General features: G+C 64.0%; 103 protein-coding genes, 6 tRNA genes and 1 pseudogene (1 of these 110 cut by a window edge). 42 read left to right on the top strand and 68 right to left on the bottom strand.

All coding sequences use genetic code 11. The features are described from left to right. A protein-coding gene (gene aroG / locus PAN31108_RS09410) for a 3-deoxy-7-phosphoheptulonate synthase AroG (RefSeq protein ID WP_150668605.1) crosses the window boundary here: on the top strand, positions 1–91 show its end. Its footprint begins 983 nt before the window's first position; the window shows 91 of its 1074 coding nt (coding positions 984–1074); the start codon falls outside the window, past its left edge; its stop codon occupies positions 89–91. Between the two features lie 101 nt (positions 92–192). On the opposite strand, the gene PAN31108_RS09415 is transcribed toward aroG, so the two are convergent. Then, entirely contained in the window at positions 193–786 is a 594-nt protein-coding gene (locus tag PAN31108_RS09415) for a cob(I)yrinic acid a,c-diamide adenosyltransferase (protein ID WP_150668606.1), read from the bottom strand. 305 nt (positions 787–1091) lie between these two features. On the opposite strand from PAN31108_RS09415, the gene PAN31108_RS09420 reads away from it, so the two are divergent. From PAN31108_RS09420 to glcE (PAN31108_RS09435), 4 genes are read left to right on the top strand one after another with little or no spacing between them, the layout of a single operon-like run. Continuing rightward, positions 1092–2513, top strand: a complete 1422-nt coding sequence (locus PAN31108_RS09420) for an FAD-binding oxidoreductase (RefSeq protein ID WP_150668607.1) — start codon at positions 1092–1094, stop codon at positions 2511–2513. A gap of 7 nt (positions 2514–2520) precedes the next feature. Further along, positions 2521–4098, top strand: a complete 1578-nt coding sequence (locus PAN31108_RS09425) for an FAD-linked oxidase C-terminal domain-containing protein (protein WP_246183859.1) — start codon at positions 2521–2523, stop codon at positions 4096–4098. Position 4099: 1 nt separating this feature from the next. Beyond that, a complete protein-coding gene (locus PAN31108_RS09430; RefSeq protein ID WP_150668608.1) occupies positions 4100–4969 on the top strand; it encodes an ion transporter in 870 nt (289 codons plus the stop codon). After that, positions 4969–6051 (top strand): glycolate oxidase subunit GlcE, encoded by a 1083-nt coding sequence (glcE, locus tag PAN31108_RS09435; protein ID WP_150668609.1) that lies wholly within the window; start codon positions 4969–4971, stop codon positions 6049–6051. Before PAN31108_RS09430 ends, glcE (PAN31108_RS09435) begins: the two co-directional genes overlap by 1 nt. 101 nt (positions 6052–6152) lie before the next feature. Here glcE (PAN31108_RS09435) and PAN31108_RS09440 read toward each other — a convergent pair whose 3' ends face one another. After that, entirely contained in the window at positions 6153–7715 is a 1563-nt protein-coding gene (locus tag PAN31108_RS09440) for an aminotransferase-like domain-containing protein (RefSeq protein ID WP_150668610.1), read from the bottom strand. Between the two features lie 177 nt (positions 7716–7892). On the opposite strand from PAN31108_RS09440, the gene PAN31108_RS09445 reads away from it, so the two are divergent. After that, positions 7893–8297: a hypothetical protein gene (locus tag PAN31108_RS09445; protein ID WP_150668611.1), complete on the top strand. Its 405-nt coding sequence runs from the start codon at positions 7893–7895 to the stop codon at positions 8295–8297. Between the two features lie 89 nt (positions 8298–8386). Here PAN31108_RS09445 and PAN31108_RS09450 read toward each other — a convergent pair whose 3' ends face one another. Next, on the bottom strand, positions 8387–8884 hold the full coding sequence (locus PAN31108_RS09450; protein ID WP_150668612.1) for a glutathione peroxidase: 498 nt from the start codon (positions 8882–8884) through the stop codon (positions 8387–8389). Positions 8885–9254: 370 nt separating this feature from the next. On the opposite strand from PAN31108_RS09450, the gene PAN31108_RS09455 reads away from it, so the two are divergent. Further along, positions 9255–9968 (top strand): YggS family pyridoxal phosphate-dependent enzyme, encoded by a 714-nt coding sequence (locus PAN31108_RS09455; RefSeq protein ID WP_150668613.1) that lies wholly within the window; start codon positions 9255–9257, stop codon positions 9966–9968. 165 nt (positions 9969–10133) lie between these two features. Next, the gene (gene proC, locus PAN31108_RS09460; RefSeq protein ID WP_150668614.1) at positions 10134–10946 is read left to right on the top strand and encodes a pyrroline-5-carboxylate reductase; all 813 of its coding nucleotides are present in this window, start codon (positions 10134–10136) and stop codon (positions 10944–10946) included. Between the two features lie 153 nt (positions 10947–11099). Here the strand turns inward: proC and ubiA are convergent, their stop codons facing one another. The 6 genes from ubiA to PAN31108_RS09490 all read right to left on the bottom strand — a co-directional run bounded on the left by ubiA (position 11100) and on the right by PAN31108_RS09490 (position 16500). Then, a complete protein-coding gene (gene ubiA, locus PAN31108_RS09465) occupies positions 11100–11966 on the bottom strand; it encodes a 4-hydroxybenzoate octaprenyltransferase (protein ID WP_150668615.1) in 867 nt (288 codons plus the stop codon). A 132-nt stretch (positions 11967–12098) separates the two neighbouring features. Continuing rightward, entirely contained in the window at positions 12099–13493 is a 1395-nt protein-coding gene (locus PAN31108_RS09470; protein ID WP_174994911.1) for a 4Fe-4S binding protein, read from the bottom strand. Between the two features lie 135 nt (positions 13494–13628). Then, positions 13629–14465, bottom strand: coding sequence for an FTR1 family iron permease (locus tag PAN31108_RS09475; RefSeq protein WP_150668616.1), 837 nt, complete (start codon positions 14463–14465; stop codon positions 13629–13631). Positions 14466–14524: 59 nt separating this feature from the next. Then, entirely contained in the window at positions 14525–14848 is a 324-nt protein-coding gene (locus PAN31108_RS09480; RefSeq protein ID WP_246183875.1) for a cupredoxin domain-containing protein, read from the bottom strand. Positions 14849–14944: 96 nt separating this feature from the next. After that, complete coding sequence (locus tag PAN31108_RS09485) at positions 14945–15574, bottom strand: iron transporter (RefSeq protein WP_150668618.1); 630 nt, start codon at positions 15572–15574, stop codon at positions 14945–14947. Positions 15575–16038: 464 nt separating this feature from the next. Continuing rightward, positions 16039–16500, bottom strand: a complete 462-nt coding sequence (locus PAN31108_RS09490) for an Lrp/AsnC family transcriptional regulator (protein ID WP_150668619.1) — start codon at positions 16498–16500, stop codon at positions 16039–16041. 433 nt (positions 16501–16933) lie between these two features. Between PAN31108_RS09490 and PAN31108_RS09495 the strand changes: the two genes are divergently transcribed. The 5 genes from PAN31108_RS09495 to PAN31108_RS09515 all read left to right on the top strand — a co-directional run bounded on the left by PAN31108_RS09495 (position 16934) and on the right by PAN31108_RS09515 (position 20663). Then, positions 16934–17722: an amino acid ABC transporter permease gene (locus PAN31108_RS09495; RefSeq protein ID WP_150668620.1), complete on the top strand. Its 789-nt coding sequence runs from the start codon at positions 16934–16936 to the stop codon at positions 17720–17722. Then, positions 17719–18372, top strand: coding sequence for an amino acid ABC transporter permease (locus PAN31108_RS09500; RefSeq protein WP_150668621.1), 654 nt, complete (start codon positions 17719–17721; stop codon positions 18370–18372). The genes PAN31108_RS09495 and PAN31108_RS09500 overlap by 4 nt, the downstream gene beginning before the upstream one ends. Then, the gene (locus PAN31108_RS09505) at positions 18356–19084 is read left to right on the top strand and encodes an amino acid ABC transporter ATP-binding protein (protein WP_150668622.1); all 729 of its coding nucleotides are present in this window, start codon (positions 18356–18358) and stop codon (positions 19082–19084) included. Before PAN31108_RS09500 ends, PAN31108_RS09505 begins: the two co-directional genes overlap by 17 nt. A 99-nt stretch (positions 19085–19183) precedes the next feature. Continuing rightward, positions 19184–19981 (top strand): transporter substrate-binding domain-containing protein, encoded by a 798-nt coding sequence (locus PAN31108_RS09510; RefSeq protein ID WP_150668623.1) that lies wholly within the window; start codon positions 19184–19186, stop codon positions 19979–19981. 193 nt (positions 19982–20174) lie between these two features. Then, positions 20175–20663 (top strand): c-type cytochrome, encoded by a 489-nt coding sequence (locus PAN31108_RS09515; protein ID WP_150668624.1) that lies wholly within the window; start codon positions 20175–20177, stop codon positions 20661–20663. Here the strand turns inward: PAN31108_RS09515 and PAN31108_RS09520 are convergent. The 3 genes from PAN31108_RS09520 to PAN31108_RS09530 all read right to left on the bottom strand — a co-directional run bounded on the left by PAN31108_RS09520 (position 20642) and on the right by PAN31108_RS09530 (position 23166). Further along, a complete protein-coding gene (locus tag PAN31108_RS09520) occupies positions 20642–21472 on the bottom strand; it encodes an HAD-IIB family hydrolase (RefSeq protein ID WP_150668625.1) in 831 nt (276 codons plus the stop codon). The genes PAN31108_RS09515 and PAN31108_RS09520 overlap by 22 nt on opposite strands. A 277-nt stretch (positions 21473–21749) precedes the next feature. Continuing rightward, positions 21750–22373 carry a superoxide dismutase gene (locus PAN31108_RS09525; protein ID WP_246183877.1) on the bottom strand — a complete coding sequence of 208 codons (624 nt, stop codon included), beginning with the start codon at positions 22371–22373 and terminating at the stop codon, positions 21750–21752. Positions 22374–23081: 708 nt separating this feature from the next. After that, positions 23082–23166, bottom strand: a tRNA-Leu gene (locus tag PAN31108_RS09530). A gap of 92 nt (positions 23167–23258) precedes the next feature. On the opposite strand from PAN31108_RS09530, the gene PAN31108_RS26340 reads away from it, so the two are divergent. The 4 genes from PAN31108_RS26340 to PAN31108_RS09550 all read left to right on the top strand — a co-directional run bounded on the left by PAN31108_RS26340 (position 23259) and on the right by PAN31108_RS09550 (position 27812). Next, complete coding sequence (locus tag PAN31108_RS26340; RefSeq protein ID WP_174994912.1) at positions 23259–23468, top strand: hypothetical protein; 210 nt, start codon at positions 23259–23261, stop codon at positions 23466–23468. A gap of 796 nt (positions 23469–24264) precedes the next feature. Further along, positions 24265–25515, top strand: a complete 1251-nt coding sequence (gene egtB, locus PAN31108_RS09540; RefSeq protein ID WP_370819614.1) for an ergothioneine biosynthesis protein EgtB — start codon at positions 24265–24267, stop codon at positions 25513–25515. After that, on the top strand, positions 25515–26504 hold the full coding sequence (egtD, locus tag PAN31108_RS09545) for an L-histidine N(alpha)-methyltransferase (RefSeq protein ID WP_150668629.1): 990 nt from the start codon (positions 25515–25517) through the stop codon (positions 26502–26504). The genes egtB and egtD overlap by 1 nt, the downstream gene beginning before the upstream one ends. 486 nt (positions 26505–26990) lie before the next feature. Continuing rightward, on the top strand, positions 26991–27812 hold the full coding sequence (locus PAN31108_RS09550) for a DUF4088 family protein (protein WP_246183860.1): 822 nt from the start codon (positions 26991–26993) through the stop codon (positions 27810–27812). A gap of 37 nt (positions 27813–27849) precedes the next feature. On the opposite strand, the gene PAN31108_RS09555 is transcribed toward PAN31108_RS09550, so the two are convergent. From PAN31108_RS09555 to PAN31108_RS09565, 3 genes are all read right to left on the bottom strand, one after another. Continuing rightward, positions 27850–28743, bottom strand: coding sequence for a DMT family transporter (locus tag PAN31108_RS09555; RefSeq protein WP_150668630.1), 894 nt, complete (start codon positions 28741–28743; stop codon positions 27850–27852). Positions 28744–28880: 137 nt separating this feature from the next. Beyond that, positions 28881–29906 carry a hypothetical protein gene (locus PAN31108_RS09560; protein ID WP_150668631.1) on the bottom strand — a complete coding sequence of 342 codons (1026 nt, stop codon included), beginning with the start codon at positions 29904–29906 and terminating at the stop codon, positions 28881–28883. Next, entirely contained in the window at positions 29903–30184 is a 282-nt protein-coding gene (locus PAN31108_RS09565) for a hypothetical protein (RefSeq protein WP_150668632.1), read from the bottom strand. Before PAN31108_RS09565 ends, PAN31108_RS09560 begins: the two co-directional genes overlap by 4 nt. A gap of 507 nt (positions 30185–30691) precedes the next feature. Here PAN31108_RS09565 and PAN31108_RS09570 point away from each other — a divergent pair. Further along, positions 30692–31168: a nitrate reductase associated protein gene (locus PAN31108_RS09570; RefSeq protein ID WP_150668633.1), complete on the top strand. Its 477-nt coding sequence runs from the start codon at positions 30692–30694 to the stop codon at positions 31166–31168. A 30-nt stretch (positions 31169–31198) separates the two neighbouring features. Here PAN31108_RS09570 and garD read toward each other — a convergent pair whose 3' ends face one another. Further along, positions 31199–32797 (bottom strand): galactarate dehydratase, encoded by a 1599-nt coding sequence (gene garD / locus PAN31108_RS09575; protein ID WP_150668634.1) that lies wholly within the window; start codon positions 32795–32797, stop codon positions 31199–31201. Between the two features lie 372 nt (positions 32798–33169). Between garD and kdgD the strand changes: the two genes are divergently transcribed. Both kdgD and PAN31108_RS09585 read left to right on the top strand, forming a co-directional pair. Beyond that, positions 33170–34081, top strand: coding sequence for a 5-dehydro-4-deoxyglucarate dehydratase (gene kdgD / locus PAN31108_RS09580; protein WP_150668635.1), 912 nt, complete (start codon positions 33170–33172; stop codon positions 34079–34081). An 11-nt stretch (positions 34082–34092) separates the two neighbouring features. Further along, entirely contained in the window at positions 34093–35667 is a 1575-nt protein-coding gene (locus PAN31108_RS09585) for an aldehyde dehydrogenase (NADP(+)) (RefSeq protein ID WP_150668636.1), read from the top strand. Positions 35668–35797: 130 nt separating this feature from the next. Here PAN31108_RS09585 and PAN31108_RS09590 read toward each other — a convergent pair whose 3' ends face one another. From PAN31108_RS09590 to PAN31108_RS09600, 3 genes are all read right to left on the bottom strand, one after another. Continuing rightward, positions 35798–36826 carry a zf-HC2 domain-containing protein gene (locus tag PAN31108_RS09590; RefSeq protein WP_150668637.1) on the bottom strand — a complete coding sequence of 343 codons (1029 nt, stop codon included), beginning with the start codon at positions 36824–36826 and terminating at the stop codon, positions 35798–35800. After that, a complete protein-coding gene (locus PAN31108_RS09595; protein ID WP_150668638.1) occupies positions 36826–37407 on the bottom strand; it encodes an RNA polymerase sigma factor in 582 nt (193 codons plus the stop codon). The genes PAN31108_RS09590 and PAN31108_RS09595 overlap by 1 nt, the downstream gene beginning before the upstream one ends. A 198-nt stretch (positions 37408–37605) precedes the next feature. Then, positions 37606–37998 carry a COG4315 family predicted lipoprotein gene (locus tag PAN31108_RS09600; RefSeq protein WP_150668639.1) on the bottom strand — a complete coding sequence of 131 codons (393 nt, stop codon included), beginning with the start codon at positions 37996–37998 and terminating at the stop codon, positions 37606–37608. A gap of 378 nt (positions 37999–38376) precedes the next feature. On the opposite strand from PAN31108_RS09600, the gene PAN31108_RS09605 reads away from it, so the two are divergent. Beyond that, complete coding sequence (locus tag PAN31108_RS09605; RefSeq protein WP_150668640.1) at positions 38377–40203, top strand: methyl-accepting chemotaxis protein; 1827 nt, start codon at positions 38377–38379, stop codon at positions 40201–40203. Here the strand turns inward: PAN31108_RS09605 and PAN31108_RS09610 are convergent. The 10 genes and pseudogenes from PAN31108_RS09610 to PAN31108_RS09655 form a co-directional block, all read right to left on the bottom strand. Beyond that, complete coding sequence (locus PAN31108_RS09610; protein ID WP_174994913.1) at positions 40200–41657, bottom strand: heavy metal sensor histidine kinase; 1458 nt, start codon at positions 41655–41657, stop codon at positions 40200–40202. The two genes, PAN31108_RS09605 and PAN31108_RS09610, sit on opposite strands and share 4 nt — an antisense overlap. Then, a complete protein-coding gene (locus tag PAN31108_RS09615) occupies positions 41654–42337 on the bottom strand; it encodes a heavy metal response regulator transcription factor (protein ID WP_150668642.1) in 684 nt (227 codons plus the stop codon). Before PAN31108_RS09615 ends, PAN31108_RS09610 begins: the two co-directional genes overlap by 4 nt. Positions 42338–42381: 44 nt before the next feature. Continuing rightward, positions 42382–45525 (bottom strand): annotated as a pseudogene (locus PAN31108_RS09620) (efflux RND transporter permease subunit); the annotation flags it as partial. A gap of 18 nt (positions 45526–45543) precedes the next feature. After that, entirely contained in the window at positions 45544–46836 is a 1293-nt protein-coding gene (locus PAN31108_RS09625; RefSeq protein WP_246183861.1) for an efflux RND transporter periplasmic adaptor subunit, read from the bottom strand. A 9-nt stretch (positions 46837–46845) separates the two neighbouring features. Next, positions 46846–48156, bottom strand: a complete 1311-nt coding sequence (locus PAN31108_RS09630) for a TolC family protein (RefSeq protein WP_150668644.1) — start codon at positions 48154–48156, stop codon at positions 46846–46848. 109 nt (positions 48157–48265) lie between these two features. Next, the gene (locus tag PAN31108_RS09635; protein WP_150668645.1) at positions 48266–48607 is read right to left on the bottom strand and encodes a DUF4148 domain-containing protein; all 342 of its coding nucleotides are present in this window, start codon (positions 48605–48607) and stop codon (positions 48266–48268) included. Between the two features lie 266 nt (positions 48608–48873). Continuing rightward, on the bottom strand, positions 48874–49773 hold the full coding sequence (locus PAN31108_RS09640; protein ID WP_306440140.1) for an ABC transporter permease: 900 nt from the start codon (positions 49771–49773) through the stop codon (positions 48874–48876). A 53-nt stretch (positions 49774–49826) separates the two neighbouring features. Then, positions 49827–50717, bottom strand: coding sequence for an ABC transporter permease (locus tag PAN31108_RS09645; protein ID WP_150668647.1), 891 nt, complete (start codon positions 50715–50717; stop codon positions 49827–49829). Beyond that, on the bottom strand, positions 50714–51808 hold the full coding sequence (locus tag PAN31108_RS09650; protein ID WP_150668648.1) for an ABC transporter ATP-binding protein: 1095 nt from the start codon (positions 51806–51808) through the stop codon (positions 50714–50716). Before PAN31108_RS09650 ends, PAN31108_RS09645 begins: the two co-directional genes overlap by 4 nt. Before the next feature lie 10 nt (positions 51809–51818). After that, positions 51819–52994: an extracellular solute-binding protein gene (locus PAN31108_RS09655; RefSeq protein WP_150668649.1), complete on the bottom strand. Its 1176-nt coding sequence runs from the start codon at positions 52992–52994 to the stop codon at positions 51819–51821. A 479-nt stretch (positions 52995–53473) separates the two neighbouring features. Between PAN31108_RS09655 and PAN31108_RS09660 the strand changes: the two genes are divergently transcribed. The 3 genes from PAN31108_RS09660 to PAN31108_RS09670 all read left to right on the top strand — a co-directional run bounded on the left by PAN31108_RS09660 (position 53474) and on the right by PAN31108_RS09670 (position 56862). After that, the gene (locus PAN31108_RS09660) at positions 53474–54646 is read left to right on the top strand and encodes a porin (protein WP_246183862.1); all 1173 of its coding nucleotides are present in this window, start codon (positions 53474–53476) and stop codon (positions 54644–54646) included. A 244-nt stretch (positions 54647–54890) separates the two neighbouring features. Then, the gene (locus PAN31108_RS09665) at positions 54891–55637 is read left to right on the top strand and encodes a FadR/GntR family transcriptional regulator (protein ID WP_083254233.1); all 747 of its coding nucleotides are present in this window, start codon (positions 54891–54893) and stop codon (positions 55635–55637) included. 250 nt (positions 55638–55887) lie between these two features. Then, positions 55888–56862, top strand: coding sequence for an alpha/beta hydrolase family protein (locus tag PAN31108_RS09670; protein WP_246183863.1), 975 nt, complete (start codon positions 55888–55890; stop codon positions 56860–56862). A 52-nt stretch (positions 56863–56914) separates the two neighbouring features. On the opposite strand, the gene PAN31108_RS09675 is transcribed toward PAN31108_RS09670, so the two are convergent. The 5 genes from PAN31108_RS09675 to pgsA form a co-directional block, all read right to left on the bottom strand. Beyond that, the gene (locus PAN31108_RS09675) at positions 56915–57247 is read right to left on the bottom strand and encodes an antibiotic biosynthesis monooxygenase family protein (protein ID WP_150668651.1); all 333 of its coding nucleotides are present in this window, start codon (positions 57245–57247) and stop codon (positions 56915–56917) included. 368 nt (positions 57248–57615) lie between these two features. Then, a tRNA-Cys gene (locus tag PAN31108_RS09680) sits at positions 57616–57689 on the bottom strand. 116 nt (positions 57690–57805) lie between these two features. After that, positions 57806–57881, bottom strand: a tRNA-Gly gene (locus PAN31108_RS09685). A 49-nt stretch (positions 57882–57930) separates the two neighbouring features. Beyond that, positions 57931–58006, bottom strand: a tRNA-Gly gene (locus PAN31108_RS09690). A gap of 188 nt (positions 58007–58194) precedes the next feature. After that, entirely contained in the window at positions 58195–58788 is a 594-nt protein-coding gene (gene pgsA / locus PAN31108_RS09695; RefSeq protein ID WP_150668652.1) for a CDP-diacylglycerol--glycerol-3-phosphate 3-phosphatidyltransferase, read from the bottom strand. 176 nt (positions 58789–58964) lie between these two features. Here pgsA and kch point away from each other — a divergent pair, with 176 nt between their 5' ends. Beyond that, on the top strand, positions 58965–60203 hold the full coding sequence (kch, locus tag PAN31108_RS09700) for a voltage-gated potassium channel protein (RefSeq protein WP_246183864.1): 1239 nt from the start codon (positions 58965–58967) through the stop codon (positions 60201–60203). 140 nt (positions 60204–60343) lie between these two features. Here kch and uvrC read toward each other — a convergent pair whose 3' ends face one another. Beyond that, the gene (gene uvrC, locus PAN31108_RS09705) at positions 60344–62752 is read right to left on the bottom strand and encodes an excinuclease ABC subunit UvrC (RefSeq protein WP_246183865.1); all 2409 of its coding nucleotides are present in this window, start codon (positions 62750–62752) and stop codon (positions 60344–60346) included. 143 nt (positions 62753–62895) lie between these two features. Here uvrC and earP point away from each other — a divergent pair, with 143 nt between their 5' ends. Beyond that, the gene (gene earP / locus PAN31108_RS09710) at positions 62896–64122 is read left to right on the top strand and encodes an elongation factor P maturation arginine rhamnosyltransferase EarP (RefSeq protein WP_370819618.1); all 1227 of its coding nucleotides are present in this window, start codon (positions 62896–62898) and stop codon (positions 64120–64122) included. Between the two features lie 141 nt (positions 64123–64263). Next, positions 64264–64821 (top strand): elongation factor P, encoded by a 558-nt coding sequence (efp, locus tag PAN31108_RS09715; protein WP_150668654.1) that lies wholly within the window; start codon positions 64264–64266, stop codon positions 64819–64821. Positions 64822–65094: 273 nt separating this feature from the next. On the opposite strand, the gene nagZ is transcribed toward efp, so the two are convergent. From nagZ to PAN31108_RS09820, 21 genes are all read right to left on the bottom strand, one after another. Beyond that, positions 65095–66129 carry a beta-N-acetylhexosaminidase gene (gene nagZ / locus PAN31108_RS09720; protein ID WP_150668655.1) on the bottom strand — a complete coding sequence of 345 codons (1035 nt, stop codon included), beginning with the start codon at positions 66127–66129 and terminating at the stop codon, positions 65095–65097. After that, a complete protein-coding gene (gene acpS, locus PAN31108_RS09725; RefSeq protein WP_281350052.1) occupies positions 66129–66563 on the bottom strand; it encodes a holo-ACP synthase in 435 nt (144 codons plus the stop codon). The genes nagZ and acpS overlap by 1 nt, the downstream gene beginning before the upstream one ends. Before the next feature lie 172 nt (positions 66564–66735). Then, the gene (gene pdxJ / locus PAN31108_RS09730; protein WP_150668657.1) at positions 66736–67497 is read right to left on the bottom strand and encodes a pyridoxine 5'-phosphate synthase; all 762 of its coding nucleotides are present in this window, start codon (positions 67495–67497) and stop codon (positions 66736–66738) included. Next, positions 67494–68519, bottom strand: coding sequence for a DNA repair protein RecO (gene recO, locus PAN31108_RS09735; RefSeq protein WP_306440138.1), 1026 nt, complete (start codon positions 68517–68519; stop codon positions 67494–67496). The genes pdxJ and recO overlap by 4 nt, the downstream gene beginning before the upstream one ends. Beyond that, entirely contained in the window at positions 68506–69399 is an 894-nt protein-coding gene (era, locus tag PAN31108_RS09740) for a GTPase Era (protein ID WP_150668658.1), read from the bottom strand. Before era ends, recO begins: the two co-directional genes overlap by 14 nt. Positions 69400–69454: 55 nt before the next feature. Beyond that, positions 69455–70576, bottom strand: a complete 1122-nt coding sequence (rnc, locus tag PAN31108_RS09745; protein WP_217426291.1) for a ribonuclease III — start codon at positions 70574–70576, stop codon at positions 69455–69457. A 277-nt stretch (positions 70577–70853) separates the two neighbouring features. Continuing rightward, complete coding sequence (gene lepB / locus PAN31108_RS09750; protein ID WP_150668659.1) at positions 70854–71768, bottom strand: signal peptidase I; 915 nt, start codon at positions 71766–71768, stop codon at positions 70854–70856. Between the two features lie 18 nt (positions 71769–71786). Further along, positions 71787–73592 carry a translation elongation factor 4 gene (gene lepA, locus PAN31108_RS09755; RefSeq protein WP_150668660.1) on the bottom strand — a complete coding sequence of 602 codons (1806 nt, stop codon included), beginning with the start codon at positions 73590–73592 and terminating at the stop codon, positions 71787–71789. Between the two features lie 208 nt (positions 73593–73800). Further along, the gene (locus tag PAN31108_RS09760) at positions 73801–74046 is read right to left on the bottom strand and encodes a glutaredoxin family protein (protein ID WP_150668661.1); all 246 of its coding nucleotides are present in this window, start codon (positions 74044–74046) and stop codon (positions 73801–73803) included. 8 nt (positions 74047–74054) lie between these two features. Beyond that, positions 74055–75566: a DegQ family serine endoprotease gene (locus tag PAN31108_RS09765; protein ID WP_150668662.1), complete on the bottom strand. Its 1512-nt coding sequence runs from the start codon at positions 75564–75566 to the stop codon at positions 74055–74057. Positions 75567–75696: 130 nt separating this feature from the next. Continuing rightward, entirely contained in the window at positions 75697–76755 is a 1059-nt protein-coding gene (locus tag PAN31108_RS09770) for a MucB/RseB C-terminal domain-containing protein (protein WP_150668663.1), read from the bottom strand. After that, entirely contained in the window at positions 76756–77448 is a 693-nt protein-coding gene (locus PAN31108_RS09775; protein WP_150668664.1) for a sigma-E factor negative regulatory protein, read from the bottom strand. A 38-nt stretch (positions 77449–77486) separates the two neighbouring features. Next, complete coding sequence (rpoE, locus tag PAN31108_RS09780; RefSeq protein ID WP_010805230.1) at positions 77487–78086, bottom strand: RNA polymerase sigma factor RpoE; 600 nt, start codon at positions 78084–78086, stop codon at positions 77487–77489. A 167-nt stretch (positions 78087–78253) separates the two neighbouring features. Beyond that, positions 78254–79492: a beta-ketoacyl-ACP synthase II gene (fabF, locus tag PAN31108_RS09785; protein WP_150668665.1), complete on the bottom strand. Its 1239-nt coding sequence runs from the start codon at positions 79490–79492 to the stop codon at positions 78254–78256. 144 nt (positions 79493–79636) lie between these two features. Next, entirely contained in the window at positions 79637–79876 is a 240-nt protein-coding gene (acpP, locus tag PAN31108_RS09790) for an acyl carrier protein (RefSeq protein ID WP_069342266.1), read from the bottom strand. A gap of 135 nt (positions 79877–80011) precedes the next feature. Continuing rightward, positions 80012–80761 carry a 3-oxoacyl-ACP reductase FabG gene (fabG, locus tag PAN31108_RS09795; protein ID WP_150668666.1) on the bottom strand — a complete coding sequence of 250 codons (750 nt, stop codon included), beginning with the start codon at positions 80759–80761 and terminating at the stop codon, positions 80012–80014. A gap of 23 nt (positions 80762–80784) precedes the next feature. After that, positions 80785–81714: an ACP S-malonyltransferase gene (gene fabD / locus PAN31108_RS09800; protein ID WP_150668667.1), complete on the bottom strand. Its 930-nt coding sequence runs from the start codon at positions 81712–81714 to the stop codon at positions 80785–80787. Positions 81715–81856: 142 nt separating this feature from the next. Next, positions 81857–82843, bottom strand: coding sequence for a beta-ketoacyl-ACP synthase III (locus PAN31108_RS09805; protein ID WP_150668668.1), 987 nt, complete (start codon positions 82841–82843; stop codon positions 81857–81859). A 37-nt stretch (positions 82844–82880) separates the two neighbouring features. Then, on the bottom strand, positions 82881–83933 hold the full coding sequence (gene plsX, locus PAN31108_RS09810; RefSeq protein WP_150668669.1) for a phosphate acyltransferase PlsX: 1053 nt from the start codon (positions 83931–83933) through the stop codon (positions 82881–82883). A gap of 118 nt (positions 83934–84051) precedes the next feature. After that, positions 84052–84231, bottom strand: coding sequence for a 50S ribosomal protein L32 (rpmF, locus tag PAN31108_RS09815; protein WP_023594409.1), 180 nt, complete (start codon positions 84229–84231; stop codon positions 84052–84054). A gap of 128 nt (positions 84232–84359) precedes the next feature. Then, positions 84360–84962 (bottom strand): YceD family protein, encoded by a 603-nt coding sequence (locus tag PAN31108_RS09820; RefSeq protein WP_150668670.1) that lies wholly within the window; start codon positions 84960–84962, stop codon positions 84360–84362. 177 nt (positions 84963–85139) lie between these two features. Between PAN31108_RS09820 and PAN31108_RS09825 the strand changes: the two genes are divergently transcribed. Further along, a complete protein-coding gene (locus PAN31108_RS09825; RefSeq protein WP_150668671.1) occupies positions 85140–85760 on the top strand; it encodes a Maf family nucleotide pyrophosphatase in 621 nt (206 codons plus the stop codon). Continuing rightward, the gene (locus tag PAN31108_RS09830) at positions 85757–86473 is read left to right on the top strand and encodes an SAM-dependent methyltransferase (RefSeq protein WP_150668672.1); all 717 of its coding nucleotides are present in this window, start codon (positions 85757–85759) and stop codon (positions 86471–86473) included. Before PAN31108_RS09825 ends, PAN31108_RS09830 begins: the two co-directional genes overlap by 4 nt. A 106-nt stretch (positions 86474–86579) precedes the next feature. Here the strand turns inward: PAN31108_RS09830 and PAN31108_RS09835 are convergent, their stop codons facing one another. From PAN31108_RS09835 to PAN31108_RS09855, 5 genes are all read right to left on the bottom strand, one after another. Then, the gene (locus tag PAN31108_RS09835; RefSeq protein ID WP_150668673.1) at positions 86580–87632 is read right to left on the bottom strand and encodes a S49 family peptidase; all 1053 of its coding nucleotides are present in this window, start codon (positions 87630–87632) and stop codon (positions 86580–86582) included. A gap of 59 nt (positions 87633–87691) precedes the next feature. Next, a complete protein-coding gene (locus PAN31108_RS09840) occupies positions 87692–88111 on the bottom strand; it encodes a Rieske (2Fe-2S) protein (protein WP_150668674.1) in 420 nt (139 codons plus the stop codon). Then, entirely contained in the window at positions 88108–88770 is a 663-nt protein-coding gene (locus tag PAN31108_RS09845; RefSeq protein WP_150668675.1) for an HAD family hydrolase, read from the bottom strand. The genes PAN31108_RS09840 and PAN31108_RS09845 overlap by 4 nt, the downstream gene beginning before the upstream one ends. Next, a complete protein-coding gene (locus tag PAN31108_RS09850; protein ID WP_150668773.1) occupies positions 88757–89761 on the bottom strand; it encodes an RluA family pseudouridine synthase in 1005 nt (334 codons plus the stop codon). The genes PAN31108_RS09845 and PAN31108_RS09850 overlap by 14 nt, the downstream gene beginning before the upstream one ends. Positions 89762–90004: 243 nt before the next feature. Next, positions 90005–90292 (bottom strand): hypothetical protein, encoded by a 288-nt coding sequence (locus PAN31108_RS09855; protein ID WP_150668676.1) that lies wholly within the window; start codon positions 90290–90292, stop codon positions 90005–90007. Between the two features lie 91 nt (positions 90293–90383). On the opposite strand from PAN31108_RS09855, the gene PAN31108_RS09860 reads away from it, so the two are divergent. The 7 genes from PAN31108_RS09860 (at position 90384) to PAN31108_RS09890 (ending at position 99326) form a co-directional block, all read left to right on the top strand. Then, the gene (locus PAN31108_RS09860; protein ID WP_150668677.1) at positions 90384–93836 is read left to right on the top strand and encodes an Rne/Rng family ribonuclease; all 3453 of its coding nucleotides are present in this window, start codon (positions 90384–90386) and stop codon (positions 93834–93836) included. 247 nt (positions 93837–94083) lie between these two features. Further along, positions 94084–95211, top strand: coding sequence for a GTP 3',8-cyclase MoaA (moaA, locus tag PAN31108_RS09865; RefSeq protein ID WP_150668678.1), 1128 nt, complete (start codon positions 94084–94086; stop codon positions 95209–95211). Positions 95212–95453: 242 nt separating this feature from the next. Next, the gene (locus PAN31108_RS09870; RefSeq protein ID WP_150668679.1) at positions 95454–96227 is read left to right on the top strand and encodes a hypothetical protein; all 774 of its coding nucleotides are present in this window, start codon (positions 95454–95456) and stop codon (positions 96225–96227) included. A 34-nt stretch (positions 96228–96261) separates the two neighbouring features. Further along, positions 96262–96945 (top strand): molybdenum cofactor guanylyltransferase MobA, encoded by a 684-nt coding sequence (gene mobA, locus PAN31108_RS09875; RefSeq protein WP_150668680.1) that lies wholly within the window; start codon positions 96262–96264, stop codon positions 96943–96945. Positions 96946–97045: 100 nt separating this feature from the next. Next, entirely contained in the window at positions 97046–98329 is a 1284-nt protein-coding gene (moeA, locus tag PAN31108_RS09880) for a molybdopterin molybdotransferase MoeA (protein WP_150668681.1), read from the top strand. Between the two features lie 115 nt (positions 98330–98444). Next, the gene (locus tag PAN31108_RS09885; RefSeq protein WP_150668682.1) at positions 98445–98729 is read left to right on the top strand and encodes a hypothetical protein; all 285 of its coding nucleotides are present in this window, start codon (positions 98445–98447) and stop codon (positions 98727–98729) included. Between the two features lie 99 nt (positions 98730–98828). Next, positions 98829–99326 carry a GNAT family N-acetyltransferase gene (locus PAN31108_RS09890; RefSeq protein WP_150668683.1) on the top strand — a complete coding sequence of 166 codons (498 nt, stop codon included), beginning with the start codon at positions 98829–98831 and terminating at the stop codon, positions 99324–99326. Between the two features lie 202 nt (positions 99327–99528). Here PAN31108_RS09890 and PAN31108_RS09895 read toward each other — a convergent pair whose 3' ends face one another. From PAN31108_RS09895 to pncB, 5 genes are all read right to left on the bottom strand, one after another. Next, positions 99529–100992: a DNA recombination protein RmuC gene (locus PAN31108_RS09895; RefSeq protein ID WP_150668684.1), complete on the bottom strand. Its 1464-nt coding sequence runs from the start codon at positions 100990–100992 to the stop codon at positions 99529–99531. Positions 100993–101220: 228 nt separating this feature from the next. Next, entirely contained in the window at positions 101221–102213 is a 993-nt protein-coding gene (locus tag PAN31108_RS09900) for a 2-hydroxyacid dehydrogenase (protein WP_150668774.1), read from the bottom strand. Positions 102214–102251: 38 nt separating this feature from the next. Continuing rightward, a complete protein-coding gene (locus tag PAN31108_RS09905) occupies positions 102252–103670 on the bottom strand; it encodes a sodium:proton antiporter (RefSeq protein WP_150668685.1) in 1419 nt (472 codons plus the stop codon). Between the two features lie 238 nt (positions 103671–103908). Then, on the bottom strand, positions 103909–104571 hold the full coding sequence (locus tag PAN31108_RS09910) for a LutC/YkgG family protein (RefSeq protein ID WP_150668686.1): 663 nt from the start codon (positions 104569–104571) through the stop codon (positions 103909–103911). Positions 104572–104762: 191 nt separating this feature from the next. Next, entirely contained in the window at positions 104763–105968 is a 1206-nt protein-coding gene (gene pncB / locus PAN31108_RS09915; RefSeq protein ID WP_150668687.1) for a nicotinate phosphoribosyltransferase, read from the bottom strand. A gap of 325 nt (positions 105969–106293) precedes the next feature. Here pncB and fdxA point away from each other — a divergent pair, with 325 nt between their 5' ends. The 3 genes from fdxA (at position 106294) to PAN31108_RS09930 (ending at position 106961) form a co-directional block, all read left to right on the top strand. Beyond that, positions 106294–106617, top strand: coding sequence for a ferredoxin FdxA (fdxA, locus tag PAN31108_RS09920; RefSeq protein WP_150668688.1), 324 nt, complete (start codon positions 106294–106296; stop codon positions 106615–106617). Positions 106618–106723: 106 nt separating this feature from the next. Continuing rightward, positions 106724–106799: transfer RNA gene (locus PAN31108_RS09925), tRNA-Asn, on the top strand. Positions 106800–106885: 86 nt separating this feature from the next. Further along, positions 106886–106961 (top strand) — tRNA-Asn (locus tag PAN31108_RS09930). Between the two features lie 215 nt (positions 106962–107176). Here PAN31108_RS09930 and oxlT read toward each other — a convergent pair. Together oxlT and PAN31108_RS09940 are read right to left on the bottom strand one after the other, a co-directional pair. Then, positions 107177–108502, bottom strand: coding sequence for an oxalate/formate MFS antiporter (oxlT, locus tag PAN31108_RS09935; RefSeq protein WP_150668689.1), 1326 nt, complete (start codon positions 108500–108502; stop codon positions 107177–107179). A 1021-nt stretch (positions 108503–109523) separates the two neighbouring features. Next, a complete protein-coding gene (locus tag PAN31108_RS09940) occupies positions 109524–110267 on the bottom strand; it encodes a FadR/GntR family transcriptional regulator (protein WP_174994914.1) in 744 nt (247 codons plus the stop codon). A gap of 436 nt (positions 110268–110703) precedes the next feature. Here PAN31108_RS09940 and PAN31108_RS09945 point away from each other — a divergent pair, with 436 nt between their 5' ends. Genes PAN31108_RS09945 through glcF form a run of 3 tightly spaced genes read left to right on the top strand, consistent with a single transcriptional unit; the run spans position 110704 to position 114752 of the window. Then, positions 110704–112266: an FAD-linked oxidase C-terminal domain-containing protein gene (locus PAN31108_RS09945; RefSeq protein WP_174994919.1), complete on the top strand. Its 1563-nt coding sequence runs from the start codon at positions 110704–110706 to the stop codon at positions 112264–112266. After that, the gene (gene glcE / locus PAN31108_RS09950) at positions 112266–113483 is read left to right on the top strand and encodes a glycolate oxidase subunit GlcE (protein ID WP_150668691.1); all 1218 of its coding nucleotides are present in this window, start codon (positions 112266–112268) and stop codon (positions 113481–113483) included. The genes PAN31108_RS09945 and glcE (PAN31108_RS09950) overlap by 1 nt, the downstream gene beginning before the upstream one ends. 18 nt (positions 113484–113501) lie before the next feature. Next, the gene (gene glcF, locus PAN31108_RS09955) at positions 113502–114752 is read left to right on the top strand and encodes a glycolate oxidase subunit GlcF (protein ID WP_150668692.1); all 1251 of its coding nucleotides are present in this window, start codon (positions 113502–113504) and stop codon (positions 114750–114752) included. The last annotated feature ends 55 nt before the right edge of the window (positions 114753–114807 follow it).

Here is a 114807-nt window from a genome sequence, read left to right on the forward strand (position 1 = left end):
GTGCATCGACTGGGAAGACAGTCTCAAGGTCCTCGACACGCTGGCGGATGCCGTGCGTGCGCGTCGCGTGGCTCGCGGCGCGGGTAACTGATGTGGAGGGCGGCCGATTGACCGGTGGCCGCCCGATCATCCCCTCGCCGGTATTCCGGTCCCAGGCGGCGCGCCCGGACGTCGTCCGGGCGGATTGAGCGCTTACTGCGCCTCGCCCTCTGAGCGCGGACCTTCCACACGCCCGTTGTCCGCACGATCGCGCTGCCACAGCACGTCGGCGCCGCCGCCGGCGCGATTGAGCACACGGGCGAGCACGAACATGAGGTCGGACAAGCGGTTGATGTATTGACGCGGCGCGGGCGCGACCGTCTCCTCGGCGCCAAGGGCCACCATCGCGCGCTCGGCGCGGCGCGCCACGGTCCGCACGATGTGCGCGAGCGCCGCCGCACGGGTGCCGCCCGGCAGAATGAATTCCTTCAGACGCGGCAAATCGGCGTTGTAATGCGCCAGCCACTCGTCGAGCTTGGCGACGTGGGCGTCCTCCAGCAGAGTGTGACGCGGCATGCTCAGCTCCCCGCCCAGATCGAACAGGTCGTGCTGAATATCGATCAGCATGGCGCGCACGTCCTGCGGCAGGTCCTCGCACAGCAACACGCCGATATGCGAATTGGTTTCGTCGATATCACCGATGGCGACGATACGCAGGCTGAACTTGTCCACGCGCGCCCCGTCTCCCAGGCCGGTCTTGCCCCCGTCGCCCGTACGCGTGACGATCTTGCTCAAACGATTACCCATCTTCTGACACCTACCCCTTGCGGCACATCCCGCCTGCCGACGCCCTTCGGCGCGCCGGACGACCTGCCTTTATGATTGAAATTGACCGTCTCGCCGCCGACTGCCCATTTTTCAGGCAATTCCGATGGCGTCGATATCCGGCAAGTCCGTATGATATGACGCAAAGTATGGGGAAAAACGCCGCCACAGCGTAAAATCCCCGCTCATGAGGTGTCAGGGAGTGCGCCGCGCGCCCAAGACCCCGCCCGATATGGTGTCCGCCAACGCCCACCGGCAGGCGGCCCGGAGACCCGAAGGAGAAAGCCGTGAATCACCCTCACCTGCCGTTCGCCGCCAAGCGTCCGTTTCCGGACGCCCTGCTTGCCGAATTGCAAGCCCTGCTGGGCGAGCGCGTAAGCATCAAGGAGGCGCTGCGCGAGCATCACGGCCGGGACGAGTCTCCGTTCGACCCCATGTTGCCCGATGCCGTCGCCTTCGCGCACAGCACCGAAGAGGTCTCGCAGATCGTCAAACACTGCGCAAAGTACAACGTTCCCATCATTCCCTACGGCGCCGGCTCGTCGCTCGAAGGTCATCTGCTCGCGGTCGAGGGCGGGTTGTCGCTCGATCTGTCGGAGATGAATCAGGTCGTGTCGATCAATGCCGAAGACCTGACCGTCACCGCCCAGCCGGGCATCTCGCGCAAGGCACTGAACGAAGCCCTGCGCGACACCGGCCTGTTCTTTCCGATCGATCCGGGCGCGGACGCCAGTATCGGCGGCATGTGTGCCACGCGCGCCTCGGGGACCAACGCCGTGCGCTACGGCACGATGCGCGAGAACGTGCTCGCGCTGACCGTCGTGCTCGCCGACGGCCGTGTGATTCACACCGGCACGCGCGCCCGCAAGTCGTCGGCGGGCTACGACCTCACGCGCCTGTTCGTCGGCAGCGAGGGGACGCTGGGCATCATCACCGAAGTGACCGTACGTCTGTATCCCCAGCCCGAAGCCGTGTCGGCGGCGATCTGCTCGTTCCCCAGCATGACGGACGCCGTGAACTGCACCATCCAGACGATTCAGCTCGGCGTGCCGGTCGCGCGCGTGGAGTTCGTCGATGCGCTGGCCGTGCGCGCGATCAACAAGCATTCCAAGATGGCACTGCCCGAGACGCAAACGCTGTTCTTCGAGTTCCACGGCAGCGAAGCCGGCGTGAAGGAACAGGCACAGACGGTCGAAGAACTGGCCAAGGATAACGGCGGCACCGGCTTCGAATGGGCCACGCGCACCGAAGACCGCAACCGTTTGTGGAGTGCGCGCCACAGCGCTTACTTCGCGATGCTCCAGCTTCAGCCGGGCAGCCGGGCCGTGACGACAGACGTCTGTGTGCCGATCTCGCGGCTGGCCGAATGCGTGGGCGAAACGGAAGAGGATCTCAAAAGCTCCCGGCTCATGTGCCCGATCGTCGGTCATGTTGGCGACGGCAACTTCCACGTTGCCATCCTGATCGATCCGGACAAGCAGGAGGATATCGACGAAGCCGAGCGGCTGAATCAGCGCATCGTCGAGCGTGCCATTCGCATGGGCGGCACGTGCACTGGCGAACATGGTGTGGGCCTGCACAAGATGGGGTTTCTCGTGACCGAGCACGGCGAAGATGCCATCGACGTCATGCGGGCGATCAAGACCTCGCTCGACCCACACAACCTGCTGAATCCGGGCAAGATTTTCCGGTTGCGCGCAGCGGGCTGAGCGCCGCATGAACGCGCCCCAGACACCCCGGATGCCCCCGCCGCAGGGCCAGCCCCGCTCGTCGGGTTCATCCGGTTCGCCCGAGAGGGATACCGCGCCTCTCGACGGCACCGACACCGATGCGCTCGCCGCGCGTCAGCGCCAGTTGCTCGACGCGCTCGCCCGGATCCTGCCCCCGCATTGCATCCTGCATCGGCGCGAGGACACCACCCCTTACGAGTGCGACGGGCTGGCGGCGTATCGCCGCGTGCCGCTCGCGGTCGTGCTGCCCGAGTCGGAATCGCAGGTGCAGCGCATCTTGCAAGCCTGCCACCAGCTCGGCATCCCGGTGGTGCCGCGCGGTGCGGGCACCAGCCTGTCCGGCGGCGCCATGCCGATGTCGGATGGCCTGGTGCTTTCGCTCGCGAAGTTCAAGAAAATCGTCGAAGTCGATCCCTATGCGCGCACGGCCACCGTGCAGCCGGGCGTGCGCAACCTCGCGATATCCGAGGCGGCCGCGCCTTATGGGCTTTACTACGCGCCGGACCCGTCGTCGCAGATCGCCTGCACCATCGGCGGCAACGTCGCCGAGAACTCGGGCGGCGTGCATTGCCTGAAGTACGGGCTGACGGTGCACAACGTATTGCGCGTGCGCGCCATCACGATGTCGGGAGAGGCCATCGAGTTCGGCTCGCTCGGCCCCGACGCGCCCGGGCTCGATCTGCTCTCCGTCTTCATCGGCAGCGAAGGCATGTTCGGCGTCGTCACCGAAATCACCGTCAAGCTGGTGCCGAAGGCACAGACGGCGCAAGTCATCATGGCGAGCTTCGACGACGTGGAAACCGGCGGCAATGCGGTTGCGGCGATTATCGCGGCCGGCATCATCCCGGCCGGGCTCGAGATGATGGACAAGCCCGCCACGCGGGCCGTCGAGGAATTCGTGCACGCCGGCTACGATCTGGATGCCGCCGCCATTTTGCTGTGCGAGTCGGACGGCACGCCCGAGGAAGTCACCGAGGAAATCCTGCGTATCTCCCACGTGCTGCGTACCTCGGGGGCGACACGCCTGCAGATCTCGCGAAGCGAAGAGGAACGCCTGCGCTTCTGGTCCGGACGCAAGAACGCGTTCCCTGCCGCCGGGCGCATCTCGCCCGACTACTACTGCATGGACGGTACGATTCCGCGGCGCGCGATTGGGACATTACTCAAACGCATCGAAGGTCTGGAACAACAATATGGGTTGCGCTGTATTAACGTCTTTCATGCGGGAGACGGGAACATGCATCCGCTCATTCTTTTCAACGGCAACGATCTGGACGAATGGCATCGTGCCGAAGCGTTCGGTAGCGACATTCTGGAAGCGTGCGTCGAACTCGGCGGCACGATTACGGGCGAACACGGCGTCGGCATCGAGAAAATCAACTCGATGTGCGTACAATTCTCGGCACAGGAGCGCGACGCGTTCTTCGGGGTGAAACGCGCGTTCGATCCGGTCGGATTGCTCAATCCGGACAAAGGCATTCCGACACGGGCGCGATGTGCCGAATACGGCAAGCAGCACGTACGCGGCGGCCTGCTGCCGCACCCCGACCTGCCGAGGTTCTGAGATGCGCCCGCTGTCGGAATGGCTGCCGCACGACTGGCGGCAGCGTCTTTACATCATCATCTTCGAAGCGGATACGCGACAAGGGCGGTTGTTCGACATCGCGCTGCTCGTCGCCATCGTGCTGTCCGTGCTTACGGTGGTCGTCTCCAGTGTCCCGGCGGTACAGGCCACGATGCCGATACCGATGGCGATCCTGGAGTGGTTCTTCACGCTGCTGTTCACGGCCGAGTACATCGCGCGCCTGCTGAGCGCGCATCGGCCGGGACGTTATGCGTTGTCGTTCTACGGCATCATCGACCTGCTCGCCATTCTGCCGACCTATCTCGCGATTCTCGTGCCCGAACTGCATGGGCTGATCGACGTGCGGCTGTTGCGGCTCATGCGCGCGTTCCGGATTCTGAAGCTCACCGCTTACGTCAACGAAGCCGGCATTCTCAGCATTGCGCTGTACAACGCGCGTCGCAAGATTCTCGTGTTTCTCGGGTTCATCTCGATCATCGTGGTGATCTTCGGCACGCTCATGCACATCATCGAAGGGCCGGAGCATGGCTTCACGAGCATTCCCGTCGGGATCTACTGGGCCATCGTCACGCTCACGACCACGGGCTATGGAGACGTCGTGCCGGTCACCGGGCTGGGCAAGGCCATCACCGGTTTCGTGATGCTGCTCGGCTATAGCGTGATCGCGATTCCCACCGGCATCATGGGTGCCGAAATCCATTCCGCCATGCGCCGCGCACCGATCACCACGCGCACTTGCGGTCAATGCCAAACCGAAGGACACGAGCCCGACGCCCGCTTCTGCAAGCACTGCGGCAGCGAGTTGGCACCCTATCAATCCGATACCTCTGCGCCGCCCGAACCGAGCTGATGACCGATACGAACGAGACCCTCGAGAATTTCCGCGCCGTGATCGAACAGGCCACCGCTCGCCGCGCCCCGCTTCAGCTTCGCGGCGGCGGCACCAAGGCGTGGTACGGGCAACAGCGGGTGGGCGAAGTGCTCGACACCCGCGCGTACAGCGGCATCGTCGCTTATGACCCCGCCGAGCTGGTCATCACGGCGCGGTGCGGCACACCGCTGGCCGAGATCGAAGCGGCGCTCGCCGAGCGCAATCAGTTGCTGCCGTTCGAGCCGCCCTACTTCGGGCCGGGCGCGACCATCGGCGGCGCGGTAGCGTCAGGACTGGCAGGGCCGCGTCGCAGCGCTGTCGGCGCAGTGCGCGACTTCGTGCTCGGCGCCAAGCTGATGGACGGTCGTGGACACGTGCTGAACTTCGGCGGTCAGGTGATGAAGAACGTTGCCGGTTACGACGTCTCTCGCATGCTCGCCGGCTCGCTAGGCACGCTGGGGCTGATTCTCGACGTGTCGCTCAAGGTGCTGCCGCAGCCGTTCGCAGAGTTGACGCTGCAATTCGAGATGAACGCCATCGACGCAGTACGCAAGCTCAACGAATGGGGCGGTCAGCCGCTGCCGATTACCGGCAGTGCGTGGCGCAGCGACTTGCTGGTGATTCGTCTGGCGGGCGCATCGGCGGCAATCAAGGCCGCTCGCGTGAAGATGGGCGGCGAGTTGGTCGATGCGATTCATGCCGCGAAGTTCTGGCACGCGATTCGGGAGCAGACCGACAACTTCTTTGCAGATGCCGGACCGGGGCAAGCCCTGTGGCGTCTGGCCGTGCCTTCCACGGCGGAGCCGCACCGTCTGCCGGGCAAGCAACTCATCGAGTGGGGCGGCGCGCAGCGCTGGTGGATCACCGATGCCGACGCGCAGATCGTGCGCTCGGCAGCGCGTCAGGATGGCGGCCACGCGACGCTGTTCCGCTACGGGGAGCCGAGTGTCAGCGTCTTTACGCCCTTGCCTGCGCCGGTCATGCGCATCCACCGGAACCTCAAGTCGGTGTTCGATCCTGCCGGGATCTTCAATCCCGGTCGGATGTATCCGGAGTTCTGAGCGCTGCCGCACAACATCGGCCGCTCATGGCTGATGACTGATGACTGATGGCTGATGGCTCATGGCTCATGGCTCATGGCTAGCAGCTCACGGCTCGCAGCTCAGCCGTTTGCGTCCAGCAGCAGGACGACCTCGTTGGCAAGGGTGCGCACGGCCTTGTCGACGTCGCGCGTGAACGGCTGGCCGCCATTGATGCGCAGGAAGTTGTCGTAGCGCGCGGAGTTCGAGAAGAGGCTGCCGGGCGCGATGCGAATGCCCTTCTCCAATGCCGCGTCGAAGAGTCGCTCCGAACTCACGCCGCCGGGCATCTCGACCCAGAGACTCAGACCGCCGGCCGGCTGCGTCAGACGGGTGCCGGCCGGGAAGTACGTTGCGATCGCTTCGGCCATGGCCGCGCGATGCTCGCGCAACTGCGCGCGCAAGCGCCGCAAATGGCGGTCAAAGCGCGGCGAATCCATGAACTCGCCCATGGCGATCTGTGCGAGGGCTTCGTTCGGTCGCGTCTGCGCGTACTTCAGCATCTCCACGCGCGATTGCCACTTCCCGCCTGCAATCCATCCGAGCCGCATGCCCGGCGCGAGCGTCTTGTGCAGCGACGCGCAGTGAATCACGTTGCCCGTCGTGTCCCATGAGCGAATGGCCGCGGGAATATTGCCGTCGTCGCCCAACGCCGAATACGTATCGTCCTCGATGATCGCAATGCCCCGGGATTCCGCCCACTTCACGAGTTGGATCTTGTGCGCGTCCGGCATCACCGATCCCAGCGGATTCTGAAAATGCGGCACGACGATCACCGCCTTGATGTTGTCGTAGGTCTGGCTTGCCAGCTCCAGTGCGTCGAGCGAGATGCCTGTCTGCGGACTCGTCGGGATTTCGAGCGCCCGAACGCCCATGCTCTCCAGCGTCTGCAGCAACGCGTAGTAAGTGGGCGATTCGACGGCGACCACGTCGCCGACGCTCGCCACGGCACGCAGCGCGAGGTTGATCGCCTCGATGCAGCCATGGGTCACGGTGATCGCTTCCGGGTTGAGGTTCATGCGCGCTTCGAGCGCGCGCCGGGCGATCGCAGCGCGAAACCGGGTCTCTCCGCCGTCGGGCGGCGGCGCGCCATACAGCAGCGGGTTATCGCGTAATGCACGGATCGTCGCCTGCCGCAGCTCGTTGACGGGATACAGCGACGGCGATCCGTGTGCGACAGCCAGATTGACCTTGATATTCGCCTGAAGCCCCCGGGCGAGGATCGACGAGACACGCTGGTTGATGCCGACGTACTGCGCCAGATCGGGCACCCACGCACGGGGCTCCGCCACCGGCACGACGCTCGCGCGCGCCGGTGTGCGCACGAAGTATCCCGAACGCGGACGCGCTTCGAGCAAGCCCTGCGCTTCCAGATGGCGACACGTCTGTAGCGCCGTCGACAGGCTGATCTGGTGCCGCTCCATGAGCGCCCGGACGCTGGGCATGCGTGCGCCGGGCGTGAGCGTTCCCGCTTCGATGGCGTGACGATAGTGGTCCGCCAGTTGACGGTAAAGCGGAATGCGCTCTTCAGCGGTGACAGACGTGACGGCGGTGGGCGGGACTGTCGCTACGCCCGCCGGCTTGACGTTCGGCACACACACGGGCGGTGCTTCGGAGACGATGAGATCGGGGTTGGCGGCGTCCATGCGCAGATGATCAGGGATTGCACACAACCAGAACAGATACAGATTTGAGGTTTTGGCATCGTAACAGATTGCCCGGTGCCCATCTGTTACGGGGGAAACGGCCAATGGGTGTGCCTACCGGGGCCGCAGGGCCATCGATACGCTGTAGGCATCTGTTCAACGCCCCGGAGTCCCCTCATGGCAACGCATCCCACCTCCCTTACGTCATGCCCCCACGTCGCCCGCGAAGCGATGACAGACGCCCGAGAGCGACGCTTCGCCGGCTCAGCGAATTCAGCGAACTCGGCGACCTCGCCAGCCTTTCACGAGCGCACCGCCGAAGCGGCCGCCGCCGGGCCAACCACGTTGACGTTGGCGCCCGGACAGGCATTTCACGCTTACGCGGCAAGAGGCACGGTACTTCACGTTCGTCGGGGTCAGGTCGCGCTCACACCCGCCGCGCGTTGGCTCGCGGCGAGCCTCTGGCGTACGACCGTGCCTTTGATGGCCGGGCAGGTTTATGTGATGCAAACGTCCGGCTGGATCACGCTCTCGAGCGCCACCGGCGCGAGCATCACCTGCCGCGACACGACGGGCGCATGACGCATCCCGCACGGGTGTCGCGCGTGGGCAGCCCGCTACGCGACGTCGTGCGGCACGCCCCACGCCCATTCAGCCTCCGTCCTCGATGTTCAGGCGGGCAGCAGTGCCTCGATGTCCGCGCGAATGGCTTCGGGCTTCGCGCTCGGGGCGTAACGCGCCACCACGTTGCCAGACGCGTCCACGAGGAACTTGGTGAAATTCCATTTGATCGCCTTCGTGCCCAGCACGCCGGGCTTTTCCTGCGTCAGATAGCGGTAGAGCGGTGCAGCGTCTGCGCCTTTCACGTCGATCTTGGCGAACATCGGGAAGGTGACGTGAAAACGCAGGTCGCAGAAACTGCGGATCGCTTGCGCGTCGCCCGGTTCCTGCTTGCCGAACTGATTGCAAGGGAACGCCAGCACCTCGAAGCCGCGCGGGCCGAGTTGTTCGTAGAGCGTTTGCAGCCCGGCGTATTGCGGCGTGAAGCCGCACTCGCTCGCCGTGTTGACGATGAGCAACACCTTGCCACGATACTGCGACAGGCTGACGGACTCGCCCGCCAGCGTCTGGACTGAAAAATCGTACACGCGCTGCGAATTGGCGCTCATCGTCGGCTCCCTTTGGATGTTGGCACCGCGCAGTCTGCCACAACGCAGGCCCCATGGGCGGCGCACGCCCGCCTGCGCCCCTCCTGGCATGCGGGCAACCCCACCGATGCCGCCCGGGTAGCACCTCGATATTTACCCGGTAGCACCTGCGCTCCGAGCACGGCTATAATCGGTGGCCAATGGCTGGCCGACGACCCGGAGGGTCTTTCGAACTCGCCCGGTGTTCCCGGTGTACGCTGGGTAGACGACAGCGTGCCGATGCCGCGAAACCGTGATACCGCGGCACTGCAAAACCGCAAAAACCGCAGCAAAAACAGCGCCAAAAACCGCAAAACCGCATTCCCCAGCCCGACTCTGCCAAATCCGCTCCATGTCGCCCATCGCTGCACACCTCGACGACGTCCTCTCCCGAATCACCCGCGCCACCGCCGCTGCCGGACGAACGGCAGGCAGCGTCCGTCTGCTCGCCGTCTCCAAGACATTCGGCGCCGATGCCGTACGCGACGCAGTCGCCGCCGGCCAACGGGCATTCGGTGAGAACTACGTGCAGGAAGCGCTCGACAAGATCACCGCCCTGAGCGATGCGACGGTCGGTGGCGAAGCGTTGGAATGGCATTTCATCGGACCGCTGCAAAGCAACAAGACGCGTCCGGTCGCCGAGCATTTCGACTGGGTGCATTCCGTGGACCGGCTCAAGATCGCGGAACGCCTGAGCGCCCAGCGCCCGACGCATCTGCCTGCCTTGCAGGTCTGCCTGCAGATCAACATCAGCGGCGAGGCCAGCAAAAGCGGCGTGACACCGGACGAAGCCCCCGCGGTCGCCCGCGCTATCGCGGCGCTGCCGAATCTGACGCTGCGCGGCCTCATGGCGATTCCCGAACCCGAGGACGACCCGGCCCGCCAGCGCGAGCCTTTCAGGGCCGTGCGCGAACTGTTCGACGCCCTGCGCGCCGACGGTCTGGCGCTCGACACGCTCTCGATGGGCATGTCGGGGGACCTGGAGGCGGCGGTGGCCGAGGGTGCGACAATGGTGCGCATCGGCACCGCGATTTTCGGCGCGCGGGATTACGGCTCACGGGCATGATCACGGCACGTCACGAGGGGCGCAAGTGGCGTCCGGGCATTCGCGCAAACCAGCCAGGGTAAGCGAGCCGGGGCGCGCCCCCACGAGCCCCCGCTGGCATGGACCAGCCACCAGGGCAGCAGCAACCGTAACGAGTAACGACACACGCAACGCAAAGGGATGGTTATGAGAATTGCATTCATCGGCGGCGGCAACATGGCCAACGCCTTGATCGGCGGACTTGTCAAACGCGGCACGGCCCCGCGCGACATTCTCGCCATTGACGTCAACGAATCGACCCGCGACGGCCTCGTCAGGGATCACGGCATCGAGACCGCGAGCGCCCCCAACGATCGCCTGCGCGACTACGACACGCTCGTGCTGGCCGTCAAACCGCAAGTGCTCAAGGATGTCGCGCAAGCCCTCCAGCCGCATCTGAACGGCCAACTGGTCATCAGCATCGCAGCGGGGATTCGTGCGTCGGATCTGGCCCGCTGGCTCGGCGGTCATAACCAGATCGTGCGTTGCATGCCGAACACGCCGGCACTCATCGGCAAGGGCATCACCGGTCTGATCGCGCTCTCCGGCGTGGACTCCGATCAGCGCAAGCGCGCAGAGACGGTGCTGAGCGCCGCCGGCGAAATCGTATGGGTCGAGAAAGAGTCCCAGCTCGACGCCGTCACGGCCATCTCGGGCAGTGGCCCGGCGTATGTCTTCTACTTCATCGAAGCGCTGGAGCAGGCCGCGCAGGAACTGGGCTTCTCGTCCGAGCAGGGGCGGCGGCTCGCCATCGCCACGTTCACCGGGGCATCGCAACTCGCGGCGGACTCGACCGAGCCGGCCAGCGTGCTGCGCGATCGTGTGACGTCCAAGGGCGGTACGACTTTCGCGGCACTGAGTTCGTTCGAAAAGGACGCCATCAAGGACGCCATCGTGCGCGGCGTCAAGGCAGCCAACCATCGCGCCAAGGAACTCGGCGACGAACTGGGCGACGCCTGATCGCCCGACGCGCCGGCATCGCTTCGGGCGATGTCGGCGTGAGCCTTTGCACGACATCTTCGACGCTGCACAACGGCGTCGCTGCGCGCGCCCCGACGCCCTGAGCGCCGCCCTCCCACGTCCTTAAGCGTTCTTAAGCGTCCTTGAGCGTTCTTAAGCGCTCAGCAAATAGTGCCCGGCAATCCCCGCGAAGACCGCCGCGCCGAGCCAGTTGTTGTGACGGAACGCGGCGAAACAGGGCATACGCTCGCGGCCACGGATCAGGAAGTAGTGATAGATGGCGAAACTCACGGCGACGCCCATCCCGAGCCAGAACGGCCAGCCAAAGCCGAGATACGCGCCGACCAGCGCCTGAATACCGAGCGCACCGACGTAACAGAGCATGACGGCCAGCACGTCGAAACGACCGAACGTGATCGCCGACGTCTTGATGCCGATCTTCAGATCGTCGTCGCGATCGACCATCGCGTACTCGGTGTCATAGGCGAGCGACCAGAACACGTTCGAGAGCAGCAACACCCACGCGAGCGCCGGCACCTGATTCTGCACGGCGGCAAATGCCATCGGAATGCCGAAGCCGAACGCTACCCCAAGATACGCCTGCGGCAACGCGAAAAAGCGTTTGGTGAACGGATAAGTGCCCGCCACGAACAACGCCGGGATCGAGAGCCACTTGGTCAGCGCATTGAGCGGCAGGATCAGCAGAAAGCTGACGAGCGCGAGCGTGGCGGCCACGGCAACCGCTTCCCACGCGCGAATACGTCCCGAGGTGATCGGACGCTCTTTCGTGCGTTTGACGTACTTATCGAAGTCGCGGTCGGCGTAATCGTTGATGGCGCAGCCCGCCGAGCGCATGAGGAACGTGCCGAGCGTGAAGATCGCGAACAGCAGCGGGTCGGGATGCCCGTTGGACGCAATCCACAGCGCCGAGAGCGTCGGCCACAGCAGCAGCACGGTGCCGATCGGCTTGTCCAGACGAACGAGGCGGAAGTACAGCGGAAGACGTTGAGCGAGCAACATGACGAGGAAGCCCGGAAGGCGGTAAGACGTGTGGCGACATTGTAGGCCACGCAACGTGTGCCCGCCAATCGACCGGCCGACAGAGGATGCCCGGCGATCCGCGCGTGCGCGGTGACGTTTCCGTTACCAGAGTTACCAGATCCAGAACATCAACAGCCAGAGCCAGTTGACGAGCGCCAGCGCCGCCACGATCCCGGCCATGCCGGCCAGACGCCGCACGGGCGAGGTTGCATGCCGCCCCGTCACGCGCCAGCCGAGCCAGAGGCTCCACAAGGTCGTCAGCGCGAGAATGGTGGCGCGCACGTCGTTGGCCCAGTAAATCGGCAGATGCTCGGCGCGCAACAGGCTGACCGTCGTGGCCGACAGACCGATGAATACGCCGGCGCCGGCAATCGGAATCAGCGACTGCACCAGGTGGTTGAAGCGCGACGTTTCCCACGTGCCCATCGCCCGGTTGGCCAGCGCGAAGATGGCCGTGAAAGCCAGTCCGAGCAGCACACCGTTGCCGAGGATGTACGTGACGACCATGGCGCCGTCGAGCCAGGTGAAAACGTCGCTCTGTTCGGGATAGTTGGTGAAGATGAACCACGGCGCATTCGTCTCGAACGGCCACATGATGTCGCGGTCGATCAGCCACGTGGCCAACGCCGTCTTGGTCGCGACGAACCAGGGGTTCACCGTCCAGTGGAATGCGCCGATAGCCACACCGAGCAGGCCGAAGTTGACCAGCACGCTGTCCCAGAGGCTGTTGTTCTCGGTCGCGCCGTACTTCACGATTTCTTCGCTGGGCGAGCGGCCGGTGAGCGCGATGGCGTCGCGATGCCCCGCGCAGCGGCCGCACATATGGCACTGCGCGCCGCCCTTCATATTGCGCAACGGCACGAGCGGCGCGCAATTGATCGGGATGATCTTGTGACCTCTGGCGTTGTACGACTGACGCCAGGCGTCTTCATTGACCTTGAAGTGGAACGGCGCGAGACGCGCCAGCAGCGAGAACACGCCGTTGACCGGGCACAGGTACTTGCACCACACGCGCTTGTCGCGTCCGTAGAAGTAACCGATCACCATGGCGCCGATGGTCGAGCCGCCCAGCACCAGCAACACGGCTTTCGGGTACTGGTAGACGCTGACCATCTGACCGTACAGCGTGGTCCCGGCGAAGGCGACGAACGGCCAGCCGCCCCAACGCATCCAGCGAGGAATTGCGCGACCTTTGCCATGACGGCTGGCGAATTCGGAGAGTGTGCCCTCGGGACACAGCACGCCGCACCAGACACGCCCCATGAGCACCATGCTGATGAGCACGAACGGCCACCAGATGCCCCAGAACGTGAACTGCGCGAAGACGGTGAGGTTGTTCAGGATGTGCGCCGTCTCGTCCGGCAGCGGCATCACGACGGGCACGCAGATCAGAAACGCATAAACCAGCACGATGCCCCACTGCACGCCACGAATGAGTTTGCCGTGGCGTTGCATCCAAAGGCCCAGTCGGGCCAGTCGGTTCGGGACAGTGATCGCGATACTCATGCTGGGTTCTTACGTCGGTCTTGCGTCGGGGGATTACCTTGCGGGCTGACGGATCTCGTGTGTTGCGCGTCCGTTCAGTCCGTTGTGTGCACCGGGCGGGATCGCCGCCCGGCGCCGCATGCTGCCTTGCTGCGCTCAGGCGGGTTTGACCTGTTTGGCTGGCGTGCCGGCGCGCTTGAGCAGCGCCCACATGAACAGCCAGTACACGGCATACACCAACAAGTTCATACCGGACGGATGCGCACGGTACCCGGTCAGTGTAGCCACGAGGCTGCCGAACGAACTCGCGTCATCCAGAATCGCGGAAGTATCCCACAGTTGGTCGACCAGCGTCGGCACGAGTTCGAGCGAGATCAGACGATCCAGGCCCGACTCCAGCAAGCCGGCGGCCAGGAACAGCAGCATGATTTCCGTGACGCGGAAGAACAGACGCCACGAAAAAATCTTGCCGCCCAATTGCAGCAGCCAGAACGTGACGAGCGCGAGCACGAAGCCGATCGCAACGGCGAGCCACATCGACATCGGCACGCTGCCCTCCTGACCGAAGCCCAGCCCGTAGAGGAAGATGGCGGTCTCGCTGCCTTCGCGGGCAATCGCCAGCGCGACCAGCACGAGCACGCCCCACCAGGTGCCCTGATCGTGGTTCTTCTTGAGCGAGGACTCCATGTCGCGCTTGAGCGTGCGCCCGTTGCGCTTCATCCAGAAGACCATCTGCACGATCAGCACGCACGCGACGAGCACCATGGCGGTCTGGAAGTAATCCTGCGCGTCGCCCGAAAGCACTTCCGTGAAGCCGACGAGCGCGGCGCCCAGACCGACCGCCGCCGCAATACCGAGGGCGACACCGGCCCACAGATAGGGCAGGCCACGCTTGGCACCGTGATCCGGATTGGCCAGCCAGGCATGAAGAATGCCGACGACCAGCAATGCCTCGACGCTTTCGCGCCAGACGATGAACATGACCTGACCCATCGAGTAATTCCTTTTGTAATGCGTGTACTACGGTGTGACTGAAACGCCCTGCGACCGGCTTACCTGGCGACGATCACGCCTTGCGCCTGTTGATGGAAGTCGTCGAAAAACTTGTACTCGCCCGGTTGCAGCGGAGCGATCACGACAAACGACTGCGCGCCCGGTGCGAGCACCTTTTCCTTGCGCAGTTGCAGACTTTCGAACTCGACGGCGTTCGTTCCGGTGTTATGCACCTCGATCTTGATGCGCTTGCCGGCCGGCACTTCGATACGCGCCGGATTGAGTTTGCCGTTGTTCATTTCCAGCTTGAAGGTGGGCAAGTCGTCGGCACGGGCGAGCGAGGGGCCTGCCAATGCGAACAAGGTCGCCACCAGGGCCGTCATCGTGGCCAGCAGGCGCGCGATGCGCTGAATCATCCTTGTGCTCCAAATGAAAACAGCGCTGGTCGGCAGACCAACGCTGCATCAGATTAACCCGGCTCAGTAGCCACCCTTCTTGCCGACGTTCGCGAAAGTGAAATCGACGACCTTGGTGATGGGCTTGAACCATGCGCCCACGCCGGTTTCCTTGTCGACGTGACGGCCGAAGCACCACGGTCCCGCGCCGCCATGATCCATATGGCCGACGGCCATCGGCTTGGCGTTCTTGTCGACCAGGCAACCGAATTCCTTGAGCGTACCCGGTGCATTGATGACCATCGTCAGTTGGTACTTGCCCACGCCGTTGAGCTTGACGTTATCGCCGTAGTGCGGGCCGTCGCTCGCCACCATCGGCATCATCAGGCCTTCCACGACCGGGCCGTCCGGCGTCTTGCCGTCCGACTTCATCTTCTGGAGCTTGTAGGTGATTTCGAGACCCGGAATCCAGTCGCCTTCGGCGTAACCGTTCGGGTTGTTCTTGATCGCGTGAATGTCGGCTTCCAGATGGATGTCCGACTTGGCGGCGTCGCGCATCATGCCGGCCGGCTCCATCGTGATCGGCTGGAGGTACACCGTGTTGATTTCCATGCCCGCCGTATTCAGCGGTTTGCCGATGGGATACTCAGCAGCCTGAGCCAGGGTGGCCACACCGGCAAGCAATACCGCCGCCGCGAGGGATGTCACGCGCATACACACTCCAATATTGGTCGAGAAGTTAATGCAAACAATTCTCAATAAGTTTAGCACTATCGCCAAAGCCAGACAAACCGGCGAAGTCAAGGAAACACGGAAGGAATTGGGAAATTCGATGGTGGTTTGAACGTTGCGCGAGCGCTGGCGGGGGCGCGCAGCCCTTGGCGGCGGATTCTTAGCCGCCGGTTACGGAAAATTACCGGATGCGCGCCTCGGACAATTTACGTACCGATCAGGCCCAACACGACAGTCCCTTTTCGCGTAGCTGCCCCGAACATGCCCTGCACAAGGCCTGACGTCATGGGAGGGCAACGGCCTCCCCCAATGCCGCGACATCGGGGGCGGCACCTTAACCGGCGATGCTTAGTAACGAATTAGGCTCGGAGGCGACAAGCCTCCTTTAGCGGAGGCCTCGGGTCAGGGGGGTTGGGGTCAGCGGGCTTGAATCAGGAGGCGGGAGGTCAAGGCAGCACACCGCCCCGGTCGATCTTGCGAGCCAGTACGACGGACGTCGTCGTACGCGTGACCCCGTCGATCTCGCCGATGGTGTCGAGCAGGGCATCGAGCTGATCGGCGGACGCGGCGTGCAGCCACGCGACATAGTCGAACTCGCCGCTCACGGAACACAGCAGATGGATCTCGGGCATCTTGTTCAGCCGGCGCAGCACGTCGCGCCCCGAGCGGGGCTGCACGCTGATGCCCACGCACGCCTGCAAGCCACCGCCGACGGCGTCCTGCCCCAGCCGGACCGTGTAGCCGGCGATCACGCCGGCCTGTTCGAGTCGCCCGATGCGCGCGACGACCGTCGTGCGGGCCACCCCCAGTCGCCGCGCGAGATTGGCCGTGCTCTCACGGGCATTCACCCGCAGCAGGGCGAGCAGATTACGGTCGAGTTCGTCGAGCGCGGTCGCAAGGAGCGTCATCGGATATCGGGAAGTTGGAGTCGAGCGCATCGGTCGCATCGGCCGCACGGGTCGCGCGGGCAAGCGCTGATTATAGAGCGATGCCGCCCCGCGACGTCGGCGTCCCGGCGCACCGATGTCTCACAGCAAGAGATACGATGACAAGGGTCCGGAACGCCCATCCATCAACCCATCGTTGAGGGCGCCTCACGCAGCCTCTGGCGTCCCGCCTCCCGGTGGAAAACGGCCTTTGACCCTTGTCCTATCAAGGCCATAGCCAAGGGTATCCCCCCAAGCGATGGCTATTGACAACGCCAAGGGGCGATGCGCAAAATCACATCACTTATATGACGACGTACAAGAAAGACCCACCACGGCGACAGCGGATGTCATGACCGCAACGATGGCTGCCTGGCGCGTCGGCCCCGAACGTCACCGGAGACAGGCGTTTGCCATGCATTTCTCGTTGAATTTCGCCCCGCTGGTTCCTTACTGGCCAGTTTTCCTTGAAGGCGCATGGCTCACGCTGAAGATGACCGTGTTCTCGGTCGTCATCGGCACGGCTCTCGGCACGCTGGTTGCGTTTGCCAAGCGCAGCCGCCATCGCTGGCTGTCGCGTCTGTGCGGCATTTATATCGAATCGGTTCGCAACACGCCGTTCCTCGTTCAGATCTTCCTCCTGTACTTCGGCCTCGCCAGCATGGGCGTGCATTTGCCGACGTTCACCGCCTCCGTGCTCGCCATGGTGATCAACATCGGCGCCTACGCTGCGGAGATCATCCGCGCCGGCCTCGAATCGGTGCCGCGCGGTCAGATCGAAGCGGCCGAGTGTCTGGGGCTGTCGAAGTGGCGCATCGCGTGGCATGTGATGCTGCAACCGTCTATCGAGAAGGTATACCCGTCGCTCACCACGCAGTTCATTCTGATGATGCAGGCCTCGGCCATCGCCTCGCAGATTTCCGCCGAAGAACTTACGGCCGTGGCCAACACCGTGCAGTCGGATACGTTCCGTTCGCTCGAAACGTACATCGTCGTGGCCGCGCTCTACCTCGCACTCTCGCTGCTGGTGAAGCTCGTGGCGTGGGCCGCCGGTGAATACTTCTTCAAGCGCCGCCGCACGGTGCGACGCGCCGCCGCGCAAACCGCGCAAGCCGCACGCCGGCGTGCCGCCGCGGCGCGCAACGGGAATACGAACGCCTCCGGCACGTCGGCGGGCAACACCGCGCAACGGAGCGCTTCATGATCGGCAATTTCTCGCTCACCTATCTTGGCTACATGGTGCAGTCCATCGGCTGGACGCTGGTGCTCTCTGCGCTCGCCTTCGTGCTCGGCATGGCCGGCGGCTTTCTGGTGATGCTCGGACGCATTTCTCCACGTCGCTGGCTGCGCCTGCCTACGCAGGTTTTTATCGAAGCGATTCAGGGCATTCCGCTGCTGATTCTGCTGTTCATCGTCTACTTCGGCCTGTCGGTGTACGGCTTCGAGCTGCCGTCGATCGTGGCGGCCGCGCTGGCGCTCATGGTCTACACGAGCGCGTACCTCGGCGACATCTGGCGCGGCTGCGTGGAAGCGATGCCGCGTGCGCAATGGGAGGCGGCGGAGTGTCTGTCGTTCTCGCGCTGGCAGACGCTGCGGCTCGTGATCATCCCGCAGGCAGTGCGTCTGTCGCTGCCCCCGACCATCGGCTTTCTGGTGCAGATCATCAAGATGACGTCGCTCGCATCGGTCATCGGCTTCGTCGAACTCACGCGCGCCGGACAAATCATCAACAACTCGATTTTCCAGCCCTTCCTCGTCTTCTCGCTGGTGGGGGTGTTTTATTTCGTGCTGTGCTACCCGCTCTCGCGCTGGAGCGCATCACTGGAGGACAGGCTCAATGTCGGCAATCGTTAAGGTCAAAGAGATTCACAAGCGCTTCGGCGACAACCCTGTGCTCAAGGGCGTGTCGTTCGAAGTGGAGCGCGGTCAGATGGTGGCGATCATCGGCGCCAGCGGCTCGGGCAAGAGCACGGCCTTGCGTTGCATCGATCGTCTGGAGAGCATCGACGAAGGCTCCATCGAAGTGTGTGGCATTCGTGTGGAAGATCCCTCCATCGACCTGCATCAGTTGCGTCGCGAAGTCGGCATCGTGTTCCAGAGCTACAACCTGTTCCCGCATCTGAGCGTGCGCGAGAACATCATGCTGGCGCTGCGTCACGTCAAGCGCATGGCCCGCAGCGAAGCGGAAGACGTCGCCAAACGCGTGCTCGCGCAGGTCGGCCTCTCCGACAAGGCGGACAGCTATCCCGAACAACTCTCCGGCGGTCAGCAACAGCGTGTGGCGATTGCCCGCTCGCTCGCCATGTCGCCGAAGGTCATGCTGTTCGACGAAGTGACGTCCGCACTCGACCCGCAACTCACAGGCGAAGTCCTGCGCGTGATGGAAGACCTCGCCGCCGACGGCATGACGATGCTGCTCGTCACGCACGAAATGGCGTTCGCCAAACGCGTGGCCGATCAGATCATCTACATGCATCAGGGCAAGGTGTGGGAGGTCGGCCCGGGCGAGATGCTCGACAACCCCAAGACGCCCGAACTGCGCGCATTTCTGGCGAATGGCCTGTAACCGGTGGATCGGTAGATCGGCGCACGCCCGAACGCTTTGACCCGCGCGCCCCGACGCGCTCGCATCGCTAGACAACCATTAATCGAAGGAGACCTTTGCATGAAACTCAAGACGTTCCTGACCCAAGCCTGTGCCGCCGTGGCGCTCGGCGTGATGGCGCACGCCGCATTCGCCGATCAGCTGGACGACATCAAAAAGGCCGGCAAGATTCGCGTGGCAATCGCGATGGGCACGCCGCTGTATTCGTATGCCGACGCCAATCTGAAGCCGGTCGGCTCGGACGTCGAGACGGCTGAACTGCTCGCCAAGGATCTGGGCGTGAAGCTCGACATCGTGTCCGTGACGAACGCCGCACGCGTGCCGACGTTGCAGGCGAATCGCGCCGACATCGTCGTGGCCGACCTGTCGATCACGCCGGAACGCGCACAAGTGGTCGACTTCTCGATCCCCTACGCCGTGATCTCGATCATCGTGGGCGCTCCGAAGAGCATGAACATCAAGGGCTACGCCGATCTGGAAGGCAAGCGCATCGGTCTCACGCGTGCCACCGTCAACGACACGCTCACCACGGCGAACGCCAAGGGGGCGCAGATCGTGCGTTACGAAGACGACGCCACGCTGATCACGTCCATGGTGACGGGGCAGGTCGACATTTTCTCGAGCACGCCGTCGAACCTCGGCGAAATGCAGAAGCGCGCGCCGGGCAAGAACCTCGAACTGAAGTTCGCGCAGAAGGAATTCGATCTGGGCATCGCGATGAACAAGAACCAGCCGGGCCTGAAGGACTGGGTCAACAACTGGGTCAAGACCAATCTGAAGAACGGCAAGCTCAACGAGATCTACAAGAAGTACCATGGCCGCGATCTGCCGGAGAGCGTGACCAAGGGCGGCGCATAAGCATTGAGATAAGGCGCGTGGATCACACGTAGCCACCGTAGGGCCGATAGCGACATCGCGACAGGCCGTCCCGGCATCGGCAGGGACGGCCTTTTTTGTCGATGTCTTTACTGGCAGTCCGGCGCGGAAAGGGGTAAGTTAGCAAATTGCTGTCGCCATCCTCATCGGCATCACATCCTGCATACATCTCCCCATGAAGGCTTTGCGCGCGCTACTGGCATCTCCCCAGGGATTACTCCGGGCATCTCTGCGGGCATCTCTGCGGGCATCACTCCGGGCATCCTGCTGTCCGCCTTACCGCTTCGCCGTTCGCCTGCGTGCCGGTGCGCTCGCGCTAACGGCATCGGCGCTGGCAGCGCCGGCGCTCGCCGTCGGCGACATCGAAGCCGGCAAGGCGCTGTTCGCGTCGCGCTGCGCATCGTGCCACGCCGTGGGACCGATGGCGGCCTCGGGCTTCGGGCCCCAGCTCAATGGTCTGGCCACACGTCGCGCGGGCAGCCTGAAAGACTTCGAATACTCGACGGCCATGAAGCAATCCGGCCTCGTATGGGATGACAAGACGCTCGCCGCCTTCATCGCCAACCCGGGTAACACGGTCCCCGGTACGAAAATGCGCTTCTGGGGCATCGGCAACGAGCGCAAGGTCGCAGAACTGATCGCCTATCTCCGTACGTTCAAGTGATTCGCATCGCGCGATTCCACGCCGTGGGACGATGCACGCGATGCGAAAATCGCGTCGGCAAATTCGACGAATCCGGCGCCGCCGGGACCTTGCGTGATCCAGCGCGGGGGCACCGGCAATTGCGGTAGATAGTCGATCACCGTGCTCACACCGGCCGTGTGCCGGAAGTAACCGAACATGGGTGCGTCGTTGGTGGAATCGCCGGAATAAGCGATGACGTGGGTAGCGGCGTCTGCATCGATGCCGTAGACGTCGTGGAGGATTCGCAGCGACATGGCAAGTTTGTCGTATCCGCCGACCCAGCCGAGCACCCAGAGGTTGTTGATGGTGGCATTGGCCCCGGCCTGCGTCAGCGCGTCGAGAATACGCCGGTCGAGATCCGTGCCGGTGCGACGATAGGCGAGGCTCGTCAATCGAAACAGCTGGTCGTCTGCATGCTCCGCTTGCGGCACGAGACGCACGACGGCGCTTGCAATCGACTGACGTTGTTCCCGCGCGCTGTCGATCTCGTCAGGCGAGTGCCAGAAGTGTCTTTCCACGCGATGCCCGTCTGCACGCCTGCGCAGGAACAGTCCGCCGTTCTCCGCAATCACACCGTCGACGGGCCACATCCGCGCCATCTGATCGCACCATCCGGCAGGCGCTGCGGTAACGGGAATGACACGAATTCCCGCCGCTTCGAGACGCGCCAGCGCGTCGTAGGTCTGCGCGGGCAAACGCCCCCGATAGGTGAGCGTTTCGTCCATGTCCGTGAGTACGTATCTGACGGACGCAAATTCATTGGCGGGGGCGAGAGACAGCGGCTGCATGGCGATCGATAAGCGCGAAGAGCCTTCGATTATGCGATGCGACCGGAGACCGGCTTAGTCGAATTGCACATATGCATATTCGATCGTCGTCATGGCGCGCAGCCGTGTGACATGGCGGCGTGAGCGCCACAGACGTGATTGGATGCGATGCGCGTTGGCGTGCCTGGCGGTTCGCATCCCCCTGCGATGGCGCACGCCCCAATACCCGAGCCCCAATGCATTGGGGCTTGAGTCGGGGATTGGGTGTTTCTCGCACCTGTGCTGCGTCGGGCGACGCTCAGATCCGCGCGTAATTCTGCGAAGCGAACGTCCAGTTCAACTTCTTGGCAATCGTCTCGGCGAGATAGTCCGGGCGGCGATTCTGATAATCGAGGTAATACGCGTGCTCCCACACGTCGACCGTCAGCAGCGGTAGTTGGCCGTTACGGGTGAACGGTGTTTCCGCATTGCCTGTCTTCACCACGGCCAGTTCGTGTTTGTCGTCGACGACGAGCCATCCCCAGCCGCTGCCGAACTGCGACGCGGAGACCGACAGCAGTTGCTTGGACAGCGCTTCGACCGAACCGAACTTCGCGACGATGGCATTGCTCAGGCGTTCGTCCGGCTGCGTCTGCACGGGGCTCAGCGACTTCCAGTAGAAGTTGTGATTCCACGCTTGTGCAGCGTTGTTGAAGACGTCTTCCATGTCCTCACGGCCGTGCGACTTCAGAATGAGTTGTTCGAGCGTGGCGTTGGCGAGCGGCGTGTCGGCGAGGAGCTTGTGCAGATTCGTGAAGTAAGCCTGATGGTGTTTGCCGTAGTGGATGCTGACGGTGCGGGCGGAGATGACGGGTTCGAGTGCATCCTGCGCGTAGGGCAGATTGGGCAGCGACTGCGGCGATGCGCCGAGATAGGCGAGCAGCGCGGCTTCATCGAGCTTTCTGGCGGCCTTCTTCGGCGGGTACGACGGCGGCTGCGCGAAAGCCAGGTTCGACATGACGAGCGCGGCACCGCCGAGCGATCCGCTGGTGAGCATCTGACGGCGGGACAGGAGCGTTTGAGACATGATCAATTCCGTTTCGTTAGGGGGAGGGTGAGGGACAACCGCAGTGCCCTCTCACTCACAGAACGACCTGATGCCGGCGGATATTCCACGTGTCGTAAAATTTTTTCCGTCGATATTCGCGCCGGCGAGTTCGCGTTGCCCTGCAGGTATCGGGATGCTATCGGCAGGCGATCGAAACCGTCATCCGAAAAATGCCCGCCGTCGACACGAGGGCGGAGGGCATCGTGAAGCGCCCTGACGGCCCCATCGACCGCGGCCTCAGTCGCAAAACGCCGCTACGGAAGAAGGCCGAGGGGGTGCCGACCGATCCACAGCGAAAATTCAACTGACCGCTGCGGGCGCTACGAGCCGCAAAAGCCATGCGTCGACGATCTGTGGCGGTTGCCGGAGGTCGAGAGCATCGACTGAAGCGAGGGAGATTCATCGAGCGGATGAACGGTGGCGCTGCGACGTGCGCCACATGTGAAAACGGCCATCCGTCGATCGAAAGGATCGCGTGGCCGCCTGCGGACCGACAAGGAAGGCGTCGGTCGAGCGGAGGATGCGGCAAAAATCGCGTAAGGCTGGTACCGGGGACCGGACTTGAACCGGCAAGCCCGAAGGCGGCGGATTTTAAGTCCGCTATGTTTACCAATTTCATCACCCCGGCAAGGGCACGCATTCTAACATCCCCCACCGGAATACGTCAGTTGGGTATCATGGGGGTATGCACGCACTGTGCGCGTCAACGGAGATCGATCCATGCTGGAGAATCTCGACCGCATCGCCCTGTCGCTCGACGCCATCGAATCTGCCGCTCGCGACGTCGCCATGCAATCCCCCCAGAACGCGCAAGCCCTCTACACCGCGCTCATGGAAATCCGTAACGCGATCGCGCTCGTCGCGCAGGAAGTCGTCCGCCTCGAACACGAAATCCACGGGCATAACCCCGCCGGCAACGGGCAATCGTGACGCCCCGCGTATCCGATTCCCCCGACATCTCAGCTGCCGAGGCGTCCTCGCCGCACGCCGCCCTCCCCCTACCTACCTCCCTCCATTCGCCCTCAATTCGCCCGCCATTCCCCCATCCCCGTCTGGCCTGCCACTTGCCGGGACCTCGCGCTCGCCTTCGGCATCGGCGCCGCCGGCTCCGGCGGTGTGCGGCCCCGGGCACGTCGGATGGCGGTCGAGCCGCGTCGCTGACTCACCGATCGGGAATTTGCTGAATTGCTCCCGCTCGCTCAACGCCTGCCCGGCCCCAACGTCGCCAATCGCGTCACCGGCCTCCGGCGTCGCTTCCGTGACGCGTGCGGGAAAACGATATCAATATCGCGCGCGGCCCGGTGACGCCGATCGCCGTCGTCATCACGCTGCGTACCTGGTGAACCCGACGAACCCGGTGAACCCGCTCCGGCTCATCGCGGGCGGCAGCCTGCTTGGCATCACCGGGGCGTTGACGTAGTCGGACGATCCCCCTCGCCCGCCCTCCCCCTGCCTCCCCCCGCCCGCCCGTCAACCCTCGTCACCCCCGTCCCCCCCCCCCGTCAACCCCCGTTACGAACCGTCACACACCCGACGCTCACCGGTGGTGTATGTCACTCCCCGACGACAGGTCCACAGGTCTACAATAGGCAGCACGTTTCACAACACGGTGTGTCCCCCGGGAATCCACATGACCGTCCCCTGTTGTACGTCACAAGCCGACGCGCCCCGCGGCGCCTCAACCAACGCCACCCGCCCGCAGGTCGCCCGCGACGGGTCGCCAGCGCTGGCATCTTCGCCCGCATCCATTGCCGCATCCACGCCCGCGCCCCTGCACGACCGGTTCGATGCCGTTCGCGCCGCATCGGTGGCGTTCGCGCACGGCCTCTCGGATGCCGACGCCACCGTGCAGTCGATGCCCGACGCGAGTCCCATCAAGTGGCATCTCGCACATACGACCTGGTTTTTCGAGACGTTTCTGCTCGCGGAATCCAGCGCGGCGGCCGGCGGGCGATATCGTCCCTACGATCCCCGCTTCGCCTACCTCTTCAACTCGTACTACGAGGCCGCCGGTCCGCGTCATCCGCGCCCCCAACGCGGCCTGCTCTCGCGCCCCACGCTCGACGAAGTGCTGGCTTACCGCCGCCACGTCGACGCCGCGATGCACGACCGGCTGCTGCACGCCGATCTCGCGCCGGATACCATCGCGCTCATCACCCTCGGCCTGCATCACGAAGAGCAGCATCAGGAGTTGATGCATACGGATTTGCTGCACCTGTTCGCGCAGAACCCGTTACGTCCGGCCCATCGCCAACCGTCCAATACGTTGCATGCCCGCGCGCCGCTGCAATGGATCGAGCACGATGGCGGACAGCATCGCATCGGGCATCCGGGCGACGCCAGCCACGCGGGCGGGCACTTTGCCTTCGATTGCGAAACCCCCGCTCACGACGTGCTGTTGCGCCCCTTCGCCATCGCCTCGCGTGTGGTGACGAACGGCGAATGGCGCGCATTTATCGAAGACGGCGGCTACCGCATGGCGGGACTCTGGCTCTCCGATGGATGGGCGACGGTACAACGCGAAGGCTGGGGACATCCGCTTTACTGGGAATTGCACAACGGCGAATGGCAATCGATGACGCTCGCCGGCATGCAGCCCGTGGACGACGACGCCCCGGTGCAGCACGTGAGCTATTTCGAAGCGGACGCCTTCGCCCGCTGGGCGGGCAAGCGTCTGCCGACGGAACAAGAATGGGAAGTGGCGGCCAACGTATCGTCACCCGCGCAACAAACGATGGAGCAACGCTTTGGCCCGGTATGGCAATGGACGGCCAGTCCGTACATCGCCTATCCGGGATTTCGGACGGCATCGGGGGCCGTCGGCGAGTACAACGGCAAATTCATGTGCGGACAATTCGTGCTGCGCGGCGGCTCGCTCGCCACGCCGCCGGGACACGCACGCGCCACGTACCGTAACTTCTTCTACCCGCATCAGCGCTGGCAGTTCTGCGGCCTGAGGCTCGCGGAGGACCGTTGATGTTGCAAGCCACACAATCCAATCAAGCTACGGCGTTCGTGTGTCCGTCACTGCCGGAGAACGCCTTCGCCACCGACGTGCTCGCCGGCCTCGGCCATACCCCCAAGACGCTGCCCAGCGTGTGGCTCTACGATCAGCGCGGCAGCGAGCTCTTCGAGGAAATCACCGGACTGGACGAGTACTACCAGACGCGCACCGAAACCGCGCTGCTCGGGGAATGTGCCGCCGCCATCGCGGACGTCATCGGCCCGGATGCCGTCGTCGTCGAATTCGGCAGCGGCTCCAGCCGCAAGACCCCGTTGCTGCTCGACGCGCTCGTCACACCGCGCGCCTACGTGCCCGTGGACATCGCCGACGACTTTCTCGACGACGCCGTTGCCGCGCTCGCGCGCCGCTGCCCCGGCATTCCGATGCTGCCGGTGCGGGCCGACTTCACACGCCCGTTCCATCTGCCGCCACAGTTGCAGAACACGCAAGGCACACGCCTCGGCTTCTTTCCCGGCTCGACGATCGGCAATTTCGCCCCCGCGCAGGCCGCCGCATTCCTCGCCCATGTGGGCAAGATGCTCGGCCCGCGCCGCCATATGGTCGTCGGTGTCGACGCCTGCAAAGACCCCGCCGTACTGCTGCCCGCTTACGACGATGCGCGCGGCGTGACCGCTCAGTTCGATCTGAACGTGCTCGTGCGCATCAACCGCGAGCTTGGCGGCGATCTGCCGCTCGACGCCTTTCGGCACGAAGCCCGCTTCAATGCCGGTGCGAGCCGCATCGAGATGCATCTCGTCGCACAGCGCCCCTTCACGGCCACGGTGCTCGGCAAATGCTTTCGCTTCACCGCCGGCGAGTCGATCCATACTGAGAACTCCTACAAATACGGACAGACGGAATTCCGCGCACTCGCGAACTCTGCCGGCTGGGACGTCGAGCGCGTCTGGCTGGACGCCCGCTCGCGCTTCGCGGTCTATTTGCTGCGCCCCGCCAGCGCGTGAGTCCGTCACCCTCGCCTGAGGGCAAGCCAGTTCGCCTGCCAAATCGCTAGCCAAATCGCCAGCCAAAACGAGGATGACACCGGACCTCCCGATGTCGTCCTCGTGATGTTTCAGCCGCGCCTGAGCACCATCTCACGTCGCCTGCACAAGGCATTGAAAGAAATTACGCCCGATCGCTAAAGTTTTTGCATCGATTTGCCGTTAATGCATTCAGACGCATGCTGCCCGCAACGAGAATCACCAATTCCGTGCGGCGCAAACCATCTCACAGCGCACGGCCACGACCGCAGCGCACCGTTTATACGTATCGCTGCACATGACTTCACGCGCAATGGGGATGCACGTGGCACGGGCTTCGGCGGCTGCGCCCGTGGCCCGAGGCACTCATACGGACGCTCGACGGCGCGGCGGGACTTCGCTCGTGCGCCGCGCCTGTGCCGTCGCAGTGGTGGCGACGCCGGCGATAGCGGCGCAGGAGTCGTCCCGATGAGCCGCATCGCCATCACGCTCTCAGACACCGCGCTCGCCGACCTGCAAAAGGACTTCGACGCGTTCGTGCGCATCTCGTCCGCCGTGGATCGTCATTTCACGCCCCCGCCGTTCGACGACTTCCTGCGCGCCCGCCTGCTCGACAGCACCGTGCCGCTCACGGAAGCCGCGGTGGCGCAGTTGCTCGCAGGCGGTCACTACGCATGGGCCAAACGCACGTTCGACAAGCAATTCCCGGATGTCGTCTCGATCATCCTGAATCAGGCGCGCCAGCACGGGTTTTACTTCGTGTCGCGTCCGGAGTGGTCGCGTGAGGACATGGCGCGCCAGGCCAGCCGCTGGGCCGAAGGGATCGTGCGCGAGGCGAAGGGCGAGGAACGTATTGTGGAATCGCTCGCCGGTCAGATCGTGACCTCGGCGCAGGACCTGCGCACGCTGGAAGCCACCTTGCAGACGCCGGCATGGCGCACCGCTTCGGTGCTTCGCGAACGCGTGTTCGAAGCGAAACGCAGTGTGGAGACCGCCCGCTCGCTGCAAGCCCGCGAAAAACTCGGCGAGTTGCGCGCGCTGCTCGACCTTGCCGTCATCTATGGCTCGGTCGGTGCTCAGGAAGCCGAACAGATTCTGGAATATCTGGGCGTGCTGCGCCCCGAACTGTTCAACGACGATCCGGGGATCTTCGAGCGCATCGCCGCATGGTTGCGACGTCTGCTCACGCCGAGCGTGCCTCGGCCCGCCCCCGTCCAGGATCAGGTGCCGACGCTCGCGACCGAAGTGCCGCAGAGCCAAGAGCCGCTACCCCCCACCATTTCGCGCTGAGCCCGAACGGGCGGCACCGGGCGGCAGACCGCCGACCTCACCGATTGAAGATCAGCGCCACCCCGGCGCTCGCGATCAGCGCGCCCCACCAGGCCCCCGCCGCCGGGCGCTGACGGGTGCGAATCCACAGCAGCGGCAACACCATCACCGGCGTCGTGGCCGAAAGCGTCGCGATAACGCCCGTGTTGCCGTGCCCCATCCCGTATAGCAGCAACGTCATGCCGAGGGCCACGCCCACGAATCCGGATACAGCCGTCAACGCCAGCGTGCTAGGGGTGAACGCCGAGAAGATATCGCGGGCGCGACGCGCGGCAAGGATCGTCAACCCCAGCGCCGACACGCCCACGCGCACCGCCGACGCCCCGACCGGATCCACGCCCGCGGCCATGACCGGCTTGGCGATCAGCGTACCGATGGAATGGCACAGCGCCGCCGTCAAACCGATGGCCACGCCCACACGCACATCACCGCGCACCGACTCCCAGTGATGCGCGTCCTCGCGCCGCCCCCCGAACGCGATCGCCAGCGCCACGCCGGCCGTCACAAGCGCGACGCCCAGCACGGCACGCCATCCGAGCGCCTCGCCCAGCCAGAAGTAACCGAGCACGGCGGTCATGGGGGCGTTGGTTGCGAAGACGATGGAGTTGCGCCGCGGCCCGAGCCGGCCGAGCGATGTGTACAGAATCGTATCCCCCACCAGAATGCCGATGAGCCCCGACGCGGTGAGCCGTAGCCAGTGCTCCAGCGTGAGCGACGGCCAGCCGCGCAGCACCGCGAGCGCGAACAGCAGCATCGCGAAAACCAGCAGCATCCGGGCGTAATTGAAGGGGAACGAACCTGCCTGACGGACAGGCGTGATGGCGATCATACCGCTGCAAGCCCAGCAGAGGGCGGCACCGAGCGCGGCGAGGTAGGCGAGTTGGGTGGTCATGGTCAGGGGGCGGACGGCGCGGAGCCGCAACCGCCCCCGCCGTTGGGACGCCATTATACGAGTCACATGCCCCATGCGGGGGCATGACCCGCCTGCCGACCGGAGTGACTCCACCGGAGCGCACGCGCTCACGCATGTCAGAGCGCCTCGTCGAGCCGATACAGCGCGTCGAACATCCCGCGATAGGCCGCCGCCACACCGTGCGCCCCACGCAGCATCCGCAAACGTGACAGCGTGTCCGGCTCGCCCGCCTCCTCGACCCATTGCGGCAGCAGCGCCGTACCGCCACACACGCTCGCGTCGTGCCGGGCATGGGCGCAAACGGCGGCAAAGCCATCGGCCGCCGAGGGATATCGTTGGGCAAGCGCATCAAACTGCGCTTCGATCTCGCTCGCCGCTCGCGCGGCGGCCGGCGCCTGGCAAAGCGCACAGCAACCGACGTAAGCCGGCATGTCGCTCGCCGCGCCGATGATGAAGTCGATGAGCGCGTGGGTGGCGTCGAACGCACCGCTGTCGAGAAACGTGCGCGCGGCAGGACCACATCGCAGCAATCCGGCCGCCAGCATCGTCGATTGCCCGCGCTGTTCGCGATACTGACGCAGCAACATCGGACGCAGCGCTGCGTCAGTACAACGCTCGACGGCGATGCGATTGTGAACGTCCGCACCCGCCGCGCGATGGTAAAGCTGCGCGAGAAATGCGAGCACCTGAATATCGCTCGACTCGCCGGCGAGAAAACGCGTCCAGAACGGGGAAGCGAAGATGCCCCGCACCCAGTCGTCGCAGATCCGTCCGAACGCCGGTACGATATCGCGACGCGTGGCCGGCAGCACATGCACTAGCGCCTCGTCGACGAGCCTTGCCAACCACGTGCCCGGCACCGGCGCCTCGGCAAGGAGCATGCCTTGCTTGAGACGTTCGAGCCATAGCGCAGTATCGGCGGGGGCGTCGTACAAGGTGCAGGAGACTTCGTGCGATGACACCGTAAGCGCGTTCGACGCACACGTCCACTGCGCGTGAGGCGACACGATCACCCACACGGCGGTGCCGGCCGATGCCGCCGCCGCCGGCAACGATGAAGAAGACGAAGACGACGGCGCATCCGCCGTCACCGCCTTGTTCGGCACCGCAGCGGCGGCACACCTGACAGAAGCGACCATCATCGGACGATGGCTCCCAGCACGGTCAGGCATTCGGGTGCGATGCGGCGCACGACCTCGATGCGCAACGCATTGCCGCACTCGGCGTCCATTCCCGGCGGCTGCGCCGCTTCCGCCACATTTCCGCGCCGACTCGTGCGCGGTTTGGCTCGCCCCGCGCCGGTACGGCGTGACGCCTCCGCGACCTCCGGCAAGGCGGCCTTCCCTGAAGTCCCCGAAGCGCTGTGCGCAGGCGCGGCCTTCGGTGCGTCGAGAACGACCGGGAGAAATGGAAATGGCACGGACCGTGCATTTGACGAATGGGATGGCATGTCGACTCCTGTCGGCTGTTGAACGACTGCGCAATGGACTCGGGCAGGGGTGCGCCCGGGGAGGCAACCACCGGCTCGCGAAGCGGGGTGTCGACGACACGAGCGGCGGGGGGAGCGACTACCTTAGAAAATCCGGGGACACTGCGGAAGGAATCGAAACTCTAGGACGTTTCACATTGCGCAGACTGTGATCCGTCCGAAATTCCCGTTAAGCCGCCAGCCGACAGCCTTTCCGTGCCATGGGCTGTCACATAAACAGGACAATTTCCCAAGTGACGATGACGTCAATTTTAGGAAATATCCCAATAAGAATTAGCGAAATCGGGAAGACGGAGGGGATGAACCGGACGTCGATAGCGTTGCCATCAGGCGGCGACGACTCGCGTCACGATGCCGCACCGTTGGGTGCGCAGCCCGTGCCGGGGCGCGAGTACAATCGATTGCACGCCATACGTCGCCACACAGGGAGTGACAGCCATGCCTCTTTATCAGCGTCTGCCGATCTTTGTTTTCGAGATCGAAGCCTGCGAAAACCTGAAGTACATCACGATGGCGATTCGTTTCAATCTGGATCGCAACGGCCAGCATCTGTCGCTGGCGGACTGGCAGCGATTGCCGCAGGCAGCACGCGAGACGCTGGCGTCGTGCGTACCGGGCGATGACGACTTCGCAGCACGGCTCGAGGAGATCGCTCGTGAGCATCTCGGCCAGGCCGTCGAGCGCAGCGTCGATCCGGCGCCTACGGCGTGGCAGGACACGAACGCGCTACCCCCGGGCCTGCTCAGGCAATGCGAACTGGCGGACCTGTTGCCGCCGGACGTCGGTGACTGGGGCACGCTGACGCCGTTCCGGCGTTATGTCCTGACGAAACTGTCGCGTCGCGACACGCTCAACCATTGTTTCGTGCCCGCCATGCTCGAGTTCGGGCTGGCGCAGACGCAAGCCGAACTCTGAGCGACACCCCGGCGACACGCCCCCTGCGCATCAGGTCACGGGCGCGGGATTGAACAGCGTGAGCGCGTTGTGCAGTCCCCAGCGCTCGGCCCACGTCTTTTCGCCGCTCGCTACCGCGAGCATCCGGTGGAACAACTGCCAGCCCACGTCCTCGATGGTGGCGTCGCCGGTCGCAATGCGCCCGGCATCCACGTCCATCAGATCGTGCCATCGACGCGCCAGATCCGAGCGTGTCGCCACTTTGATGACGGGCACCTCGGCCAGTCCGTACGGCGTGCCGCGCCCGGTCGTGAAGACGTGCAGATTGATGCCCGCCGCGAGTTGCAGCGTGCCGCAGATGAAATCGCTGGCCGGGGTCGCGGCATAGATCAGCCCGCGCTGACGCGCGCGATCGAGTTTCTCCCCGGGCGAGAGCACGCCGTGAATCGGCCCGCTGCCTGACTTCACGATCGATCCCATGGCCTTCTCGACGATGTTCGACAGACCGCCGCGCTTGTTACCCGGTGTCGTATTGGCGCTACGGTCGACACGACCGCGTTCGAGATAGGCGTCATACCAGGCCATCTCGCGAATCATCGCCTCGGCGACTTCCGGGGTCGCCGCCCGCGACGTCAACTGGTCGATGCCGTCGCGCACCTCGGTGACTTCGGAGAACATGACCGTCGCGCCGGCGCGCACGAGCAGGTCGGTCGCGAAGCCGACGGCCGGATTGGCCGTCACACCGGAGAACGCGTCGCTGCCGCCGCACTGCACGCCGACCACGAGTTCGGACGCCGGCACCACCTCGCGCCGGCGCATGTTGAGGCGTTCCAAATGCGTGCGCGCCGTCGTCAGAATCGCATCGATCATCGACAGAAAGCCCACATGGGCATCGTCCTGCAGGCAGACGGTGTCCGGCTTGCCATCGGCGTCGGCACTGCCGATGGGAATGCTGCCCGCCGGGAGCAGTCGCTCCGGCTGCAACTTCTCGCACCCCAGGCTCACCACCATCACTTCGCCGCCGAAGTTCGGATTCGAGGCGATGTTGCGCAGCGTGCGAACGGGTACCACGGCATCCGGCGCATCGATCGCCACGCCGCAGCCGTAGGTATGTTCCAACGCCACGACATCGTCGACGTTCGGATACTGCGGCAGCAACGTCTCCTTGATTCGTTTGACGGCGAATTCGACTACCCCTGCCACACACTGCACGGTCGTGGTGATCGCGAGAATGTTGCGTGTGCCCACAGAGCCGTCGGGGTTCCGATACCCCTTGAAGGTGAATCCTTCGAGCGGCGGTAATTCCGCCGGCACGCGCGTGCTGATCGGCAGACGATCGAGGGACGGCGCTTCCGGCATCGCCAGATGGCGCTCGTTGACCCAGCTTCCGGCCGGCAACGCGCGCGCGGCATGGCCGATCACCACGCCGTACCGAATCACCGCCGCGCCTTCGGCCAGATCGGTCAGGGCGACCTTATGCCCTTGCGGCACGGCATCGATCAGCGTAAGGCCATCGGCAAACCGGCTGCCGACGGGCAATCCCCCGTCGTTCACCACGATCGCAACGTTGTCCGCCGCCTGCATCCTGATATAGCGCGGTGCGGCCTGCGCCGCACCGCCGGTGTCGTGCATCGCGCCCTTCGATGTCATGTCTTTCCCCCCTCTCGTCTCCAGGTGCCGGTGCCACACGACGTTCGCCGTTCTCAGGGCTTGCGATCTGTCGCGCAACCGCCACAGGCACAAAAACCGACGGCAGTCGTTGATGTTCGCTCAACCACCCGTCACTTATGCGTCATCATACATCTAGATAAGGGGTAACACGCGATCTTACGGGCCTCTGTCGAACTCGGGAAAAACCCTTGAGACGCCTTTTCCGGGTTTATCCCACTGCCATCCGGTATATCGGCCTCTTGTCCGACTTCACCACATGTTATACGATGACATATAACTAAGCGCCGAGCGCTGGTTGAGCGCCCTCTTCATTTATCGAATCCGGCCTTGTAGCCGACAGGAACTCTTGAAATGACCGCACCTCAAGAACTCAAGCAAATCGTCTCCGACGGCTTGTTGTCTTTCCCCGTGACCGACTTCGACGCGAACGGCGACTTCAATGCTCGCAGCTACGCTGCGCGTCTGGAGTGGCTGGCGCCGTTCGGCGCAACGGCGCTCTTCGCGGCGGGCGGCACCGGCGAGTTCTTCTCGCTCACGCCGCAGGACTACAGCGCCGTGATCAAGACCGCTGTCGACACGTGCGCCGGCAAGGTGCCGATTCTCGCGGGTGCGGGCGGCCCGACGCGTCTGGCCATCGAATATGCGCAGGAAGCCCAGCGGCTGGGCGCCAAGGGTGTGCTGCTCATGCCGCACTACCTGACCGAAGCGAGCCTCGACGGCATCGCCGCGCACGTCGAACAGGTCTGCAAGTCCGTGGAGATCGGCGTGATCGTCTACAACCGGGCAAACTCGAAGCTCGGCGCGGACCAGCTCGAACGTCTGGCCGATAAGTGCCCGAACCTGATCGGCTTCAAGGACGGCGTGGGCGACATCGAGCGCATGGTGCAGATTCGCCGCCGCATGGGCGACCGCTTCTCGTATCTGGGCGGTCTGCCGACGGCCGAAGTGTATGCCGCGGCCTACCGCGCGTTGGGCGTGCCGGTGTACTCGTCGGCCGTCTTCAACTTCATCCCGAAAACGGCGATGAAGTTCTATCACGCCGTGTGCAACAACGATCAGGAGACGATCGGCCATCTGCTCGACACGTTCTTCCTGCCGTATCTGGAGATTCGCAACCGCCGCGCGGGCTACGCCGTGAGTATCGTCAAGGCAGGCGCGAAGCTGGTCGGCCACGATGCCGGTCCGGTGCGCGCCCCGCTGACCGATCTGCTGCCGGACGAGCTCGAAGCGCTCGACGCACTGATCAAGAAAGTCGAAGGCTAAGGGGACACGGCATGCAGATCACCGGTGAGATGTTGATCGGCCGCGCCGACGTGCGCGGCAGCGGGGCAACGCTCGAAGCGTTCGATCCGTCGCGGGGCGAACGTCTGACGCCGACGTTCGGCGCAGGCACCGTGGCGGATGTCGAGCGGGCGTGCGAACTCGCGCGCGCCGCGTTCGATCCGTTCCGTGCGCTGCCGCTGGCAAAACGCGCCGAGTTTCTCGAAGCCGTCGCCCAAGCGATTCTCGACCTGGGCGACGCGCTCATCGAGCGTGCCCACGCCGAGACGGGCCTGCCCGTGGCCCGGCTGCAAGGCGAGCGCGGACGCACCGTTGGTCAGCTGCGCATGTTTGCCCGCGTGGTGCGCGACGGTCACTTCCTCGACGCCACCATCGACCCCGCGCAACCGGCGCGCGAACCGCTACCGCGCAGCGACCTGCGTCTGGCGAAGATCGGCCTCGGCCCGGTCGCAGTGTTCGGCGCGAGCAACTTCCCGCTGGCGTTTTCGGTGGCGGGCGGCGACACGGCGTCGGCATTCGCCGCCGGCTGTCCGGTGATCGTCAAGGCGCACTCGGCGCACCTGGGCACGTCGGAACTCGTCGCACGCGCCGTGCGTTCGGCGGTGCAGAAGCACGATCTGCCGGAAGGCGTGTTCTCGCTGCTCGTCGGCGAGCGCGCCGTGGGCGAAGCGCTGGTGGCGCACCCGGCGATCGCTGCCGTGGGCTTCACCGGCTCGCGCACCGGCGGTCTCGCGCTGCAACGCATCGCCCAGTCGCGCGCCGTCCCGATTCCGGTGTACGCCGAGATGAGCAGCATCAATCCGGTGTACCTGCTGCCTGAAGCGCTGGCAGCGCGCGGCGAGGTGATTGCAAAGGGCTTCGTCGATTCGCTGACGATGGGTGTCGGCCAGTTCTGTACGAACCCGGGACTGGTGCTCGGCCTCGCCGGCGAGGCGCTCGAACGCTTCTGCCGTACGGCTTCCGACGCACTGACGGCCAAGGCCGCCGGCACCATGCTCACGCCGGGCATTGCCCAGGCGTACGACAAGGGCGTCGGGCGTCTGGTCGACGAGCCGAACGTAACGCTGGTCGCGCGAGGCCAGTCCGGCGGCGCATGCCAGGGTCAGGCCGCGCTGTTCCGCACGACGGCGGCCGAATTTCTGGCCACGCCGGCACTGCATGAGGAGATGTTCGGTCCGGCCTCGGTCGTGATTGCCTGCGACACCGTCGACGAGATGATCGCGATCACCGAGCGTCTGGAAGGTCAGCTGACGGCGACGCTGCAACTCGACGCCGGCGACACCGCGACGGCTCGCCGTTTGCTGCCGGGTCTGGAGCGCCGTGCCGGACGCATTCTCGCCAACGGTTTCCCGACCGGCGTCGAAGTGTGTCATGCGATGGTCCACGGTGGCCCGTTCCCCGCAACATCGAATGCGATGTTCACGTCGGTCGGCGCGTCGGCCATCGATCGGTTCCTGCGCCCGGTGTGCTATCAGGATCTGCCGGATGCGCTCTTGCCGCAAGCCCTGCAGGAGGCCAATCCCCTGGGCCTGTGGCGACTGCGTGACGGCGCGCTGACACAGCAGTAAATGCAACGCCCGGCGTGGCGCGATTCGCCCCTGGCGAGCCGCACGCCACTCAAACAAACGCCCTCGGTTCTCGAGGGCGTTTGTTTTTGTACTGCGCGTGTCATACCGTCAGACGACGGCGGAAGCAACCTCAGGACGCGGCACGATCCGGGCGCAGATCCGGCGACGTCAGCATGCCGTAAAGCGGCGTGACGACGCCATCCGCCAGCGTCTTCGCAATGGCTTTGAGGTCCGTCGATCCGGGCGCACCGATGAGCGCGTAGCCGATCTGGCCCTTGCGCCATGTCACCACGCCCATGCTGTCGACCTTCTGTTCCGCGACACCCTGATCGGGGCGCGCATCACGCACCACGCACAACGCCACAGGGTCGCCCGTCGCGGGCAGATACACCATCTGCACCAGCGTGCTGTCCTTCCAGCGCAAACGCTGCACACGCTTGAACGTCAGCCCTTGCGAGCGCAGATCCGGCACGCTGATATCGAGCTTGTCGTTCTGACGAATGTCGCTGACGGTGCGCTGGGTGTCGCTGTCGTCCACACGAATGGAAGCCACCGTGTCCCGCGCGTACAACTGCTGATACTCGGCTGCCGCACGCACCCATGTCCGCCCCGGCTCGGGTTTCGACGAGACGGACGCGGTCATGAATCCGCCGGCGCCGCCCGGATTCAGCACGCCGGAGAGCAACGGCAACGTGATGGCCGTGGCCGCCACGCCTGCCGCGAAAGCCGCAGCGAGCCACCACGGACGCACCCGTCGGCCGACAGGCGCATCGTTGGCGGCCGGCACGTTGCGCGACGCGTCGGCCTGAACAGCGCCCACGGACGCGATCGGATCGGTCGCTTGATGAGTCCCCCTGCTATCAACCTTGCTGTCGGCACTGTCGGCCTTCGCCGACAGCGGCATCTGCGGCGGCACCGGCGCCTGACGCTGCGCGTGCGCCCGCAGCAGCGCGTCGAGGCTGGCGGTAAGGCTCTCGGGGACCGGGGGGATGGCATGGGCGGCAAACGTCTCCCGGTACGGCAGACGCGACGCCTGCAACGACTCGACCGCGTCGGCCAGTTCGGGCGACGCGGCGATGGCCGCTTCCACTTCCGCACGCTCCGCTGCGGGGAGCGCACCGTCGACGTAAGCGAGCAGGCGGATATCGTCTTCGTTCATCACGCGTCCTCCTCACGTGCGCCGGCTGCGGAACCGGTGCGATGATCACGCTGCGCACGGTCGGCCTGGCGGGGTCGCCCCTCGGGGTTACGAAACTGATCGCCGATGGTACGGCGGGCTCGCGACAGACGGCTCATCACCGTACCGATAGGCACGTCGAGCACTTCCGCCGCTTCCTGATATGTCATTCCCTCCACCGCCACGAGCAGCAGCACCATGCGCTGCGCCTCGGGCAGGCTGTCGACCGCGCCGAAGACCTGGCGATAGCTCGCCAGATCCTCGGGCGTGGACGCCTGAAGATCCGGAATCGCTTCGACGTCGGCCTCATCCCAGGCGAGGCTGCCGCGCGAGCGAACGCGACGCGCGCGGATCTCGTTGATCCACGTCGTATGCACGATGCTGAACATCCAGCTCAGCGCCGAGGTGCCCGGCTGCCACTGATGCACGCGCTCGAGCGCGTGCACGCAAGCGCGTTGCACGAGATCCTCGGCATCATGACGATCGCCCGTAATGCGCAAGGCGAACGCCCAGAGGCGTGGCAGCAAGCCCGGAAGCAAGCTGGGTAAATCCTGACCGGTCATCGGCGAATTTCCTGGCGGAGGGTGCCTGGCGGCAAGCCAGTCCGAAGCATCGCCGGCGAATGCCGCCGGCGCTTGCTGCGAAATTATACTGAGCCGCCGCGACTTTGCGCGGACCGACCCCGCAGGCCGATATGCCAACACCCTCTCGCCCCCCGTCAGGATGACCCGAATGCTTGTCAACGCCGTGTCAGCCGCCGGTCAGGGCTTGACAACGTGCCACACGTCCTTGATGCCGTCGCCCTTCTTGTCGCCGCCGACGGTGTCCTTCACGAACAAATACAGCGGCTTGCCCTTGTACGCCCACTGCTTCATGCCGTCGTCGCGTGTCACGAGGGAATAGTCGCCGTCGGCTTTCGCGGCGGCATCGGCCATGACCGGGGGCCAGGCGGCAGCGCACTGGCCGTTGCAGACGCTTTTGCCGCTACCCGCCACATCGTTGTCGAACGTATAGACGGTGCGGTTCTGAGCGTCGACGAGCACGCCATCGACCGACTTGAGCGGGACTTGCGCATGGGCGGCGGCGGCGGCGAACAGACCGGCGGCAGCCACGAGGCCGGTGAGCACGGCGGACATCGATTGACGTTGTTTCATGACTTGGCTCCTGAGTGAAATGTCGTTGTCGACACTCTCTGAACGCCTGGCGCCGACGCTTTATTCCACACCTTTTTAGCGATATTTTTTGCTGCAACGCAGCATCCTCGATGGCGACCGCCCAGCCCCGTCTTGGTCATGTCATGCCACCGTCATCGCTTCGCCCCGGTGCCGTGTGGCGTCCGGTCCACATCGCGCAACGCAAGCTCAAGCCCGGTGTTTCAACGAATCGTTGATGCCTATCGACGCTCGGCAAGCGGAATAATCGACGTCTTCACAGGGTTTGCCCTGTGGGCAATGCGCGCACTGCGGCGCATGTCCGCGCCCCGCCGGCACGCGCATTGACGACCAATAAGAACGATCCGACCAGACACCGATATGAATGTCCCCTCCCGCTCGTCCCCCTCACCGCACTTGTCCCGCCAGCCGCGTTTGAGTGTGGCCGCCCGCCTCGGGCTGAGCTTTACCGTGATCCTCGTCATGATGCTTGCCCTGGCCGCACTCGCGGTGCTGCGGGTGCACGGCATCGAGCGCACGCTCACGAACATCAGCGACAACAACAACGTCAAGCAGCAGTACGCCGTGAACTTTCGCGGCAGCGTGCACGACCGCGCCATCGCCGTGCGCGACCTCACGCTGACAGACGACGGTCATGTCGACGAAATCGTCTCGCTCATCGAACGTCTGAACGCCGACTACCAGCGCTCCGCCGGGCCGATGGACGCGCTGTTCGCCACGTCGAACGCCGCCAACGTGCGCGCCGAAGAGCGCGAGGATCTCGCGGCGATCAAAGCCGTCGAAGCACGCACGCAGCCGATCATCACGCAGGTGATCGCGCTGCGCCGCGCCGGCGATCTGGACGGCGCACGACGCCTCGTGCTCGATCAGGCGCGCCCGGCCTTCGTGGACTGGCTCGCCGCCATCAACCGCATGATCGATCGAGAAGACCGCACGAGCCACGTCGAGTCGATGGATGCGGTCGCAAACGCGCATGGCTTCCAGAGCGTGATGCTCGCATTGGTGATCGTGGCGCTCACGTGCGGCGCGGTCATGGCGTTCCTCATCACCCGCCAGTTGCGACGCGCGCTCGGGGCCGAGCCGGACGAGGTCAAGGCGCTCGCGCTGGCCGTCGACCGAGGCGAGCTTTATCACGAGTTCGACCTGAGCCACCGCGCACCGGGCCACGGGGCGAACCGCGAGCGCGACACGAGCATCATGGCGTCGCTCGCGGAGATGGCGACCAACCTGCGCCATGCGGTGACGCAGGTGCGTCACGCGTCGCATGACGTCACCGAGATCAGCCATCGCATCGCGTCGGGCAACCGCGACCTCGCGGCGCGCACCGCCGAGCAGGCCAGTTCGCTGGAGCAGACGGCCGCCGCGATGGAAGAACTGACTTCGACCGTCAGTCAGAACGACGAGAACTCGCGCGGCGCGAACGACCTCGCGCATCGCGCTGCGGAAATGGCCGAACAGGGCGGCGACATGGTCCAGCAGGTGGTCACGACGATGTCGTCCATCGACGCGTCGTCGCGCAAGATCGTCGACATCATCGCGGTGATCGAAGGTATTGCCTTCCAGACGAACATTCTCGCGCTGAACGCCGCCGTGGAAGCCGCACGTGCAGGCGAACAGGGCAAGGGCTTCGCCGTGGTAGCGGCGGAAGTGCGTAGTCTGGCAGGCCGCAGTTCCGCCGCTGCGAAGGAAGTGAAGCAACTGATCGACGCGTCCGTCTCGGAAGTCGCCTCGGGCACGACGCTCGTGCAGAGCGCGGGCGATACGATGCGCGAGATCGTCGCCCGCGTGAAGCAGGTCAGCAATGCGATGGACGAGATCACTGCCGCCAGCCACGAGCAGAAGCAGGGTATCGAGGAAGTGAACCGCGCGATTGCGCTGATGGATCAGGTGACGTCGCGCAATGCCACGCTGGTGGAAGACGCGGGGGCCGCCGCGCAGATGTTGCAGCAGCAGGCGCAGGCGCTCACGCTGTCCGTCGGCCGCTTCCATCTCGAAGCGACCGACGCCGGTGTCGCGGCGCTGCCGAACACTTCTACCGCATCGACCACATCGACGGCATCGACCGGCTTCGCTGCGTCGGCCCGGGCATCGAACGACGCCGGGCACGATGCCACGCATGTTGCCGCACAGGGTGCCGCTGACAGCGCTTTCATCGCGGCGCGCCCGGTCAGACGCATTGCGCGCTAGCCGATCCTGGCGTCTGCGCCAATCGGAAAGCTCAGCGTCAGCGATGTGCCGTTCAGGGCGTCGCTGCTCGCCGCAACGTCTCCGCCGTGCAGTTCGACGATGGATTTGACGATCGCCAGGCCGAGCCCGGTGCCGCCGGTTCTGGCATCGTCCTCGTTGTGACGTGACGGATCGACCCGATAGAGCCTGTCGAAGATGCGCGGCAGATGTTCCGGCGCGATCACATCGCCCACGTTGTGCACACGAAGCTGCGCGCGTGCCGGCGTCGAGGTGCAATACACCGAGATATCGCTGCCCGCGCGCGAATGCCGGATGGCGTTGACGAGCACATTCGCCAACGCCCGCCGCACCAAAGCGCGGTCGACCTCCGCCGTGGCGTCGCCCTCGACCTTCAGGCCGAGCCCCGCCTCCTCCGCCATCGGCAAAAAGTCCTCGACCAGCGAGACCGCAATCGCCGCGAGCGAACTCGTCTCACGCCGGACTTCCGTGTGTGCCGACTCGGCACGCGCGAGAAACAACATCGATGCAATCATGTGCGACAACCGCTCGCACTCCTCGATCGCCGACACCAGCACCGCCCGGTATTCCACCGACGACCGCTCGCGTGAGAGCGCCACCTGCGCCTCGCCCATCATGTTCGATAGCGGCGTGCGCAAGTCGTGCGCGAGGTCCGACGAGAACTGCGAAAGCCGGGTGAACGACTCGTTCAGTCGCGCGAGCATGCGGTTGAACGCGTGCGTGAGGTCGCGCAACTCGGCCGGAATATCGTCCTCGGGCAGCGGTGCGCCGAGCCGTGCGCTCGACACCTGCTCGGCGGCGAGCGTCAGCCGTTGCAGGGGCCGCAGGCCGAGCGTCACGAGCCAGAACGTCAATGCGCCGATCAGCACCGTGCCGGCGATCTGCACCGCAAGCGCGGTCAGCGCGAACTGCGTGAGGACCGCCAGCCGTTCCGTGGCGTCCATTTGCACGACGAGAATCACGTGCGTCGCGTCGGGACGGCCCTCACCGATCACCCCGTCGGCCGCGACATATTGCAGTCGCTCGCCGAGATCTGCCCGGCCGACGCGCTGCACGTCGTCGTCGCCGGGCGTGTCGTGCGAGCCCACCCGCGCGAGCCGGCTTGCCGGTTGCCGATAGCCCCGGCTCGCCACCAGCGTCTTGCCATCGACGTCGAGCACGGCGAAATCGAGATTCTGATGGCCATGCGTCGCGTCGTACCAGCGGCGCGGATCCGCACCGATCTCAGCCTTCGACGAGATGCCGCCCAGTTCATGACGAAGCGCGGTGACGGTGCCGAGCAGATCCTGATGCGCACGCACCCGCAACTGCTCGGCGAGCGCGAAGTATTGATAGAGCAGGATCAGCGCGAGCACCATGAACTCGCATGCCGCAATGATGAAGGTCAGGCGCGCGCGCAACGAGCGGGCGCGCGGCGCACGTAGCGACACGCTCATGACACCCGATCCTCGCGACATTCGAGCACGTATCCCATGCCTCTGACGGTATGAATCAGCTTCGGCTCGAAAGGGTCGTCGATCTTCGCGCGCAGGCGACGCATGGTCACGTCGACGATGTTGGTGTCGCTGTCGAAATTGACGTCCCACACCTGCGAGGCGATCAGGCTGCGCGGCAGGATCTCGCCCTGGCGTCGCATCAACAGCGCAAGCAACAGGAACTCCTTGGCCGTGAGCACGATGCTCGCCCCCTGACGCACGGCCTTGTGCCCCAGCAGATTCAGTTCGAGATCGCCCACGACGAGCACGTCCGACTCGCGTGTGCGCCCACGTCGCAAGATCGTGCGGATGCGGGCGAGCAATTCCGCGAAGGCGAACGGCTTGGTCATGTAATCGTCCGCCCCGAGATCGAGCCCCTTCACCCTGTCGCCGAGGTCGTCGCGCGCCGTCAGAAACAACACGGCCGTATCCTCCTGCGCGCGCAACCGGTCCAGCACCTGCCACCCGTCCTTGCCGGGCAGCATCACGTCGAGAATCACCAGATCGTAGGCGCCTGTCAACGCCATGTGCAGGCCGTCGATGCCGTCACTCGCGACATCGACCACGTAACCCGCCTCCGTCAGCCCCTTCTTCAGATACTGGCTTGTCTTGAACTCGTCCTCGACGACAAGAATCCGCATACCGACTTCTCCATTTAACTTCCCTTGCCACCGCGCTGCCCCACCATGCGGTAGAGCACCGGCAACACCAGCAGCGTGAGCACCGTCGACGACAATATCCCGCCGATGACGACCGTCGCGAGCGGACGCTGCACCTCCGCCCCCGTGCCCGTGGCAATCGCCATCGGCACGAAGCCCAGCGACGCCACCAGCGCCGTCATCAGCACGGGACGCAAGCGCGTGAGCGCGCCTTCACGCACGGCCTCCGCCAGCGGACGCCCGTTCTCGCGCAAATTGCGGATAAAGGATATCAAGACCAGCCCGTTGAGCACGGCCACGCCTGAAAGCGCGATGAAACCGACGGCGGCCGTGATCGATAACGGGATGCCGCGCAGCCACAGGGCCACGAGGCCGCCGCACAGCGCGAACGGAATGCCGGTGAAGACGAGGAGCCCGTCGCGAACGTTGTTGAACATGGCGAAGAGCAGACCGAACACCAGCAGCAGCGCCACCGGCACGACGATCTTCAGGCGATTCGACGCCGACTGGAGCTGCTCGAACTGTCCGCCCCACGCGGTCCAGTAGCCCGGCGGCACGGCGACCGTCTCGATCTGCCTGCGGGCGTCCTCGACGAACGACCCCAGGTCGCGTCCGCGCACGTTCGCGCTCACCACCACGCGACGCTTGCCGTTTTCCCGGCTCACCTGATTCGGGCCGGGCGAGAGGTCGAGCGTCGCCACTTCGGATAACGGAATGAACGCCACGCGGGCGGCCATCGCTCCTGCCGCGGCACCTGCGGCCTGATTACCCGCGCCATCGCCTCGGGGCAATGCAATGGGCAGCCGACGGATCGCTTCGAGATCGCTGCGCAGCGCGTCGGGCATGCGCACGACGATGCTGAACCGGCGGTCGCCCTGAAACAGCGTGCCTGCGCTCTGGCCGCCCAAGGCGGCGGCGACGGTGTCCTGGACGTCGGCGGCGTTCACGCCGTAGCGGGCGATCTTCTCCCGGTCGACGTTGATGGTGAGCATCGGCAGCCCGGACGTCTGCTCGACTTTGACTTCGGTCGCGCCTTCGATCGATTGCAGACGCGCGCTGATACGACTGGCGACATCGTCCAGCACCGCCGTATCGTCGCCGAACACCTTCACCGCGACATCGCTTCGAACGCCGGAGATCAACTCGTTGAAGCGCAACTGGATCGGTTGCGAAAACTCGTAGTTGCTGCCCGGAATCGATTGCGCGACGCGCGTCACTTCCTCGATGAGCTGTTCGCGCGATTTGCGCGGATCGGGCCATTCCGAAGTGGGCTTGAGCATGATGTAGCCGTCCGAGATGCTCGGCGGCATCGGATCGGACGCCACTTCGGCCGTGCCGGTACGTGCGAATACCCGCGACACCTCGGGCAACTGCGCGACGAGCGCCTTCTCCAGTTGCTGCTGCATCTCAACCGATTGCGTGAGGCTCGTGCCCGGAATGCGCATCGCTTGAATCGTCAGATCGCCTTCATTGAGACTCGGCATGAATTCGCTGCCCAGTCGCGTCGCCAGCCCGAACGTCAGCAGTACGGTCAGACAAGCCAACGCCACCACCGCACGACCGTGCGACAGCGCCCAGTCCAGCGCCGGTTCGTACACGCGCCGCGCGAGCGTCATCAGCCGGTTCTCCTTCTCCGACACCCGATTGCCGATGAACGCGGCGATCGCAGCGGGAATGAACGTGACCGACAGCACCATCGCGGCCGCCAGCGCCATGACCACGGTCATCGCCATCGGATGGAACATCTTGCCCTCCACACCGGTGAGCGCAAAGATCGGCAGATACACCACCATGATGATGGTCTGCCCGAACAGCAACGGTCGACGCGCCTCGCGAGCGGCCGCAAACACCTCCTTCAACCGCTCGCGCAACAAGAGCGGACGCCCCATCGCCTGCTGTGCGTGCGACAGACGACGCACGCAATTCTCGACGATCACGACGGCCCCGTCGACGATGATCCCAAAGTCGAGCGCGCCCAGACTCATCAGGTTCGCGCTGACGCGACCGGCAGCCATGCCGGTGAAAGTCATGAGCATCGCCAGCGGAATTACCATCGCGGTAATGAGTGCAGCGCGCAGATTGCCGAGGAAGAGAAAGAGAATGGCAATAACGAGCGCCGCGCCTTCGAGCAGGTTCTTCTTGACGGTCGCGATCGCCTTGTCCACCAGCACCGTGCGGTCATATACGGGAATCGCGGAGACCCCCTCGGGCAGACGTTTGTTGATTTCGGCCATCTTCTCGGACACCGCGCGCGAGACGGTCCTGCTGTTCTCGCCGATCAGCATGAACACGGTGCCGAGCACGACCTCCCGGCCATTCTCGGTCGCCGCGCCCGTGCGCAGTTCCTGCCCGATCGACACGTCGGCCACATCGCGCACACGCACGGGCACACCGCCCACGTTGTTGAGCACGACATTGCCGATATCGTCGGTGTTGCGCACCTGTGCAGGCACGCGGATCAGATACTGCTCACCGCGCCGTTCGATGTATCCCGCGCCGGCGTTGGCGTTGTTGCGCTCCAGCGCGCGCACCACATCGGCAAACGTGAGGCCGTAGGAGATGAGCCGCGCCGGATCCGGCGCCACCTGATACGCCTTGGCGAGCCCGCCGATGGTGTTGATTTCCGTCACCCCCGGCACGTTGCGCAATTGCGGTTTGATGATCCAGTCCTGAATTTCGCGCAGATCCGCCGACGTGTACGGCGTGCCGTCCGGCTTGCGCGCCTGTGACGTGGCCTCGACCGTCCAGAGAAAGATCTCCCCCAGCCCCGTCGAAATCGGCCCCATCTCGGGCGTGGTACCGGCCGGCAACTTTTCCTTTGCCTGGCCGATGCGCTCGTTCACGAGTTGCCGGGCGAAATAGATATCCGTGCCGTCCTTGAAAATGACGGTGACTTGCGAGAGGCCATATCGCGATATCGAGCGGGTCTGCTCCAGTCCGGGCAGGCCCGACATGGCTGTCTCGATGGGAAAGGTGACGCGTTGCTCCGCTTCGAGCGGCGAGTACCCCGGCACGTTGGTGTTGATCTGCACCTGAACGTTGGTGATGTCGGGAACGGCGTCGATCGACAGACGTTGATAGGAAAATACGCCGGCGGCGGCGACCGCCAGCGTCACGATCAGCATGAGCCAGCGATGCCGTATGGAAAATTGAATGATGCGTTCGAACATGCGTTGCGTCCCCGTCTGTCAATGGTCATGTTCTGCGGTGCGCTTGCCCAGCTCCGCCTTGAGCAGGAAGCTGTTCGACGCAACGTAATCCGTGCCGGGCGAGAGCCCCTTGACGATCTCGACCGACGTGCCGTCGCGACGGCCGGTTTGCACCTTGGTCGCCACGAAGCCCTTGGGCGACTTCACGAACACGACGGTTTCGTTGTCGATGCTCTGTATGGCGTCGAGCGCGACGGCCACCGGCACCGAGACCTCGCTGGTGCTCAGTGCAACGTTGACGAATACGCCGGGGCGCCACACGCCCTGCGGGTTGTTCAGCGTGACGCGTGCGACCGCCGTACGTGTCTGCTCCCCGAGCAGCGAGCCGACATAAGCGACGCGCCCTGACGCTTTCGAGTCGAACGCCGTCGCCCGGACTTCGACCGGCGTGCCCACGCGCACCGCGCCGAGCCACTGCGCCGGCACGGCGATTTCCGCCCAGACGGCGTTCAGATCGGAAATCGTGAACAGATCGCTGGCCTCGGTCACGGCCTCGCCCAGCGCCACATGTTTCGCCACGACCGTGCCATCGAAAGGCGCTCTGAGCACGAACCGGTTCAACCCGTCTCCTCCCCCACCACCTCCCCCAGCCGTGCCGACATCGGCCCCCAGCGCGCTGAGCTTCTGGCGTGCGTTGCGCAACGCGATGTCCGCTTCGCGCAGCCCTTGTTGAGCCAGAAGGAAATCCTGCTCGGCCGAGATCTTGTCCTCCCAAAGCGATTTTTCTCGCTCGAACGTCTTGAGCGCCACCGCGCGGCGCTCCTGCGCCATGAGCCATTCGGCGCGTTGCTCGGAGACCTGCGTGCTGGAGATGACGGCGAGTACATCGCCGCGCCGGACCTGCTGACCGAGATCGACATTCACCCGTTCGACCACGCCGGCCACGCGCGGCACGACATGCGCCGTCCTGTCCTCGTTAAAGCGCACTTCGCCGGGCAACTGGGTCGACTCGACGATTTGCGCCGCGCCTGCGGCTTTGATCTGGATGCCGGCAGCGGACTGCTGAGTGTCGCTGAGCGTGACGAGCCCCTCGTCTTCATGATCCTTGTCGTCAGCCTGAGCGGCGCCGGAGGCTTTTGCGTCGCTCGCGTTACCGGCGTCTTTCTTGTCGTGCGCGTGCGGGTCGGCCGTGGCAGTCGATGACGAAGGCTGACTTGCGTTGCGCTCGGCGACCGCGCGCGCGGAACGGTCGAAGCCGAACAGGCCGATGGCCGCACTGGCGAGCAGCGCAACGACGGCGCCGGCGAATTGGAGTTGTCTGGTGCGTTGCACGATGGATCCTTACTTGGCGGACGTTGGCGAAAGGTGTTCGGCGGACAGCAGTGCGACACCGTCGACCGCCCCGCCCACGGCGAGGCTCGCCGCAGCGTAGGCGGCGTAGGTGTTCGCCACGGATGTCATGTACTGCGAGCGCGCCTGCGATAACGTGCGCTGGGCGTCCAGCACATCGAGAAAGCCGAATTTGCCGAGCAGGAAGCCACGGCGGGTGGCGTCGTACGCGCGCTCGGCTTGCGGCAGGATGATGTCGCGCAGACGCACGGTGGCGTCGCGGGTGGCCGAGAACTCCGCGTAAGACGCCTGTAACAACGCCTGTTGTTGCTGACGCACGCCGTCGTACGCATCGCGCGCCATGTCGGCGCGTTGCGCCGCCTCCATCGCAGCGCCCCGACGCGTGTCGAAAACAGGCAGTGGAATGGACAGGCCGACGACCGCCTGATTGTCGGTGCGCCCGTTGTCCGTCACCCGCTTCAGGCCGAGACTCACACTCACGTCGGGCACGCGTTGGGCACGTTCGAGCTTCGCCATCGCGTCGCGCCGGCCGATCTCCTCGTAAGCCGATTGCAATGCCGGTGTCGTCGGCAATGCCGCCACGAGCGACGACCAGCCCGGCAACTGCGGCAGCGCGTCCAGATCGCCCGCGAGCTGTTGCGGCAAGTCCGTATCGGACACCCCGAGGACTTGCGAGAGCCGCCCGCGCGCGCGACTCTGCGCCGCCCGCGCCGATGCGACTTCGATCTGCGCGTTGTTCAGCGCGATCTGCGCGCGTCCCTCATCGACCGGAGAAATCTTTCCGGCTTGTACGCGTCGCTGCGTGGCCGTGTAGGTTTCCCGGGCGATGTCTTCCGTCTCACTGGCGAGCGCAACGAGCGCCGCCGCCGAAAGCGTTTCGAAGTAGCGTGTCACGACATCGCTGCGCACGCTCGTCTCGGCGGTCTGCGCGTCGAGCGCGGCGACGCGTTCGGCTGCCGCCCCCGCCTCGACCCGATAGCGACGCTTGCCGGCCAGCTCGATGGGCTGCGTCAGTTGAAATGTCGTCGTGCGCGACGCATTGCGGAAGTCTTCCTGCGACACGGAAAGTTCGGGATTCGGACGCGCCCCGGCCTGCATCAGCGCACCGGATTGCGCATCGATTTCGCGACGCGCGATGCGCAGCGTCGTATTGTTGTCGAGCGCCAGTTGCATGGCCTGCGCGAGCGTAAGCCCCGCGTTTGCACCGGACGCCGTGGCATTGACGGAAAGTGATTGGGCATGGCCATTGCCCACCGCAGCCACGCCGATCGCGAGGCAGGTCGTGAGGATCAGGTTCTTCATGGGATCGACACAGGGACTCCCCCCGAGCGCTCGATGCCCGTGGCTGCGTGCCTGACAGGGGGAAAGTGCGGAAACGGCCCATGCTCGCGCACAAGCCGCGCGAATCGGATCAGTTGGGCGCCGACCGTGGCGTGAGGCTCGGGTAGAGCGCGTCGGGCTGATCCATCAGTCCCTGACGACGCGCTTCGACAAGTTCCTGGTACACCTGGTCGCGAGTCTTCACAGACGGTGACTGCGTCGCCTGAATCGCCTTCAGACTCGACGGCACCGGCACGCCTTGCGCGTGCGCCAGCGTGAGTTCCGCCACCACCGCCTCACGCGTGTCGGGACGGGATTCGTTCGCCGGTGCGAACGTGGTCGCCTCGTTACCGTAGAGATGGTCGGCGCGGGCCGCCGTGGACATGACGGCCATCAGGCCGAGAGCGGCGCAGAGCATAATGCGCTTTTGCATGGTAGTACCCCTTTTGCTTGGCTAGGAAAGGCAGGTCATCGAAGCCTGTTGGGTACCCATCGTATGCAGCGCGCGCCCACACCAACATGAAACGCGGATTACATTTTTGTCATGCGACGAAGGCCCGCATCCGTGACGAATGCAGGCCTTCGCTCGTGGTAGTCGCTGTGGTAGTCGCCGCAGTAGTCGCTATGTTAGCGATGTGTTAGCGATGTGGTAGCGATGTGTTGAGGAGCTGGTGCCGATGTCGCCCATCGCGGCGACGCCTACTCTCCTTTCGGTGCCGCCTTCACGCGGCTGACCAACTGCGTCGGGCTCACGAATTGCAGCGCAATGAGCACCCAGAGCAGCGTGATCGCCATGTAGATCATGGCCATCGCGTCGATGGATTGCGGGGCGCGCACGCCGGTAGAGAACACGGCGTAGTACAACGCCACCACCAGCGTCTGCGTGTCGGGGCCCGCGGTGAAAAAGGTCAGCTCGAACATGCCGATCGTGCGCACCAGCACCAGCAGGCCCGCAGCGAGAATGCCCGGCACCAGCAGCGGCAGCAACACGTAGCGGAAGTACTTCAGCGTGTTCGCCCCGAAGATGCGCGCCGCCGATTCGAGATTCGGATCGATCTGCTCGATGAACGGAGTCATCACCAGAATCACGAACGGCAACGACGGCACGAGGTTCGCGAGAATCACGCCCGCGAGCGTGCCGCCCAAGCCGACCTTGTAGAGCACTGTCGCCATCGGAATGCCGTACGTTACCGGCGGCACCATCAACGGCAGCAGAAACACCAGCATCGCGAGTTTCTTGCCGGGAAACTGCGCTCGCGCCAGCGCGTACGCCGCCGGCACGCCCAACGCGATCGACAGCAGCACGACCGCGCCCACGACTTCGACCGTGACCCACAACACGTCGGCCAGTTGAAAATCGCGCCATGCCTGCGCGTACCAATGCAACGTGAAACCCTCGGGCAGCGGCGTGCCGAACCAGCGCGTGGCAAACGAGTTCATCGTGACGGTGGCGATCATCAGCGCCACGTTCACGAGGAAGAAAATCATCGCGCCCCACACCAGCGCTCGCCACAAGCGGGAGCCGGGCCCCTCCCGACGCCTCTTGCGCCGGGTTTCGGGGGCGATAGCCGACGCACTCCCGGACGCCTGCGTTGCCATGAATCCTCCGTCTTGCGCGGCCATCGTGCCGGCAGGATGCTTGTCTGCGCCGCTCATCCCTTGCCTCCCGTGGTCGGACCGCGATAGAAGGCCCGGCGCGCACCGAGCATGCCCGCCACGATCAGCAACTGTACGAAGCCCATCACGATCGCCACGCAGGACGCGAGCGAATAGTCGTAACTCTCGAACGCCGCCTCGTACGCCGCAATCGACACCACGCGCGTGGCCCCTGCGGGCACACCGAGCAGCACTGCCGAGGGGAATACCGAGAACGCCTGCACGAACGACAGGCACGCCGCCATCGTCAATCCCGGCACCAGCAGCGGCAGATAGATCAGACGGAACTGCTGCCACGGTCCGGCGCCCAGCGTGCCGGCGGCGCGGGCGAGCGTCGGATCGATGCCCGTCACGTACGACAGGATCAGCAGGAACGCGAACGGAAAGCCCGAGATCACCAGCGAGATCAGCACGCCCCAGTAGTTGTGCGTCAAACGCACTTCCTCGTGATACAGCCCGAGCGCTTGCAAGGCTTGCGGGAACCAGCCGTTCGGACCGTAGTACGTCAGCATGCCGTCGGCGATCAGCACCGTGCCGAGCGTGACCGGCACCACCAGCAGCATCGTCACGAACTTCGACGCACCCGTGCTCCTGCGCAACGCGAACGCCGCCGGGATCGACGCGCCCACGTTGATCAGCGTCGCAGGTACGGCGAGCTTGAGCGTGATGAGCACCGTCGGCCAGAGTGTCGGCTCGGTGAAGAACTTCAGGTAGTTCGCGAAGACACCGCCGCCCTCCATCGGCTGGAACGACAGGAACAGCCCGTACGCGAACGGATAAACGAACATCGCGACCAGACACACGAGCGCCGGCGCGATGAGCCAGCCGCGCCCGTCGTAACGTGTGGCAGGCGTCATGTCGAGCGACGCCGGGGCAGCGGCGCTCATGCGCGCTCTCCGGCGTAGACGAGCGTACGCTCAACCGGCACGCGCAGCGGCACACGCTCGCCGACGGCGTAATCGCCCGGCAGCCGCGCATACAGGGGCCCGAACGGCGACGCCACCCGCAACAGCGAGTCGCGGCCGCCGTACTCGACCGTCTCTACGACCGCCTCGAAGGCGTTGTCGTTGGCGGCGGGCGCGCGCTCGAAATCGTCCGGACGAATCGCGACGCTCACCTTGCCTTCGACGTTGCCGCCTGCCGCCGGCGGCTCCATGAGTACGCCATCGAACGAAGCGCCGCCGCACGACACGCGCGCACGCTCGCCCTGCGCCGACATGATGGAGACGTCGAGCACGTTGCGATACCCCATGAAGCGCGCGACATGCAGATTGCGCGGACGTCCGTACACCTCGCGCGGCGCACCGATCTGCTGCACCACGCCCTCTTTCATGACCACGATGCGATCGGCCATCGACAACGCCTCGTCCTGATCGTGCGTGACATAGATCGTCGCGCGATCGAGCTTGCCGTGAATGCGACGGATTTCCGCGCGCATCTCGATACGCAGCTTCGCATCGAGGTTCGACAACGGTTCGTCCATGAGCACAACCGGCGGTTCAATCACGATGGCGCGCGCAATCGCAACACGCTGCTGCTGACCGCCCGACAACTGCCCCGGCAACTTGCGCTCGTGGCCCACGAGTTGCACGAGTTGCAGCGCTTCGCGGGCGCGCTTGTCGATTTCGGCGCGCGACACGCCGCGCATGCGAAGCCCGAAACCGACGTTGTCGAGCACGCTCATGTGCGGGAACAGCGCGTAGTTCTGGAACACCATGCCGAAGCCGCGCTTCTCGCTCGGCAGCACATCGATGCGCGTGTCGTCGAGCCAGATCGCGCCGCCCGTGAGCGGCGTGAGTCCGGCAATACAGTTGAGCGCTGTCGATTTGCCGCATCCCGACGGCCCGAGCAAGGCGATGAACTCGCCGCGCTCGATGCTCAGGTCGAGGCCATTGAGCGCAGCCACGGACTGTCCCTCGGCGTTGGTGAAGCTGCGCGCCACGTGATCCAGACGCAGTTGCTGAAAGTTGTGCTTCATGACGAAACCCTTATTTCGACTTCTGCGAACCGATCTCGGCATCCCACTTCTGGAACGCTGCCACCATCGCCGTCGCATCGAGCGGCACGGCATGCGGGAAGTCGGCGATGAGCCTGGCGTACTCCGGACGGCCGTACTTCGCGATCGTCTCCTGGCTCCTGGCCGGCGCGGCGGACAGCGGCACGTCCTTCACGGCGGGTCCCGGATAGAAGTAGCCGTCGTCATAAGTAAGCGCCTGTTGCGCCGGTTCGAGCATGAAGTTGATCAGCTTGACGATCACGTCCATCTTCTCTTTGGCGACGCCCTTCGGCACGACCAGGTAATGCGCGTCGTTCACCCATGTGAACTTGTCGAACGACTGCACCTTGAAACTCGCCGGCACGATACCGAGCGCGCGCGGGTTGATGTCCCAGCCCGTGACGGTGAGCGTCATATCGCGGCTGCCCTCACCCAGTTCCTTCATCACCGCCGACGTGCCGCCCGGGTAGTACGGAATGCATGTGTCGAGTTCCTTGAGGAACGCCCACGTCTTGTCCCATCCCTTGATCGGATCGTGCGGGTCCTTGTCGCCGAGCAGATACGGCAGCCCCATGAGGAACGTGCGGCCCGGGCCGGAATTGGCCGGACGCGCGTAAATCAGCTTGCCCGGATTCGCCTTGCACCAGGCGAGCAGTTCGGCGGGCGTCTTCGGCGGGTTCGTCACCTTCGCCGGGTTGTATTCGACGAGCGGACCGGCAGGCATGAACGTGACCGCCAGCCCGTACCCCTTCGAGAGTTCCTGCATGGCGCGAACATTGGGCGCGTACTTGTCGAGTACGCCCGGCAGCTTCGCGCTGTATTCGGGCAACAAACGTTGCCAGAGGTTTTGCTGAATGCCGGCGGCAAGCGCGTCGGTGCCGGTCAGCACGATATCGATATCGACGCGGCCGGCGGCCTGCATGGCCTTGATCTTGCCCGGCAGCTGCGGTGCAGGGGCGTTCGTGAACGTGATTTTGGAGACGAGATCCGGGTACTTGTCGCGGAAGGCTTCGAAGCCCTTTTGCGTGAGCGCGAGATTGCCCGCCACATCCACCACGTTCAGCGCGACCGGCGCCGCGCTCGCGGTGCCTGCGAGTCCTCCAAGTACGGCGGCACAGGCCGCTGCGCCAAGCGTGCGCTGCCAGAATCCCCTACGGCTGAAGGCCATGCTGTCTCCTTTTTTAATGGAATTTCTCGTAAGTCATCATATGACTGAGGTACTGGATTTGCAATTAGGAGACAGCGCAAACCACCCCAGAGGTTTCCCTAGGTGAACCAGCCATTCGCGACTTCAATGGCCGAAAAATTGAGATTTCATCAGGATGCCGAGCATGTCGTCAGGGATTTCACCGATGGAGAGGCGCGCGGTGCGTCCCCTAAATTACGGCCAGTCATACGATGACGTAAAAGTGTCACAAACCACGATGGAGACGACGCACATCACGTCGCCGCCGACGCCACATTCCCGGTCGTGACTGAGGAAAAGGTGTCGTGAAAATCCAGCGCATCACGAAAAAATCACGAGAAGGAAGCGCCCCGCAGCGAAGCGAGATGAAGCAAAACGGGCACAAGCCTCGGACGGCATACCCCGATGGCCGTCGACGTCACAAGCGAAGTTCAGGAAAACACATCACAAGAGGAGCCGTCGTGAGACATTCGAAACTGTTTGCCGGGCTGGTATTGGCCGGTCTCGCCGCCGGGGCTGTACCGGCGTTTGCCCAGTCGAGCGTGACGCTGTACGGGATCGTCGACGACGCATTGACCTACAGCAGCAACCAGAACGGCAAGTCGAATACCTATCTGCGCAACGGCAACCTCGCGGGCAGTCGCTGGGGCCTGCGCGGCACGGAAGATCTCGGTGGAGGCACCAAGGCGCTCTTCCAGCTGGAAAACGGCTTCGACATCAACAACGGCGCCTTCAGTTCGTCGGGCGTGATGTTCAACCGTCAGGCGTTCGTCGGCCTGAAGAACGAACAGGTCGGCACGCTCACCATCGGCCGTCAGTACTCGCCGTACTATCTGCTCGTGGGCACGATCGGCCCGGTCGCCTACGTGACGGGTGCAACCGGCGCCCACCCGGGCGATATCGACGGCCTCGACACGACCATCCGCATCAACAACTCGGTGACTTACACGTCGCCCGTTTTGTGGGGCGTGACGGCCAGCCTGCAATATGGTTTCGGCGGTCAGGCCGGCGCGATGGGCAAGGGCAACACATTCTCCGGCGCGCTGCGTTACGACGGCGGTCCGCTGTCGCTCGCCGCCGGCTACCTTCGCCTGAACAACGTGGGCGGCGGCACCGCGTGGAACAGCGCCTCCACGGGCGTGCCGGGCACGTCTGCCGTCAATCAGGGTTACGTGACGGCCGACTCGCTGCAACACATCGCCGTGGCCGGCATCTACACCATCGGCAGCGTGACGCTGGGCGCGAGCTATAGCAACGTGCAATACAAGCCGGGCGCGGCGTCGTTGTTCCGCAACAGTGCGATCTTCAATACGGCGGGTGTGCATGCGTCGTGGATCGTGGCGCCGCAGTGGCGTCTGGCGGCGGCGTACAGCTACACCGCGGCGTCGAAGGCCAACGGCATCAACGACGCCGCAACTTACCATCAGGTGTCGCTCGCGCAGGTGTACTCGCTCTCGAAGCGCACGTCGCTCTATGCGCTCGAAGCGTGGCAGCACGCCAACGGCAAGTCGCTCTCCGCCAACGGCGTGAGCATCATCAACGCCGGACCGGTGGTCGGCGACTCGCAGAACAGCACGCCGTCGACAACGAGTTCGCAGTTCGTCGGCATGCTCGGGATCCGCGTCGATTTCTGACGTTTTTCGGTGTTCCGCAACGGTGCCGCGTGCGTCCCGGTGCGGACGGTCATGAGTGGTCGCGAGAAGTCGCGAGAAGTCGCACAAAGCCGTAGGTTCGACCGCCAGCGCCCGATACGGTCAGGGTTGCCGCGCTGGCGGTCGATTCTTATCGGTTGTCGTATGTATGCGACGGTCGATAAGGTAAACTGAGCGTGCTTTTCGCCAAATATCGTCCCCACAATTCCAATCGACGCCAATGTCCATGACCAGTCCGTTGCCCGCACGTCCTCGCCGCAAGTCTCGCAGCCTCACGGAGGAGGTGGTAAGCGCCTTGTCCGAGCAGATTCGCGCCGGCACGTTCCGCCCGGGCGACAAGTTGCCGACCGAGTCGGCCATCATGGAAAGTCTCGGCGTGAGCCGCACGGTGGTCCGTGAAGCGATTTCACGCCTGCAAGCGGCGCAACTGGTCGAAACACGTCACGGCATCGGTACGTTCGTGCTCGAAGCGCCGCGCGAGAACGCGCTGCAAGTCGACACCAACAGCATTCTCACGATGCTCGATGTGATGGCGATTCTGGAATTGCGCATTTCGCTGGAAACCGAAGCGGCCGGGCTTGCCGCGAACCGTCGCACGGACACGCAGCTCAAGGCGATGCGTCAGGCGCTCGACGACTTCGAGATGCACGTGCGTCAGCGCACCGGCAACGCCGTGACCGCCGACGTGGCCTTCCATCTGCAAGTGGCGAGCGCGACCGGCAACCGTTACTTCCACGACATTCTCGAACAACTCGGCAACACGATCATTCCGCGCACGCGCGTGAATTCCGCCGCACTGGCCGACGACGATCAGGTGTCGTATCTGAACCGCGTGAATCGCGAGCACGAAGACATCTACAACGCGATCGCGCGACGCGATCCGGAAGCCGCGCGTGCCGCCATGCGCACACATCTGACGAACAGCCGCGAGCGTCTGCGTCGGGCGCAGGAATCGGCCGGCACGCAAAGCTGACGTCATGCGCGAGGGCGTGTCGCCACCGCCGGCGGCAGATACCGATGCGGTGGACGATATGCGAGTCGATATCGCTTAGCGCCGCCGCTCGCCGGGACCAAGGCGGCATCCGTCATTCAAATGATGGTGCGGGGGCACGGCGCACAGTACGATGAGTGCACCATTCGTGCCATCGATGTCGTGCACACAATGCAGTTGAGGCATCCGGCTGCATCCGATCTGTCCGATTCCGTCCGGGAAGCGCGCCACCATGATGAAACGCCTGATTGCCCGTCCCCCTGTGCGCGCCGCATGGCTTCGTGCTTCGGCGCTTGCGACCACACTCGTCACCACGCTCGTCACCACACTCGTCACAATACCCGCGACATCTTCGGCGACGGAGGAAACGGCGGCGTCGAGCGCCGCTGCGATGGACATCCGGCCCGACATCGTCTCCGTCGTCCTGCCTGGCGCGGGCGCTTTTGGCGGCGACGTCGGCATGCACACCGAGGTCTACAAACCGGCCGGCAACGGACCGTTCCCCGTGCTGATCTTCGAACACGGGCGCGCCGGCGATCCGCAGACACGCGCGAAACTCACGGCTCCCATTTCGCAGGCACACGTGCGCTTCTGGCTCGCAAAGGGTTTCGCCATCGTTGCGCCGATTCGCGTCGGGTACGGGCGGACGGGCGGCCCGGATCGAGAAAACTCGGGGGCGGCGTTCAACCAGAGCGGACAGTGCACGCGTCGACCGGATTTCGAAACGCTCGGCAAAGTGACGGCGCAGGCGAATCTCGCGGTATTGCAATGGGCGCAGGCGCAGCCGTGGGCGGACAAGCAGCGGGTGGTGCTCGAAGGTCGCTCCGTCGGTGGTTTCACGACGGTCTCCACGGCCGCGACCAATCCGCCGGGCGTCGTCGGTTACATCAACTTCTCGGGCGGCGCGGGCGGCTCGCCGGAGCGCGCACCGCAGCACAGCTGCGACCCGGAGCAGATGAAAACGGTCTACGGCGAGTTCGGCAAGACGACGAAGATCCCCGGGCTTTGGCTGTATGCGCGCAATGACCAGTACTGGGGCGCAGACGCGCCCCGGCAATGGTTCGACGCCTTCGCTGCGTCGGGCAGTCCGGCAACGTTCGTTCACACCGAAGATATTTCCGGCCACGACGGTCATCTGCTGCTCACCTATGGCGGCAAGTTGTGGTCCGCCCCCGTGAACGCATTCCTCAAACAGCTCGGGTTTTGAGGGTTCGTCTACCTTCGTCACGCGTCATGCGCCGTACGGCATGCATCAGGCGTTACGTCGTGACATGCGGGACGAGCACGTGCGGCAATTTTCCATCCCCATAAGACCGCAGCACCTGCGAGATGACGACCTGATAGCCGTCGAGCCATTTGGATTGCGCCGCCTTCGCCTCGATATGCGACGGATGCCGAATCAATTGCTCAAGCGCGTCCAGCGTCGCCCAGTAATACACGTTGGCGACTTGACCTGTCGTCGCGTTCTCCCAGGCCTCCTCGCCGAGATACCCGGGAATACACCGTGCCGCCCGAGCGATGGCCTGATCGAGTCGATGGAATTCGTCGTCAAACGATTTCGCTGCGAAGATGAACGTGGAGGAATATGTCATGGTGAAAGATGGTGGGGGAAGGAGAACCCGACGAGCCCGACACGATTGCACTGGCCGAATGCATGCGCCCGTCAGCGTCGACACAGGCGCAAGCGCATTCCCTGGCAGTGAGGGTGAGCATGCGAGAGGCATGAGCGATGCGTTGAAGTTCACGAGTCGCACAAGCGCACTGTCGGCGACCGAATCGAGACACGCGTCAAGGAGCGGCGCGATCCGCGCAAGTGCTTCGGCACCGATGCACCGCGTTCCCGCCTCCCAACACGATAGGGGCCGATTGCCCTCGCTCACGGAGGCCCATGTGACGGGACTCAGCGAACGAGGGGAATGCATAAAAAGAAAAAGCCCTGACAAGTCAGGGCTTTTGAATTTGGAGGCGGGAGTCGGAATCGAACCGGCGTACACGGCTTTGCAGGCCGCTGCATGACCACTCTGCCATCCCGCCATCGGGATATGCTGCCGCATTGTAACCGCTCTTTGTTTCCATCGAGGGCGCCCTTCGGATCGATCGCCGTGGGCTTTTCGGCAAATAAAAAGGGAAGCCAGGCTTCCCTCTGGATTTGGAGCGGGAGACGAGTCTCGAACTCGCGACCTCAACCTTGGCAAGGTTGCGCTCTACCAACTGAGCTACTCCCGCATGACACCGAACACCAAGGATCAACTCACTTAATGTCCAGTGTGAAAACTGGAGCGGGAGACGAGTCTCGAACTCGCGACCTCAACCTTGGCAAGGTTGCGCTCTACCAACTGAGCTACTCCCGCATTTTCATGCGTACTACCAATCCATCAACTTCTTAAAACTTCGCTGCCGGGCTAGCGCCGTAGCAGCGAGAATGAGATTATGGCTAAACGACGATTCAGTGTCAAGCACCTGCACTGAAAATTTGTGAAGAATTTTCTCCTTCACTGCGCAGATCCCGCATCCCTCCCGCATTTTCAGGGACTTACACTCACATCTGCGCCCCACCACGCTCGCGAATCTGCGGCCACGCGCGGCGCAGATAGTACAGCATCGACCACAACGTGAGTACCGACGCCACGTAGATCAACCACGTTCCCCAGAACCGCGAGTCGAAGCGCAACCCGTTCCAGGCCACCGTGCCGTTGAACAGCAACAGCGGAATCGCCACCATCTGCGCCGCCGTCTTGATCTTGCCCAATTGATGCACCGCCACGCTGCGCGACGCGCCAATTTGCGCCATCCACTCGCGTAACGCCGAAATCGTGATCTCGCGACCGATGATGATCAGCGCCACCAACGCGTTGATCCGGCCCATCTGCAACAACATCAGCAACGCCGCCGCCACCATCAGCTTGTCGGCCACCGGGTCCAGAAATGCACCGAATGCCGACGTCTGGTTCCAGCGTCGCGCCAGAAACCCGTCGAACCAATCCGTCAGCGCCGCCAGCACGAACACCGCGCACGCCACCCAGTTCATCTCGACCGACGATAACCACGTCGTCGGCAAGTAGTAGACGCCGACCACCAGCGGGATCAGCACGATCCGAAGCCAGGTCAGGAATATGGGGACATTGAAAGGCATGGCAGCATGAGTTCGGCAAACGGCAGTCGACACACGGCGCGCTCGGCAGCCGTACCAGACCCGCATTGTGCCGTGTCTGCCCCGCAGCGACAAGGCCGCGGCACCTCGCACCTGTTGACATGTGCGCCGGTGTGCCCCTATCTTGCTCGCAACATCCCGCCAATAGCGCCGATCTCGTGAAACTGCCCCGGCCCCTGACCGCCTTGCGTGGCGCCCTGCTCCGGCCCGTGCTTTCCCCACACGTCCTTATCGCGGCGCTGGTCGGGATCGACGGCCTGCTGCTCGTCGCTTCCGTCCTCCTGCGCGTGCCCGGCTCGCTGCTCATCGACCTGTTCGTGCGCGGCGATATCTCCGCGCTGGAACGCATCGAGGCCACCCATCTGCCTCGCCTGCTGTTCGGCCTGAACGCCATCGAGCGCATCGATTTCTCGCACCTGCCACGCGCACTCGTCGGGCTGGCGCTGGTCGCGCTCGCCTGCGGACTCGTCATCCGCGCCCGCACCGCCTGGGCATTTACATTAGTGATGCTCGCGCTCGCCGCCGCCATCAATTTCCACCTCGACATCCGCTTCGATCTGACGTTCGTCCTTTCGCTCGTCTGTTTCGGCCTGTTGCTCTGGTACTGGCGCGAATTCGACCGCGCAAGCTTCGCGGCCGCCACGCTTTACACACTTGTCGCCGTATTCGCACTGATCGTCTACGCCACGTTCGGCACGATGTATCTCGGGCGCGAGTTCAAACCGAACGTCGCCGATCTGGCCACGGCCTTCTATTTCGCCATCGTCACGATGACGACCGTGGGGTATGGCGACATCGTGCCCGTATCGACGGACGCGCGCCTTTTCACCGCCTCGGTCATCCTCTTCGGGATCAGCGTGTTCGCAACGTCGCTCACGGTCGTCATCGGCCCGCTCGTCGGGGGCAACCTCAAGAAAATTCTCTCGGGGAGATTCACTCACGTGATACGAAAGAACCACTTCATCGTGGCCGGCGCGTCGCCGCTTGCCGTCAACGTTCACCATGAACTCACCAAGCGCAACTGGCCGGTGACGGTCATCATCGCGAGCGGCGCCGACAGCCCGTATCCGGAAAGTGCGGACGTCATGCACGGCGACGCCAGCGACAACGCCGTGCTCACGCAGGCCGGCATCGCTCACGCCAGAGCCGTGCTCGCGCTACGGGCCGACGATTCGGAGAACGCCTTCATCGTGCTCGCCGCCAAAGAGATCGCACCGAAGGTCCGTACGATCGCCTCGGTGAACGACAGCAAGCACCTCAGCAAACTCAAGCGGGTGCAGCCGGACATGATCTTCGCGCCGCCGGTCGTCGGCGGCGAACTCCTCGCACGCACGCTCTCGGGCGAGACGGTCGACAACGAGACCGTCATGCGCCTGCTGTTCCACGGCGATACGTGATGTGATGGCGAGTCCGGCGAGTCCGGCGAGTCGGACCCTCGTCGCAACGCCCGCCATGACATCGCCCCAGCCGGGGCTTTCCGATTCGCAGACGCCGGCAGCTTCGCGCAGCGACGCCTATTCACCGGCGTCCGCCGTTTTCAGTGCAGTTGACGATAGATCTGCTCGGCGAGCGTGGTGGAAATGCCTTCGACGCTCGCCAGTTCGTCGATGCTCGCCGATGCCACACCCTGCAAGCCGCCGAAGCGCATCAGCAAGCGCTGACGTCGCTTCGCACCAATGCCTTCGATCTCCTCGAGCCTCGACGTCTGACGCGCCTTCGCGCGCTTGGCCCGCATGCCGGTAATGGCAAAGCGGTGCGCCTCGTCGCGAATCTGCGCAATGAGCATCAGCACCGCACTCTCGCGGCCCAATTCCAGCGGCGCCCGTCCATCGGCGAAAATCAGCGTCTCGAGACCCACTTTGCGCCCCTCGCCCTTCGCCACACCGACCAGACGACCAATGTCGATTCCCAATTCGACAAACACCTGGCGGGCCACCTCCACTTGCCCTTTGCCGCCGTCGATCAGGACCAGTTGCGGCAGATTGGCTTCGACGTCGGCGATGTCCGACGCGTTTGAGGCGCTCGATGCGCTTGATGCGTTCGATGCGCTCGATGCATTCGCGTCCGCCAACGCCGTCACCTCGGCGGCCTCGCCATCCGCCACCACCGAGGTATCGGCCTCGGCACGCGCGACATCGGCCGCGACCGATGACGGATCGGCCGCATCGGTCACCGCCGCCGACGCGGCCTCCATCAGACGGCCGTACCGGCGCGTGAGCACCTGACGCATCGCCGCATAATCGTCGCCCGGTGTAATGCCCGAAATGTTGTAGCGCCGGTACTCGCTCGTCTGCATCTTGTGATGATGGAAGACGACGCACGACGCTTGCGTGGCCTCCCCCTGCGTGTGACTAATGTCGAAACACTCCACGCGCAGCAACGCCGGGTCGTCGATATCGAGCCCGATGGTCTGCACCAGTTCACGGGTGCGCGCCTGCTGACTGCCCTGCTCCGTCAAAAGCCGCGTGAGCGCAAGCTGCGCGCCTTGCTGCGCCATGTCGAGCCACGCACGACGCTGCCCCTGCGGTTGCCGCACCATCGCAATACGACGGCCGGCCTGCTCGGACAACGCGGTAAGCAACTCGTCGCCGGGCAATGCATGACTCACGATCAGCACCGGCGGCACCGACTGGCCCAGATAATGCTGCGCCACGAAGGCTTCGAGCAGTCGCGATTCGAGCGACGCCGCCGGCGTATCCGACGGCATCTCGCCAGCGAGCTCGCCTTCGTTGACGACGGCATCGCCCCCCGCTGCGGACGTGGCCTGCGCCGCCACCTCGTCTTCCTCGAACTCGTCGGCGATACCGCCCTCGACACCGCGTTCCACGTGCGCCGGGAAGTAGGCCTTGTCGCCCAGGTGACGGCCCCCGCGCACCATGGCGAGGTTCACGCACGCGCGTCCGCCAGTGTAAGCGACGGCAAGAATGTCGGCATCGACATCGCCCGCCGTCTCGACGGACTGCTGCTGAAGCACGCCGGACAATGCCTGCATCTGATTGCGCACCACGGCCGCCTGCTCGAACTGAAGCGCCTCGGCGTACGCCATCATCTTCGCTTCCAATGCGCCGAGGACTTCGTTCTGCCGCCCCGAAAGGAAAGCCGCCGCGTTGTTCACATCTCGCGCGTAGTCCTCATCCGTGATCGCCCCGACGCACGGCGCGCTGCACCGCTCGATCTGATTGAGCAGGCACGGACGCGTGCGATTCGAGAAGACCGAGTCTTCGCACGTGCGCAGTTGGAAAACCTTTTGCAGAATCTGAATGCTCTCGCGAACCGCCCACGCGCTCGGGAACGGTCCGAAATATTGCCCACGACGATCCACCGAACCACGGTAATACGCCATACGCGGGTACTTATGCTGCGTGAGCTTGAGGAACGGATATGACTTGTCGTCGCGAAACAGGATGTTGTAACGCGGATGCAGCGCTTTGATCAGATTGTTCTCAAGCAGCAATGCCTCGGTTTCCGAGCGCGTCACCGTGGTTTCCAGCTTCGCGATGCGGGCTACCATCAACGCAATGCGCGGGGAAAGCTGCGTCTTGTTGAAGTAGCTCGACACGCGCTTCTTGAGGTTACGCGCCTTCCCGACGTAAAGGACGTTGCCCGCGGCGTCGTAGTAGCGATAAACACCGGGCAAGTTCGGCAGTTGTGCGAGCACCTTGCGGGCGTCGAACAGCGGTGCGTCGTTGGCGTCGCCAGTCTGCGACGACGCGACGCCATCGTCGACTTTGCGCGAGCGCTTCGGCTTGTCGGCCTTCGCCGGTTTGGACGACACCGACGCGTCGGCTGTCTTGCGCGTCCCACGCTTTTCGGTCGTCGCGCGGGATTCGTCTGCCGTTGCCGGCGCCGTCGAGGGTTGCGTGATGTCCCCGCCCGGCTCGGAGGGGGCGGTGTCAACTTTGCGGGACTTGCGCGGCGGCGTGACGTCGTGGGCGTCTTCGGTCATGAACTCAGGCGATCGGTGCGTCCGGTGGGCGAGGCGAGGCGACGCGATGTGGCATCGCTGGCAGCGACGCCCATCGTCGTCACGCGTCACAGGGACTAAAATCAGGAGTTTAGACCAATCCGCGTATCGGCTTCTCAATGTCCCTGCCCGAATCACAGCCCTCCGCCACCTCGATCTCAGGCGCACTGCCACTGGTGCCACGCTGCGATCTTTTCTGCACCGTCATCGACAATTTCGGCGATATCGGCGTGTGCTGGCGGCTTGCGCGTCAACTGGAGCGCGAACACGGGTGGTCGGTGCGGCTCTGGGTCGACGATCTGACGAGCTTCCGTTATCTGCGCCCCGACATCGACCCGGCGCTTGCCCGGCAGCGCTGCGATGGTGTGGATGTTCGCCGCTGGGAGGCCGACTTCGGCACGATCACTGAGGAAAATGCACCCGGCGACATCGTCATCGAGGCATTCGCCTGTCACATTCCGGATAGCTACGTGCAGGCAATGCACGCTCGCAAGCAAGCGGGTCACGCGCCGGTCTGGATCAATCTCGAATACCTGAGCGCCGAGGCGTGGGTCGACGACTTTCATTTGCAGAAGTCGTTGCATCCGCAATTGGGACTCGTGAAGACGTTTTTCCTGCCCGGATTTACGCCGCGTACGGGCGGACTCACGCGCGAGCGCGAACTGTTCTCCCGTCGCGACGCCTTTCTCGCGTCCGCCGAGCAGCGCAACGCATGGTGGCAGCGCACGCTCGGGCTGGCGACCGCACCGCGACAGGCGCTCGTCGTATCGCTCTTCGCGTACGAAAATCCGGCGCTACCGGCGCTGCTTGCGCAGTGGGCGGCCAGTGAGACGCCAATCGTCTGTCTGGTGCCGCAGGGGCGTATCGCCCCCGCCGTCGGCGAGTGGTTCGGGCGCGGGGCTTTCGCGCCGGGGGAATCGGCGGCGCGCGGCGCGCTGACGGTGTATGGCCTGCCGTTCGTCCCGCAAACCGAATTCGACGCTCTGCTCTGGGCTTGCGACCTCAATTTCGTGCGCGGCGAGGACTCGTTCGTGCGCGCGCAGTGGGCGGCGAAGCCGTTAGTCTGGCATATCTACCCCCAGGACGAGAACGCCCATCACGTGAAGCTCGACGCGTTCCTCGAGCGCTATCTGGACAGTACGACGCCTCCGTTGGCACATGGCGCTCGCGAGGCCCTGCGCACGTTCTGGCACCTCTGGAACGGTTATGCGAGCACGGCGCCCGACTGGGCCGCCCTGGCGGCGGCCTTGCCCGAGCTCAATCGCCATGCGCAGGCTTGGGCGCAGGCTCAGGCGAGCCTCCCGGACCTTGCGCGACAGTTGGCAAGCTTCGCGGAAAATCAGGTAAAATAGCTGGTTTTTCAACGCTTTGCTGCTAAACCTGCTGCCCCGGAGACTGTTTCGGGCGGACGCGGGAATCAAGCGGCGAATGAGCGTATGGAAGCGCTCAACAAGCGGCAAATCGCTTATTTCGTCACAGGATCTCGTTTTTTTATGAAAATCGCTCAAGACCTCCGCGTCGGTAACGTCTTCATTCTCGATAATGAACCGCACGTGGTGCTCCGCACCGAATTCCAAAAGTCGGGCCGCAACTCCAGCATGGTCAAGCTGAAGTACAAGAAGTTGCTCAAAGAAGGCCGCGGTGAATTTACGTACAAGGCGGACGAAAAGTTCGAAACCGTCACGCTCGACAAGAAGGAAGTGACGTACTCGTACTTCGCCGATCCGATGTACGTGTTCATGGACGCTGAGTACAACCAGTACGAAGTCGAAGCGGAAAACATGGACAACGCGATCAAGTACCTCGAAGCCGACATGCCGTGCGAAGTCGTGTTCTACAACGAGAAGGCCATTTCGGTCGAACTGCCGACCACGCTCGTGCGTAAGGTCCAGTACACCGAACCGGCAGTCAAGGGCGACACGTCGTCGGGCCGCGTTCTGAAGAGCGCGAAGATCAACGACCTGCTGGAAATTCAGGTGCCGTTGTTCGTCAACACCGACGACATGATCGAAATCGACACGCGTACCGACGAATACAAGAGCCGCGTCTAATCGCTGGCTTGCCGGCGCGTTGCCTTCGGGCGACGGGCGGGTCGGATAACGAAAAAGTGCTCGTCCCCTCGGGGTCGAGCGCTTTTTGTTTGAACGAACGAGTTTGCGCGAACGATGCGGCCAACGCCACGGGGCAAAAGTGCGCAGGCCATGCGCTGAAGATTCCGTCGCCATCTCCATCGCTGCTGACGCGCCGGCGGCCTCATACCGCGTGCCACCGACTCGCCACATGCGCATTGCACGCGCCGTCTGTCCCGCCCGGCCGGTACTCCCTTACCCGCCGAACGTCTCAGCGATCAGACGCTTCGCCGCCTGATACTCCGGCTGCCCCAGCATCTTTTCCCAGCCGTGCGCTTTGCCGCGCCCCTGAAGACGCTTGATACGACGCTGCGATACCGTGTCCGCCACGGGCTTCATCTCACGCAGCAGGCGATCCGCCTTCTCCGGGCTGTTGCAAATGAGCACCATGTCGCAACCCGCGTCCAGCGCAGCATGCGCGGCCGTCACGACGTCTCCGGCAGCGCTCGCGCCCTGCATCGAGAGGTCATCGCTGAAGATCACGCCGTCAAAGCCGTATTGGCCGCGCAGGATTTCCTTGAGCCATTTGGCCGAGAACCCTGCCGGATGCGGATCGACCTGCGGATAAATCACATGCGCCGGCATCACAGCCGCGAGCGACATGCCCAGCCAGTCGTACGGCTGGGCGTCGACCGAAAGGATCTCGTCGAGCGAGCGCTCATCAACCGGGATCTCGTGATGCGAATCCGCCGCGACGAAACCATGTCCCGGGAAATGCTTGCCGCAGTTGGCCATCCCGGCCAGCAGCAGCCCATGATTGAGACTCTTGGCGAGCATGGCCACAACACGCGGATCGGCATCGAACGCGCGGTCGCCGATCACGGTGGACGTGCCGTAGTCCAGATCCAGCACCGGCGTGAAGCTCAGGTCGATGTCACAGGCACGCAGCTCGGACGCCAGCACGTAGCCCACGGCCGTCGCCACACGCGTAGCCTTGAAAACATCCTCATGCCAAAGCTTGCCCAGCTTGCCCATCGCAGGCAAATGCGTGAAGCCGTCGGTGCGGAACCGCTGCACGCGTCCGCCTTCGTGATCCACGGCGATCAGAATGTCGTCGCGCACGTCGCGAATTTGCTTTGTGAGCGAACACAGCTGCGCGCGATCGTCGAAATTGCGCGCGAACAGAATGACACCCCCGGTCAACGGATGGTCGATGCGACGAATGTCGTCTTCGCTGAGGGTCAGCCCCACGACGTCCAGCATCACCGGGCCCGGCCTGCGCTTCGTCATTACGTTTTCTCCGATGCAATGTTGCTTGCGTTGCTTGCGTTATCCAAATTGCGCGATGCGATCGCAAATGCGACCGCGTATTCTTTTTCGTCGGTGATCGAAATTTCGATCGACAGTTGCCGCTCAGCCAGCCACTGCACCAACTCGCCCGACGCGACGACGACCGGCTTGCCGGACGGTGCGTTGAGCGTCTGCACCGCACGCCATGTCATCGGCCAGCGCATGCCAAGGCCAATGGCCTTCGAGACCGCTTCCTTCGCCGCGAACCGGGTACATAGATACGCTAATCCGCGTACCTCGGAGCGCTTCTGACGTGCGTGATAAACCTTCAGTTCCTCTGGCCCCAGCACACGCTCGGCAAACCGCCCTTGGGTGCGCGTCATGACACCCACCACCCGGCTGATTTGCAGGATGTCGGTCCCCACGCCGTAAATCGCCGTTGCGCCCTGCGCAGCGCCGACGACGTGTGCGCGCTGCGGCGGAACGTCGGCGGGCGTGGGCGACGTGGGAGACGTGGGAGACGTGGGAGACGATGTTGTCGGATCGCTCATGAAGGTAGCGTCGCGTGGTCGGGTGATCGGCAGTGGCGAGCGGAAGCGATGCGCCTCAACCGCGCGAGGCGACGCGGCTGGCGACCATGATCGCCTTCATCTCGCGCACCGCGTTCTCCCAGCCGGCGAAGAGCGCATGGGCAACGATGGCGTGACCGATGTTCAGTTCGGAAATGCCTTCAATGGCCGCGATCGGCTGCACGTTTTCGTAGTGCAGACCATGACCGGCATTCACACGCAGTCCCAGCGACACCCCAAGCGCGACCGCGCGTTCGATGCGGGCGAACTCCGCCTCGCGGGTCGCTTCGTCATGGGCTTCGGCGTAACGGCCGGTGTGAAGCTCGACGACCGGTGCGCCCATACGTGCGGCGGCGCGAATCGGTGCTTCGTCCGGATCGATGAAAAGCGACACCCGGCTGCCTGCGTTGCCGAGTTGCTGCGTGGCCGCCGCAATCCGGTCGTACAGACCAACGACATCCAACCCGCCTTCGGTCGTGAGTTCCTGACGGCTCTCCGGCACCAGACAGACGTCGTGCGGTTTCACGCGACACGCAATCGCGAGCATTTCTTCCGTGACCGCACATTCGAGGTTCATGCGCGTGATCAGCTTGTCGCGCAGATTCGTCACGTCCTCGTCGCGAATGTGGCGACGATCTTCACGCAGGTGCAACGTAATCACGTCCGCGCCCGCCGCTTCGGCCAACAGGGCGGCCTTGATCGGGTCGGGATAAGCCGTGCCACGAGCATTGCGCACCGTCGCCACGTGATCGATGTTCACCCCGAGGTCGATGGGGTTGCCTTGGAAGAAGAGGCTCATAGTTTTTGCAGGTCGAGCAGGATCTGCCGGGTATTGAGCGGCACGCCGCCCAAATGGTGGTTGAGAAGAAAGCGCATGAGCAGCTTGCTTTGCTGCACGGTCTGCGCCCGCGAATAGTCGTCTTGCTCCATGTCGAGCAACGTCTGCCCGATCACGACGGGCCAGTCCGACGGCTCGTCGCCGCGCGCCGGTCGCACGCCCCAGTCGGGATGGAACACATAGCGGCGATCGGCTGTCACCTTGCCGCGCGTTTGCGTACATCGATCGAACGCGACGGCATAGCCGGTCTCGCGCAACAGCACGCGCTCGAACGCGCGCAGAATGATGCCGGCCGGTTCGCCATGCGCGAGATGGTGGAGCGTTGTCAGATAGTGCTGGAACAGCTTGTCATGGGGATCGTCGCGCGCGCAGAACTTCACCAGCAGTTCGTTCAGATAAAAGCCGGAGAGCAGCGCGTCGCCTTCGAGCGGACGCAGCCCGCCTACCCACTCGGCTTTCGTCAACGTGCGCAATTCGCCCTTGCCGAGCCAGGCGAGCGAGAGTGGCTGAAACGTCTGAAGCACGCCGCGCAGCGCCGAATGCGGACGCTTCGCGCCCTTGGCGACAAGCGCGATACGCCCATGATCCCGCGTGAGCACATCGATGATCAGGCTGGTTTCGCGATAGGGATAACTGTGGAGGACAAAGCCAGGTTGTTCCGTCACCCGACTCTGTTCGCGCTCGGCCGCCCGTGCGGGCGACGGCGCACGTCGAACCCGCTTGGTTTCACGCTGGGCGTCTGGCCGGGCGTCTGGCTTTTCGCTACGACCGATGCTTTCGGCATTGGCCTCGGCTTGCCGAAACGCCTCAGACGCCTCGTCGTCCACAGCACGCGCGCGCGGACTGCGGGACTGGCGCGTGGGTCTCGCACCGGCCGCCGGCGACGAGGATCCACGCGACGTTCGCGGCGAGCTGCCCCCCGGTGTTACCTCGGGGGGGGCATCGGCGGCGTCGCGTGCAGTATCGAGCTCACTCGTAGCCATATGCCCGCAGGCCGGCCTCATTGTCGGCCCAGCCGCCCTTCACCTTGATCCAGACTTCCAGATACACCGGCCCGTCGAAAAGCTTCGCCATGTCGAGACGCGCGTCGGTCGAAATCTGCTTGAGCTTCGCGCCTTTGTTACCGATGATCATCGCCTTGTGATTGTCGCGATCGACCAGAATCGTCGCGAAGATACGGCGCAGATTCCCTTCGACTTCGAACTTGTCGATGATGACCGTGCTCGTGTACGGCAACTCGTCGCCCGTCCAGCGGAACACCTTCTCCCGCAGGATTTCCGCCGCCATGAAGCGTTCGCTGCGATCGGTCAGATCATCTTCGCCATAGATCGGGTCGCCTTCGAGCAGATACGGACGCAGCACACCAAGCAGGCGCTTGATGTCGTCCGAGCGCTTCGCCGACAGCGGCACGATTTCCCGGAAGTCGCGCACTTCGCCGACCTTGCGCAGGAACGGCAGCATCTCGGCCTTGTCCGTGATGCGATCGAGCTTATTGACGATCAGCAGCACCGGCGTGCTCTCGGGCAACAGCTTGAGGACCTTCTCGTCGTCCGGTCCGAAGGTGCCCGCTTCGATAACGAACATTACGACATCGACGCTCGACAGGGTGGACGTCACCGCCCGGTTGAGCGAGCGGTTCAGCGCCGTGGCGTGACGCGTTTGAAACCCTGGGGTGTCGACAAAGATGTACTGCGCGTCGTCCGTCGTGTTGATGCCGGTAATGCGATGTCGCGTCGTCTGCGCCTTGCGCGACGTGATGCTGATCTTCTGACCGACGAGGGCGTTGAGCAACGTCGATTTGCCGACGTTCGGACGCCCGACGATCGCCACGGTACCGCAGCGAAAATCCGTCTTATCGTTCATGATTGGAAACTCTCTTGAAAAGGGGCGGCGCGCTGCGCGCTCCCCCAAATGGGACTCAGGCGGCTGCCGGAGGTTGCTTGGCGCCGTCGGCCTTCTCTGCCGGTTTCTCCGACGATTTTTCGACGATCTTCTCGGCAGGTTTCTCCGAGAGCTTGTCCGCCGGCTTGTCGGTCGAAGCGATCGTACCGCGCGGCACGACGTGACTCGACGCGGTCATCGCCGGCGCAGCGGTCGATCCGGCCACGGCATCGCGCCCGTCCTTCGGTTCTCGCGACTCCTTGACGTCCTTCGAATCCTTCAAATCCTTCGCGTCTTTCGGCTCGATGACTTGCGGGGCGCTCGCCTGCGTCGTCTGCGTCGCATTCGTTGCATGTGTCGCATTCGTTGCATGCGTCGCACTCGCAGCCTTCTCCGCCTTTTTCGCTTCGGACGCCGCCGCCTTCGCAGCGCGCTTCTTCGCGGCCTTGGCGCTCTTCTCCGCCTTGGGCTTGGCAAGCGCCGGCATCTTTTGCACTTCCTCCAGCGCCTTCTTGGCTGCGGCCTGCTCCGCCGCGCGACGGCTCGCGCCGGAGCCGCCGACCTTGATGTCGAGCTTCGGCACCGTGCACTCGACCTCGAACTGCTGGTTGTGCGCGGCGCCATGCGTGGCGATCACGGTGTACTGCGGCAACGCGATCTTGTGCCCTTGCAGATACTCCTGGAGCAGCGTCTTGGCATCTTTGCCAAGCGTCTTGGGATCGACATGTTCGAGCACCGGCGTGTACAGACGTTCGATGACCGCATAGGCGGCTTCGAACCCGCCATCGAGATACATCGCACCGAACAAGGCTTCGAGGGTGTCGGCCAAAATCGACGGACGACGGAAACCACCGCTCTTGAGCTCGCCTTCGCCTAAGCGCAGGAAATCGGAAACGCCAAGCGTCTGCGCGATCTCGTACAACGATTGTTGCTTGACGAGATTGGCACGCACACGAGAGAGGTCGCCTTCATCGAGCTTGCCGTAGCGACGAAACAGAATCGCCGCGACAGAGCAGTTGAGAATGGAATCGCCGAGAAACTCCAGCCGCTCATTATTGGCGGCACTATGGCTACGGTGCGTCAGTGCTTGGCAAAGCAATTCCGCATCGTGGAAACGATACTGGAGGCGTTCTTCCAGTTGGTTCAGAGATTGAGGCATGGCGCAAGTATAGCGCGACGCTCCCGCCCCGGCGCGCGTCGTCGCCAAGAAACGACGGGCTTTACCCCCGTGTGGCGGGCTTTTCGGACTCGCGTGAGAGCGGTGGATCGGACAACGCCGAGGTCAGGACAGATCCCTCCCTACAGCAGCCTCCACCCGTCGCATCTTTTATTTCTTATTTAAAAACAATAATGCGGAAATTAACGAAATTACGTCAATTTCCGCATTAATTCACCCTTCACCCGAGGAGGCGACCTCGCCCGGGCGAAAACCCCACTTACTGGAAGCTGCCCAGGCGCTTCAGATTCGAGAAGTTCATCCAGATGAAGAACGCCCGTCCCACGATGTTCTGCTCCGGCACAAAGCCCCAGTAACGGCTATCCGCACTGTTGTCGCGGTTGTCGCCCATCATGAAGTAGTTGCCCGGCGGCACCTTGCAGATCACGCCCTGGCTGTTGTACTGGCAGTTCTGCTTGTTCGGGAAGTCGTCGGCGCCCATGATGTAGGGCGGCACGTTCGGATCGTTCAGAATCCGGTTCTTGACACCCCCCACCGTCTCTTCGAACTGCTTGAAGTAAGCAATGTGCTCGTCGTCGAAGTAATCCGGCAGGGCCGTTTCCGGCACCGGCTGCCCGTTGATCGTGAGCTTCTTGTTCTGATAAGCCACGACATCGCCCGGCACACCGATCACGCGCTTGATGTAGTCCATCGACTCGTCCTTCGGGTAACGGAACACCACCACGTCGCCACGCTTCGGCTCGCCGAGATCGATGATCTTCTTGTTCACCACGGGCAGACGAATGCCGTAGTCGAACTTGTTCACAAGGATGAAGTCGCCGACGAGCAGCGTCGGAATCATCGAACCGGAGGGAATCTTGAACGGCTCGACCACGAACGAGCGCAGCACGAACACCGCCAGAATCACCGGGAAGAAGCTGGCCGAGTACTCCAGCCACCACGGCTGACGCAGTTTGTCGTCCCGCAACTTCGCACGAGCGCTCGCCAGTGCATGGCCTTCCTGCGCCCCGGAGCCCTGAATGCCGGACCCCTGCAACGACAACTGCTGCTGATCGAATTGCGCCACAGCGTCCTGTGCTGCCCGGCGGCGCGCCGGTTGAAACACCAACTTGTCGGCCACCCAGGCCACCCCGGTCACCAGCACCAGGATCAAAAGAATCAGGGCGAAATTCATGCGGGACCCGTCGCTACGTTATTTGTCTTCGACTTGCAAAATGGCAAGGAACGCTTCCTGGGGAATTTCAACGCTCCCCACCTGCTTCATGCGCTTCTTACCTTCCTTCTGTTTCTCGAGCAGCTTCTTCTTACGCGTGATGTCACCACCATAGCACTTCGCCAGCACGTTCTTGCGCAATGCCTTGATGTTCTCACGGGCAATGATGTTCGCACCGATCGCCGCCTGAATCGCCACATCGTACATCTGACGCGGAATGATTTCCCGCATCTTCGATGCAACCTGCGCACCACGACGACGGCTCTCCGAACGGTGAACGATGATCGACAGCGCGTCGACCTTGTCGCTGTTGATGAGCATGTCGACCTTGACCACGTCCGACGCGCGATACTCCTTGAACTCGTAGTCCATCGACGCATAACCGCGCGACACCGACTTCAGACGATCGAAGAAGTCGAGCACGATTTCCGCCATCGGAATTTCGTAAATCAGACGGACCTGACGGCCGTGATACTGCATGTCGATCTGGATGCCGCGTTTTTGCTGGCACAACGTCACGACCGAACCGACATACTCCTGCGGCATATAGAGGTTCACGGTCACGATAGGTTCGCGAACTTCTTCGATACGGCCCGGATCCGGCATCTTCGACGGGTTTTCCACCGACACGACCGTGCCGTCGCGCTCCGTCACCTCGTAGATCACGGTCGGCGCCGTGGTAATGAGGTCCATGTCGAACTCGCGCTCCAGACGCTCCTGCACGATTTCCATGTGCAGCAGGCCCAGGAAGCCACAGCGGAAGCCGAAGCCCAACGCTTGCGAAACTTCCGGTTCGTACTGGAGCGACGCATCGTTGAGCTTGAGCTTTTCGAGCGACTCGCGCAGCGCGTCGTACTGGTTCGCTTCGACCGGATAGAGACCGGCGAACACCTGCGGCTTGACTTCCTTGAAGCCGGGCAGCGGTGCGTCGGCCGGCTTGGTGGTGGTCGTGACGGCGTGCGTCACGGTATCGCCCACCTTCGCAGCGCCGAGTTCCTTGATACCCGAGATGATGAAGCCCACCTGACCGGCGGACAGCGACGTACGCTGCTGCGATTTCGGCGTGAACACCCCCACCTGTTCGACCAGGTGGCTCGAACCCGTCGCCATCAGATGAATCTTGTCCTTGGGCTTGAGCGTGCCGTTCACCACACGCACCAGCATCACCACCCCGACGTAGCTGTCGAACCAGGAGTCGATGATCAGCGCTTGCAGCGCAGCGTTGGCGTCGCCCTTGGGCGGCGGCACCTTGGCGATCAGCGCTTCGAGCACGTCTTCCACGCCCAAACCGGTCTTGGCCGAGCAGCGCACGGCGTCGGTCGCCTCGATCCCGATGACGTCCTCGATCTCCTGAATCGCGTTTTCGGGTTCAGCGGACGGCAAATCGATCTTGTTGAGCACCGGCACGACTTCCACGCCCAGTTCGATGGCGGTATAGCAGTTCGCCACCGTCTGCGCTTCGACCCCTTGCGAGGCGTCGACCACGAGCAGCGCGCCTTCGCAAGCGGACAGCGAACGGCTCACTTCGTACGAGAAGTCGACGTGTCCCGGCGTATCGATGAGGTTGAGGTTGTAGACCTTGCCGTCGCGCGCCTTGTATTGCAGCGCGGCGGTCTGCGCCTTGATGGTGATGCCGCGCTCGCGTTCGAGATCCATCGAGTCGAGGACGCGCGATTCCATTTCACGATCGGACAAACCGCCGCTAAGCTGGATGATGCGATCGGCCAGGGTCGATTTCCCGTGGTCGATGTGGGCGATGATCGAAAAATTGCGAATATGGTCCATGAGGCGGGCTATAGAAAAGTCGGTGCCATCGGATTCGGCTCGGCAGCGGCTTTCGAGAGAATCGGCAAACACGACATTTTAGCCGAAAGCGCATCGATACCGCCCGGAATCGCGCGGGGATCTCACGTTTCGCGGCGGTACGCCGGAAATGGCAGGAAGGTCTCGGCGTCGTCGGTGAAATTCGCGGCAGGCCGAATGAGATGCGGCGTCAATCCGAGACAAACGCGGCGGCGACAGCATCGACGTCGAAACGATAGCGGCATAACTCCCGCGCCCCCAATGCCAGCACCGGCACGATTTCGTCGTATTTGGCTTCCAACGCCGGATCGCTGTCGACATCCACGACCGTTACCGAAAAATCCCACGCCGGGCGCATCGCTTCGAGCGCCGCAAGCATGTCATCGCACAGATGACACCACTTGCGGCCGTAAAGCGTGAACGCCGGCGCGGTCATCGACGCAATTACTTGCTGCTCGGCGCACGCGGGCGCAGCGGCACGAACTGCGTGGCGTCGCCGCGACGCACCAGAATCGGCACCAGACGCTTCGGATCGAGCGCCTTGACGACTTCCTCGAACTGTTTGGCGTTGGCGATATCGGCGTCGCCCACGCGCAGGATGATGTCGCCTTGCTGAAGACCGGCGCGGCCTGCCGGGCCTTCCGCGAGTTCGACCTGCACGCCGCCACGCAGCTTCATATCCTTCTTCTGCGCCTCGGTTAGATCGGAGACGACCAGCCCCAGGGCGTTCGGATGCGGCGTATCGGCGCTGCCGCCCTGCGCCTTCGACGCCTTGGGCGTGTCGGCATCGGCTTCGGCAATCGTGATCTTCAGATCCTGGGTCTTGCCCTTGCGCAACACTTGCAACGTGGCGCCAGAACCCGGCTTGGTCTCACCGACCATTCGCGGCAGATCGGTCGCGTGATCGACGGCGCGCCCCTCGAACTTCATGATGATGTCGCCCGGCTGCACGCCCGCCTTTTCGGCCGGGCTGCCTGGCTCGACGCTGCGCACCAGCGCGCCTTGGGCACGCGGCAAGCCCAGCGAATCCGCGACGTCCTTGCTGACCTCGCTGATTGCCACACCGATGCGACCCCGCACGACCTTGCCCGTCTTCTTGAGCTGATCGACCACGCGCATGACTTCGTCGATCGGAATCGCGAACGAAATGCCCATGAAGCCGCCGGTCTGGCTGTAGATCATCGAGTTGATGCCTACGACCTCGCCGCGCATGTTGATGAGCGGACCGCCGGAATTGCCCGGGTTCACGGCCACATCCGTCTGAATGAACGGCAAATAGTCGCCCGTGTCGCGGCCCTTGGCCGACACGATGCCCGCCGTAACCGTGTTTTCGAGACCGAACGGCGAGCCGATGGCCACCACCCACTCGCCGACACGCAGCTTGTTCGAATCACCGACGGGCACCGTCGGCAGGTCCTTGGCTTCCACCTTGACCACGGCCACGTCGGTACGCTTGTCGGCGCCGACCAGCTTTGCCTTGAATTCGCGTTTGTCGGTCAGGGTGACATAGATGCTGTCCGCCCCGTCGACGACGTGCGCATTCGTGAGAATGTAGCCGTCGTTAGAGACGATGAAGCCCGAGCCCACGCCACTGTTTTGCTCTTCATCCGGCTGCGGCTGGCCGCGTCGCGGCGTGCCGCCCTTCGGGCCTGGCTGCTGCGGCATGGGCACGCCGAAGAAACGACGGAACAGCTCGGCCATGTCGTCGTCCACCCCCGGCGGCAAACCACGCTGATTGCGGCCAACGCGCTCGGTCGTACGGATATTTACGACTGCCGGGCCGACACGGTCGACGAGTTGAGTGAAATCGGGAAGGTTGCTGACAAGCGGGGCGTTCGACGCCGTTGAACCGCCGGACGGTGCCGAGGCCGGTGCGGCATAGGCGGCGGGGGCTCCCGCCAATTGGGCGGCAATGGCGCCGCCAAGGATGACACGAAGCAGGAGAGTCTTCTTCATTGGAAGATCGTGGTGCGCGAAAGTCTCGGAATCCCTGAAGGCAGTCCGGCACCCGACGCCGCTTTGCGTCTCATAAGCGCCTCGCTACCCGGACCGCGCCGTTACCGGTCACGGTCCACCCGACAGCCGGTCACTTCGCCGGCTGTTTGTACTCGATACTGGAGGCGAATTGTTGCAGGGTGGCCTGCGGCACTTCGCCGAGCAAGGTCAGCCAGAAGTCGCCGTAGCGCTTGATGAGGATGTTCGTCGCCCCAGCACTACCGTGGCCTTCCTTGCGTTCACGCGTGGCCGGTTCGATAAACACCGAAAGACCGGCCATGCCGTCGGAATATACCACCTGCTGGACTTCCAGCGGTTTGCTGTCGGGCGCCGAACGCATCGTGCGACGCACTTCGCGAACCGCCTTGAATCCCGGCACCTTCTTGTCGACGTCGATACTCCAGCCGGCATCGGACAATCGCGTGGAGGCAATTTGCGGCTTGACGACATGCCAGCCGTGCGTGGACTGGATCGCGTGAACGATGCGCGCCTTCTCGTTCGGCACGCCAATCGAAATTTGCGAAAACGCCGCCTGTTCGAGCAGATGGCCTTCGGCGTCGAGCGTCTGCGCGCGCAGCAGCAACCCGGTGTTGCGATCGGCCCACAGACGATAACCGAACCGGAAGTCGTCCTTCGGCGAGAGTTCGATCACCATGCAGTCGAAACCGGCCATCCGTTCGTTCGGCAGCAGCTTCGGCGCGTAATAATCAAGGACGTCGCGTGTGGGGGTCGCGAGCAAAGCGGGGAAAGAATCCTTGCTCTCCCGCTTCTCCAGGAAAACGGTCTTCTGCTCCGGAATCAGCGTGTAGACGTCTTCGTTCTGACGCAGAATGCGGCGCTGACGTCCGTCGAGCGTCTCGAGCTCTTCGTACTCATTGCCCTTATCGGCAAAGTGGCTGATCTTCGACGAACGCATGGTCGAGCCACGCTGATAGACGAAGGTGCCAATGTAGTTCTGCGTCTGCGCTGCGCGATGGATCTTGTTGAGCCACGCGCTGACCTCACGCTTCTCGATCAGCGGATCGACCGAAGGTGCGGACGCCTGCGCCCAAGCTTGCGTTTGCAGCGTGGTCGCCAGCAGAAAAGCGAACAGGAAGAAAGTGCGCCCGATGGGCGCACGCGGCAAGGATTCGATACTCAGGCGCTGCATTTATTCGTCCGCTTGCGCCGAGGCTCGCATGTAGGGGGAAACGCTCTGGCCGATAGGGGCCGGCGCGTATTGCTGGTGAGCCGCCAGATACTGGTCGAGACGCGCATCGCGCAGCACGATCAGATCGTTCGTCGCGCCCGCGCTCGCACCGTTGGCGGCTACGGCCGCTTGCGGCGACTGCGACAGCGCCACACGAGTGAGGCTCGAACCGCCGGCTGCCGGCGATGCCGCCTGAGCGAGCACTTGCGGCTGCGTACCGCCAGCCGGATGATCCTGCAGACGCGGCACGACAACCCACGACAGCGCTGCGACGGCAGCCGCGGCAGCGGCCGTCGGCAGGACCCGACGTACGCGCAGGAACGGATTGATTCGCGTGACTCGCGAGCCTGCGGCCTTCGCGCCCGGCGCGGCGGCCTGCGCATCGGCCAGGGCGGCCGGTGCAAGCAGGTGCGGCTCGGCTTCGAGGCGTGCCGCGAAGGAAGCCATGAAGGCAGACTCCGAACGCGGCAGCGTCAGTTCATCGGAACGCAATGCGTCCCCGATCAGGTGGTAGTCGTCCCACAGAGGCCGGCCCGAGGTGTCAGCCTCGTCCAGCAGGGCGGCTAGTTCGTCCGGATCGAATTCCCCGTCCATCAACGCGGAAATCCGCTCGGCTTGCAGCCCCCGCTGCGTTTGCACCGTCGCTGATCCCATGATATCCCCCAACGAAAATAACTTCCCCGGCGGCGCGCTCACCAGCGCTTACCGTCAGGCGTGTCCAGCAGCGGCCTGAGCCGGCTGGCAATCGCTTCACGCGCCCGGAAAATTCGCGAACGGACCGTTCCGATCGGGCACCCCATGGCTTCGGCGATCTCTTCGTAGCTCAAACCCTCGATTTCCCGCAGGGTGATCGCCGTCCGAAGTTCATCGGGCAAAGCCTCCATCGCTGTGTTGACCGTTTGAGCAATCTGCTTGCTCATCAGCATCGACTCAGGCGTGTTGATATCCCTTAGTTGATCGGCCTCGGCAAAAGTTTCCGCTTCTTCAGCGTTCGCTTCAGTCGAAGTCGGTGCACGGCGCCCCTGCGTTGCCAGGTGGTTTTTCGCCGTGTTGACAGCAATACGATACAACCAGGTATAGAACGCCGACTCGCCGCGAAACTGCGGCAAGGCACGGTAGGCCTTGATAAAGGCCTCCTGCGTCACATCCTCGACCTCGGCGGCGTCGCGCACGAGCCGCGATACGAGGCGGATGATCTTGCGGTGATATTTCGCGACCAATAGCTCGAAGGCGGCTTTGTCGCCCTTTTGCACGCGCTCGACGAGCGCCTGGTCGATTTCTCGTTCACTCACCTGATATGGATCCGTATTTTCTCTGGCTGCCAGGCCCCGGTCGGGCCCGATTGCACCACGGCAGCACTTGCCGCCGCGGCTGGAAGTGTCTTTGACGCCGCACGCCCGGGCACACTCACCGGAGCGTGGGTCAGCGGGACGGGACGCCTGCGCGGCGTCCCGCGAACTTAGACGCGCTGGAAGACCAGCGAGCCGTTAGTCCCGCCAAATCCGAAAGAGTTCTTCAACGCGACATCAATTTTCAGATCACGAGCCTCGTTTGCGCAGTAGTCAAGGTCGCAAGCCGGGTCCTGATTGAAGATGTTGATCGTCGGCGGAGACTTCTGATGGTGCACGGCGAGCACGGTGAACACCGACTCCAGACCGCCGGCGCCGCCCAGCAAGTGGCCGGTCATCGACTTGGTGGAGTTCACCACCACGCGCTTGGCCGCATCGCCCATCAGACGCTTGACCGCGACCGTCTCGGCGATATCGCCCAGCGGCGTCGAGGTACCATGCGCGTTCACATAATTGACGGCATCGGCGTTGATGCCGGCGTCGCGCAGCGCATTCGCCATGGCGCGCAGTGCGCCATCGCCGTCTTCGCACGGTGCGGTCATGTGGTAGGCGTCGGCGCTCATGCCGAAGCCCTTGAGCTCGGCGTAGATCTTCGCGCCGCGCGCCTTGGCGTGCTCATACTCCTCGACCATCATCACGCCAGCGCCTTCGCCCAGCACGAAACCGTCGCGGTCCTTGTCCCACGGACGGCTCGCGGTTGCCGGGTCGTCGTTGCGTGCGGACAGCGCCGTCATCGCAGCGAAACCGCCGATGCCCAGCGGCGACACCGTCGATTCGGCACCGCCGGCGAGCACCGCGTCCGCGTCGCCATACTGAATCATGCGCGCCGCCTGACCGATACAGTGCAGACCGGTCGTGCAAGCCGTGACGATGGCGAGGTTCGGACCCTTCAGGCCGTACTTGATCGACAGATGACCGGAGATCATGTTGATGATCGAACCCGGCACGAAGAATGGGGAAATCTTGCGCGGACCGCCATTGAGCAAATCGGTCTGCGTATCTTCGATCATCGGCAGGCCGCCGATACCGGAGCCGACCAGCACACCTACGCGCTCGGCGTTCTCTGCGGTGATCTGCAGGCCGCTGTCTTCAAACGCCTGGATGCCGGCGGCAAGGCCGAAATGGATGAACGTATCCATGCGGCGCGCTTCCTTGGCCGACAGATACTTCTCGGTATCGAAGTTTTTGACTTCGCCTGCAAAGCGAACCTTATGGTTGCTCGCATCGAACTTCGTGATGTTGGCGATGCCCGAACGACCCGCGACCAGATTTTCCCAACCTTCGGCAACGGTGTTGCCGACCGGCGAGATCAGGCCCAGACCGGTAATGACGACGCGACGACGACTCACGATACTCCCCTTCTTCTGCTGGGTCATACAAAACAAAAGCCACAGAGGCGACAAGGTCCGACCCTGCGCTCCCTGCGGCTGACAGGCAGGCCTGACGCCAGGAGCCGGTCGGCATCCCGGCCAATCAGGCGATCCGTAGGCCTGTTAGGCCTTCGACTGAGCCTGGGCGAAATCGATGGCTTGCTGCACGGTGGTGATCTTTTCAGCGTCTTCGTCCGGGATCTCGATCTCGAACTCTTCTTCCAGAGCCATCACCAGCTCAACCGTGTCGAGCGAGTCAGCGCCGAGATCGTTCACGAAGCTGGATTCGTTCTTAACGTCGGCTTCAGCCACGCCAAGTTGTTCCGCGACGATCTTCTTGACGCGTTGCTCAATGTTATCCATTCAAACCCTCCGGGGTAGTTAGTTCAGACAAGTGCGCGCATTTTAACAGGTTTGCCAAGCAAAGTTAGCATGCGCCAAATAATGTTCAATGTCGTGCAAATACATGTAATTTTCACATATCTGCACACATCTCCATCAATTCATAAACATGCCGCCGTTCACGTGCAACGTGGTGCCGGTGATGTAGGCGGCTTGCGGAGACGCGAGGAACGCGACCGCATTCGCAATATCTTCCGGCGCGCCGAGGCGCCCCAGCGGAATGCGTGCCTTGAGCGCTTCGTGCTGCGCTTCGCCGAGCGCCTTGGTCATATCCGTATCGATAAAACCCGGGGCAACGCAGTTGACGGTAATGTTGCGGCTACCGATCTCAGCGGCCAGCGAGCGCGACATGCCGGCCACGCCCGCCTTGGCGGCAGCGTAGTTGGCCTGCCCCGGATTGCCGGCCGAACCGACGACCGAGGTGACATTGATGATCCGGCCGCTACGCGCCTTCATCATCGGCTTGATCACGGCCCGCGAGAGACGGAAGATCGCCTTCAGGTTGGTGTCGATCACGTCGTCCCACTCATCGTCCTTCATGCGCATCGCGAGGTTATCGCGGGTGATGCCGGCATTATTGACGAGGATGTCGAGCTTACCGTGCTGCTTGAGGATGTCGTCCAGTGCTGCGGCCACGCCTTCGGCGTCGGTCACATTCAGGACAATGCCCTTGCCGGGGACGCCCGCTTCCGCAAAGTAAGCGTCGATGCCTTGTGCACCGGCTTCACTGGTAGCGGTACCTACGACCGTTGCGCCCTGGCGAGCGAGTTCGAGGGCGATGGCGCGACCGATGCCGCGCGAGGCGCCGGTCACCAGCGCCACGAGGTTGTCGAGTTGCTTGCTCATGAAAGAAATACCTTGCCTATGGCTTACGAGAGTTGGGCGCGCACTTCGGCGAGCGATGCCGGATCGGTGATCGCCAAACCCGTGAGATTGCCGTCGATACGCTTGGTCAGGCCGGTCAGCACCTTGCCCGGACCGCACTCGACGACTTGCGTCACGCCCTGCGCGGCGAGCCACTTCACCGATTCGACCCAGCGCACCGGCGCGGCAGCCTGACGCACGAGCGCGTCCTTGATGCGAGCCACGTCCGATTCGACGGCCACATCCACGTTATTGACGAGCGGGATCTGCGGAACGTTAAACGTCACGTTCGCGAGATACTCGCGCAGGCGATCCGACGCCGGCTTGAGCAGCGACGAGTGGAACGGCGCCGACACGGGCAGCACGAGCGCGCGCTTCGCACCGGCGGCCTTGGCCAGCTCGCAAGCCTTCTCCACGCCAGCCTTGGCGCCGGCGATCACGACCTGCGCCGGAGCATTGAAGTTGACGGCCTCGACCACACCCGTTGACGACGCTTCCGCGCAGACGTTGCGCACGGTGTCGTCGTCCAGACCGAGGACCGCCGCCATGCCGCCCTGCCCGACGGGCACGGCTTCCTGCATGGCCTGGGCGCGAAAGCGCACGAGCGGCACAGCGTCCTTGAACGCGATCACGCCCGCAGCGACCAGCGCCGTGTATTCACCGAGGCTGTGACCCGCGACGAACGACGGCTTCGCGCCGCCGTCGGCCAGCCACGCGCGGTACATCGCATAGGCGGCGGTGAGCATCACCGGCTGGGTATTGGTGGTGAGATTCAGTGCTTCGGCAGGACCCGCAGCGATCAGCTGCGCCATGTCCTGCCCGAGGGCATCCGAAGCTTCGGCAAGCACTTCGCGCACCACCGCGTTGTCTGCGAACGCGTCGAGCATGCCCACCGATTGGGATCCTTGTCCCGGGAAAACGAAAGCGAATGTCATAGCGCCTGGTTTTGCAGTCAGATTCAGAAACATGGCAGCGCATCGTCGCGCGCCGGCATGACGCGCACGAGAGCATCGCCGCCAACCGCGCGCTCATCGAAGCGCAGCCGGTTCGCACAACGCCCGTGCGCCGGGATACTTTTTACATGCGGAACAGCACCGCGCCCCACGTGAAACCGCCCCCCACGCCTTCGATCATGACGGTATGCCCCGCCTTGATGCGACCGTCGCGCACTGCGACGTCGAGGGCAAGGGGAATCGACGCGGCAGAGGTGTTACCGTGCTGATCGACGGTCACGACCATCTTCGCCTCGGCATCCAGCTTGCGGGCGGTGCTCGTCATGATGCGCAGATTGGCCTGGTGCGGGATCAGCCAATCGATCGCCGACGCTTCCAGCCCAGCCTTCTCGAGGGCCTCGTGGGCCACCTTCTCGAGCACCTTCACAGCCAGCTTGAACACCGCCTGACCGTCCATGTAGAGGAACGCTTCACCCTGAACCGCGCCGGCGTTCACGTTGCCCGGCACGCAGAGGATGTTCGAATGGCTGCCGTCGGCGTGCAGCGCACTCGACAGAATGCCCGGCTCGGCGGACGCCTGCAGCACGACCGCACCGGCGCCGTCGCCGAACAGCACGCACGTCGTACGATCGTTGAAATCGAGGATGCGGGAGAACGTCTCGGCGCCGATCACGAGCACGTTGCGATACGCCCCCGAGCGAATGAAGTTGTCGGCCGTCGCCATCGCATACGCGAAGCCCGAGCAGACTGCCTGAATGTCGAATGCAGCACAGCCGTTCGTGATGCCCAGCTTGCTTTGCACGAGGCAGGCGGTACTGGGGAACACGAAGTCGGGCGTCGACGTGGCGACCATGATCAGGTCGATCTGGTCGGCGCGCAGTCCGGCCATATCGAGCGCGCGCCTGGCGGCTTCCACCGCCATGTCGCTGCTGGTCTGGTCGGGCGCGGCGAAGTGACGTGCCTGAATGCCGGTACGCGCGACGATCCACTCGTCGCTCGTCTCGATGCCTCGGGTGGCAAGTTCGTCTGCCAACTGCTGATTGGTCACGCGTCGTGCCGGCAGGTAGCTGCCGGTGCCGACGACACGGGAATAAATCGCGGACTGGGTCATCTTATGATCGGTTAGCGCACCGGGGCGGGGACCGGTTTCAGAGCGCCGGAATGGCGCTCACCGGTTTGGTGTCCTGGAGCTGGGTCTGATTCTCTTGCATGGCACGCGACAAACGGTCGAGCACGCCGTTGCGAACTGCATCATAGCCGCGTTTGATAGCCCATTCAAACGAGTAGGCATCGGCGGAGCCGTGGCTCTTGATGACGAGCGCACGCAGCCCGAGCAACGCAGCGCCGTTGTAGCGGCGATGGTCCACGCGGTTCTTGAAGCGGGTGAGAATCGGCAGCGCAATGACGGCAATCACCTTCGTCCACCAGGTGCGGGTGAACTCTTCGCGGATCATGTCGCCGAGCATTTGCGCCAGGCCTTCGGAAGTTTTGAGTGCAACGTTGCCAACGAAGCCATCGCACACGACGATGTCCGTCGTGCCACGATAAATATCGTTGCCTTCCACGTTGCCGTAGAAGTTCAGCGTGGAGCCGCGCAGCAACTCGCCCGCCTGCTTGATGACGTCGTTGCCTTTGATGACTTCTTCGCCGATGTTGAGCAGACCGATCGACGGGCGCTCCTTACCGTCGACCGCCGCCACGAGCGCATGGCCCATCTCGGCAAATTGCAACAGGTGAGTCGGCTCGCAGTCCACGTTCGCGCCCAGATCGAGCATCGTCGTGTAGCCGCCCAACTGGTTCGGCAACACCGTGGCAATCGCCGGGCGCTCGATACCGGGCAGCGTCTTGAGCACGTAGCGGGAGACGGCCATCAGCGCGCCGGTATTGCCGGCGGACACGCAAGCCTGCGCGCGCGCTTCCTTGACCAGATTGAGCGCCACGCGCATCGAAGAGTCTTTCTTCTTGCGCAATGCAGTCTCGACCGAGTCGTCCATGGCGACGACTTCGCTCGCATTGACAACGGACAGGCGCGGGTGATCCGTCACACGCAACTTCGCGAGCTGCGCGTTGATGATCTCCTGCTGCCCGACCAGCACAAGTTCGACATCGTCGGTAGATTGCACGAAGCGAACCGCAGCCGGCACCGTCACCGATGGGCCGTGATCTCCGCCCATACAATCGATCGTCAGGGTGACTGTCATGTCGACGTGATTGGCTTGCGGTACAGGTAACAAAAAAAGCGGCAGGATAAGTGCCGCTTTTGCCACATCGGACGATCAAACAGCGCCATGATGGGCGCGTGTCGCCTGGAGGGCCGAATTAGTCGTTCTTGGTCTTGATGACCTTGCGACCACGGTAGAAACCGTTCGGCGAGATGTGGTGACGCAGGTGCGTCTCACCCGACGTCGGCTCGACGGCGGTCGACGGTGCGGTCAGGAAATCGTGCGAACGGTGCATGCCGCGCTTCGACGGCGACTTCTTGTTCTGTTGAACGGCCATGATAACTCCTCAAAATATCGCGAAATTTTAACACAGTTCGAGCGCCGCCCTACGGTGTCGGCCTATCGGCCCGACCTGTGCGACTAACGCAAACATGTACTTTGGTGAGCCGGAAATCCGGCCGCACATTACTTTCCGTCCTTGTCCGGCGAGCGCTTGAGCGCTGCCAGCGCCGCGAACGGAGACGGCTTATCCTCTTCTTCAGGCGCCGGGGGCGGCTCTGCCATCCCGTCGCTACCCGTGGCCAGACTATCGTGAACACTCGGACAAACCTCATGTTTCGGGACGATAGGCAACGCCAACAGCAATTCTTCCTCGATCAGTTCGCGCAGATCGAACTGCTTGGCGCCGACCAGCGCTTCGAGTTCGTCTTCGTCGAGCGGGCGATCTTCCGCAGCCGCTTCGTCGTGCACGATCTCGAACGTCGTTTCCGAGGCGAGCGGCGCCTCGTACGGCGTGAGGCATCGCTGGCATTCGAGCCACATCGGGCCCTCGACGCAAAGCGTCAGGAACTGCACCACCGTCGGCTTGCCATCCGCGCGCAGCACCTGCTTTTCCGCCCCTTCGGCACGCCAATGGAACACACTCTGCGCGCGCCCCGACGCCGAGACTTCGGCAGGCACTTCAGTTACCATGCGCGGCAACGCCGCAAGTTGCACGTCACCTTCCGCCACCCGGCCGGTACGCGCGAATTCGAACAGATCGACGATATATTCGTTCATCACGCTCATCCTTGCCTTGGCGCATCTGGCCGCATCTCGACGTCCCCTGCCACTCGCAGCGCCTTGATTCGACGCCACTTTGAGGCGTTCGAACCGGTATCGCGCAGACTGGCGGGACCGAGCGCCAGATTGCAAAAGCCGTGAATTCTAAATAGTTTTTCGTTTCTCGTCAAACACTTAAACCCGATGACCGCACAGCCCCTGCCATCGCTGATCCTGGCCTCCGGATCACGCTACCGCCGTGAACTGCTCGAACGCCTGCGCCTGCCGTTCACGGTCGACGTTCCGGACATCGACGAAACCCCTGCCCCCGGCGAAACGCCGCACGATACGTCGCTACGCCTGGCCCGCGAAAAGGCGCAGGCGGTCGCGAGCCGCCACCCGGATGCCATCATCATCGGCTCCGATCAGGTCGCCACGTTCGAGGGCCGTCAGATCGGCAAGCCGGGCAATTTCGAGAACGCCATGGCGCAGTTGCGCGACATGCGCGGCAAAGTCGTCGAATTCCACTCGGCCCTTTGTGTCCACGACGCACGCACCGGGCAAAGCGAGGCAACAGACGTCGTCACGCGCGTGAAGTTCCGCCATCTGCCCGACGATGTGCTGGCCGCCTACCTCCATGCCGAAACCCCGTACGACTGCGCAGGCAGCGCCAAATCCGAAGGCCTCGGCATCATGTTGCTCGAAAGCATCGAAACCGACGATCCGACGGCACTCATCGGCTTGCCGCTGATTGCCCTTACGACCCTGTTGATGCAAACCGGCATCACGCTTCCCGGCCCCGGCCAGAACGGAGCGACGGCATGAGCGGCACGCTGTATCTGATTCCCAACACGCTCGGGACGAACACCCGGGGCGGCTTGCCCGCCGTCCTGCCAGAGGAAGTCCGCGCCGTGACCGCCGGCCTGACGTATTTCGTCGGCGAGCAGGCCAAGAGCACGCGGGCCTTCCTGAAGCTCGTCGGCGTGAGCACCCCGATTCAGGAAATCGACATCCGCGAGTTGAACGTCAATACGCCCGCCGCCGCGATCGACGCCCTGCTCGCCCCGATTCTCGCCGGCGCCAACGGCGGCCTCGTGTCGGAAGCCGGATGCCCGGCCGTGGCGGACCCCGGCGCGCTGCTGGTCCGACGCGCCCACGAAAAGGGCGTGCGCGTGGTGCCGTTCATCGGCCCGAGCTCCATTCTGCTCGCTTTGATGGCAAGCGGCCTGAACGGCCAGAGCTTCGCCTTTCACGGCTATCTGCCGACCGATGCGGGCGAGCGTGCTAAGCGCCTGCGAGAACTGGAACAGCGTTCGCGCAAGGAAAAGCAGACGCAGATCTTCATCGAAACGCCTTATCGCAACAAGGCCATGCTCGACGCGCTTTTGCAGAGCTGCGACGCCTCGACCCTGCTGTGCGTCGCCGTCGATGTCACCCAGGACGCCGAGCAAATCGTGACGCACCGCGTCAAGGGATGGCCGCACACGGGCATCGATCTGCACAAACGGCCTGCGATTTTCCTGTTTCTTGCGCAGTGACGCCCAACGAACGCGAGACAAACGAAAAACCCCACGGAACGCCGCGCTCCCGTGGGGTTTTTCTCATTTTCAATGCCCTTGTGCCGTCAATCCGACGACAACGACCTCACTTCATCGTCAAAGCGGTACCCATCAACATCGTCTTCATGGCTGCCGTACCGACGGCCGCACCGAAGCGACGCGCCATACGCTCGGGCAGGTTTTCCTTGACCGTGTAGTCGACGAGATCGGGGGCCTTGAGCACTTCGCGCGCCACCGAATCGACGGTCCCCAGACCGTCCGCAAGGCCAAGCTCCACGGAGCGCTGGCCGGTCCAGAACAGACCGCTGAACAGATCCGGATCGTCCTTCAAACGGGTGCCGCGCCCCTTCTTTACGGCACTGATGAACTGCTGATGCACTTGCTCGAGCATGTCGAGCGCGTACGTCTTTTGCTGATCGGACTGCGTAGAGAACGGGTCGAGGAAGCCCTTGTTGCGCCCGGCCGTGAGCAGACGCCGCTCCACGCCGAGCTTATCCATCAGACCCGTGAACCCGAAGCCGTCCATCAGCACGCCGATGGAGCCGACGATACTCGCCTTGTCGACGTAAATCTTGTCGGCCGCTGCCGCCACGTAATAGCCACCCGAGGCGCACATCTCCTCGACAACGACATAAATCGGCTTCTTCGGATATTTCGCTCGCAACCGGGTGATGTCGTCGTAGATCATGCCGGCTTGCACCGGACTGCCGCCCGGGCTGTTGATTCGCAGGATCACCCCGGCGGCCGACTTGTCTTCGAAGGCTGACTCCAGCGCCGAATTGATTTTCTGCGCGCTGGCCTGTCCGTCCGCCGAAAGCTCCCCGCTCAGCGTGACGAGAGCCGTGTGCTTGCCGGATGTCGATCCCGCCGATGTCGTGCCACCGCCATCGAAGTCGAAGATCGACCAGACGGCGAATGCGAAGATCGCCAGAATCAGCAGCCGGAAAAATATCTTCCACCGGCGCGCGGCCCGCTGCTCGCGGATGCCGGCCATCAAGACCTTCTCCAGCATCTCGCGCTCCCACGGCCTGACCTCGTGGGGATCGCGGCTCACGGTGCCCCCTGACGGCGGACGCCCGCCAGGCGTGGGGAAACCGGGTTCGGTGCGAGGGGAATCGGGCGGCAGGGAGTCGGCCATACGTTATCCAGAACTGGGGTAAATGACGTTAGAGACGAATGAGACCGGGTGCCGTTTCGTCAGGGTGTCGACGATGCCGGGGCCGCAATCTGAGCGTCGGGCCACCAGACCACCATCGTTCCGGCGCTTGCCGCCTCGCCGGACGCTTGCGCGGGCCGCTCCTCGACACGAACCGGCTGCAAGGCCCCGCCGCGGCAAGGACCGCCGACGCATCGCCCGGTATCGGGTTCGTACGTGGCGCCGTGCGTCGCGCACATCAAGTATAAGCCGCCCGCCTCGAAGAACTGCCCCTCGGACCAGTCGAGCTCCATGGGAACATGCGCGCACTGATTCAGATAGCCGTAGACGCGGCCGTCATAGCGAATCACGAACGCCGGCGTGGAACGCCCGCCTACGAGTACCTCGAAACGCACGCCGCGCCCGCCATCTTCGAGCGCATTGCCAGGACAGATCGGTAGCGGTAAGGCGACGTCGCTCACACGCGCTCCAGCAACCAGTCGCGCAGCTCGGCCACGCTCGCTGCGCAGTAGGCAGGATCGAGCGCCACCAACTGCTCGCGCGGATGCGCACCGCCGTAGGCAACGCCCACACCGGCCGTGCCGGCGCTGCGCGCCATCTGCAAATCGTGCGTGGTGTCGCCGATCATGACCGTGCGCCGCAGATCCTGGCCGAGTTCACGGGTCAATTCCTGCAACATGGCCGGGTGCGGCTTGGAAAATGTCTCATCGGCGCAACGGGTGGCGTCGAACATCCGCATCAGACCGGCGGATTCGAGCGCGCGGTTCAGACCGACGCGCGATTTGCCGGTCGCCACGGCAAGGAAACGTCCGCGCGAGCGCAATTCTTCGAGCAGTTCGCGAACGCCCGCGAACAGCACCGTCTCCTTGTCGCCCACCAGATAGTGGAAGCGATAGCGCTCCGACAAACGCGGATAGTGCGCGGGATCCAGCGACGGGACGGCCATTTGCAGGGCGTCGCGCAACCCGAGGCCGATCACGTGGCTCGCAGCTTCGTCGGTCGGGACCGGCAGACCGAGATCGCGGCAGGCCGCCTGGATGCAGCGGGTAATCGTGGGCGTCGAGTCCATCAACGTCCCGTCCCAGTCGAACACGACCAGGTCAAATTCAGGGCTTGGCATCGGCGGTGGTGGTTCGAAGTTGATTCAGGAATTGCTCACATTCTGGCGGTAACGCCGCTTCCAAAGCAATCGGCGTATCCAGCACCGGATGCGTGAACTTCAGCCGGTAAGCATGGAGGAACATTCGCTTGATGCCCGGACGCGCGCTCGGGCGCGCCAGATCCTTGTTCAGCGTGAAGTCGCCATATTTGTCGTCGCCGACGATGGGCGTGCCGCAATGCGCCAGGTGGACGCGAATCTGATGGGTTCGCCCCGTTTTCAGTTCCGCTTCCAGCAAGGTATACGGTGGCAGCGATTCCACGATGCGAAATACCGTGTGCGATGCCTGTCCGTCTTCCTGCACCCGCACCCGGCGCTCGCCGTCCGCAGTGACGTATTTATACAGCGGCGCCTTGACCGCGCGCTGGCGATCGCGCCACTCGCCCGTGACACAGGCCAGGTAACGCTTGTCCATCCGGTTGTGCCGAATCTGCTCGTGCATGCCGACGAGCGCGGCGCGCTTTTTGGCCAGCAGCAAAATGCCGGACGTCTCCCGGTCCAGGCGATGCACCAGTTCCAGGAATTTCAAATGCGGCAGCGCGCGACGCAACTGCTCGATCACTCCGAACGACACCCCGCTGCCACCGTGCACGGCCACACCGGCCGGTTTGTCGATGGCCATGAGGTAGTCGTCCTCGAAGAGGATCGGGAAGGTGGCGGCCGGTACGTGAGCCTTCGCCTCCGGATCGGGCGTCGCCACCCGGACCGGCGGAATGCGGACGATATCGCCAAGCACGAGTCGATAGGCAGCGTCTACCCGCCCTTTGTTCACGCGGACCTCGCCGCTACGCAAAATGCGGTAGACGTGACTCTTTGGAACGCCTTTGCACTCCCGCAGGAGGAAATTATCGATGCGCTGACCGGCCGAGCCGTCGTCGACCTCGACGAGCCTGACCTGCGGCGCGGAGGCCGGCGCAACCATTTTCTGCCGACTTTTGCCTAACTCATTCATTATGAATATAATTTGTCCAACAGAGATGGCGGTAGCGGGAATCATGCCAAATCCCCACCTCTGTCGGGTGCATACCCCAAAACGGTATTTTACTTGCACCCCGGGCAGGCTGCTCGTCCGGTGACCCTGGAGCAGCGAGCGCACGCACGTCACGCAGCGTCGGCAGGAAGTGGGCCCATAGGCCGCTTCGGTCGCAGCGCGCGGGACGCGGATAGAGTTGGTGGTTATAGAATTTTTTGGCGATCAGCCCGGGCTCCATTGCCCGAGCTGATCGCTTTGTGAATATCGTTCGCGCAAAAAGTCGAAGTGAGGCGCCGTCACAAGAAGAATAAGTGTCGGCAGGCGCCCCGAGAAAACGCTGATGAAGTTTCTCGTCCAGTTTCTCTTGGTATGGACTGCAAGCCCGAAGTGATCCGCGCCGCGCCGGAGTTTTTCCGGTGGCCCGGCGGATCCGGGTGAGCGCGAAAACGTATTCCTGGCGCCATAGCGTCCGTCGGCCTCATCGCCCGGACCCCCCGGCAATTCTTCCACTCCCGGCTCGAACCTCGCGTGTTGGATAACTCGAGTGATACGTGCCCGACGCACTGCGCATTGGCAACTGCGGCGGGTGGGAGTCGTTTACATGAAACGCATGTTGTTCAACGCCACGCAGCAGGAAGAACTGCGCGTGGCAATCGTCGATGGGCAGAAACTCATCGACATCGATATCGAGACGGCCGGACGCGAACAGCGTAAAGGCAACATCTACAAGGGTGTCATCACCCGTATCGAACCCTCTCTCGAAGCCTGCTTCGTCAACTATGGCGAAGGCCGACACGGCTTCCTGCCGTTCAAGGAAGTCGCCCGCGCGTATTTCCGCGAAGGTGCCGATGTGCGCAATGCGCGCATTCAGGACGCGCTCTCCGAAGGCCAGGAACTCATCGTTCAGGTCGAAAAGGAAGAACGCGGCAACAAGGGCGCAGCCCTCACCACGTTCATCTCGCTGGCCGGCCGCTATCTGGTGCTGATGCCGAACAACCCGCGTGGCGGTGGTGTTTCGCGTCGTATCGAAGGCGAAGACCGTCAGGAACTGCGCGAGACGATGGGTCAGCTCGAACTGCCGGAAGGCATGAGCATCATCGCCCGCACCGCCGGCATCGGCCGCTCGGCCGAAGAACTCCAGTGGGACCTGAATTACCTGCTGCAACTCTGGCACGCCATCGAAGGCGCCGCCCACAACATCGAACTGCCGCGCGACTCGGCGCTGATTTATCTCGAGTCGAGCCTCGTCATTCGCGCGATTCGCGACTACTTCCAGCCGGATATCGGTGAAATCCTCATCGATACCGAAGAAATCTCCGAACAAGCCCGCAACTTCATGCAGGTGGTCATGCCCGATCACCTCAATCGCGTGAAGCAGTACCGCGACGACGTGCCGCTGTTCTCCCGTTTCCAGATCGAACACCAGATCGAGACGGCCTACTCGCGCCAGGTGCCGCTGCCCTCGGGCGGCGCGATCGTGATCGATCACACCGAAGCGCTCGTCTCCATCGACGTCAACTCGGCACGCGCCACCAAGGGCGCCGACATCGAGGAAACCGCCCTGCGCACCAACCTGGAAGCCGCTGACGAAGTCGCGCGCCAGTTGCGTCTGCGTGACCTCGGCGGTCTGATCGTGATCGACTTCATCGACATGGAGTCGGCCAAGAGCCAGCGTGAAGTCGAGCAACGTGTCAAGGATGCGCTCAAGCATGACCGCGCCCGCGTGCAGATGGGCAAAATCTCGCGTTTCGGCCTGATGGAACTGTCGCGCCAGCGTCTGCGTCCGTCGTTGTCGGAAGGCACGCACGTGACGTGCCCGCGTTGCAACGGCACCGGCCACATCCGCGACGCCGAGTCGTCGGCGCTGCAAGTCCTGCGCATCATCCAGGAAGAGGCGATGAAGGAGCACACGGCAGCGATCCATTGCCAGGTGCCGGTCGAAGTCTCGGCCTTCCTGCTCAACGAAAAGCGTCAGGAAATCAACAAGATCGAAGCGCGCTTCAAGGTCGGCGTGCTGCTGATCCCGAACAAGCACCTCGAAACGCCGCATTACAAGCTGGAACGCCTGCGCTTCGACGATCCGCGTCTGGACGCACCGAAGGCCAGCTACGCGCTCGCAGAAGAAGCCGCTCGCTCGCTGGAAGAAGATCCGGCCGGTTACAGCAAGAAGAAGGAAGATGCGCGTCCGCGTCAGGAAGCTGCCGTCAAGGGCATCACGCCCGAGCAGCCGGCACCTGCCGCACAGCCGCGCCCGGAACCGGTCGCCGCAGCCACGCCCGCAGCCGTCGCACCGGCGAGCGGTGGCGGCATCTTCGGTTTCATCAAGCGACTGTTCGGCATCGGCGCTGCGGCGCCTGCGCCGGTGAAGGCCGAGGAACCGGCCAAGCCGACGGCGCGCCCGCCGCGTGAGCGTCACGAGCGTCCGCATCAACAGAACCGCAATCGCCGTGGCAACGCCCGCGACGACAACAAGTCGGGCAAGGACACTGCCGGCCAGCCGGTTCGCGAAGGCCGTGGCACGCGTCCGGAACGCGCCGAGCGTGCGGACCGTGGCGAGCGCGCCGAGCGCAATGAACGTAATGAGCGCGGTGATCGCCAGGAGCGCAATGAACGTGGCGAACGCGGTGACCGCAACGAACGTCAGGAAGGTCGCGACAAGCGCGAGCGCGATGACGCCCAGCGCCAGCCGACGCAGGACGTGCGCGTCGAGGAAGGTCGTGAACCGCGCGAAGGCCGTGAACGCGGCAGCCGCCGTGAACGTGGCGAGCGCCGCGATCGTCGTCAAGGCGAAGGCGCCGAGGGACAGCAAGCCGCACCGCAACGCGTCGCGCAGGCCGCAGCACTGAACGCCGAGCAGGAACCGCTGGATCAGGATCGCCTGACGGCTCAGGTCGAAGGGGCACCGCAAACGGTGGGCGAAGATGGCGAGCAAGGGGGCGAGGAGCGCCGCCGCAGCCGTCGTCGCGGTCGTCGTGGTGGTCGTCGCGAGCGCGAAGCTGGTGAACAGCCGCTGAATGCCGACGGCGAACACGTCGAAACGGAAGGTGCAGAGGCGGTGGAAGCCTCGGAAAGCACGCGCGCCGCGGTAACGGGCGAAGCTGCCGAAGCCGCCAAGCATGTTGAAAACGTCGTAAGCGCTGCGCCGGCCATCCCGGCTACCCCGGCTATCCCTGCCACTTCGGATGCTCCGGCCGCGTCGTCGGTAGCCCCCGCCGTGGCGGCAGCCGCTACCCTGGCCCCGGTCGCTCAGGCCGAGCCTACGCCGGTGCGTGCAGCGCCTGTCGGTGTCCCGGCAGCGCCGATCGCCACGCTGAGCGAAGCCGCGCCTGTCGCAACCCCGGAAGCGCCGTCGCACGTGGTGGCGGAGCCGGTCGCGCAAGCGCCGCAGGTTGCCATCCCGGTTGCGCCGGTGAACGTCGCGCCGCTGCCGGCTGCGGAAGTCGCCGCAGCACCGGTGGTGCCGCAGGTGAACGCACCGCTGCCGGTCGCGGCATCGGCCCCGGCCCAACCGACGGTGCCGGCCGAAGCCCTTGCCGAGATTGCCGCAACGGCAGCCGCGGCAACGACGGCGAGCACGCCGGTCGAGACTGCGCCCGTCGCACAAACGACGCAAGAAGCCGCGAAGCCCGCTCCTGCCGCCCCGGTCGGCGCGGTCGAAATCGTCCAGGCGGCCCAAGCGGTAGAAATGGTGGAAATGGTGGCAATGGTGGAAACGGCGAAGCCGGCGCAAGCCGCTCCCGAAGCACCGGTTCAGGTGAATACGGCAGCGCCGGTGGTACCGGAAGCCGCCGCAGCAGCGACGGAAGTCGTGACGCGCGCTGCCGCACCGGTGGCCGTGGCGCCGACGCTCGAGCGTGGTGCGCTGGAGTCGACGCTGGCAAGCGTCGGGCTGGTCTGGGTCCACACGGATGCCGACAAGCATCGCGCCGCCAAGGAGGCCGCCGCGCAAGCGGCGCCGACCCCGCACGTGCCGCGCGAGCGCCGTCCTTCGACGCCGCTTAACAGCGGCCCGATGGAGCAAGTGGAAACCCGCTCGGCCAATCACGTTGCCTGACAGGCTCGCGTGACGTCAGAAAAGGAGGCTTCGGCCTCCTTTTTTGCTTTCCGAGGGCGACTTCATACCTGACAACCCCGCGTTGTCCCGACTTGTGCCGCCAGCGCGCGATCCGTATCGTCTGCCTTTGTACGGGCTTGACGTCTCACCACGAATGCCTCGGTACCGATATCCGACGCCTGAAAGGCTCGCCTCGGCGGCATTTGGACCAATTCGTTAGAATGGAGACGCAAGCTAAGGCCCCACCATGACTGAAACGATCATCAGACTCACCGATCTGCGTAGCGACGCGCGTTATGCGACGCACTCGCCGCAGATTCCCGCACAAGTGCGCGCAGCCACCGGCCATCTCGAAGATACGCTGGCGCGGCCCTTGCACGACCTGCGGATCTCGGTGACGGATCGTTGCAACTTCCGCTGCGTGTACTGCATGCCGAAGGACGTGTTCGATAAGGACTACGCCTTCCTGCCGCAGTCCTCCCTGCTGTCTTTCGAAGAAATCGAGCGCGCCGCGCGCCTGTTCGTCGAGCATGGCGTAGAGAAACTGCGTCTGACGGGCGGCGAGCCGTTGCTGCGCAAGCACATCGAACGGTTGATCGAGATGCTGGCCCGGTTGCGCACGCCCTCGGGCAAGCCGCTCGACATTACGCTGACGACCAATGGGTCGTTGCTGGCCCGCCGCGCGCAGTCGCTCAAAGACGCCGGACTCACGCGCGTTACCGTCAGTCTGGACAGCCTCGACGACACGATTTTCCGGCAAATGAACGACGTCGACTTCCCGGTCGCGAAGGTGCTCGAAGGCATCGCGCAGGCGCAGCACGTCGGCCTCGGCCCGGTCAAAGTCAACATGGTCGTCAAGCGTGGCACCAACGACTCGGATATCGTGCCGATGGCGCGGCACTTCCATGGCAGCGGGGTCGTCCTGCGCTTCATCGAATACATGGACGTCGGCACGTCGAATGGCTGGCGGATGGACGAAGTGTTGCCGTCGGCCGAGGTCATCGCGCGTTTGCACGACACCTTGCCGGTCGAGCCGATGGAGCCGAACTACCCCGGTGAAACGGCGCAACGCTGGCAGTATCGCGATGGCGGCGGGGAAGTGGGCGTCATTTCGTCCGTGACCCGTGCATTTTGCGGCACTTGTTCGCGTGCCCGATTGTCTACGGAAGGCAAGTTGTACCTGTGTCTGTTCGCCAGTTCGGGTTACGACTTGCGAACGCTGCTGCGTAATGGCGCGAGCGACGCGCAGATCTCGACCGTCATCGGCGACATCTGGCACGCCCGCGCCGACCGATACTCGGCCTTGCGTACGGCGGCCACCGGGCTGCCGGAAAACGCACCGCCGAAAGTGGAGATGTCTTACATCGGCGGATGAACGCCGGGGGCGCGTTGCGGTGGCCGATGTCCGGTACAGGCGGCTCCCCCCGGCCCTGCGCACCGCTCTCGATTTACCGAATGCCTTCTCGACTCATGATTTCTGAAGCCCCGGACGCCGGTCGCGCCCGAGACGCCGTCCCTGTCCCCGCCTCCTGCTCTGCGCCCTCACGCCTTGAAGGCGTGCGTCCGGCTCGTACGAAGCGTGGCGCACACCGGTTGCGCCGTCTCGTCGCGGCCAGTGTGAGCGCACTGACCTTGTTGTTGACGGTTTTCGCCCCGACAGCGGCACACGCCGATTGCGATCCGTCCGATCGCAACATCGCCAATCACCTGATGACGTACAGCGGCCAACTCGGAGAACGCAATCCGCTTCGGCTCGTCCTGCGTCCTACGTCCGGCGGCAAACTCGAGGGTCGTTATGCGAATGCGTCGTCGCAAAGCGATACGCAACTCACCGGTAAGATCGACAACAAATCGCACCTGCATCTGACCGAAGTCGACGCCGGCGGCATGCCCCGCGCGATCTTCGACGGCGAGTTCGCTGCGGCGGACGATGTCAATCGCCAGCAAGGTGCGTCCTCGGCCTGCGAGGTGATTTCGGGACAGTGGAAGGATCTGCGGAGCGGTCGTACGGTGCCGTTCGAGCTATCGCTGGCCAGCATCCAGACAGGCAAGATCGATCATCTGTACGCCGTTGCCGGCGCGAACGACGATGAACTCGTCAACCGTGCGGCCACACAGTTCCGCAAAGGCGTGCTCGACGACCGGCGCGACGTCATCGCACAGTCGATCCGTTACCCGTTGCATGTTTCGCTGCGGGGCAAGACACTGATCCTTCGGAACCCGAAGTCGCTGCTCGCCCGTTATAACGACATCTTCACCGACGGATTCGTGCGTACCATTGGCGCCGCCGTGCCGCGTCTGATGTTCGCACGCGATCAGGGCGTGATGCTCGGCGACGGCGCAGTCTGGTTCGACGCGACCGGACGCGTCATCGCCCTGAACTGTCCCTGAACTGTCCCTCAACCGCCAGCCTCCTGTGCCCTCCATGCCCACCTCGCCCATCCGCCGCAGCGACATCACCGGCCTGATCCTCGCAGGCGGGCGCGGGCAGCGTATGGGCGGACGCGACAAAGGGCTCCAACCGTTCGACGGATGCCCACTCGCCGGGCATGCTATCGCGCGCCTGCGGCCGCAGGTGGGGGCGTTGCTCATCAGCGCCAATCGGCATCTCGATGCCTATGCGGCGCTCGGCGCGACAGTCGTGCGCGACGAGACGCAGGACTTCGCGGGACCGCTGGCGGGCATGTTGGCAGGATTACGTGCCGCATGTACGGAATATGTCCTTACCGTGCCGTGCGACTCTCCCTATTTGCCCGACGATCTGGGCGTTCGGCTCAGTGCTGCGCTCGATGCCGCGAATGCATCGTCGGCCCCGTCGGCCCCATCGACCTCTTCGACCTCTTCGACCTCACCCCCCGGCTGCGCCGAGGTGGCCGCACCGCCGCTGGCCGCTTATGCCGCAACGGCTCAGGGTCCGCATCCGGTGTTCGCTCTTTTGCACCGTTCCCTGGCGGACGACCTCGCCGCCACGCTGCAAGCTGGGGAGCACCGCGTACGAGCGTGGCTGGCGCGCCACAAGGCCGTACAAGTTAACTTCGGTGACGAGCGTCCGTTTTACAATGTCAACACGCTGGACGACCTCCATACCGACTCGCCGCGCGCCCCCTGATATTCCGGGCACCGACGCGGCCCGATCCGTCGCCACCGCATTTTTGAGATCCATGCATGTGATGCATGCCCCGCACGTGCCGGATGACGACGCCATACCGATGACAACACTAGACGACGCCTTGGCCGGCTTGCCGGACTACGACCCTAACCACATGACGGTCGAAGCGGCGCGCGCCGTCATTGCGCGTACCGCAAGTCCTGTATCCGCAATCGAACAAGTGGCAGTGCGTAGCGCACTGGGCCGCGTGCTCGGTCGCGACGTCATCTCTCCGCTCGACGTTCCCGCTTTCGAAAATGCCGCGATGGACGGCTATGCCTTTGCCGGTAGCGCCCTCGCCGCCGGCGGCACGGTGCGCCTGCGTGTGGTGGGTCGCTCGTTCGCCGGGCACCCGTTCGATGGCGTCGCCGCGGCCGGGGAATGCGTGCGCATCATGACCGGCGCGCTGCTGCCTGCCGGTTGCGATACGGTCATCCCGCAGGAACAGGTGCAACGCGACGACCACACCGAAGTCATCAGCTTCGAAGCCAGCGCTGTCGCTGCTGGCCGGCACGTACGCCATGTCGGTGAAGATCTGGTGGCCGGCCATCCGGCGCTGCATGCCGGCAAGCGTTTGCGGCCGGCGGCCCTCGGCCTGCTCGCGTCGCTCGGCATCGCCGAAGTACCGGTGCGCCGCCGCATTCGCGTGGCCTTCTTCTCGACCGGCGACGAACTCCGCTCCGTGGGCGAGCCGCTCGCACCGGGCAATCTGTATGACAGCAACCGGTACACGCTTTTCGGCATGTTGCAACGGCTGGGGGTGGACGTACTGGATCTGGGCGTCGTGCGCGACGATCCGCAGGCTATTGAAGACACGCTGCGCACCGCATGCCGTGAAGCCGATGCCGTGATTACGTCCGGCGGCGTCTCGGTCGGTGAAGCCGACTTCACGCGCGAGATGATGACGCGTCTGGGCAACGTCGTGTTCTGGAAGATGGCGATGCGCCCGGGTCGTCCGTTCGCGTTCGGCGAACTGGAAAGCCAAGGCAAACGCGCGTTGCTGTTCGGCCTGCCGGGCAATCCTGCCGCCGTGATGGCGTCGTTCTACCATCTCGTGCGCGATGGCCTGTTCGTTCTCATGGGCGCCGAGCCGCAAGTCACGCCGAGCCTGCCGGTGCCGACGGCAACGGCCATCGCCAAGCGCCCCGGACGCACCGAGTTTCTGCGTGGCATTCTGGCCACCGACGCACAGGGCCGCTGGCAAGTGAGCGTCGCCGACGCACAAAGCGCCGGCATTCTGCGCACGATGAGCGAAGCGAACTGCTTCGTGACGCTGGGCACCGAGCGTGGCGATGTCGCCGCTGGCGAACTGGTCGATGTCATCGCGTTCGACGGGCTGGTCTGACGCGAACCCGCCTACAAGTTTCATCCGAAAAAACGAAGCAACGAATCAGCAAAATACCGCCGGCGTCGGCGCTTCGACGACGACGGCACCACACAAGCCGAAAGCACACACGTCAATGACAACGAAAAAACAGATCACGTACATCAGTCCCGGCCAGACGGCCAAAGCGCTGGTGCTGGTCTACCTCACCTTCAGTATTCCGCTGGTTCTGCTCGCCTTCCTGGCGGCGTTCATCCGTTACGGCGAACTGCCGGGCCTCGCGATCATTTCCGCGCTGGTGCTCAACGCCATCGTGGGTTTCGTGCTGCTCTGGATTGCCTGCCATCTCTACAACTGGGTGGCGGTCAAGTTCGGCGGCATTGAAATCGCCTTGAGCGACGCCCCCGAAGAAAAGTACTGAGCGTCTCGACGACGTCGTTCCGGCGGCGACTGACGGCGGGTACATTGCACCCGCCGCAGCGCCGCTTTTTCATTGTTTTCATTCTCCCCTGCTCACACTATGTCCCTGACCCTGCGTGCTGCGACTGACGGCGACGTCAGCGCCATTCACGGCCTGATGCGAGAACTGGCCGTGTTCGAAAAACTGCTGGATATCTTCGAGGCAACGCCTGAGAGCGTGCACGAGGCGCTGTTCGGCGACACGCCTGCGGCGGAATGTCTGATGGCGGAATGGGAAGGGAAACCGGTCGGCTATGCACTGTACTTCCACAACTTCTCGACTTTCCTCGGAAGGCGGGGGCTATATCTGGAAGACGTCTATGTGCAGCCGGCGATGCGCGGCCGCGGCGTGGGGCAGGCGCTCCTGCGCCGACTCGCGCGTATCGCGGTCGAGCGCAAGTGCGGCCGCTTCGAATGGACTGTGCTCGACTGGAATCAACCGGCGATCGACTTTTACACGTCGCAAGGCGCGACGGTATTGCCCGACTGGCGCGTGGTGCGCATGACGGGCGATGCGCTCACACAGTTTGCGAAGCAGGACGACGTTGGCGCGCAGTGAGCTTTCGGAAGCCCCCCCTGCATCACGTGTTAGCGTGCGTTTAGCGCACAATTAGGCGTAATTAAGCGTGATTAGTGAGTGATTGGTGCGTGATTGGCGTGCGGTTGTCGCATTGTTATCGCGCGGTGGATGCAGGGGGGGTCAAAGACCCGAACCGCTCCCGACGCGTTGGAGGCCCTGACGGCTGCGGGCCTCCTGACGCTCAGGCGTCCTCCTCGGCATCCATCTCCACACCGAGCAATTCCACCGCCTGATCGCCCGGCAATGCCTCCACGGCCTTGAGCTGCCGCGCCATAGCCCGCGTACGGACTTCGGCCTTATCGATGGAGCGCGTAACCGTCTCCAATTGCGACTTGGTCTTGGCGAGCACGTCGCCGAACTTGGTGAACTCCGTCTTCACGGCGCCGAGCACCTGCCAGACCTCACTCGAGCGGCGCTCGATGGCCAACGTGCGAAAACCCATCTGAAGACTGTTGAGCAACGCCGTGAGCGTCGTCGGCCCGGCCACCGTCACCCGATACTCGCGTTGCAGCAGGTCAGACAGCCCCGGACGGCGCAACACCTCGGCATACAACCCCTCCGTGGGGAGGAACAATAGCGCAAAGTCCGTGGTGTGCGGCGGCGCCAGATACTTGTCCGCAATCGTCTTCGCCTCCAGACGGATGCGAGTCTCCAGCGCCTTGGACGCCTCCTCGACCGCCACCGGATCGGCGCGCTCCTGGGCATCGAGCAAACGTTCGTAATCTTCGCGCGGGAATTTGGCGTCGATCGGCAGCCAGACCGGCGTGTTGCTGTCGCCGTTCTGCCCCGGCAAGGCGATCGCGAATTCCACGCGCTCGGTGCTGCCCGGCCGCGTCGCCACGTTCTTGGCGAATTGCTCCGGCGTGAGCAATTGTTCGAGCAACGCCTGCAACTGGACTTCGCCCCAGATGCCTCGTGTCTTCACGTTGGTCAGCACGCGCTTGAGATCGCCCACGCCGGCCGCCAGCGTCTGCATCTCGCCCAGTCCGCGATGCACCTGCTCCAGGCGATCGGAGACCAGCTTGAACGACTCGCCAAGACGCTGCTCCAGTGTGGCATGCAGTTTCTCGTCGACCGTGCGGCGCATCTCTTCGAGCTTCGTCGCGTTGTTGACTTCGATATCCTTGAGCTTTTGTTCGAGCGTGGCGCGAACTTCGGCAAGACGGCGTTCGTTGCCCTCTGCGAGTTGCGTGAGTTGCTGATGCTGCGCTTCGCCGAAGCGACGTAGTGTGGACGCCTGCTCCTCGCGCATTTGCTGCCCGTTGAGCACCAGGCTCTGCCGCACCGCCTCGATCTGCGCGGCGTTCGACTCCGTGAGCTTGGCGAGTTGCTGCGCGAAGCCGTCAATCTGATTGTTCTGGACGGTGGCGACGCTCGTCATCTGCGCGGCCAGCGTCTGCTGGAACTGCGCCATTTGCGCACTCTGCTCTCCACGGCCCGCCCGCGCCGTTTCGGCAAACTCCTGACGCAGCCCCCGCTCGCTGCGATCCGCAGCTTGCAGCAGATCGTCGCGCACATGGGTGAGCGAATCGACGAGCGTGTCTCGCAACGACGCGTCGCCGCCGCGTTGCCAGACCTTCACCGCAATCGCGATCATCACCAACAGATTCAGCGCCGCCAGCGCCACCAACACCATCTCGACCATCGCGTTGCGACTCCCGTTGACCTTCGTCTTCCGACGCTTTCAATGCTTTCGCTACTCTCGATTCGATACTCTCGATTTCGATACTTCCGATGCAGCCGACGGCGTGGAGGCTCATTGCCGCACCTGCGCGACACTTGCCGCCTGTGCGCCGTCGTTGCCGCCGAATTGTGCCGCAAACTGGACGCGCGTGCCGCCTACGTCGCGCGGCGAATCACGCGCCCCGAACGCTTACGATTTGCGCGCGGCAGGGTTGAGCAGACACGGCGGCTTGCCCGCCGCTGCGCCGAAGCCCAGCGCCGCAATCAGATTGTCGGCCGCCAGACTCGCCATGCCGCGACGCGTCGCGGCAGACGCGCTCGCGATATGCGGCGTCAGCACGGCATTCGGCACCTTGAGCAGGTCGGGATGCACCTTCGGCTCGCCTTCGAACACGTCGAGTCCCGCAGCGGCAATCTGCTTTTTCGCCAGTGCCGCCGCGAGCGCCGCATCGTCGACGATGCCGCCACGCGCCAGATTGACGAGCGTGGCCGTCGGCTTCATGAGCGCCAGTTCACCGGCGCCGATCGTGTGATGTGTCGCCGCGGAATACGGCAGCACGAGAATGATGTGATCGGCAGTGCGCAGCAGCGTGTCCTTGTCGACGTAACCGGCCTTGCACGCCGCCTCCGTGGCGGCATCGAGACGCGAGCGGTTGTGATACACCACCCGCATGTTGAAGCCCATTGCGCGACGCGCAATCGCCTGACCGATGCGTCCCATACCGATAATGCCCAGCGTGCTGCCGTGCAAATCGGCGCCGAGGAACATATCGTACGCCCACTTATCCCAGTGCCCCTCGCGCAGCCAGCGCTCCGACTCGGTCACGCGGCGCGCCGTCGCCATCAACAACGCCCAACCGAAGTCGGCGGTCGTCTCGTTGAGGACATCGGGCGTGTTCGTGGCCATGACCCCGGCCGCCGTCATCGCGTCGATATCGAAGTTGTTGTAGCCCACGGCCATATTGGCCACCACACGCAGATTCGGCGCCCCGGCGAGCACCGATGCATCGATGCGCTCGCTCGCCGTCGTGATCGCGCCGGCCTTGTCGGCCAGTCGTACCCGCAATTCGTCGCTCGAAAACACCGTGTCGGCATCATTACGCTCGACATCGAAATATTGCGCCAGACGCTCGATCACGTCCGGAAAAATGGCTCGGGCCACCAGAATCTTCGGTTTCACCAGTCGTCTCGCAGAGGTTGGCCACGTGGCTGTGTCGTGGCTCAGAAAAATATCAGGGTCATCAATACGAACAGCGGCAGCAGAATCGCGCCCGACCACAGCATATAACCAAAGAAGCTCGGCATGCGAATGCCACGTTGCTCCGCAATGGCTTTCACCATGAAGTTCGGCGCGTTACCGATGTAAGTGTTGGCGCCCATGAACACCGCGCCCGCCGAAATCGCGGCCAGCGTTGCCGCGCCGGTCGTCATCAGCGTCGCGGCGTCGCCGCCCGCCGTATTGAAGAACACCAGATAAGTCGGTGCGTTATCGAGGAACGACGAGAGCAGCCCAGTCGCCCAGAAGTACATGACGTTGTCCGGCGCACCGCCCGGGCCCGTCACCAGACGAATCACCCAGCCCAACGCCCCTGCCTCGCCTGCCCGCAGAATCGCCACCACGGGAATGATGGTGAGGAAAATGCCCGCAAACAGCTTGGCGACCTCCTTCATGGGCTCCCAGTTGAATCCGTTGCCTTCGCGTGCGGTGCGTGGCGTAATCGCGAGCGACGCCAGCGTCACCACGATCAGACCGACATCGCGCGCAATGTTTTGCAGCGCGACCGGCGTGCCGAACACGTTGAACGCCACACCCGGCTTCCAGACCCCGCTCATGAGCACCAACCCCACGGCAGCGGCCAGCAGGATGAAATTGCGCTTGCCTTCAAGGCGCACCGGGGCAGCATGCGGCGTCGGGTCCAGTTCATCGATCTGGCGCTCCGTCTTCTGACGGAAGTAGTACGTATCGATCAGGAAGAACAGTGCGAGCAGTACGACGCAGATGAACAACGTCTCGGGCCAGATATGCGCCGTCGTCCAGAAGAAATCGACCCCTTGCAGGAAGCCGAGGAACAGCGGCGGGTCACCAAGCGGCGTGAGCGAACCGCCCGCATTTGCCACGAGGAAGATGAAGAACACGACGACGTGCACGTTGTGCTTGCGGTTGTCGTTCGCGCGAATGAGCGGACGAATCAGCAGCATGGCCGCCCCGGTCGTTCCCATGAGGCTCGCGAGCACCGTGCCCAGTGCCAGCAATCCGGTGTTGAGCCACGGTCCGCCACGCAGATTGCCATGCACGCAAATGCCGCCGGCAGTCGTGAACAGCGCTGTGAGCAGCACGACGAACGGAATGTATTCGGCGACAACGGCATGCACCGCGCCATACCAGGCCGCGCCCACGCCGAAGACCAGCGCGAACGGCAGCAGGAACGCCGCGCCCCAGAACGCAGCGATCTTGCCGAAGTGATGATGCCAGAACGCAGGCGCGAGCAACGGCCCGAGCGCAATCGAGAGCAGCAGCCCCGCGAACGGCACGCCCCACCACGCGACGAGTTCCGCGCCGTCCGGTCCGGCAGCGAACGCCGCAGGGCTTGCCAGAGCGAGCCCCGCCGCCGCCAATGCGCCCCAAATCCCCTTATGCATTGTTTCTGGTTCCTGTTGATTGATGGTCGACTAGATACGAGTCGCCATCGGCGCAAGAGTGCCCATTGCCCCACCAGCTTGGGATAAATCCCAAAGCAATGAGATGCCTATCCCGAAAACGCCGATGCCACCGACCTCCGGTCGAATGCCGAAAGTCGTGCGCCCCGTCATCGTGTAGGCACACGCGCGGGAACACGTCGTCGTCGATGCGGCGCCGCCCGAGACGACGCGGCGCAGTTCAGGCGCCGTCGACGATGATGAGATGAACGCGGTACGGGCCATGCGCCCCAAGCACCAGCGTCTGTTCGATGTCTGCGGTACGCGACGGTCCCGCGATGAAATTGGTGGCGCGCGAGAGTTGACCGCGCTCGCTGCGCATGAGCGCAAACCCGTCTTCGTGACCTGCGACCACGCGCGAGGCCGGCACTACTGCGATGTGCGTCTCCGGCAGCAGCGTGGCCGACGCAAACGTCTCCGGACCCGACATCATCATGAGCGCCCCCGTTTCCGCGATAGCGCAGAAGCAACCGGTAATCCCGACGAGATCGTCGCCATGCGGCTTGCGGAACTCGACGTGACACCCGGCGCTCGCCCAGTCGAGGTCGCGCAACGTCGGCCAGCCGACGGCTTGTGTGATGAGGCCGTTCGCCTGCAAATAGGTGGCCACAGCGGCCGGCACGTCGCTCATGGCGGACACGCGGGCGATCGTCGTCGAAAGCGCTTCAGCCTTGACGATGAATGTCGCGATCAGGTCGGCGGACATCGCAGGACGCGGCCCTTGCGGGTGCCGTGCCAGATAATCCTCGGCCGCCGCCTGCTCGTTCGCACGTGCGACATCGGGGCGATGCTGTGCGTTGCGAATGCGGGCAAAGATGCGGTTGCGGGCGTCGGAGGTATCCATGGGCTGTCCTGTGAAGCCAACGCGCCGGTCTGTGGCCGGCGTCGTCACGTGTCGTCTCTCGAGGCCGCCGACACAAGGTCCGGCGGGCGATGGGCAATTATAGCGGCTGGGCCGCCCCGCGCGACGGGCGTTCGCGCACTATCGGAATCGTCTGGGCCGGCGCTCGGACGACATCGCAAGCGCCAGGGCGATCAGCCCCGCGGCTTCGACACCGCGGCGGGTTCCGGCGCAATGTCGAAGACCTGACGCAGATAGGCGAGATAGGCATCGTCGTCACACATGTTCTTGCCTGGCGAATCGGAGAGCTTCGCCACAGGCTGGCCGTTGCAGCGCACCATCTTGATGACGATTTGCAGGGGCTGATAGCCAAGATCGTTGGTGAGATTGGTGCCGACGCCGAACGCCAGTTTGCAGCGATCGCGAAAGCGCTCGAACAGTTGCAGCACCTTCGGAATGTCGAGACCGTCCGAGAAGATCATGGTCTTGGTATGGGCATCGACACGATTTTGCGCATAGTGCTCCAGCAGGCGCTCGCCCCAGGCGAACGGGTCGCCGGAATCGTGACGCGCGCCGTCGAACAGCTTGCAGAAGTACATGTCGAAGTCGCGCAGGAAGGCCGACATGCCGTAGACGTCCGAGAGCGCGATACCGAGGTCGCCGCGATATTCCTTCGCCCACGTCTCGAAACCGAAAATCTGCGAGTCGCGCAAACGTGGCCCCAGCGCCTGACACGCCTGAAGATACTCGTGCGCCATCGTACCGAGGGGCGTGAGGCCGAGCTTCGCGGCGTAATAAACATTGCTCGTGCCCGCGAACTGCTCGCCGAGTTCGTCGCGCAACGTCTGAATGACTTCCTCGTGCCACTCCTTCGAGAAGCGCCGGCGTGTCCCGTAATCGGCGATTTTGCAGTCACGGTAGTCGACACGCTCGGCCAGCATGCAGATCTTGTCCTTCAGCCGCTGCCGGCCTTCCTCATACGCCGGCGTGCGCTGCGTATTGCGGAAATACACCTCGTTGACGATGGCGAGCACGGGAATCTCGAAAAGAATCGTGTGAAGCCATGGCCCGCGAATCGTGATGTCGATTTCGCCGTTGCCCTTGGGCGAGGGCTGCACGGTGATGTATTTCTCGTTCAGATGGAACAGGTCGAGAAAGTCGATGAAGTCGCTTTTGATGAAGCGCATGGCGCCGAGATAGCGCAATTCCGACTCGGTAAAGCGCAGTCCGCACAGCAGACGGATCTCGTCGCGGATCTCCTCGACGTAGGGCGTGAGATCGACGCCTTCGGTACGGCACTTGAAGCGATACTCGACCTGCGCGGCGGGGAAGTGATGCAGGACGACCTGCATCATCGTGAACTTGTAGAGATCGGTATCGAGCAGCGACGTGATGATCATGACGGCAGGCTCCGCGAGGAGCACTCACGAGAAAGCATCGGACGCCGCCGCACATGCTTACGTGGACTCGCACGTATGCGCGTGAGGCAGCGCTCAGGAACATCGAACATCGTACCGCAAAGCGGCGTCGCGCATGACATCGCCGCCTAATTCGACGCCGGCGTGAAAGCGGGCGTCGATACCGGCGCGGCAACACTGGTGCCGGAATGAAACACCGCGTGCGCCATACCCTCCGGCTCCCGCACCTGTGATCGCGGGCTGCGCTACAATACCCGTTTTAACGGCCGATCGAAGCCGTTTCGCGCCCTACTCCGGAGTTGTTGGCATGACGCACGTTGTCACCGAAAGCTGCATCAAATGTAAATACACCGACTGTGTGGACGTTTGCCCCGTGGATTGCTTCCGCGAAGGCCCGAACTTCCTCGTCATCGATCCGGACGAGTGCATCGATTGCGCAGTCTGTGTCGCCGAGTGTCCGGCGAATGCCATTTATGCCGAAGAGGACGTGCCGGGCGACCAGCAGCACTTCACCGCGCTGAACGCCGAGCTGACGCCGCTTTGGCCGAGCATCACCAAGACGAAGCCGTCGCTGGACGATGCCGACGACTGGAAGGACGTCAAGGAAAAGCTCCATCTGCTCGAGCGCTGAGCCGCGAGCGTGACTCCGGCGGCTTTCTCGCTGAGAACGCAGAAAAAGTGCGTTCGTGGTGTTGACAGTGTGTAAAAACCGCCTCTATAATCGCTTTCTCTTTTGATCCCCGATAGCTCAGTCGGTAGAGCGCCGGACTGTTAATCCGTAGGTCCCTGGTTCGAGCCCAGGTCGGGGAGCCAAGAATACCGAAGCGATGGCCTCGCTCAAGCGAGGCCTTTGTTTTAGTCGACATAGCGCGAACGCGGTGTGCGACTGCCAAGTTTGATCCTCGATAGCTCAGTCGGTAGAGCGCCGGACTGTTAATCCGTAGGTCCCTGGTTCGAGCCCAGGTCGAGGAGCCAAAACACGAAAAAGCCCGTCTCTGACGGGCTTTTTTGTTTTCTGCCGCCGCACCTCTTCCCGGCGCCTGGATGCCTCCCGTGCGGTCGTCAAAGCATCGGCACATCGAGACGCATCGCGACCACCCACCGCACCAACGACAACGGGGCGTCGTTTCCGACGCCCCGCATCCTTACCTCAGATACCGGCCGATTCCATCACAACGACTTGCCGGGACTCATTCGCTCGCAGGCGCGCCGATCGCAACCGACGGGCTGGCCGACGCCTGCGCGCTGTTGCTGTTTTCGGACTCGATCCAGCGACGACGCATCGGAGCGAGCAGGAACTTCGCCGCCACCGCCGCCGTGATGCTGATCACCGCAGCGGCGATGAACACCCGGTCCCAGTGACCACCGACGGCAAGCACCGAAGCCAGCGGTACGAGCAAGGCGGCCGTGCCCTTCGCCGTGTACAGCGTGCCCGCGTTCGACGCGGCATTCTTGCTACCGAACGTGTCGGCGCACAGCGCCGGGAAGATCGAGAAGATTTCGCCCCAGCACAGGAACGTCATCGCAGCGAAGAACACGAACATGTACGGGTTCTGACCGAAGTGCATCAGACCGAGCATTGCCACCCCTTCCCCAAGGAAGATGATGAACATCGCATTCTCGCGACCGATCTTGTCCGACACGAAACCGCACAGCGGACGCGTAAAGCCGTTGCACAGGTTGTCGATCGACAACGTCATCGTGAGCAGCGGCAGCGTCGCCCCGAACAGCGTCATCGGCATCGACGCAATGCCGTAGTCCTTCGCGATCGGTCCGATCTGCGCCGTGGCCATCAGACCGCCCGCAGCCACGGCAACAAAGCAGATGTAGATCACCCAGAACACCGGCGTACGGATCATCTGACCCGACGTGTAATCCTGCTTCGTCGCGAGATTGCGGTGCGACACGGTGACACCCTTCGGCGCACGCGGCTTGACCAGCAACAGCGCCAGCACGAAGATCGCCACGCCCTGCACGATGCCGAAGTTGAAGAACGCCGCCTCGTAACCCGCCTCGCGAATCATGTTCGCAATCGGAATCACCGTGATGGCCGCGCCGGCACCGAAGCCCGCCGCCGTCAGGCCAGCGGCCAGACCGCGCTTGTCCGGAAACCACTTCAGCGCATTACCCACGCAGGTGCCGTACACACAACCCGCCCCGATACCGGCAATGACCGCTGCCGTGTACAGCACGGTCAGCGTTTCGGCGTAGGAGTACATGATCCACGACACCGCCACGCAAATTGCGCCACCCGCAACGACCGGGCGCGGCCCGAAGCGATCGACCAGCCAGCCCTCGATCGGGACCAGCCACGTTTCCACCACAATGAAAATCGAGAACGCGACCTGAATCGCCGCCACACCCCAATGGTGTTTGGCTTCCATCGGCTCGACGAACAACGTCCACGAATATTGCAGATTGGCCACCAGGCCCATACAGATAATGCCGATCACCAGTTGTGACCAGCGCCCTCCCAGAAAAGAGGTTTTCTCCTCCGGTTGCGCAGCTGCTTGCATGACTTGCCTCCTGTTCCTGTCAGACGATTGACGCCGACCCGCGATTCGTTGTGCGGTGCCCGACGTCATCGCGTGCTGCCGCGCAGCCCCGGCGGGGATTTGCGCAGACGGCACGCCTCCTGGCGTTGCGTGCGGCTCATGCTTGGCCGCTTGATCGTGGAGCGCTGCCTGGCGGCAGGCTCGCGGGGCTTCAGCCCCGGCTGACTGACTTTCGGAAGCGCCAAGGGACGCTTCCGGCCCCCACCTCGGTGCGGCGACGCAGACTTTTCAGGGTCCGCGCCGGCAAGTTGCCGACTGCCGAGGGGTGACTGGTGAACAAATTCGAGTGCGGACCGGCCTGCGCTGACGCGTCTCACGATGGAGCGCATATCCCATCGCAAGCCAGCTCCCATCACTCAGGCGGGCGCGCCTCGCGGACGCGTAATCGCCAGATCGCCTGCCCGGGACACGCAGCAGGGAGATGAGGAACACCCCAGCGCACGAATGGATTTCGTGGGCACTGGCGGCGGATACGACAGGGCAGCCGATGCGTCACAACCGTCGCACGAAGCCTGCCCGAAAGAAAATGCGTGCTTACCCAACTCATGTCTCCGATGAATACCGCGCCGACTCGACCACCACCCCGGCGAATTCACGGGACACCCGGGGCCGACTCGTCACTTCACATCTGATATACAAGATTCAATATATCGAATTAAGTATTTTTTATGGTTCCAAAATTAGTCGATGGTTGAACCACTGTCAACCCGAGAGCGCCCGCATATCGGACGTCGGCGCCGTGCGCAGGCGAGCCTCGGCCCGCCTGCTGGTGAGCGCTCGATAACTGGAAAACCGAGGTAAACCGTGCCGTTGCGGGGCATGACTGCCCGGGCCGGGAAGGAGACGGCACCCCGACGACGCGCGTCGTCGGATACCGGAGTCAGGGAAAACGATGAGGGTTTGGCGGGTTTTCGGGGGCCGATTTCATCCCCGGCGTGAAGCTCCCGCCAGCAATAGAAATCGGGGTCGGAGCGGGGAGCGGTTACACGTCGCCCGAGTGGTTGCGGATGAAGGTCAGATGCTCACGCAGCGACCGCTGTGCACTGCTGACGTCGTGCGAGGCCACGGCATTGAAGATGCGCCGGTGCTGATCGATCAGTTCGGCCAGATCCGCACCGTGACCGACGATGGCGCGATAGTTGTCCACGACGGAGCCGCGCAGCAGTTCGAAGATCGCGTGCATCAAATGCACCAGCACGAGGTTGTGCGTTGCCTCTGCCAGCGCGAGGTGAAAGTGCGCGTCCAGTTCCGGCACGCGGGTGAGCAGGGACTGTCCGCGGGCGTCGCCCTCGCCGTCCAGCCCGTCGCGTCCGGCCGCAAAGGCGGCCTCCAGTGCTTCGAGCGCCTGTGCGAGCCGTGCGATGTCCTCCGGCGTGGCCCGCTCGGCCGCCAGTTCGACGGCCTTGGCTTCGAGCACTTCGCGCATCTCCAGGACGTCGTCAACCGTCTTGCTGTGACGCGACATCAGTTGCGACAACGGCTCCGCGAGCAACGGCTGACTGGCGTTGGCGACCAGATATCCGCCACCGGCCCGACCGACGATCAGCCCGCGCGACTCCAGACGCAGCAACGCCTCGCGCAACGACGGACGCGACACCCCCATCTGCTGCGCCAGATCGCGCTCCGAGGGCAACGCCGACCCCGGCGCGAGCCGGCCTTCGACGACCATCGTCTCCAGTTGCTCGTAGACCATGTCGGACAAACGCAGGCGCGGCGGCGGCGTCACCGGCGCAAAACTCGCGACGGCCCCCGACGGCTCGCCGGCGGGTAGCGGGGACGAGGGTGAGGACGAGGGTGAGGACGAGGGTGAGGACGCGTGTGAAGACATAGGCGGAAACGACTCGTTGGACGGCATAGTCGGCTTCGGTTCTCGACGAAAAAATCACAGACGCCACGATACAGGAAGCGGCTTCGCTTCGGGCCAACGCCCGGGCGCTCCCTCGACAAGCCTAGAGGATCTCTCTCAAACCAAGGGTTAACCCGGTAGTTGAAATCGGATCATTCCCTATACGATGACGTCATCCGACAACTGGTAGACCAGTCTACCAGTAGACCAAACGTCGTTAGCGTGATTACACGTCAACGATCGTCCGAGAGCAAGCCCGATGACATCGAATGTGTCGCCCCTGTCCTCCCCGCCGGCAGCGCCGCCGCATCCCGCGATGCCGCCCGATCCTTTGCACTCGGCACCCCCGGGTCAGGCGGGCAAAACGGTCGATTCTCCTGCGGCCGGACACGCGGACGAACCCGTGTTCGAAGCGCTGAGCGACGCCACCCGCACTGCCCGTCTTGCCGCGTTGCGTGCCGCCGTGCCCGATGCGCAGTGGCTCACCGACCGCGAGCAGATCACGCCGTACGAGTGCGACGGCCTCGCCGCTTACCGCAAGTTGCCACTGGCCGTGGTGTTGCCTGCCGACGAAGATCAGGTTTGCCGCATCCTGCGGGCGTGCCACGCGCACAACGTCCCCGTGGTGCCGCGCGGCGCAGGCACCGGGCTGTCGGGCGGCGCCATGCCGATCACCGACGGCATCGTGCTCTCGCTGGCGAAGTTCAAACACATTCTCGAGGTCGACGCTTACGCCCGCACCGCCACCGTGCAGCCCGGCGTGCGCAACCTCGCCGTCTCCGAGGCAGCCGCGCCCTATGGGCTCTACTACGCGCCGGACCCGTCGTCGCAGATCGCCTGCACCATCGGCGGCAACGTCTCCGAAAACTCCGGCGGCGTGCACTGCCTGAAGTACGGCCTGACGGTGCACAACGTGCTTCGCGTGCGTGCCGTGACGATGGACGGCGAAATCGTCGAATTCGGTTCTCACGCACTGGATACCCCCGGACTCGACCTGCTGTCGGTCTTCATCGGCAGCGAGGGAATGTTCTGCGTGGTGACGGAAGTCACCGTGAAGCTCGTACCGAAGCCACAGGTCCAGCAAGTCATCATGGCGAGCTTCGACGACGTGGAAGCCGGCGGCAATGCTGTCGCGGCGATCATTGCGGCAGGCATCATCCCGGCGGGTCTGGAGATGATGGACAAACCCGCCACGCAGGCCGTCGAGGAGTTCGTGCATGCGGGCTACGACCTCGACGCCGCCGCCATCCTGCTTTGCGAATCGGACGGCACGCCGGAGGAAGTGGCCGAAGAGATCGCCCGCGTCTCGGCGGTGCTGCGCGCCTCGGGTGCGACCCGCATTCAGGTGTCGACATCCGAAGCGGAGCGTCTGCGTTTCTGGTCGGGGCGCAAGAACGCTTTTCCCGCTGCCGGGCGCATCTCGCCCGACTACTACTGCATGGACGGCACCATTCCGCGCCGGACCATCGGCACCTTGCTCAAGCGTATCGAAGCGATGGAAGCGCAATACGGCCTGCGCTGCATCAACGTCTTCCATGCGGGCGACGGCAACATGCACCCGCTGATTCTGTTCAACGGCAACGATCTGGACGAATGGCATCGCGCCGAAGCCTTCGGCAGCGACATTCTCGAAGCCTGCGTGGAACTGGGCGGTACGGTCACGGGCGAACACGGCGTCGGCATCGAGAAGATCAACTCGATGTGCGTTCAGTTTTCACCGCAGGAGCGCGATGCGTTCTTCGCCGTCAAACGCGCCTTCGATCCGGCCGGTTTGCTCAATGCCGACAAGGCCATCCCCACGCGAGCGCGCTGCGCCGAGTACGGCAAGATGCACGTGCGCGGTGGCCTGCTGCCGCATCCCGATTTGCCGAGGTTCTGATGTTGCAAGCCCGATACGCTTCACCCGCGCCATCCGCTGCGTCGGGCACGTCGCCCGACATTACCTGCGCCCCCGACGCGCCCACTTCCGCTTCGCGCCTCGACACCGAGGCGAACGCCGCCGACCGGGCGCTCGCGCAAATCCGCGAGCGCGTGCTGGCCGCCACCGCCAGCGGTGTCCCGCTCGACATTCAGGGCGGCAACACCAAGCGCTGGTACGGTGAGACGCCCGTGGGCGAGCCGCTCTACATGCGCGCATATCGTGGCATCGTGTCCTACGACCCGGCCGAACTCGTGATCACTGCCCGCGCGGGCACCCCGCTTGCCGACATCGAAGCGGCGCTCGCCGACTGCGGCCAGATCCTGCCGTTCGAGCCGCCGCACTTCGGTCCCGGCGCCACGCTCGGCGGTTGCATTGCCGCCGGACTCGCCGGCCCTCGCCGTCCGTACGCGGGCGCGCCGCGCGACTTCGTGCTCGGTGCTGTCGTCATGAACGGCCAGGCAGACGTCCTGCATTTCGGTGGGCAAGTGATGAAAAACGTGGCGGGTTACGACGTCTCCCGCGTACTCGCCGGCGCCCTCGGCACACTCGGTGTGCTACTCGAACTCTCGATCAAGGTGCTGCCCCGCCCGGTTGCCGAAGCCACGCTGCGCTTCGAGCTGCCGCAGGCGCAAGCCATCGAGCAGATCAATCGCTGGGGCGCTCAGCCGCTACCGCTGACGGGATCGGCGTGGCACGACGGCGTGCTGAGCGTGCGGCTCGGCGGGGCCGCAGCGGCCGTCGAGGCCGCCCGCGCGAGCATGGGCGGTCGTCATGTCGACGCCATCGAGGCCCATGACTTCTGGGCGTCGCTGCGCGAGCAGACGCACCCGTGCTTCGCCAAGTCGCCGGTACTGGGCGATGGGCAGCCGCTATGGCGTCTGTCGGTGCCGCCGACGACACCGCCGCTGCCCCATGGCGACGACCATCTGATCGAATGGGGCGGCGCGCAGCGATGGTGGATGACGCAGCGCCCGGCCGCTGAAATCCGCGCAATTGCCGCAGCAGTCGGCGGGCATGCTACGCTGTTTCGCCATGGCCGTAAGGCGCCCGGCGTGTCGGCCGATGCGGATCGCGTGTTTAGCCCGCAACCGGCCGCACTCCGCGCAATCGGCGAGCGTCTGCAACAAGCATTCGATCCGAGCCGCATCTTCAATCGTCATCGGTTGTACCGGTAAATCGCCAGATATAAAACGATGCAAACGAACCTCGCAGAATTCCTCCGTCAGACACCGGACGGTGACGAAGCCGAAGCCATTCTCCGCAAATGCGTCCATTGCGGATTCTGTACCGCGACCTGCCCCACCTATCAGTTGCTGGGCGACGAACTCGACGGCCCGCGCGGGCGCATCTATCTCATCAAGCAGATGGTCGAGGGCCAGAACGTGACGCGCGAGACCCAGCGCCATCTGGACCGCTGTCTGACCTGCCGCAGTTGCGAATCGACGTGCCCCTCGGGCGTGCAATACGGGCGGCTGGCCGACATCGGCCGCCGTCACGTCGACGCCAAGGTCGGCCGCCCTGCCGGGGAACGCGCCGTGCGCTGGACGCTCGCGCGCGTGCTGCCCAACCGCACGCTGTTCACGCCCGCATTGCGTCTCGGCCAACAATTCCGTGGGCTACTGCCGCGCACGCTTCGCGAGAAGGTACCGCATCGCCAACGCTCGGGAAGCTGGCCGCACACGAAACATACGCGCCGCATGCTGATGCTCGAAGGTTGCGTACAGCCGGCCATGCTGCCCAATGTCAACAAGGCGACCGCGCGCGTGCTCGACGCCCTCGGCATCGAGATGATCCGTCCCTCCTCGGCCGGATGCTGCGGCGCCATTCGTCTGCATCTGAACTATCACGACGACGGGCTCGACGACATCCGTCGCAATATCGACGCCTGGTGGCCCGAGATCGAAGCGGGCGCCGAGGCCGTCGTGATCAACGCGTCCGGTTGCGGGGCGACGGTCAAGGAATACGGGCATTTGTTGCGCCACGATCCGCAATATGCGGGCAAGGCACAACGCGTCTCCGAACTCGCGAAGGATCTGTCGGAAGTCCTGCTCGACAACCTCGACGCCCTGCAAAAGCGCGTCCCCAACCGCAAGACCGGCAAGATCGCCTATCACCCGCCGTGCACCTTGCAGCACGGCCAGCAGTTGAAGGGCGTGGTGGAGAAAGTGCTGGCGGGCGTGGGTGTGAACGTCATGCTGCCGCAGGACAGTCACATCTGCTGCGGTTCGGCAGGCACGTACTCCGTCACCCAGCCGGACCTGTCCCATCAGCTTCGCGATGCGAAGTGGAAGTCGCTCGACGCGCTCGACCCTGAACTCGTCGTGTCGGCCAACGTCGGTTGCATCTGCCATCTGCAAGCGACGGCCAAGGGCGAGCACGCCCACGATCACGCGCCGGTGCAGCACTGGGTCGAGCTGCTCGACCGGATGATCGCGTCGGCCTGAGCGATCGGCTTCACCGTCTGCCTCACGCCCCGCGCTACGCCACCTGCCTTCCATT

The organism is Pandoraea anhela (genome assembly GCF_902459655.1).
GTDB lineage: Bacteria > Pseudomonadota > Gammaproteobacteria > Burkholderiales > Burkholderiaceae > Pandoraea > Pandoraea anhela.

What these genes read in the sequence shown, in the direction of transcription:
- PAN31108_RS09665 (WP_083254233.1), top strand. Translation starts at nt 54,891, where the DNA reads ATGACCAGTCCGTTGCCCGCACGTCCTCGCCGCAAGTCTCGCAGCCTC.
- PAN31108_RS09775 (WP_150668664.1), bottom strand. Translation starts at nt 77,448, where the DNA reads ATGGGATCAGCGACGGTGCAAACGCAGCGGGGGCTGCAAGCCGAGCGG.
- PAN31108_RS09415 (WP_150668606.1), bottom strand. Translation starts at nt 786, where the DNA reads ATGGGTAATCGTTTGAGCAAGATCGTCACGCGTACGGGCGACGGGGGC.
- PAN31108_RS09445 (WP_150668611.1), top strand. Translation starts at nt 7,893, where the DNA reads ATGGCAACGCATCCCACCTCCCTTACGTCATGCCCCCACGTCGCCCGC.
- fabD (WP_150668667.1), bottom strand. Translation starts at nt 81,714, where the DNA reads ATGACATTCGCTTTCGTTTTCCCGGGACAAGGATCCCAATCGGTGGGC.
- PAN31108_RS09425 (WP_246183859.1), top strand. Translation starts at nt 2,521, where the DNA reads ATGAACGCGCCCCAGACACCCCGGATGCCCCCGCCGCAGGGCCAGCCC.
- PAN31108_RS09820 (WP_150668670.1), bottom strand. Translation starts at nt 84,962, where the DNA reads ATGAGCGTGATGAACGAATATATCGTCGATCTGTTCGAATTCGCGCGT.
- acpP (WP_069342266.1), bottom strand. Translation starts at nt 79,876, where the DNA reads ATGGATAACATTGAGCAACGCGTCAAGAAGATCGTCGCGGAACAACTT.
- PAN31108_RS09610 (WP_174994913.1), bottom strand. Translation starts at nt 41,657, where the DNA reads ATGAGCGTGTCGCTACGTGCGCCGCGCGCCCGCTCGTTGCGCGCGCGC.
- PAN31108_RS09440 (WP_150668610.1), bottom strand. Translation starts at nt 7,715, where the DNA reads ATGGACGCCGCCAACCCCGATCTCATCGTCTCCGAAGCACCGCCCGTG.
- fdxA (WP_150668688.1), top strand. Translation starts at nt 106,294, where the DNA reads ATGACGCACGTTGTCACCGAAAGCTGCATCAAATGTAAATACACCGAC.
- nagZ (WP_150668655.1), bottom strand. Translation starts at nt 66,129, where the DNA reads ATGACGAAGCGCAGGCCGGGCCCGGTGATGCTGGACGTCGTGGGGCTG.
- PAN31108_RS09470 (WP_174994911.1), bottom strand. Translation starts at nt 13,493, where the DNA reads ATGAGTATCGCGATCACTGTCCCGAACCGACTGGCCCGACTGGGCCTT.
- PAN31108_RS09615 (WP_150668642.1), bottom strand. Translation starts at nt 42,337, where the DNA reads ATGCGGATTCTTGTCGTCGAGGACGAGTTCAAGACAAGCCAGTATCTG.
- PAN31108_RS09450 (WP_150668612.1), bottom strand. Translation starts at nt 8,884, where the DNA reads ATGAGCGCCAATTCGCAGCGCGTGTACGATTTTTCAGTCCAGACGCTG.
- lepA (WP_150668660.1), bottom strand. Translation starts at nt 73,592, where the DNA reads ATGGACCATATTCGCAATTTTTCGATCATCGCCCACATCGACCACGGG.
- egtD (WP_150668629.1), top strand. Translation starts at nt 25,515, where the DNA reads ATGTTGCAAGCCACACAATCCAATCAAGCTACGGCGTTCGTGTGTCCG.
- mobA (WP_150668680.1), top strand. Translation starts at nt 96,262, where the DNA reads ATGCCCACCTCGCCCATCCGCCGCAGCGACATCACCGGCCTGATCCTC.
- moaA (WP_150668678.1), top strand. Translation starts at nt 94,084, where the DNA reads ATGACTGAAACGATCATCAGACTCACCGATCTGCGTAGCGACGCGCGT.
- PAN31108_RS09835 (WP_150668673.1), bottom strand. Translation starts at nt 87,632, where the DNA reads ATGGCCGACTCCCTGCCGCCCGATTCCCCTCGCACCGAACCCGGTTTC.
- PAN31108_RS09475 (WP_150668616.1), bottom strand. Translation starts at nt 14,465, where the DNA reads ATGGGTCAGGTCATGTTCATCGTCTGGCGCGAAAGCGTCGAGGCATTG.
- pncB (WP_150668687.1), bottom strand. Translation starts at nt 105,968, where the DNA reads ATGATCATCACGTCGCTGCTCGATACCGATCTCTACAAGTTCACGATG.
- PAN31108_RS09830 (WP_150668672.1), top strand. Translation starts at nt 85,757, where the DNA reads ATGAGCGGCACGCTGTATCTGATTCCCAACACGCTCGGGACGAACACC.
- fabG (WP_150668666.1), bottom strand. Translation starts at nt 80,761, where the DNA reads ATGAGCAAGCAACTCGACAACCTCGTGGCGCTGGTGACCGGCGCCTCG.
- PAN31108_RS09630 (WP_150668644.1), bottom strand. Translation starts at nt 48,156, where the DNA reads ATGAAGAACCTGATCCTCACGACCTGCCTCGCGATCGGCGTGGCTGCG.
- PAN31108_RS09590 (WP_150668637.1), bottom strand. Translation starts at nt 36,826, where the DNA reads ATGAACGAAGACGATATCCGCCTGCTCGCTTACGTCGACGGTGCGCTC.
- glcF (WP_150668692.1), top strand. Translation starts at nt 113,502, where the DNA reads ATGCAAACGAACCTCGCAGAATTCCTCCGTCAGACACCGGACGGTGAC.
- PAN31108_RS09485 (WP_150668618.1), bottom strand. Translation starts at nt 15,574, where the DNA reads ATGCGCGTGACATCCCTCGCGGCGGCGGTATTGCTTGCCGGTGTGGCC.
- rnc (WP_217426291.1), bottom strand. Translation starts at nt 70,576, where the DNA reads ATGCCTCAATCTCTGAACCAACTGGAAGAACGCCTCCAGTATCGTTTC.
- PAN31108_RS09670 (WP_246183863.1), top strand. Translation starts at nt 55,888, where the DNA reads ATGATGAAACGCCTGATTGCCCGTCCCCCTGTGCGCGCCGCATGGCTT.
- PAN31108_RS09675 (WP_150668651.1), bottom strand. Translation starts at nt 57,247, where the DNA reads ATGACATATTCCTCCACGTTCATCTTCGCAGCGAAATCGTTTGACGAC.
- PAN31108_RS09495 (WP_150668620.1), top strand. Translation starts at nt 16,934, where the DNA reads ATGCATTTCTCGTTGAATTTCGCCCCGCTGGTTCCTTACTGGCCAGTT.
- PAN31108_RS09560 (WP_150668631.1), bottom strand. Translation starts at nt 29,906, where the DNA reads ATGATGGTCGCTTCTGTCAGGTGTGCCGCCGCTGCGGTGCCGAACAAG.
- PAN31108_RS09500 (WP_150668621.1), top strand. Translation starts at nt 17,719, where the DNA reads ATGATCGGCAATTTCTCGCTCACCTATCTTGGCTACATGGTGCAGTCC.
- PAN31108_RS09910 (WP_150668686.1), bottom strand. Translation starts at nt 104,571, where the DNA reads ATGGATACCTCCGACGCCCGCAACCGCATCTTTGCCCGCATTCGCAAC.
- rpmF (WP_023594409.1), bottom strand. Translation starts at nt 84,231, where the DNA reads ATGGCCGTTCAACAGAACAAGAAGTCGCCGTCGAAGCGCGGCATGCAC.
- PAN31108_RS09605 (WP_150668640.1), top strand. Translation starts at nt 38,377, where the DNA reads ATGAATGTCCCCTCCCGCTCGTCCCCCTCACCGCACTTGTCCCGCCAG.
- PAN31108_RS09895 (WP_150668684.1), bottom strand. Translation starts at nt 100,992, where the DNA reads ATGGTCGAGATGGTGTTGGTGGCGCTGGCGGCGCTGAATCTGTTGGTG.
- PAN31108_RS09595 (WP_150668638.1), bottom strand. Translation starts at nt 37,407, where the DNA reads ATGACCGGTCAGGATTTACCCAGCTTGCTTCCGGGCTTGCTGCCACGC.
- glcE (WP_150668609.1), top strand. Translation starts at nt 4,969, where the DNA reads ATGACCGATACGAACGAGACCCTCGAGAATTTCCGCGCCGTGATCGAA.
- PAN31108_RS09480 (WP_246183875.1), bottom strand. Translation starts at nt 14,848, where the DNA reads ATGACGGCCCTGGTGGCGACCTTGTTCGCATTGGCAGGCCCCTCGCTC.
- glcE (WP_150668691.1), top strand. Translation starts at nt 112,266, where the DNA reads ATGTTGCAAGCCCGATACGCTTCACCCGCGCCATCCGCTGCGTCGGGC.
- PAN31108_RS09520 (WP_150668625.1), bottom strand. Translation starts at nt 21,472, where the DNA reads ATGCAGCCGCTGTCTCTCGCCCCCGCCAATGAATTTGCGTCCGTCAGA.
- PAN31108_RS09550 (WP_246183860.1), top strand. Translation starts at nt 26,991, where the DNA reads ATGAGCCGCATCGCCATCACGCTCTCAGACACCGCGCTCGCCGACCTG.
- pgsA (WP_150668652.1), bottom strand. Translation starts at nt 58,788, where the DNA reads ATGCCTTTCAATGTCCCCATATTCCTGACCTGGCTTCGGATCGTGCTG.
- PAN31108_RS09570 (WP_150668633.1), top strand. Translation starts at nt 30,692, where the DNA reads ATGCCTCTTTATCAGCGTCTGCCGATCTTTGTTTTCGAGATCGAAGCC.
- PAN31108_RS09650 (WP_150668648.1), bottom strand. Translation starts at nt 51,808, where the DNA reads ATGAAGCACAACTTTCAGCAACTGCGTCTGGATCACGTGGCGCGCAGC.
- PAN31108_RS09490 (WP_150668619.1), bottom strand. Translation starts at nt 16,500, where the DNA reads ATGACGCTCCTTGCGACCGCGCTCGACGAACTCGACCGTAATCTGCTC.
- kdgD (WP_150668635.1), top strand. Translation starts at nt 33,170, where the DNA reads ATGACCGCACCTCAAGAACTCAAGCAAATCGTCTCCGACGGCTTGTTG.
- PAN31108_RS09655 (WP_150668649.1), bottom strand. Translation starts at nt 52,994, where the DNA reads ATGGCCTTCAGCCGTAGGGGATTCTGGCAGCGCACGCTTGGCGCAGCG.
- proC (WP_150668614.1), top strand. Translation starts at nt 10,134, where the DNA reads ATGAGAATTGCATTCATCGGCGGCGGCAACATGGCCAACGCCTTGATC.
- PAN31108_RS09505 (WP_150668622.1), top strand. Translation starts at nt 18,356, where the DNA reads ATGTCGGCAATCGTTAAGGTCAAAGAGATTCACAAGCGCTTCGGCGAC.
- PAN31108_RS09945 (WP_174994919.1), top strand. Translation starts at nt 110,704, where the DNA reads ATGCCGCCCGATCCTTTGCACTCGGCACCCCCGGGTCAGGCGGGCAAA.
- PAN31108_RS09885 (WP_150668682.1), top strand. Translation starts at nt 98,445, where the DNA reads ATGACAACGAAAAAACAGATCACGTACATCAGTCCCGGCCAGACGGCC.
- pdxJ (WP_150668657.1), bottom strand. Translation starts at nt 67,497, where the DNA reads ATGAGCCTCTTCTTCCAAGGCAACCCCATCGACCTCGGGGTGAACATC.
- ubiA (WP_150668615.1), bottom strand. Translation starts at nt 11,966, where the DNA reads ATGTTGCTCGCTCAACGTCTTCCGCTGTACTTCCGCCTCGTTCGTCTG.
- PAN31108_RS09850 (WP_150668773.1), bottom strand. Translation starts at nt 89,761, where the DNA reads ATGAATGAGTTAGGCAAAAGTCGGCAGAAAATGGTTGCGCCGGCCTCC.
- PAN31108_RS09890 (WP_150668683.1), top strand. Translation starts at nt 98,829, where the DNA reads ATGTCCCTGACCCTGCGTGCTGCGACTGACGGCGACGTCAGCGCCATT.
- recO (WP_306440138.1), bottom strand. Translation starts at nt 68,519, where the DNA reads ATGGCTACGAGTGAGCTCGATACTGCACGCGACGCCGCCGATGCCCCC.
- PAN31108_RS09515 (WP_150668624.1), top strand. Translation starts at nt 20,175, where the DNA reads ATGAAGGCTTTGCGCGCGCTACTGGCATCTCCCCAGGGATTACTCCGG.
- PAN31108_RS09430 (WP_150668608.1), top strand. Translation starts at nt 4,100, where the DNA reads ATGCGCCCGCTGTCGGAATGGCTGCCGCACGACTGGCGGCAGCGTCTT.
- PAN31108_RS26340 (WP_174994912.1), top strand. Translation starts at nt 23,259, where the DNA reads ATGCTGGAGAATCTCGACCGCATCGCCCTGTCGCTCGACGCCATCGAA.
- PAN31108_RS09555 (WP_150668630.1), bottom strand. Translation starts at nt 28,743, where the DNA reads ATGACCACCCAACTCGCCTACCTCGCCGCGCTCGGTGCCGCCCTCTGC.
- PAN31108_RS09600 (WP_150668639.1), bottom strand. Translation starts at nt 37,998, where the DNA reads ATGAAACAACGTCAATCGATGTCCGCCGTGCTCACCGGCCTCGTGGCT.
- PAN31108_RS09635 (WP_150668645.1), bottom strand. Translation starts at nt 48,607, where the DNA reads ATGCAAAAGCGCATTATGCTCTGCGCCGCTCTCGGCCTGATGGCCGTC.
- PAN31108_RS09765 (WP_150668662.1), bottom strand. Translation starts at nt 75,566, where the DNA reads ATGAAGAAGACTCTCCTGCTTCGTGTCATCCTTGGCGGCGCCATTGCC.
- PAN31108_RS09645 (WP_150668647.1), bottom strand. Translation starts at nt 50,717, where the DNA reads ATGAGCGCCGCTGCCCCGGCGTCGCTCGACATGACGCCTGCCACACGT.
- PAN31108_RS09510 (WP_150668623.1), top strand. Translation starts at nt 19,184, where the DNA reads ATGAAACTCAAGACGTTCCTGACCCAAGCCTGTGCCGCCGTGGCGCTC.
- garD (WP_150668634.1), bottom strand. Translation starts at nt 32,797, where the DNA reads ATGACATCGAAGGGCGCGATGCACGACACCGGCGGTGCGGCGCAGGCC.
- era (WP_150668658.1), bottom strand. Translation starts at nt 69,399, where the DNA reads ATGAACGATAAGACGGATTTTCGCTGCGGTACCGTGGCGATCGTCGGG.
- PAN31108_RS09760 (WP_150668661.1), bottom strand. Translation starts at nt 74,046, where the DNA reads ATGACCGCGCCGGCGTTCACGCTTTACGGCCGCAAGTGGTGTCATCTG.
- efp (WP_150668654.1), top strand. Translation starts at nt 64,264, where the DNA reads ATGAAAATCGCTCAAGACCTCCGCGTCGGTAACGTCTTCATTCTCGAT.
- PAN31108_RS09905 (WP_150668685.1), bottom strand. Translation starts at nt 103,670, where the DNA reads ATGCATAAGGGGATTTGGGGCGCATTGGCGGCGGCGGGGCTCGCTCTG.
- oxlT (WP_150668689.1), bottom strand. Translation starts at nt 108,502, where the DNA reads ATGCAAGCAGCTGCGCAACCGGAGGAGAAAACCTCTTTTCTGGGAGGG.
- PAN31108_RS09455 (WP_150668613.1), top strand. Translation starts at nt 9,255, where the DNA reads ATGTCGCCCATCGCTGCACACCTCGACGACGTCCTCTCCCGAATCACC.
- uvrC (WP_246183865.1), bottom strand. Translation starts at nt 62,752, where the DNA reads ATGACCGAAGACGCCCACGACGTCACGCCGCCGCGCAAGTCCCGCAAA.
- plsX (WP_150668669.1), bottom strand. Translation starts at nt 83,933, where the DNA reads ATGACAGTCACCCTGACGATCGATTGTATGGGCGGAGATCACGGCCCA.
- lepB (WP_150668659.1), bottom strand. Translation starts at nt 71,768, where the DNA reads ATGAATTTCGCCCTGATTCTTTTGATCCTGGTGCTGGTGACCGGGGTG.
- PAN31108_RS09860 (WP_150668677.1), top strand. Translation starts at nt 90,384, where the DNA reads ATGAAACGCATGTTGTTCAACGCCACGCAGCAGGAAGAACTGCGCGTG.
- PAN31108_RS09770 (WP_150668663.1), bottom strand. Translation starts at nt 76,755, where the DNA reads ATGCAGCGCCTGAGTATCGAATCCTTGCCGCGTGCGCCCATCGGGCGC.
- PAN31108_RS09845 (WP_150668675.1), bottom strand. Translation starts at nt 88,770, where the DNA reads ATGCCAAGCCCTGAATTTGACCTGGTCGTGTTCGACTGGGACGGGACG.
- PAN31108_RS09585 (WP_150668636.1), top strand. Translation starts at nt 34,093, where the DNA reads ATGCAGATCACCGGTGAGATGTTGATCGGCCGCGCCGACGTGCGCGGC.
- PAN31108_RS09640 (WP_306440140.1), bottom strand. Translation starts at nt 49,773, where the DNA reads ATGGCAACGCAGGCGTCCGGGAGTGCGTCGGCTATCGCCCCCGAAACC.
- PAN31108_RS09825 (WP_150668671.1), top strand. Translation starts at nt 85,140, where the DNA reads ATGACCGCACAGCCCCTGCCATCGCTGATCCTGGCCTCCGGATCACGC.
- PAN31108_RS09805 (WP_150668668.1), bottom strand. Translation starts at nt 82,843, where the DNA reads ATGACCCAGTCCGCGATTTATTCCCGTGTCGTCGGCACCGGCAGCTAC.
- moeA (WP_150668681.1), top strand. Translation starts at nt 97,046, where the DNA reads ATGACAACACTAGACGACGCCTTGGCCGGCTTGCCGGACTACGACCCT.